This window comes from Kitasatospora sp. NPDC056731, assembly GCF_040687675.1.
GTDB lineage: Bacteria > Actinomycetota > Actinomycetes > Streptomycetales > Streptomycetaceae > Kitasatospora.
In genome coordinates this window covers 1-86,722 of sequence record NZ_JBFBNR010000034.1, presented here as the reverse complement: position 1 = coordinate 86,722, position 86,722 = coordinate 1, and the positions used below count along the sequence as shown (strand labels likewise).

76 protein-coding genes, 2 tRNA genes and 2 pseudogenes are annotated in these 86,722 nt (G+C 72.2%); 35 read left to right on the top strand and 45 right to left on the bottom strand.

All coding sequences use genetic code 11. From position 1 onward, the window contains the following. Positions 1 to 125 precede the first annotated feature (125 nt). Complete coding sequence (locus tag AB0R04_RS28855) at positions 126 to 578, bottom strand: GNAT family N-acetyltransferase (RefSeq protein ID WP_063349389.1); 453 nt, start codon at positions 576 to 578, stop codon at positions 126 to 128. 91 nt (positions 579 to 669) lie between these two features. Beyond that, complete coding sequence (locus AB0R04_RS28850; RefSeq protein ID WP_363376350.1) at positions 670 to 1,461, bottom strand: VOC family protein; 792 nt, start codon at positions 1,459 to 1,461, stop codon at positions 670 to 672. Between the two features lie 206 nt (positions 1,462 to 1,667). Here AB0R04_RS28850 and AB0R04_RS28845 point away from each other — a divergent pair, with 206 nt between their 5' ends. The 3 genes from AB0R04_RS28845 (at position 1,668) to AB0R04_RS28835 (ending at position 6,673) form a co-directional block, all read left to right on the top strand. Further along, the gene (locus AB0R04_RS28845) at positions 1,668 to 3,902 is read left to right on the top strand and encodes an ATP-dependent RecD-like DNA helicase (protein WP_363376347.1); all 2,235 of its coding nucleotides are present in this window, start codon (positions 1,668 to 1,670) and stop codon (positions 3,900 to 3,902) included. A 225-nt stretch (positions 3,903 to 4,127) separates the two neighbouring features. Next, positions 4,128 to 5,417: a citrate synthase gene (locus AB0R04_RS28840; protein ID WP_363376344.1), complete on the top strand. Its 1,290-nt coding sequence runs from the start codon at positions 4,128 to 4,130 to the stop codon at positions 5,415 to 5,417. Between the two features lie 536 nt (positions 5,418 to 5,953). Further along, positions 5,954 to 6,673: an SDR family oxidoreductase gene (locus tag AB0R04_RS28835; protein ID WP_063349393.1), complete on the top strand. Its 720-nt coding sequence runs from the start codon at positions 5,954 to 5,956 to the stop codon at positions 6,671 to 6,673. A 95-nt stretch (positions 6,674 to 6,768) separates the two neighbouring features. Here the strand turns inward: AB0R04_RS28835 and AB0R04_RS28830 are convergent, their stop codons facing one another. The 3 genes from AB0R04_RS28830 to AB0R04_RS28820 all read right to left on the bottom strand — a co-directional run bounded on the left by AB0R04_RS28830 (position 6,769) and on the right by AB0R04_RS28820 (position 10,469). Beyond that, the gene (locus AB0R04_RS28830; RefSeq protein ID WP_363376341.1) at positions 6,769 to 9,075 is read right to left on the bottom strand and encodes a heavy metal translocating P-type ATPase; all 2,307 of its coding nucleotides are present in this window, start codon (positions 9,073 to 9,075) and stop codon (positions 6,769 to 6,771) included. Between the two features lie 87 nt (positions 9,076 to 9,162). Next, on the bottom strand, positions 9,163 to 9,381 hold the full coding sequence (locus AB0R04_RS28825) for a heavy-metal-associated domain-containing protein (protein WP_363376339.1): 219 nt from the start codon (positions 9,379 to 9,381) through the stop codon (positions 9,163 to 9,165). A gap of 149 nt (positions 9,382 to 9,530) precedes the next feature. Further along, entirely contained in the window at positions 9,531 to 10,469 is a 939-nt protein-coding gene (locus AB0R04_RS28820; protein WP_363376336.1) for a PrsW family glutamic-type intramembrane protease, read from the bottom strand. 160 nt (positions 10,470 to 10,629) lie between these two features. Between AB0R04_RS28820 and AB0R04_RS28815 the strand changes: the two genes are divergently transcribed. Beyond that, on the top strand, positions 10,630 to 11,802 hold the full coding sequence (locus tag AB0R04_RS28815; protein WP_363376334.1) for a PP2C family protein-serine/threonine phosphatase: 1,173 nt from the start codon (positions 10,630 to 10,632) through the stop codon (positions 11,800 to 11,802). Between the two features lie 73 nt (positions 11,803 to 11,875). Here AB0R04_RS28815 and dhaL read toward each other — a convergent pair whose 3' ends face one another. Together dhaL and dhaK are read right to left on the bottom strand one after the other, a co-directional pair. Continuing rightward, positions 11,876 to 12,526, bottom strand: coding sequence for a dihydroxyacetone kinase subunit DhaL (dhaL, locus tag AB0R04_RS28810; protein ID WP_363376331.1), 651 nt, complete (start codon positions 12,524 to 12,526; stop codon positions 11,876 to 11,878). 13 nt (positions 12,527 to 12,539) lie between these two features. After that, positions 12,540 to 13,535 (bottom strand): dihydroxyacetone kinase subunit DhaK, encoded by a 996-nt coding sequence (gene dhaK, locus AB0R04_RS28805; RefSeq protein ID WP_363376329.1) that lies wholly within the window; start codon positions 13,533 to 13,535, stop codon positions 12,540 to 12,542. Positions 13,536 to 13,692: 157 nt separating this feature from the next. Here dhaK and dhaM point away from each other — a divergent pair, with 157 nt between their 5' ends. Beyond that, complete coding sequence (gene dhaM, locus AB0R04_RS28800) at positions 13,693 to 14,085, top strand: dihydroxyacetone kinase phosphoryl donor subunit DhaM (protein ID WP_063349397.1); 393 nt, start codon at positions 13,693 to 13,695, stop codon at positions 14,083 to 14,085. A 25-nt stretch (positions 14,086 to 14,110) separates the two neighbouring features. Here dhaM and AB0R04_RS28795 read toward each other — a convergent pair whose 3' ends face one another. Next, positions 14,111 to 15,826, bottom strand: a complete 1,716-nt coding sequence (locus AB0R04_RS28795) for a bifunctional 3'-5' exonuclease/DNA polymerase (RefSeq protein ID WP_363376325.1) — start codon at positions 15,824 to 15,826, stop codon at positions 14,111 to 14,113. Between the two features lie 155 nt (positions 15,827 to 15,981). Here AB0R04_RS28795 and AB0R04_RS28790 point away from each other — a divergent pair, with 155 nt between their 5' ends. Then, positions 15,982 to 18,006: a M3 family metallopeptidase gene (locus AB0R04_RS28790; RefSeq protein WP_363376323.1), complete on the top strand. Its 2,025-nt coding sequence runs from the start codon at positions 15,982 to 15,984 to the stop codon at positions 18,004 to 18,006. Between the two features lie 27 nt (positions 18,007 to 18,033). On the opposite strand, the gene AB0R04_RS28785 is transcribed toward AB0R04_RS28790, so the two are convergent. Together AB0R04_RS28785 and AB0R04_RS28780 are read right to left on the bottom strand one after the other, a co-directional pair. After that, the gene (locus AB0R04_RS28785) at positions 18,034 to 19,494 is read right to left on the bottom strand and encodes a cellulase family glycosylhydrolase (protein WP_363376320.1); all 1,461 of its coding nucleotides are present in this window, start codon (positions 19,492 to 19,494) and stop codon (positions 18,034 to 18,036) included. A gap of 85 nt (positions 19,495 to 19,579) precedes the next feature. Continuing rightward, the gene (locus AB0R04_RS28780; protein ID WP_363376317.1) at positions 19,580 to 20,200 is read right to left on the bottom strand and encodes a TetR/AcrR family transcriptional regulator; all 621 of its coding nucleotides are present in this window, start codon (positions 20,198 to 20,200) and stop codon (positions 19,580 to 19,582) included. A 127-nt stretch (positions 20,201 to 20,327) separates the two neighbouring features. Between AB0R04_RS28780 and AB0R04_RS28775 the strand changes: the two genes are divergently transcribed. Next, positions 20,328 to 21,554 (top strand): acyl-CoA dehydrogenase family protein, encoded by a 1,227-nt coding sequence (locus AB0R04_RS28775; protein WP_063349402.1) that lies wholly within the window; start codon positions 20,328 to 20,330, stop codon positions 21,552 to 21,554. 19 nt (positions 21,555 to 21,573) lie between these two features. Here AB0R04_RS28775 and AB0R04_RS28770 read toward each other — a convergent pair whose 3' ends face one another. The 3 genes from AB0R04_RS28770 to AB0R04_RS28760 all read right to left on the bottom strand — a co-directional run bounded on the left by AB0R04_RS28770 (position 21,574) and on the right by AB0R04_RS28760 (position 23,868). Beyond that, positions 21,574 to 22,176, bottom strand: a complete 603-nt coding sequence (locus tag AB0R04_RS28770; RefSeq protein WP_363376314.1) for a hypothetical protein — start codon at positions 22,174 to 22,176, stop codon at positions 21,574 to 21,576. A 157-nt stretch (positions 22,177 to 22,333) separates the two neighbouring features. Then, positions 22,334 to 23,143 carry an enoyl-CoA hydratase/isomerase family protein gene (locus AB0R04_RS28765; RefSeq protein ID WP_363376311.1) on the bottom strand — a complete coding sequence of 270 codons (810 nt, stop codon included), beginning with the start codon at positions 23,141 to 23,143 and terminating at the stop codon, positions 22,334 to 22,336. A gap of 35 nt (positions 23,144 to 23,178) precedes the next feature. After that, positions 23,179 to 23,868, bottom strand: a complete 690-nt coding sequence (locus tag AB0R04_RS28760) for a TetR family transcriptional regulator (RefSeq protein WP_363376308.1) — start codon at positions 23,866 to 23,868, stop codon at positions 23,179 to 23,181. A gap of 175 nt (positions 23,869 to 24,043) precedes the next feature. Between AB0R04_RS28760 and AB0R04_RS28755 the strand changes: the two genes are divergently transcribed. Further along, positions 24,044 to 25,510 carry an MFS transporter gene (locus AB0R04_RS28755; RefSeq protein ID WP_363376305.1) on the top strand — a complete coding sequence of 489 codons (1,467 nt, stop codon included), beginning with the start codon at positions 24,044 to 24,046 and terminating at the stop codon, positions 25,508 to 25,510. A gap of 92 nt (positions 25,511 to 25,602) precedes the next feature. On the opposite strand, the gene AB0R04_RS28750 is transcribed toward AB0R04_RS28755, so the two are convergent. Beyond that, positions 25,603 to 26,151, bottom strand: coding sequence for a GNAT family protein (locus AB0R04_RS28750; protein WP_363376302.1), 549 nt, complete (start codon positions 26,149 to 26,151; stop codon positions 25,603 to 25,605). A 91-nt stretch (positions 26,152 to 26,242) separates the two neighbouring features. Between AB0R04_RS28750 and AB0R04_RS28745 the strand changes: the two genes are divergently transcribed. Further along, entirely contained in the window at positions 26,243 to 26,860 is a 618-nt protein-coding gene (locus tag AB0R04_RS28745; RefSeq protein WP_363376299.1) for a TetR/AcrR family transcriptional regulator, read from the top strand. Positions 26,861 to 27,232: 372 nt separating this feature from the next. Here AB0R04_RS28745 and AB0R04_RS28740 read toward each other — a convergent pair. Next, positions 27,233 to 27,308: transfer RNA gene (locus AB0R04_RS28740), tRNA-Arg, on the bottom strand. Between the two features lie 499 nt (positions 27,309 to 27,807). On the opposite strand from AB0R04_RS28740, the gene AB0R04_RS28735 reads away from it, so the two are divergent. From AB0R04_RS28735 to AB0R04_RS28715, 5 genes are all read left to right on the top strand, one after another. Continuing rightward, positions 27,808 to 28,551 carry a single-stranded DNA-binding protein gene (locus AB0R04_RS28735; protein ID WP_363376296.1) on the top strand — a complete coding sequence of 248 codons (744 nt, stop codon included), beginning with the start codon at positions 27,808 to 27,810 and terminating at the stop codon, positions 28,549 to 28,551. A 354-nt stretch (positions 28,552 to 28,905) separates the two neighbouring features. Beyond that, positions 28,906 to 30,399, top strand: a complete 1,494-nt coding sequence (locus AB0R04_RS28730; RefSeq protein ID WP_363376294.1) for a Cys-Gln thioester bond-forming surface protein — start codon at positions 28,906 to 28,908, stop codon at positions 30,397 to 30,399. A gap of 213 nt (positions 30,400 to 30,612) precedes the next feature. Next, positions 30,613 to 32,277: an energy-dependent translational throttle protein EttA gene (gene ettA / locus AB0R04_RS28725; RefSeq protein WP_363376291.1), complete on the top strand. Its 1,665-nt coding sequence runs from the start codon at positions 30,613 to 30,615 to the stop codon at positions 32,275 to 32,277. Between the two features lie 109 nt (positions 32,278 to 32,386). Then, positions 32,387 to 32,830 carry a thioesterase family protein gene (locus AB0R04_RS28720; protein WP_063349408.1) on the top strand — a complete coding sequence of 148 codons (444 nt, stop codon included), beginning with the start codon at positions 32,387 to 32,389 and terminating at the stop codon, positions 32,828 to 32,830. Between the two features lie 33 nt (positions 32,831 to 32,863). Then, positions 32,864 to 33,556 (top strand): hypothetical protein, encoded by a 693-nt coding sequence (locus AB0R04_RS28715; RefSeq protein ID WP_063349409.1) that lies wholly within the window; start codon positions 32,864 to 32,866, stop codon positions 33,554 to 33,556. 8 nt (positions 33,557 to 33,564) lie between these two features. On the opposite strand, the gene AB0R04_RS28710 is transcribed toward AB0R04_RS28715, so the two are convergent. From AB0R04_RS28710 to AB0R04_RS28665, 10 genes are all read right to left on the bottom strand, one after another. Next, entirely contained in the window at positions 33,565 to 33,969 is a 405-nt protein-coding gene (locus AB0R04_RS28710) for a globin (protein WP_063351424.1), read from the bottom strand. A 98-nt stretch (positions 33,970 to 34,067) separates the two neighbouring features. Beyond that, the gene (locus AB0R04_RS28705; RefSeq protein ID WP_363376287.1) at positions 34,068 to 35,216 is read right to left on the bottom strand and encodes an ABC transporter permease; all 1,149 of its coding nucleotides are present in this window, start codon (positions 35,214 to 35,216) and stop codon (positions 34,068 to 34,070) included. Further along, positions 35,213 to 36,130 (bottom strand): ABC transporter ATP-binding protein, encoded by a 918-nt coding sequence (locus AB0R04_RS28700; protein ID WP_363376284.1) that lies wholly within the window; start codon positions 36,128 to 36,130, stop codon positions 35,213 to 35,215. The genes AB0R04_RS28705 and AB0R04_RS28700 overlap by 4 nt, the downstream gene beginning before the upstream one ends. A 143-nt stretch (positions 36,131 to 36,273) precedes the next feature. Continuing rightward, complete coding sequence (locus AB0R04_RS28695; RefSeq protein ID WP_363376281.1) at positions 36,274 to 37,542, bottom strand: FHA domain-containing protein; 1,269 nt, start codon at positions 37,540 to 37,542, stop codon at positions 36,274 to 36,276. 73 nt (positions 37,543 to 37,615) lie between these two features. Then, positions 37,616 to 38,974, bottom strand: a complete 1,359-nt coding sequence (locus tag AB0R04_RS28690) for a VWA domain-containing protein (protein WP_063349411.1) — start codon at positions 38,972 to 38,974, stop codon at positions 37,616 to 37,618. 122 nt (positions 38,975 to 39,096) lie between these two features. After that, positions 39,097 to 40,422 carry a protein phosphatase 2C domain-containing protein gene (locus AB0R04_RS28685; protein WP_363376278.1) on the bottom strand — a complete coding sequence of 442 codons (1,326 nt, stop codon included), beginning with the start codon at positions 40,420 to 40,422 and terminating at the stop codon, positions 39,097 to 39,099. Positions 40,423 to 40,425: 3 nt separating this feature from the next. After that, positions 40,426 to 43,026 (bottom strand): tetratricopeptide repeat protein, encoded by a 2,601-nt coding sequence (locus AB0R04_RS28680; RefSeq protein ID WP_363376276.1) that lies wholly within the window; start codon positions 43,024 to 43,026, stop codon positions 40,426 to 40,428. Positions 43,027 to 43,031: 5 nt separating this feature from the next. After that, positions 43,032 to 44,387, bottom strand: a complete 1,356-nt coding sequence (locus AB0R04_RS28675) for a hypothetical protein (RefSeq protein ID WP_063349413.1) — start codon at positions 44,385 to 44,387, stop codon at positions 43,032 to 43,034. Between the two features lie 192 nt (positions 44,388 to 44,579). Further along, positions 44,580 to 45,554 (bottom strand): transporter substrate-binding domain-containing protein, encoded by a 975-nt coding sequence (locus AB0R04_RS28670; protein WP_363376273.1) that lies wholly within the window; start codon positions 45,552 to 45,554, stop codon positions 44,580 to 44,582. A 16-nt stretch (positions 45,555 to 45,570) separates the two neighbouring features. Then, on the bottom strand, positions 45,571 to 47,064 hold the full coding sequence (locus AB0R04_RS28665) for a hypothetical protein (RefSeq protein ID WP_363376270.1): 1,494 nt from the start codon (positions 47,062 to 47,064) through the stop codon (positions 45,571 to 45,573). Positions 47,065 to 47,450: 386 nt separating this feature from the next. On the opposite strand from AB0R04_RS28665, the gene AB0R04_RS28660 reads away from it, so the two are divergent. Continuing rightward, positions 47,451 to 48,026 carry a nucleosidase gene (locus AB0R04_RS28660; RefSeq protein WP_244293463.1) on the top strand — a complete coding sequence of 192 codons (576 nt, stop codon included), beginning with the start codon at positions 47,451 to 47,453 and terminating at the stop codon, positions 48,024 to 48,026. A 79-nt stretch (positions 48,027 to 48,105) separates the two neighbouring features. Here AB0R04_RS28660 and AB0R04_RS28655 read toward each other — a convergent pair whose 3' ends face one another. After that, entirely contained in the window at positions 48,106 to 49,026 is a 921-nt protein-coding gene (locus AB0R04_RS28655; protein ID WP_363376266.1) for a sigma-70 family RNA polymerase sigma factor, read from the bottom strand. A gap of 168 nt (positions 49,027 to 49,194) precedes the next feature. On the opposite strand from AB0R04_RS28655, the gene AB0R04_RS28650 reads away from it, so the two are divergent. After that, entirely contained in the window at positions 49,195 to 49,725 is a 531-nt protein-coding gene (locus AB0R04_RS28650; protein ID WP_363376263.1) for a hypothetical protein, read from the top strand. Positions 49,726 to 49,859: 134 nt separating this feature from the next. Continuing rightward, on the top strand, positions 49,860 to 50,666 hold the full coding sequence (locus AB0R04_RS28645; protein ID WP_363376262.1) for an SDR family oxidoreductase: 807 nt from the start codon (positions 49,860 to 49,862) through the stop codon (positions 50,664 to 50,666). 126 nt (positions 50,667 to 50,792) lie between these two features. Here AB0R04_RS28645 and AB0R04_RS28640 read toward each other — a convergent pair whose 3' ends face one another. Further along, positions 50,793 to 51,311 carry a hypothetical protein gene (locus AB0R04_RS28640; RefSeq protein ID WP_363376259.1) on the bottom strand — a complete coding sequence of 173 codons (519 nt, stop codon included), beginning with the start codon at positions 51,309 to 51,311 and terminating at the stop codon, positions 50,793 to 50,795. 221 nt (positions 51,312 to 51,532) lie between these two features. On the opposite strand from AB0R04_RS28640, the gene AB0R04_RS28635 reads away from it, so the two are divergent. Continuing rightward, positions 51,533 to 51,829, top strand: coding sequence for a hypothetical protein (locus AB0R04_RS28635; protein WP_363376257.1), 297 nt, complete (start codon positions 51,533 to 51,535; stop codon positions 51,827 to 51,829). 164 nt (positions 51,830 to 51,993) lie between these two features. On the opposite strand, the gene AB0R04_RS28630 is transcribed toward AB0R04_RS28635, so the two are convergent. Further along, the gene (locus AB0R04_RS28630; RefSeq protein WP_063351429.1) at positions 51,994 to 52,710 is read right to left on the bottom strand and encodes a TetR/AcrR family transcriptional regulator; all 717 of its coding nucleotides are present in this window, start codon (positions 52,708 to 52,710) and stop codon (positions 51,994 to 51,996) included. 128 nt (positions 52,711 to 52,838) lie between these two features. Between AB0R04_RS28630 and AB0R04_RS28625 the strand changes: the two genes are divergently transcribed. Together AB0R04_RS28625 and AB0R04_RS28620 are read left to right on the top strand one after the other, a co-directional pair. Further along, positions 52,839 to 53,759 (top strand): NAD-dependent epimerase/dehydratase family protein, encoded by a 921-nt coding sequence (locus tag AB0R04_RS28625; RefSeq protein ID WP_363376255.1) that lies wholly within the window; start codon positions 52,839 to 52,841, stop codon positions 53,757 to 53,759. A 138-nt stretch (positions 53,760 to 53,897) separates the two neighbouring features. Next, positions 53,898 to 54,899, top strand: a complete 1,002-nt coding sequence (locus AB0R04_RS28620) for a hypothetical protein (protein WP_363376254.1) — start codon at positions 53,898 to 53,900, stop codon at positions 54,897 to 54,899. 19 nt (positions 54,900 to 54,918) lie between these two features. Here the strand turns inward: AB0R04_RS28620 and AB0R04_RS28615 are convergent, their stop codons facing one another. The 4 genes and pseudogenes from AB0R04_RS28615 to AB0R04_RS28600 form a co-directional block, all read right to left on the bottom strand. Further along, positions 54,919 to 55,146, bottom strand: coding sequence for a hypothetical protein (locus AB0R04_RS28615; RefSeq protein ID WP_363376253.1), 228 nt, complete (start codon positions 55,144 to 55,146; stop codon positions 54,919 to 54,921). A 21-nt stretch (positions 55,147 to 55,167) separates the two neighbouring features. Continuing rightward, positions 55,168 to 55,521 (bottom strand): annotated as a pseudogene (locus tag AB0R04_RS28610) (IS982 family transposase); the annotation flags it as partial. Between the two features lie 125 nt (positions 55,522 to 55,646). Next, complete coding sequence (locus tag AB0R04_RS28605) at positions 55,647 to 56,213, bottom strand: hypothetical protein (protein WP_363376252.1); 567 nt, start codon at positions 56,211 to 56,213, stop codon at positions 55,647 to 55,649. Between the two features lie 13 nt (positions 56,214 to 56,226). Continuing rightward, entirely contained in the window at positions 56,227 to 56,685 is a 459-nt protein-coding gene (locus AB0R04_RS28600) for an ATP-binding protein (RefSeq protein ID WP_363376250.1), read from the bottom strand. A gap of 160 nt (positions 56,686 to 56,845) precedes the next feature. Between AB0R04_RS28600 and AB0R04_RS28595 the strand changes: the two genes are divergently transcribed. The 6 genes from AB0R04_RS28595 to AB0R04_RS28570 all read left to right on the top strand — a co-directional run bounded on the left by AB0R04_RS28595 (position 56,846) and on the right by AB0R04_RS28570 (position 60,038). Further along, positions 56,846 to 57,796: a helix-turn-helix transcriptional regulator gene (locus AB0R04_RS28595; protein WP_363376248.1), complete on the top strand. Its 951-nt coding sequence runs from the start codon at positions 56,846 to 56,848 to the stop codon at positions 57,794 to 57,796. Next, positions 57,756 to 57,890, top strand: coding sequence for a DUF397 domain-containing protein (locus tag AB0R04_RS28590; protein ID WP_363376245.1), 135 nt, complete (start codon positions 57,756 to 57,758; stop codon positions 57,888 to 57,890). Before AB0R04_RS28595 ends, AB0R04_RS28590 begins: the two co-directional genes overlap by 41 nt. A gap of 21 nt (positions 57,891 to 57,911) precedes the next feature. Beyond that, positions 57,912 to 58,160 carry a DUF397 domain-containing protein gene (locus AB0R04_RS28585; RefSeq protein ID WP_363376243.1) on the top strand — a complete coding sequence of 83 codons (249 nt, stop codon included), beginning with the start codon at positions 57,912 to 57,914 and terminating at the stop codon, positions 58,158 to 58,160. Between the two features lie 19 nt (positions 58,161 to 58,179). Beyond that, complete coding sequence (locus AB0R04_RS28580) at positions 58,180 to 58,431, top strand: DUF397 domain-containing protein (RefSeq protein WP_363376240.1); 252 nt, start codon at positions 58,180 to 58,182, stop codon at positions 58,429 to 58,431. Between the two features lie 133 nt (positions 58,432 to 58,564). Continuing rightward, the gene (locus tag AB0R04_RS28575; RefSeq protein WP_363376239.1) at positions 58,565 to 59,893 is read left to right on the top strand and encodes a hypothetical protein; all 1,329 of its coding nucleotides are present in this window, start codon (positions 58,565 to 58,567) and stop codon (positions 59,891 to 59,893) included. A 61-nt stretch (positions 59,894 to 59,954) separates the two neighbouring features. Further along, positions 59,955 to 60,038, top strand: a tRNA-Leu gene (locus AB0R04_RS28570). A 151-nt stretch (positions 60,039 to 60,189) separates the two neighbouring features. On the opposite strand, the gene AB0R04_RS28565 is transcribed toward AB0R04_RS28570, so the two are convergent. Together AB0R04_RS28565 and AB0R04_RS28560 are read right to left on the bottom strand one after the other, a co-directional pair. Beyond that, complete coding sequence (locus AB0R04_RS28565) at positions 60,190 to 61,935, bottom strand: hypothetical protein (protein WP_363376238.1); 1,746 nt, start codon at positions 61,933 to 61,935, stop codon at positions 60,190 to 60,192. Next, positions 61,932 to 62,834, bottom strand: coding sequence for a hypothetical protein (locus tag AB0R04_RS28560; protein ID WP_363376235.1), 903 nt, complete (start codon positions 62,832 to 62,834; stop codon positions 61,932 to 61,934). The genes AB0R04_RS28565 and AB0R04_RS28560 overlap by 4 nt, the downstream gene beginning before the upstream one ends. 201 nt (positions 62,835 to 63,035) lie before the next feature. On the opposite strand from AB0R04_RS28560, the gene AB0R04_RS28555 reads away from it, so the two are divergent. Further along, the gene (locus AB0R04_RS28555; protein WP_363376232.1) at positions 63,036 to 63,260 is read left to right on the top strand and encodes a helix-turn-helix transcriptional regulator; all 225 of its coding nucleotides are present in this window, start codon (positions 63,036 to 63,038) and stop codon (positions 63,258 to 63,260) included. A 312-nt stretch (positions 63,261 to 63,572) separates the two neighbouring features. Here AB0R04_RS28555 and AB0R04_RS28550 read toward each other — a convergent pair whose 3' ends face one another. After that, on the bottom strand, positions 63,573 to 64,277 hold the full coding sequence (locus AB0R04_RS28550) for a hypothetical protein (protein WP_363376230.1): 705 nt from the start codon (positions 64,275 to 64,277) through the stop codon (positions 63,573 to 63,575). Positions 64,278 to 64,477: 200 nt separating this feature from the next. On the opposite strand from AB0R04_RS28550, the gene AB0R04_RS28545 reads away from it, so the two are divergent. Together AB0R04_RS28545 and AB0R04_RS28540 are read left to right on the top strand one after the other, a co-directional pair. Continuing rightward, on the top strand, positions 64,478 to 64,918 hold the full coding sequence (locus AB0R04_RS28545) for a hypothetical protein (RefSeq protein WP_363376227.1): 441 nt from the start codon (positions 64,478 to 64,480) through the stop codon (positions 64,916 to 64,918). A gap of 86 nt (positions 64,919 to 65,004) precedes the next feature. Next, positions 65,005 to 65,502 (top strand): hypothetical protein, encoded by a 498-nt coding sequence (locus AB0R04_RS28540; protein ID WP_363376225.1) that lies wholly within the window; start codon positions 65,005 to 65,007, stop codon positions 65,500 to 65,502. Positions 65,503 to 66,821: 1,319 nt separating this feature from the next. Here the strand turns inward: AB0R04_RS28540 and AB0R04_RS28535 are convergent. Both AB0R04_RS28535 and AB0R04_RS28530 read right to left on the bottom strand, forming a co-directional pair. After that, positions 66,822 to 67,865, bottom strand: a complete 1,044-nt coding sequence (locus tag AB0R04_RS28535; RefSeq protein WP_363376224.1) for a hypothetical protein — start codon at positions 67,863 to 67,865, stop codon at positions 66,822 to 66,824. Positions 67,866 to 67,946: 81 nt separating this feature from the next. Next, a complete protein-coding gene (locus tag AB0R04_RS28530) occupies positions 67,947 to 73,016 on the bottom strand; it encodes an RHS repeat-associated core domain-containing protein (protein ID WP_363376222.1) in 5,070 nt (1,689 codons plus the stop codon). Between the two features lie 844 nt (positions 73,017 to 73,860). Here AB0R04_RS28530 and AB0R04_RS28525 point away from each other — a divergent pair. Then, entirely contained in the window at positions 73,861 to 74,730 is an 870-nt protein-coding gene (locus AB0R04_RS28525) for a hypothetical protein (protein ID WP_363376221.1), read from the top strand. 118 nt (positions 74,731 to 74,848) lie between these two features. Here the strand turns inward: AB0R04_RS28525 and AB0R04_RS28520 are convergent, their stop codons facing one another. Next, positions 74,849 to 75,043: a hypothetical protein gene (locus tag AB0R04_RS28520; RefSeq protein ID WP_363376220.1), complete on the bottom strand. Its 195-nt coding sequence runs from the start codon at positions 75,041 to 75,043 to the stop codon at positions 74,849 to 74,851. Between the two features lie 783 nt (positions 75,044 to 75,826). Between AB0R04_RS28520 and AB0R04_RS28515 the strand changes: the two genes are divergently transcribed. The 3 genes from AB0R04_RS28515 to AB0R04_RS28505 all read left to right on the top strand — a co-directional run bounded on the left by AB0R04_RS28515 (position 75,827) and on the right by AB0R04_RS28505 (position 78,447). Then, entirely contained in the window at positions 75,827 to 76,156 is a 330-nt protein-coding gene (locus tag AB0R04_RS28515; RefSeq protein ID WP_363376217.1) for a hypothetical protein, read from the top strand. Continuing rightward, positions 76,153 to 77,814, top strand: coding sequence for an alpha/beta hydrolase (locus tag AB0R04_RS28510; protein ID WP_363376215.1), 1,662 nt, complete (start codon positions 76,153 to 76,155; stop codon positions 77,812 to 77,814). Before AB0R04_RS28515 ends, AB0R04_RS28510 begins: the two co-directional genes overlap by 4 nt. 252 nt (positions 77,815 to 78,066) lie before the next feature. Further along, positions 78,067 to 78,447: a hypothetical protein gene (locus AB0R04_RS28505; RefSeq protein WP_363376213.1), complete on the top strand. Its 381-nt coding sequence runs from the start codon at positions 78,067 to 78,069 to the stop codon at positions 78,445 to 78,447. An 83-nt stretch (positions 78,448 to 78,530) separates the two neighbouring features. Here AB0R04_RS28505 and AB0R04_RS28500 read toward each other — a convergent pair whose 3' ends face one another. Continuing rightward, positions 78,531 to 79,154: a TetR/AcrR family transcriptional regulator gene (locus AB0R04_RS28500; RefSeq protein WP_363376211.1), complete on the bottom strand. Its 624-nt coding sequence runs from the start codon at positions 79,152 to 79,154 to the stop codon at positions 78,531 to 78,533. 114 nt (positions 79,155 to 79,268) lie between these two features. On the opposite strand from AB0R04_RS28500, the gene AB0R04_RS28495 reads away from it, so the two are divergent. Further along, positions 79,269 to 80,321: an alpha/beta hydrolase family protein gene (locus AB0R04_RS28495; protein ID WP_363376208.1), complete on the top strand. Its 1,053-nt coding sequence runs from the start codon at positions 79,269 to 79,271 to the stop codon at positions 80,319 to 80,321. Positions 80,322 to 80,450: 129 nt separating this feature from the next. Here the strand turns inward: AB0R04_RS28495 and AB0R04_RS28490 are convergent, their stop codons facing one another. The 6 genes from AB0R04_RS28490 to AB0R04_RS28465 all read right to left on the bottom strand — a co-directional run bounded on the left by AB0R04_RS28490 (position 80,451) and on the right by AB0R04_RS28465 (position 85,278). After that, entirely contained in the window at positions 80,451 to 80,645 is a 195-nt protein-coding gene (locus tag AB0R04_RS28490; protein WP_363376206.1) for a hypothetical protein, read from the bottom strand. 84 nt (positions 80,646 to 80,729) lie between these two features. Next, the gene (locus tag AB0R04_RS28485; protein WP_363376204.1) at positions 80,730 to 81,056 is read right to left on the bottom strand and encodes a hypothetical protein; all 327 of its coding nucleotides are present in this window, start codon (positions 81,054 to 81,056) and stop codon (positions 80,730 to 80,732) included. A 226-nt stretch (positions 81,057 to 81,282) separates the two neighbouring features. After that, complete coding sequence (locus AB0R04_RS28480; RefSeq protein ID WP_363376202.1) at positions 81,283 to 81,915, bottom strand: TetR family transcriptional regulator; 633 nt, start codon at positions 81,913 to 81,915, stop codon at positions 81,283 to 81,285. A gap of 5 nt (positions 81,916 to 81,920) precedes the next feature. Continuing rightward, the gene (locus AB0R04_RS28475; protein WP_363376199.1) at positions 81,921 to 83,507 is read right to left on the bottom strand and encodes an MFS transporter; all 1,587 of its coding nucleotides are present in this window, start codon (positions 83,505 to 83,507) and stop codon (positions 81,921 to 81,923) included. 144 nt (positions 83,508 to 83,651) lie between these two features. Continuing rightward, entirely contained in the window at positions 83,652 to 83,942 is a 291-nt protein-coding gene (locus AB0R04_RS28470) for a hypothetical protein (protein WP_363376196.1), read from the bottom strand. 154 nt (positions 83,943 to 84,096) lie between these two features. Further along, on the bottom strand, positions 84,097 to 85,278 hold the full coding sequence (locus tag AB0R04_RS28465; protein ID WP_363376193.1) for an alpha/beta hydrolase: 1,182 nt from the start codon (positions 85,276 to 85,278) through the stop codon (positions 84,097 to 84,099). Between the two features lie 409 nt (positions 85,279 to 85,687). On the opposite strand from AB0R04_RS28465, the pseudogene AB0R04_RS28460 reads away from it, so the two are divergent. Then, a pseudogene (locus AB0R04_RS28460) lies at positions 85,688 to 86,586 on the top strand (site-specific integrase); the annotation flags it as partial. Positions 86,587 to 86,722: the final 136 nt, after the last annotated feature.

Here is an 86,722-nt window from a genome sequence, read left to right as displayed (position 1 = left end):
CCCTGTGGGAGAGTAGGACGCCGCCGAACAATCATTCACAGAGAACCCCCATCCGGGAAACCGGATGGGGGTTCTCTGCATTTCCGGGGCTTTGGGACTTCAAGGTCTCAGAGCTGGGGAAGGTCTCAGAGCTGGAGTTTGAATCCGACGTGCGACGGGACGAAGCCGAGCTTCTCGTAGAAGCGGTGGGCGTCGGTGCGGGTCGCGTCGGAGGTGAGCTGGACGAGGTCGGCGCCGAGTTCGCGGGAACGCTCGATCGCCCACTGGATCAGTTCGGTGCCGAGGCCGCTGCCCCGCTCGTCGGCGTGGATGCGGACGGCCTCGATGACGGTCCGGGTGGAGCCCTTCCGGGAGAGGCCGGGGATCACGGTCAGCTGCAGGGTGCCGACGGTCCGGCCGGCGCGCTCGGCGGCGACCAGGTGCTGGTGCGGGTCGCCGTCGACGCGGGCGAAGGCGGCACGGTACGGCGTGAGGTCGTCGGGGCTCTCGCGGGTGGCACCCAGGGCGTCGTCGGCGAGCAGGGCCACTATCGCCGGCAGGTCCTCTGCGGTGGCCCTGCGGATCGTCAGGTCAGTCATGATCAGAGGATAGGCGCGCCTTGTTTCCCCGCACCCCCGCCGCCACTGCCCGTAGAGCCCCCTCAGGCCCCTTCTCGGGGGTGATCTGCCGTCACTCCCCGGGCTTGGCACTGGTGATGACGGCGAAGACGGCGCCGTGCGGGTCGTGGAACTGGGCGAGGCGGCCCACGCCGTGGACGTCCATGGCGGGGATCCGCACGGTGGCCCCGAGCTTGTCGGCGATGGCGAGGCTGGCGTCCACGTTGGGGACCTCGAAGTAGGGGAGCCAGTGCGAGGTGGTGCCGCGGGCGGTCTGTTCGGGGCCGAGCTGCATGATGCCGCCGTGGGCGTCGTCGCTGCCGGCACCCGCGGGGGTGAGGACGGTGTAGGAGGTGCCTTCGAGCGGTACGTCCTGTTCCTGCCAGCTGAAGACGGTCCGGTAGAAGGTCTTGGCGCGTACGGCGTCGACGCTGTAGCACTCGGTCCAGCAGAGGCTGCCCTCCTCGTTGACGACCTCCAGGCCGCGGGTGTCGTGCGGCTGCCAGACGGCGAACTCGGCGCCGGTCGGGTCGGTGTAGCCGGCCATCCGGCCCGCGGTGAAGACGTCGAAGGGGGTGAACCGGACGTGCCCGCCGGCCTGTTCGACGAGTTCGGTGGTGCGGTCGGCGTCGAGGGTGGCGAAGTACAGCGTCCAGGCGGGCAGGGAGCCCTCCTCGGCGAGCGGGCCGAGGGCGGCGACCGTCCGGCCGTCGAGCTGGAAGAAGCCGTACCCGCCGGCTTCGGGGCCGGCCGGGTCGAAGGTCCAGCCGAACAGGGCGGTGTAGAAGTCGACGGAGGCCCGGGTGTCGGGACTGCCCAGGTCGAGCCAGTCGGGGGAGCCGGGGCGGAAGGCGGTGTTGAGCATGGGCACTGCTCCTCGGACGGGGCCCGGACGGGCGCGATCGTGCCCCCCTGCCCGTCCCAGCCTGGCACCTCGGCGGGGGCGCTGCACGGCAGGGGCCCGGGGGCGCTCCTGCCGCGGGGGCGGTCGGGCGCAGGTGCGGGCTTGTCGTGGCCGGGCGGTACGGTGCGTAACGAAAGGTCCACCCGTACTGGTCGAAGGGGGTCCCGGTGGCCAGGCAGGCGCAGTCGGGGCAGGAGGCGCCGCGCCAGCTCGCGCAGGTCGAGGGCGTGCTGGAGCGGATCACGTACGCCAACGAGGACACCGGTTACACGGTGGCCCGGGTGGACACCGGCCGGGGCGGGAACGACCTGCTGACGGTGGTGGGCGCGCTGCTGGGAGCCCAGGTGGGGGAGTCGCTGCGGCTGCACGGGCGGTGGGGCTCGCATCCGCAGTACGGGCGGCAGTTCACGGTGGAGAACTACACGACGGTGCTGCCGGCGACGGTGCAGGGCATCCAGCGGTACCTGGGTTCGGGGCTGATCAAGGGGATCGGGCCGCGGTTCGCCGAGCGGATCGTGGAGCGCTTCGGGGCGGACACCCTGGAGGTGATCGAGCACGAGCCGGGCCGGCTGATCGAGGTGCCGGGGCTGGGGCCGAAGCGGACGAAGAAGATCGCGGCGGCCTGGGAGGAGCAGAAGGCCATCAAGGAGGTGATGGTCTTCCTCCAGGGGGTCGGGGTGTCGACCTCGCTCGCGGTGCGGATCTACAAGCAGTACGGGGACGCCTCGATCGGGGTGGTGAGGAACGAGCCGTACCGGCTGGCGTCGGACGTGTGGGGGATCGGCTTCCTGACGGCGGACCGGATCGCCCAGGCGGTGGGGATCCCGCACGACAGCCCGGAGCGGGTGGAGGCGGGGCTGCAGTACGCGCTGTCGCAGAGCAGCGACCAGGGGCACTGCTACCTGCCGGAGGAGCGGCTGATCGCGGACGGCGTGAAGCTGCTGCAGGTGGACGTGGGCCTGGTGATCGACTGCCTGGCGGAGCTGGTCGCGGCGGAGGGGGTGGTGCGGGAGTCGGTGCCGGGGGAGGCGGGCGAGGCGATCACCGCGGTGTACCTGGTGCCGTTCCACCGGGCGGAGATCTCGCTGGCCAACCAGCTGCTGCGGTTGCTGCGTTCGGATTCCGACCGGATGCCGTGGTTCGGCGGGGTGGACTGGCCGGTGGCGTTGGAGTGGCTGGCCAAGCGTACCGGGGCCGATCTCGCGCCGGAGCAGGAGCAGGCGGTGCGGCTGGCGCTGACCGAGCGGGTCGCGGTGCTGACGGGTGGTCCGGGCTGCGGCAAGTCGTTCACGGTGAAGTCGATCGTGACGCTGGCGCTGGCCAAGCGGGCGAAGGTGGTGCTGGCGGCGCCGACCGGGCGGGCGGCGAAGCGGCTGGCGGAGCTGACCGGGGCGGAGGCCTCGACGGTGCACCGGCTGCTGGAACTGAAACCGGGCGGGGACGCCGCGTACGACCGGGACCGGCCGCTGGACGCCGATCTGGTGGTGGTGGACGAGGCCTCGATGCTGGATCTGATCCTGGCGAACAAGCTGGTCAAGGCGGTGCCGCCGGGGGCGCACCTGCTGTTCGTGGGGGACGTGGACCAGCTGCCGTCGGTGGGCGCCGGCGAGGTGCTGCGGGATCTGCTGGCGGAGGGCGGCCCGATCCCGTCGGTGCGGCTGACCAGGATCTTCCGGCAGGCCCAGCAGTCGGGGGTGGTGACGAACGCGCACCGGATCAACGAGGGGCGGCCGCCGCTGACGGACGGTCTGCCGGACTTCTTCCTGTTCGCGGAGGACGACGCGGAGCTGGCGGCCGGTCTGACGGTGGACGTGGTGGCGCGGCGGATCCCGCAGCGGTTCGGCTTCGACCCGCGGCGGGACGTCCAGGTGCTGGCGCCGATGCACCGGGGTCCGGCCGGGGCGGGGAACCTGAACACGCTGCTCCAGGGGGCGGTGACGCCGGCCCGGGAGGGGCTGGCGGAGCGGCGGTTCGGCGGGCGCACGTTCCGGGTGGGGGACAAGGTCACGCAGGTGCGCAACAACTACGACAAGGGGCGCAACGGGGTCTTCAACGGCACAGTGGGAGTGGTGACCGCCCTCAGCGTGGACGACCAGCGGTTGACGGTGCTCACCGACGAGGACGAGGAGGTGCCGTACGACTTCGACGAACTGGACGAGCTGGCCCACGCGTACGCGGTCACGATCCACCGCTCGCAGGGCAGCGAGTACCCGGTCGTGGTGATTCCGGTCACCATGTCCGCTTGGACGATGCTCCAGCGAAACCTGCTCTACACCGCTGTGACCAGGGCCAGGAAACTGGTGGTACTGGTGGGGTCACGGAAGGCGATCGCCCAGGCCGTGCGGACCGTCAGTGCAGGTCGACGGCATGCGGCGCTCGATCATCGACTGGCAACTGGATGATTATCCAACAGGATGGTTGCCTCTAATGTTCTCTTGACGTGAAGAGATTTACGGCAGAGCCTAGGGTGGTGCCGATCTTGTCCGGTTCGTACCGGCTGCGGCAGCAGGTTTTGTAGGGGCGGGCCCTTTCGGGCCACCCCGGGTGCGCGGCTGTCCTCCAGATGGGGGATGGTAGAGGCAGTCAGGGCACCTTGGAAGAGGATTCATTTCGTCGGTGAGGAAGACGTGAGCGACAACTCGGTAGTACTGCGGTACCAGGACGGCGAGTACGAGTACCCCGTCGTCGAGAGCACTGCGGGCAACGCCGGCTTCGACATCTCGAAGCTGCTCCCGCAGACCGGCCTGGTCACCCTGGACAACGGCTTCGGTAACACCGCCGCGTACAAGTCCGCGATCACCTTCGTGGACGGTGACAACGGCATCCTGCGGTACCGCGGCTACCCGATCGAGCAGCTCGCAGGGCAGGGCGGCTTCATCGAGACCGCGTACCTCCTGATCAACGGTGAGCTGCCCAACGCGGACCAGCTGACCGAGTTCAACCGCGAGATCACCCAGCACACCCTGCTGCACGAGGACGTCAAGCGCTTCTTCCAGGGTTTCCCGCGGGACGCCCACCCGATGGCCATGCTGTCCTCGGTGGTCGGCGCGCTCTCCACGTTCTACCCGGAGAGCCACAACCCGTTCGACGCCGGCCAGCGCCACCTGTCGACCGTCCGCCTGCTCGCCAAGCTGCCGACGATCGCCGCCTACGCGTACAAGAAGGCGATGGGCCAGCCCTTCGTCTACCCGCGCAACGACCTGAGCTACGTCGAGAACCTCCTGCGGATGACCTTCGCCGTCCCCGCCGAGGACTACGAGCTCAACCCGGTGATCGTCAACGCCCTGGACAAGTTGCTCATCCTGCACGCGGACCACGAGCAGAACTGCTCGACCTCCACCGTGCGCCTGGTCGGCTCCAGCCACGCCAACCTGTTCGCCTCGATCTCGGCGGGCATCTCGGCGCTCTGGGGCCCGCTGCACGGCGGCGCCAACCAGGCCGTGCTGGAGATGCTGGAGAGCATCCAGAAGGACGGCGGCGACGTCGACGCGTTCATCACGAAGGTGAAGAACAAGGAAGCCGGCGTCAAGCTGATGGGCTTCGGCCACCGCGTCTACAAGGCCTTCGACCCGCGCGCCGCGCAGGTCAAGCTGCTCGCGCACGAGGTCCTCGGCCAGCTCGGCAAGAACGACGAGCTGCTGAACATCGCGCTCAAGCTGGAGGAGCACGCCCTCAAGGACGACTTCTTCATCTCGCGCAAGCTCTACCCGAACGTGGACTTCTACACCGGCCTGATCTACCGCGCCATGGGCTTCCCGACCAGCATGTTCACCGTGCTGTTCGCCCTCGGCCGGCTGCCGGGCTGGATCGCCCACTGGCACGAGATGATCAACGACCCGACCAGCCGGATCGGCCGTCCGCGCCAGATCTACACCGGCGTCGAGATCCGCGACTACGTCGCCCTCGGCGACCGCTGACGCTGCACCCGGAAGGGCCCGGTCGCCACTTGGCGGCCGGGCCCTTCCGCGTCCCCGTGCGGTGGGCCCGGGTGGGCGCCCGCGCGGGGGCGGAACCGTACGGCGCACGACTCCGGGGCCGGGCCGAAGCCGGGGACGGCCGCTCAAAGCGTCCCTGACCCGCCGCAACCCCGGCGTCGTGCGCGAAGGCCGTCAAGGTCGACGACCGTCCCGGGGCCCGCCGGAGCCCCGTCGGCGGCAGTCGGTGGAAGCGCGGGGACGCATTGCCGTTCGTCGCGTCCCCGCTCATCGGAAAACTGCCGCACTACCAACCTAAGACGTATCAGGGTGCGAGAAGTTACGCCCGGGGGGTGTGAGCTGCCTCTCGCCACGCTCCGTGTGCACGTCGTGCCGCGCCCATATCACACGTTCCCGCGCGCGCGACGTCACCCTCCCCGCAGTCACGGCAACCGAGCGTGATAGGAATCGTGGCATTCCGGTACGGACCGTCCCGCACCCTCGCAGCGTGGCGGCGGAGCTGGGGAGGGAGTGCGCAGATGGCCAGGAACGTCGTTGTCACCGGCGGTGGCACGGGAATCGGGTACGAAGTCGCGCGGCGGTTCGCCGAGGCGGGCGAACGGGTCGTGATCGTGGGCCGCCGCCGCGCGGTCCTGGAGAAGGCCGCGGCGGACCTCGGGCCGAACGTCACCCCGCTGGTGTGCGATCTCGCCGACCCCGATGCCGTCGAGGCCGCGCTCGCCGAACTGCCCGAGCGGATCGACGTCCTGGTCAACAACGCCGGCAGCCGGGAGACCGTGATCGGCGCCGGGCCGCACGCCCTGCTGGCCCGCTGGCGCGGCGACTTCGAGCGCAACGTGCTGACCGTGGTGCTGCTCACCGAGTCGATCCGGGACCGGCTCACCCCCGGCGCCGGCCGGGTGGTCACCATCAGCTCGATCGCCGCCCTGCGCGGGGCCGGCTCGTTCGGTGCGGCGAAGGCCTCGCTGCACGCCTGGAACCACTTCCTGGCCGCCCAGTTGGGCACCTCCGGGATCACCGCCAACATCGTCGCGCCCGGGACGGTGGCCGGCACCGAGTTCTTCGGCCCCCGGCTGGACGAGGCCGAGGTCTCCCGCCGGGCGGCCCGCACCCTGCTGGGCCGGATCGGGGAGACCGGTGAGGTCGCGGCCGCGGTCTACTTCCTGGCCTCGCCCGAGGCCGGGTTCATCACCGGCGAGATCCTGCACTGCAACGGCGGCGAGTTGCTCGGGCGTTGACGCGTTGGCGCTTTGACGCGTTGGTGCTTTGACGCGTTGACGCAGGGAAGGGTCCGGACCTGGCGGTCCGGGCCCTTCCGCGTCGCGTGGGCGGGTCAGGCGGGCTGGAAGCGGCGCAGTCGCAGGCTGTTGGTGACCACGAAGACCGAGGAGAAGGCCATTGCGGCGCCGGCGACCATCGGGTTGAGCAGCCCGGCGGCGGCCAGCGGGATCGCTGCCACGTTGTAGCCGAAGGCCCAGCACAGGTTGCCCTTGATGGTGCCGAGCGTGCGGCGGGAGAGCCGGATGGCGTCGGCCGCCGAGCGCAGGTCGCCGCGGACCAGGGTGAGGTCGCCGGCCTCGATCGCGGCGTCGGTGCCGGTGCCCATGGCCAGGCCCAGGTCGGCCTGGGCGAGGGCGGCCGCGTCGTTGACGCCGTCGCCGACCATCGCCACGACCTTGCCCTCGGCCTGGAGCCGCTTGACGGTCTCCACCTTGTCCTCGGGCAGCACCTCGGCGACCACGTCCGCCGGGGCGATGCCGACCTCGGCCGCGACGGCCTCGGCGACCGCCCGGTTGTCGCCGGTCAGCAGCACCGGACGCAAGCCCAGCGCGCGCAGCCGGGCGATCGCCTCGGCGCTGGTCGGCTTGACCGCGTCCGCGACCTCCAGGACGGCCCGGGCCTCGCCGTCCCAGCCCACCGCGATCGCGGTCCGCCCGGCCGCCTCGGCCGCGGCCTTGGCGCGGGCCAGGACGGGCGGCAGGTGCTGGGCCCGGTCGGCGAGCAGGGCCTCGCGCCCGGCGACCACCGTCCGGCCCTCGACGACGCCCTGCACGCCCCGCCCGGGGAGGTTGCGGAAGTCCTCGACCGGCGGTAGCGCGCCGGTCCGCTCCGCGGCGGCGGTGGCGATGGCGGCGGCGATCGGGTGCTCGGAGGCGTGCTCCAGGGCGCCGGCCAGGCGCAGTGCCTCGGTCTCGTCGACGCCCTCGGCGGTGTGCACGGCGAGCAGGGTCATCCGGCCGGTGGTGACGGTGCCGGTCTTGTCCAGGACGATGGTGTCGACCTTGCGGGTGGTCTCCAGTACTTCGGGGCCCTTGATCAGGATGCCCAGTTGGGCGCCGCGGCCGGTGCCGACCATGAGCGCGGTCGGGGTGGCCAGGCCCAGGGCGCACGGGCAGGCGATGATCAGCACGGCGACGGCGGCGGTGAACGCCTCGGTGGGGCTGTCCGAGGCCAGGAGCCAGCCGACCAGGGTGGCGAGCGCGAGCAGGATGACGATCGGGACGAAGACGGCGGAGATCCGGTCGGCGAGGCGCTGGGCGGCGGCCTTGCCGTTCTGCGCGTCCTCGACCAGCCGGGCCATCCGGGACAGCTGGGTGTCCGCGCCGATCCGGGTGGCCTCGACGACCAGTCGGCCGCCCGCGTTGACGGTGGCTCCGGTGACCTGGTCGCCGACGCCGACCTCGACCGGTACGGACTCGCCGGTGAGCATCGAGGCGTCCACCGCCGATCCGCCCTCGACGACCATGCCGTCGGTGGCGATCTTCTCGCCCGGCCGCACCACGAACCGGTCGCCCACGGCCAGGCCGCCGACCGGGATCCGGACCTCGGCCCCGCCGCGCAGCACGGTGACGTCCTTGGCGCCGAGGTCGAGCAGGGCGTGCAGGGCGGCCCCGGCCCGGCGCTTGGAGCGGGCCTCCAGGTGGCGGCCGAGCAGGATCAGCACGGTGACGGCGGCGGCCGTCTCCAGGTAGAGGGTGGAGGAGGCGTCGGTGTCGCCGATCGCCAGTGAGAAGTCGTGGTGCATCCCGGGCAGGCCTGCGTGGCCCCAGAACAGTGCCCAGAACGACCAGCCGAAGGCGGCCAGGGTGCCGAGCGAGACCAGGGTGTCCATGGTCGCGGCGCCGTGCTTGAGGTTGGTCCAGGCGGCGCGGTGGAACGGCAGGCCGCCGTAGACCAAGACCGGGCCGGTGAGTGCGAAGGCGAGCCACTGCCAGTTGGCGAACTGGAGGGCCGGGATCATCGACAGCATGACCACCGGGACGCTGAGGACGGCGCTGATCAGCAGCCGGTCGTACAGCGGGTCGGCGGTGTCGGTACCGGTACTGGCACCGCTACTGGCGTCGGCGCCGGTCGGGAGGGTGGGGGCCGGGGGCGGCGGGAGTTCGGCGGTGTAGCCGGTGCGCTCGACTGTGGCGATCAGGTCCTCGACCGTCACCCCGGGGCCGTAGTCGATCCGGGCCTTCTCGGTGGCGAGGTTGACGGTGGCCTCGACGCCGTCCATCCGGTTGAGCTTCTTCTCGATCCGGGTCGCGCAGGAGGCGCAGGTCATGCCGCCGATCGACAGCTCGACCCGGTCCCGGACCCCGGGGGTGCCCTGGACGCCGGGGGCGGTGGTGACCAGTTCGCTTCGCTCGCTCATGCGGATCGGCTCCTCGGCAGCTCCTCGGTGGGGGTGTACGGCGGGGTCCGCTGCCCGGGCCCCGCCATACCGGGCGTACAGGGAGGCCTAGGCGCTGCGGCCGACCAGTTCGTAGCCGGCCTCGTCGACGGCGCTGCGGACCTGCTCGTCGTCCAGCGGGGCGAGGGAGGAGACCGTCACGGTGCCGGCCTTGGAGTCGGCGGCGACCTCGGTGACGCCGGTGAGGGCGGAGAGCTCCTCGCTGATCGCCTTCTCGCAGTGGCCGCAGCTCATGCCGGTCACGGTGTAGGTGGTGGTGCTGGACATCCGGGCCTCCTGGAGGTGTGGCGCCCCGGGCGTCGGCCCGGGCTCTACTCTGACAACACCATACCCCGCAGGGGTATTTCCGGGAGGAGTGGGTGAAGTGGCACGCGTTACGGACGCGCACGCCGGTCGAGCGTATGCGCCGGACCGCCTCAGGCCGGGGAGGCCGGGAGCTGGGCCGGGATCGGCGCGCGCTCGCGCCGGATCAGCAGCCGCAGCCAGAGCAGCCCGCCCAAGGAGACCACGAGCAGTCCGGCCGTGTCGTAGAGGGTGTACAGGTGCACCTGCTCGCTGGTGGGGTCGGGCATGTGGCCGAGCTCGAACAGGGCGCGCTGCCAGGAGCTCGCGGTGGTCTTGGCGACCAGCCAGACGGCGATGCCGCTCGTGCTGTCCCAGAGCGCGTGCAGCAGCGATACGCCCAGGTAGGTGACGGCGACCGGGGTGGTGAAGCGGAACCGCCCGCCGCGGCGCTCGCTGAACAGCACCCCGCCGACGATCGCCGTCCACAGGATGTGGCCGACCGGCGCGAGCACCCCGCGCAGGATCTCCGTCTCGACCAGGTCCTCGAGCGAAAGCCCCTGGATGCTCAGCACGGCGTTGAACGCGTACCCGGCACTCTCGAACGCGGCGAACCCCGCGCCGACGGTGGCGCCGAGCACCAGCCCGTGCCGCAGCCCGCTGACCCGCAGCCGGCGGCTCACCATGACCAGGGCGGCCAGCTTGGCCGCCTCCTCGATCAGTCCGACGGCGACGTACATCCCGGCCGAGGGCGAGACCAGGTAGCTCTCCAGCACCGAGGCGCCCAGGACGCCGATGATGCCGCCGACGCCGAAGCAGGCGAAGATCCGGTCCGGGCCGAGGTCGCCGGCGTAGCGCTCGTAGGCCCAGATCACCACGGTGGCCGGGACCAGGAAGCTGCCGAGCAGCACGATCGTCGGGACGAGGTTGCTGTTCCCGGTGAGGAACGTGACGACGACGGTGGCGCCCCAGAGCAGCAGGCCGACGGCGAAGACCCTCAGCCAGTGGTCGGACGTGGCCGTCGTGCGGGCCGGGGCGTCGGAGATGCGGGGGGTGTTGCGGTAGCCGGACACCGGTCAGGGCCTCCTCGGGGTAGCCGCTTTGGTCGAACTGTATGACAAATAGGGCATTTAGGGGCGATCGGGACGCCCGTGCGGCGGGGCGGCGGCCGCGGCGGACGGAAACGCGGTAGGCGGGCGGGTGGGTGCCGCGAACGTCCCTTATGTTCGGTATGTGTTCCCGACCCGCCGTGCCCAGTCCCCCTCGGCCCCCAGCGCCGCCGGGCTGCCGCCGGACCGGCGGCGCGGCGCCCTGCTGGCCGCCGACCTCCAGGACGTGCCGTTCTGGCGGCGGGCCAGCCCGGCGCTGCTCGCCGTGCTCCTGGTCGCACTCGCTGACCTCCTCTCCGGCAAGGACCGCTACCTGGCACCGCTGATGACCGTCGTCCCGGCCGCCGCCGCGCTCACCCTCAGACCGGGCGAACTGCTCGCCGTCTGCGCGCTCGGCCTGCTCGCGGTCTTCGGGCTCAGCCACTACGACGAGGTCGACAACATCAACGACGCGCGCTTCCTCTACGGTGCGATGGTCAGCTACGCCGTGCTGACGGTCTTCTCCGCCTGGGTCGCCAAGATTCGGATGCGGCGCGCGGCGGCCTTCGCGGCCGTCAGCTCCGTCGCCGAGGCCGCCCAGCGGGCCCTGCTGCGGCTGCCCGGGCCGGCCGTCGGGCCGCTGCGGCTGGCCGTCCGGTACGTGTCGGCGGCCGACGCCTCACGGATCGGCGGGGACCTGTACTCGGTGCTGGAGACGCCGCACGGCACCCGGGTCGCGGTCGGGGACGTCCGGGGCAAGGGGCTCTCCGCCGTGCAGACCGCGGCCGTGGTGCTCGGCGCGTTCCGGGAGGCCGCGTACGACGAGGCCGGGCTGCGGGGCGTCGCGGCGCGGATCGAGGCCAGCGTCGAGCGGCACGTCCCGGACGGGGAGTTCACCACCGCGCTGTTCGCGGAGTTCCGCACGCCCGGGGTGATGGAACTTCTGCAGTACGGGCACGTCCCGCCGATCCGGGTCGACGGCGACGGGCGGGCGCACGTGCTGGACGCCCCCGACCCCTGGGTGCCGCTCGGCCTCGGACGGCTGGCGACGGGCGAACCGGCCAGCTGGGACCAGCCGTTCGGGGCGGAGGACGTGCTGGTGCTCTGCACGGACGGGGTGGTCGAGGCGCGGCACCGCAAGAGCGGGGAGTTCTACCCGCTGGCGGAGCGGGTCGGGCCGCTGGTGCGGGGCGCCACGCGGTCGGAGGGGGATCTGGAGGCGGCGGTGGGGCGGGTGTACGCGGACCTGCTCGCGCACACGGGCGGGGAACTGCGGGACGACGCCCTGCTGTTGCTGATCGCCAGGACGGACGGCTGAGGGCCGGCCTCCTCCCCTCCTCCCCGCGCGGGGATCCTCCTCGCGCGGGTGTCCGCGCGAGGAGGAGGGCGCCTCAGGACGCGGTGACGTCGGCGAGGGCGCGGAAGAGGAGGGCGGTGGAGGTGGCGCCAGGGTCCTGGTGGCCGATGCTGCGCTCGCCGAGGTAGGAGGCGCGGCCCTTGCGGGCCTGGAGGGGGACGGTGTCGCGGGCGCCCTGGTCGGCGGCCTCGGCGGCGGCGGCCGCCGCCTCGGGGAGGGTGGCCCCGGCGCCGGCCGCGGCGCGGAAGGCGGCGACGGCCGGGGTGTAGGCGTCGACGATGGTCTTGTCCCCGAGCACGGCCTTGCCGAGGGTGCGGACGGCGTCCAGGCCGGCCGCCAGCGCCTCGGCGACGGCGGCCGGGCCGACGGGGTCGGCGGAGCCGGGCAGGGCGGGATCGGGCAGGGCGGCGCCGATGGCGCGGAAGGCCTTGCCGTAGAGCGGGCCGGAGGCGCCGCCGACCTTGGAGATCAGCGTGCTGCCCACCTTGGTGAGCACCGCGCCCGGGCCGGCCGGCCGGAGGCCGTCGAGGGCGGCCAAGGCGGCGGAGAAGCCGCGCCGGAGGTTGCTGCCGTGGTCGCCGTCGCCGATCGCCGAGTCCAGCTCGGTGAGCCGGCCCTGCTCCTTCTCGACGGCCGCGGCGATCGCGCGGACCCAGGCCTCGGCGAGGGGGGTGTCGAAGTCCATGACGTCTCCCGGCTCAGGCCCGCTTGAGGGCGGGGGTGTCGACGGGCGCGTCCCACAGCTCCAGCAGCTGCGGGTCGGCCTTGGTGAGGGTGAGCGAGAAGCCCGCCATGTCCAGACTGGTGACGTAGTTGCCGACCAGGCTGCGGGCCACCGTGATGCCGCGCTCGGCGAGCCGGGCGGCGACCTCGCCGTAGGCGATGTACAGCTCCAGCAGGGGGGTCGCGCCGAGGCCGTTGAGCAGGGCGATCACCTCGTCGCCCGGGGCCAGGTGGTGGTCGGCGAGGATGGTGTCGACCACCTCGGCGGCCAGCGCGCGGGCCGGGCGCAGCTTCTCGCGGCGACGGCCGGGCTCGCCGTGGATGCCGACGCCGACCTCGATCTCGTCCTCGGGCAGGTCGAAGCCGGGCTTGCCGGCGGCCGGAGTGGTGGCAGCGGTGAGTGCGATGGCGAAGGAGCGGGAGGCGGCGTTGACCCGCTCGCCCAGGGCGGCCACCTCGTCGAGCGGGGCGCCGCGTTCGGCCAGCGCTCCGGTGGCCTTCTCGACCAGGACGGTCGCCCCGGTGCCGCGGCGGCCGGCCGTCCAGGTGGAGTCCTCGACCGCGACGTCGTCATCGACCAGGACGGTGCGGACCGTCAGGCCCTCCTCGGCGGCGAGTTCGGCGGCGAGCTCGAAGTTCATCACGTCGCCGGTGTAGTTCTTCACGATGAAGACGACGCCGGCGCCGCTCTCCACGGCCTTGGCGGCGGCCAGCATCTGGTCCGGCACCGGGGAGGTGAAGACCTCGCCGGGGCAGGCGGCGTCCAGCATGCCGGGGCCGACGAAGCCGCCGTGCAGCGGCTCGTGGCCGGAGCCGCCGCCGGAGATCACCGCGACCTTGGGCCCGGCCGGGCGGGCGGCCCGGGTGATCACCCGGTTGGGGATGTCCACCGTCAGCTCGGGGTGGGCGGCGGCGACTCCGGCCAACGCGTCCTCCAGGACGCTCTCCGGGGTGTTGATCAGCTTCTTCAACGCTCTTCGCTCCCTTGTGCGGGTCGTCGGCCGTGGACGCTGCTGCCCCGACGCTACGCCAGACGGGGGTGGCGGGCACGGGGTGCGACACGCGGGATTCGCGTCACTCTCCCGGAGTAGCGGCGTCGGCCGCGGGGTCGGTCGTAGGGTCGGGCGCATGAGCGAACACGTGGGTATCGTCCTGGTCTCGCACAGCGCCCGACTGGCCGCCGGGCTGCGCGAGCTGCTCGCCGAACTCGCCCCGGGCGGCGTGCGGGTGGTGTGCGCGGCGGGTACGGAGGACGGCGGGCTCGGCACCAGCTACGACCTGATCGCGCGGGCCGTCGCCGAGGCGGACGGCGGGGCGGGCGTGGTCGTGCTGCCGGATCTCGGCAGCTCGGTGCTCACCGCCGTCACGGTGCTGGAGGACGAGCCGCGTCCGGGTGTGCGGCTGGTGGACGCGCCGTTCGTGGAGGGCGCGGTGGCGGCCGCCGTCACCGCCTCGACCGGGGCGGCGCTGGCGGAGGTGGTCGCGGCGGCCGAGGAGGCCCGCTCGTTCCGGAAGCTCTGAAGCCGCGGCCGTGACGCCGGGGCGGTTACTTGGCGTCGGCGTAGCAGTCCACCACCGCCGTGGTGAGCGGGAAGCGGACCGGGGTGTCGCCGAACACCAGGCGGCGGGCCTCGTCGGCCGCCTCGGCGACCGCGGCGGCCACCTCGTCGGCGAGGTTGGCCGGGGTGTGCACGATCACCTCGTCGTGCTGGAAGAACACCAGGTGCGGGCGCTCCGCCGGGCCGGCCACCGGCAGGTCGCTCAGCCGGCGGCGCAGGGCGGCGAGCAGGGCGAGTGCCCAGTCGGCGGCGCTGGCCTGGATGACGAAGTTGCGGGTGAAGCGGCCGCGGGCGCGGGCCTGCCGGCCGCCGGCCTCGCCGGCCGTGTCGGGGGCCTCGGTGAGGTCGAGGAACTCGGCGGAGGCGGGCGGGCAGACCCGGCCCAGCCGGGAGGCGACCACCCCGCCGTCCTCGCCGGTGCGGGCGGCGGCCTCGACGTAGCCCATCGCGGCGGGGTAGCGGTGGCGCAGGGTGTTCAGCAGCGGGCCGATGTCGCCGCTGGTCTGCCCGTACATGGCGCCGAGCAGGCCGAGTTTGGCCTTGTCGCGGTCGCCCTGGAAGGCGTTGGCGGCCAGCGCCTCGTACAGGTCGCCGCCGGCGGCGGTGCGGGCCAGCCCGGCGTCCTGGGAGAGGGCGGCGAGCACCCGGGGCTCCAACTGGGCGGCGTCGGCGACGACCAGCAGCCAGCCCGGGTCGGCGACGACGGCGCGGCGCAGGATGCGCGGGATCTGCAGCGCGCCGCCGCCGCGGCTGGCCCAGCGCCCGGAGACCACGCCGCCGACCACGTACTCGGGCCGGAACCGGCCGCCGCGGGCCCAGGCGTCCTGCCAGGCCCAGCCGTGCGCGGCGTGGATCCGGGACAGCTCCTTGTAGCGGATCAGCAGCGCGGCGGCCGGGTGGGCGACGCCCTTGAGCTCCCAGGAGCGGGTGGAGCCGAGCTGGATGCCGTTCTCGGCGAAGGCGCGCAGCACCTGGGTGTGCGAGTCGGGGTTGAACGGGCGCCCGCCGAGGGCCTGTTGGAGTTCGACGGCGAGGTCGGCGAGCAGTCTCGGCTGGGCGCCGGGAACGGTCGGGCGGGGGCCGAGGAGTTCGGTGAGCAGCTGGTCGTGGACGTCGGCGCGCCAGGGCAGCCCGTCGTACGCGATCTCGGCGGCGACCAGCGCGCCGGCGGACTCGGCGGCGACCAGCAGCCGGAACCGGTGCCGGGCGGCCGGGTCGGCGATCGCGGCGATCCGGCGCTGCTGCTCGGCGTGGACGGCGACGACGGCGGTCAGCGGGTCGGCGCCGGGCGGCAGTTGCAGCCGGTCGGGCGCGAACAGGGTGTCCTGTCCGTCGTCGGACTCGGCGGCGCCGGGCTCGGGCAGGTCGTCCGGGACGGGCAGGCCGCGCAGCCGGGACCAGGCGGCGCCGAGCGAGCGCGGCGCGCCGAACCGGCCCTCGTGCGCCAGCAGCAGGGCCTCGACCAGGCGCAGGTCGTGGCAGCGGGCGAGCCGGTCGGGCAGCCGGGGCAGCAGCGGCGCGTAGGCGCTGTCGGTGGCGGCCCACACCCAACGGGAGTGCTCGGCGGCTTCCCGGGCGGCGACGGCGGCGGCGAGGTCGGGGACCTTCTCGGGCGGGCCGAGCGGGGTGCCGGCGTCGTCGAGCGGCTGGAGCCGGCCGCCGGGGCCGTGCGGGTCGGGGGCGAGGGCCGTCCTGGGTGCCACGGGGGGGTCTCCTCTCCGGCGCGCTGTTCTGGCGTGCGGGTACGGGCACGGGTGTGCGGTCGTTCGGGTGTCCGGGCTCGACGTTAACGGGTGGGTACGACAACGGGGGCGGGGGCGCATAGGCAGGGTGGGTGACACGGCGTAGGGTCGGCGAAATGACCGAGAACCCGTTCTTCAAGCCCAGCCCCCTGGTCTACGAACTGCCGCCCTTCGCCGAGATCCGGCCGGAGCACTTCCTGCCCGCGTACGAGCGTGGGATGGCGGAGCAGCTGGCCGAGATCGCGGCGATCACCGCGGATCCGCGGCCGCCGACGCCGGACAACACCCTGGTCGCCCTGGAGCGTTCCGGGGAGCTGCTGCGCCGGGTGGACGCGGTGTTCCGCAACCAGTCGTCCTCGGACACCAGCGAGCCGGTCGACGAGGTGGAGACCGCGGTGAGCCCGCTGCTGGCCGCGCACCACGACGCGATCCACCTGGACCGCGCCCTGTTCGCCCGGATCGAGGAGCTGTACGGGCGCCGCGCCGAACTGGGTCTGGACCCGGAGTCGCTGCGGCTGTTGGAGACCCGGCACACCCGTTTCGTCCGCTCCGGCGCCCGGCTGGGCGAGGCCGAGCAGGCCCGGCTGCGCGAGCTGAACGCCGAACTCGCCGCGCTCGGCACGACGTTCCAGCAGAACGTGAACGCCGCCAGCAAGGCCGCCGCGCTGGTCGTGGACGCGGCCGAGGAGCTGGACGGGCTGTCCGCGGACGAGGTCGCCGCCGCTGCGGAGAACGCCCGGGTGCTCGGGCAGGAGGGCCGGTTCGTGCTGTCCCTGAAGAGCACCTCCGGCCAGCCCGAACTGGCCCGGCTGACCGACCGGTCGGTGCGCGAGCGGCTGCTGGCGGCCTCGCTCGACCGGGGCCTGGCGGTCAACGGCCCGCTGGCGATCCGGATGGCCGGGCTGCGCGCCGAGCGGGCCGCGCTGCTGGGGCACCCGAGCCACGCCGCGTACGTGGTGGAGGACGAGACCGCGGGCACGGTGGAGGCGGTGTCCGGGCTGCTGGCCCGGTTGGTGGGTCCGGCGGTGGCCAACGCCGGCCGGGAGGCCGCCGAGCTGGCCAAGCTGGCGGCGGCGGACGGGATCGAGGAGATCGCCGCGCACGACTGGGCGTACTACTCGGAGAAGGTCCGGCAGAGCTCCTACCAGGTGGACGCGGCGGTGCTGCGCCCGTACTTCGAGCTGGAGCGGGTGCTCCGGGACGGCGTGTTCTTCGCCGCGGGGCTGGCGTACGGGCTGACCTTCACCGAGCGGACGGACCTGACGGCCCACCACCCGGACGCGCGGGTCTTCGAGGTGTTCGAGGAGGACGGTGGTTCGCTGGGCCTGTTCATCGGCGACTTCCACGCCCGGGCGTCCAAGCGCGGCGGTGCCTGGATGGACGAGCTGGTGAGCCAGGCGGGGCTGACCGGCCGGCGGCCGGTGGTGATCAACAACCTGAACATCGCCCGCCCGGCGCCGGGTGAGCCGGTGCTGCTGGCCTGGGACGAGGTGCGCACGCTCTTCCACGAGTTCGGGCACGCGCTGCACGGGCTGTTCTCGGACGTGCGGTACCCGCTGTTCGCGGGCACCTCGGTGCCCCGGGACTTCGTCGAGTTCCCCTCGCAGGTCAACGAGATGTGGATGGTCCGGCCGGAGGTGCTGGCCAACTACGCGCGCCACCACGTGACCGGGGAGCCGCTGCCGGCCGAGCTGGTCGAGCGGATGGTGGCGGCCGAGGGCTTCGGGGAGGGCTTCCGGACGGTGGAGTACCTCGCGGCGACGCTGCTGGACTGGGCCTGGCACACCGTGCCGCAGGGCCGGGAGATCGTGGACGCCGAGGAGTTCGAGGCACGGGCGCTGGCGGAGGCCGGGATCGCGGTGCCGGCGATCCCGCCGCGCTACCGGACGGCGTACTTCCAGCACGTCTTCGCCAGCGGCTACAGCGCCGGGTACTACGCGTACATCTGGTCGGAGGTGCTGGACGCCGACACCGTGCAGTGGTTCGAGGGCAACGGGCGCGCGGTGCGGGAGAGCGGCGAGCTGTTCCGGCGCGAGCTGCTGGCGCGCGGCTACGGCCGGGACCCGCTGGAGTCCTTCCGCGCGGTGGTCGGCCGGGCGCCGGAGACCGGGCCGCTGCTGGCGCGGCGGGGCCTGCTCTAGCCGCCTCCCGGGCGGCCCGGGTGGCGGTCAGCGCGGTGTGACCGTGACCGTCACCGGGGTGCTCGGGCGGGAGTGCGGGAGGCGGATCCGGACGGTTCCGGCCCGCCCGCCGGCCGGCTGTTCGACGTCGACGCGGGCGGCGGCGGGGGTGACGGTGACGTCGGCGCCGTGCGGGAACGCCGCCGGGGGCAGGACGAGTTCGCTGCCGTGCCGGGTGCCGTCGGCGCTCCAGCGGACGGTGGTGGCGCCGGTGCGCACGTCCGTCCCGGCGACGGCCGCCGGGTACGGGCCGAAGGCGGGTTCGTCGCCGGGGGCGGGGCGCCCGGCCGGGTCGAGCGCGCAGTAGCCGCCGGTGCCGCGGCACCAGTACCACATGGTCCAGCCCTCGGCGAAGCCGTCCATCGCGGCGACCTGCCGGCGGACCAGCAGGGTGTTGCCCGGCCTGCGGGAGTCGGGCGGGCCCCATTCGCCGACCAGGACGGGCAGGCGGTGGGCGGCGGGGTAGGCGGTGATCGCGGCGGTGTAGCGCTCGACGAAGCCGTCGGCCGGGTCCCAGTCGGCGCCGTTCTCGACCGCGGTGTCGTAGAAGTGCGGTGCGTAGCCGAGCCGGGGCGGGCCGGGGCGCGGGTCGTCGAAGCCGGGCAGCCGGGTGGGCACGCCCTGGCCGACCAGGACGGTGGGTTCGACGAACAGCCAGGCGCGGGAGTCGACCCGGCGTACGGCGGCGATCAGGCGGCGGTACATGTCGGCGAGCCGGCCCTGTTCGAGGGCGGCGGAGGCGGCGGCGAGGACGGCCGGGTCGGTCGGGTCGCCGTCCACCGGGCCGAACGGCTCGTTGAACAGGTCGTAGCCCAGCAGCGAGCGGTGGCCGCGCAGTTCGAGGGCGAGCCGGGTGTAGAAGTCGGCCTGCCAGGCGCGCAGGTCGGGGTCGTCGTAGAGGTGGCGGAAGGCGGCCTGGACGGCGGGCTGGAAGTAGCCGGCGAACCAGTCGTTCGGGTCGGGGGTGAACGGCAGGCCGTCGTCCCGGGTGGCCCAGGGCGGGATGCCGCGGTCGCCGCCGCCGAACGCCGGCCCGTAGACGTCCTGGTGCAGGTCGATCAGGGCGAGCAGGCCGTACCGGTCGGCCCAGCCGAGGAGTTGGCGCAGCCGGTGCAGTTCGGCCGGGTCGAGGCGGCCGCGGACGGGCTCCAGCCTGTTCCAGGAGACCGCCACCCGGATCAGGGTGAAGCCCTGCGCGGCCAGGGACTTGAGGTCGGCCTCGGTGGTCTCGGCGTACTTGTCGAGGTTGAAGCCGCGCAGTTGGAGGCGGCGGCCCTGGGCGTCGGTGAAGGCGGTGCGGCCGTCGGGGCCGGTGGCCGTTGCGGCGGGGAACCGCGCGGGCGGGCCGCCGTGGGCGCCGTCGTGCGCGGCGGCGGGGGTGGCGGGGGCCGCGGTGAGGGCCGTGGTGGCGGCGAGCAGCAGGGCGGCGGCGGTGCGGCGCAGGCGCATCGGGACCTCGTACGGCGCGGGGGTGGGGGCCCGATGATGCCTGCGGTGCCGGGTGTCGCACAAGGGCCTTGCACGGAAGGGGAGTTCAGTCGGCGTCCGGGGCCGGGGCCGGGGTGGCGGGGGTGGGCAGGTCCGCGGCGGCGGCCAGGCGGCCCCAGAGCAGGTCGGCGAGCGCCTGCACCATGCGGGTGCGTGAGCAGGGTCTGGTCTCCAGCCACCAGTCGCCGGCCGCCAGCACCATGCCGGTGATGCCCCGGCCCCAGGCCTCGGCGAGCAGCTCGCGGTCGGCGCCGAGGTCGACCTGGCTCTGCACGGCCCGGGTGATCTCCGCGGCGATCTGCCGCAGCGCGGGGGCGAGTGCGGTGCCGGCGCCGCTCGGGTCGCCCGGTTCGGGGTGGGTGAGCAGCCGGTAGACCTGCGGGCGGGCCTCGATCCCGGCCAGGTAGGTGTCCAGGACGTGTTCGACCCGGTCGCGGCGCTCCAGCGGTTCGGCGAGGGCGGCCCGGACGGCGGCCAGCAGGCCGCTGGTGTGGCGCTCGGTGAGGGCTGTGATCAGGCCGTTCCGGTCGCCGAAGTGGCGGTAGAGGATCGGTTTGGTGATGCCGGCCTCGGCGGCGATGGCGTTCATGCTGGCGGTCGGGCCGTTCCGCTGGATGACCCGGTCGGCGGCGTTGAGCAACTGCTCGCGGCGGGGCTCTCGGGACATGTGCTGCTCCTTGGATTCGGGGTCTGACTGGGCGTTGACACCGGTTACCAATCAGTAGCAGACTCCGACGATGTTACCCGAGGTAACCCCCCTGGTCGGCCGTACCCCTTCTTCGGAGGCAAGCACCATGAGCAGCACGTTCTCGCTGGACCCGGGCGCGGACCAGCTCGCCGTACGCGACTGGCTGCACGGCTTCGCCGCCGACGTCGTCCGCCCCGCCGCGGCCGAGTGGGACGAGCGCGAGGAGACCCCCTGGCCGATCATCCAGGAGGCCGCCAAGCTGGGCATCTACTCGCTGGACTTCTACGCCCAGCAGTACTTCGACCCCTCCGGCGTCGGCATCCCGATCGCCATGGAGGAGCTGTTCTGGGGCGACGCGGGCATCGGGCTGTCCATCGTCGGCACCACGCTGGCCGCCGTCGCGGTGCTCGCCAACGGCACCGACGAGCAGATCGGCACCTGGACCCCGCAGATGTTCGGCACCCCGGACGACCTCAAGGTGGCCGCGTTCTGCTCCTCCGAGCCCGACGCCGGCTCCGACGTCTCCGCGCTGCGCACCCGGGCGGTGTACGACGGGGCCAAGGACGAGTGGGTGCTCAACGGCACCAAGACCTGGGCCACCAACGGCGGGATCGCCGCCGTCCACGTCGTCGTCGCCACCGTCGACCCGGAGCTCGGGGCGAAGGGCCAGGCCTCCTTCGTCGTCCCGCCGGGCACCCCCGGGCTGAGCCAGGGCCAGAAGTTCAAGAAGCACGGCATCCGCGCCTCGCACACCGCCGAGGTGGTGCTGGACGGCGTCCGGGTGCCCGGCAGCTGCCTGCTCGGCGGCAAGGAGAAGCTGGACGAGCGGCTGGCCCGGGCCCGCGAGGGGGTCAAGCGCCCGGGGGGCAGGGGCAACGCGGCGATGGCCACCTTCGAGGCCTCCCGGCCGGCCGTCGGCGCGCAGGCGATCGGCATCGCCCGGGCCGCGTACGAGGTGGCGCTGGACTACGCGAGGACCCGCGAGCAGTTCGGCCGCCCGATCATCGACAACCAGGGCGTGGCCTTCCAGCTCGCCGACATGAAGACCCGGATCGACGCCTCCCGCCTGCTGGTGTGGCGGGCCTCCTGGATGGCGGCCAACAACCAGCCGTTCACCGCGGCCGAGGGCTCGATGTCCAAGCTGTACGCGGGCGAGACGGCCAAGTGGGTCACCGCGCAGGCGATGCAGATCCTCGGCGGCAACGGCTTCACCCGGGAGTACCCGGTGGAGCGGATGCACCGGGACAGCGCGATCTACTCGATCTTCGAGGGGACCAGTGAGATCCAGCGGCTGGTGATCGCGCGGGCGATCTCGGGGATGCCGATCCGCTGAGCCCGCTGGGCCTGCTGGGCTACCGGGCCGCCCAGAAGGCGAGTCCGGCGGTGAGCGCGCCCACCGCCGCGCCGACGACGGTCTGCGCGGTGGTGTGGTCCCGCAGCACCACCCGGGACCAGCCGATCGCCGCGACCAGCGGGGCGAGCAGCAGCCACAGCGGGCCGAGCGCGATCCCGAGGCAGACCACCGCGCCGGCGGCGACGGCGGTGTGCACGGAGACCTTCCACCAGACGGTGATCACCAGGATCGGGACCAGCGAGGCGAACATCGCCAGCACCATCGCGGTCAGGTCGGCCGGGGCGTCCAGCCAGAGCATCACGGCGAAGCTGGTCGCGACCGAGCCCATGATGAACGGGATGACGGTCAGCCGGCGCTGCCGGTGGCCGACGTGGCGGTCCTCCAGGGTGCCCTTGCGGATGCCGCGCTGGATGAACATGGTCGGGATGACGGCCGCGAACAGGGCCGCGAAGGCCGCCCAGCCGAGGCCCGTCCAGCCGTAGCGGATGACGCCCATCAGCGGGAGCATCGCGATGATGACGTTCTTCGGCTCGACGCCGTCGGTGACCCGGCGGGCCCAGATCGTCCGGCTGGTGGGGGCGGTCGTGGCCTCGGTCGTCATCGGGGTGTGTGCTCCGGGTGCGCAAAAGGGGTCGGCGTGAGGGGTCGGCGCGACGGGGGCGTCGGGGCGCGGGCGTCGGGACGGCCCGGCGCCGATCGGATGATCGTACGCGAGCCCGTCCGCGCGGCCGGTGCCCGGACCTGAGGCCCGGCCCCGGTCAGAACCGTGCCGGGCGGCCCTCCAGGAACGCGGCCAGCCCCTCGGGCACGTCCGAGGTCTCCCGGGAGCGGCGCTCCCAGGGCGCCAGCGCCTGCGCCGCCCGCTCCGCCGGGACGGCCAGCGCGGCCTTCACCGCGCCGATGGTCTGGGCCGAGCGCCGGGTCAGCAGTCGGGCGAACTCCAGCGCGGCAGCGTCCAGTTCGGCGCCCGGCAGGACGCGCTCCGCCAGGCCCAGCGGCAGCGCGTCGCGGCCCGTCACCAACTCGCCGGAGAACAGCAGGTACTTGGCGCGGGCCGGGCCGACCAGCCGGGCCAGCCGTACGGTCGGCACCGCCGGGTAGACCACGCCGAGCTTGGCCGGGGTGATCCCCAGCCGGGCGTCCTCGGCGACGAACCGCAGGTCGCACGCGACGGCCAGCTGGCAGCCGCCGCCCACGCAGGCGCCCTGTACCACGGCGACGGTCGGGTGCGGGAAGGCCGCCAGCGCCTCCTCGGCGGCGACGTTGACCGCGTGGTAGGCGTCCGCGCGCTCCGGATCGCCGTACACCTCGGCGAGTTCGGCGATGTCCGCGCCCGCGCTGAAGGTGCCGCCGGCGCCGGTGACCAGCAGGGCGCGCACCCCTGGCTGCTCGGCGAGGCGCAGCAGCACCTTGGGCAGCGCCTGCCAGATCTCCAGGGTCACCGCGTTGCGCCGGTGCGGTCGGGCGAACTCCAGGACGGCGACGCCGTCCTCGCCGACGTACGCGTGCAGGCCCTCGGCGTGGGTGGGCAGGGCGGAGCGGTCCCGCGTGAGCAGCGGCTGGTCCATGCGCACCTCCGGGCGGTCGTGGTGCGCCCACTCTCTCAGGAGGCGACGGCGCAGTAGTCGCCGAGGCCGCCCTCGACCAGGGCGAAGGCGCGCGCGGCCCGGTCGAGGGCGGCGGGCAGGGCGGCCGCGGCGCGTTCGCCGGTCAGCATCCGGCGCTGGTTCTCGGTGGTCAGGGCCAGTCGGGCGGCCAGCAGTTGGGCGGCGGCGATCTGTGCGGTGAGTTCGTCGTGGGCCGGGTCCTGGGCGAGGAGTTCGGTGGTCAGCAGGCCCTGTGCGTGCCGGCCGAAGCCGGCGGTGGCGCGCATCGCCAGGGCCGGGGTGCGGTGGATCAGCCGGACCACGTCGAGCACGAGCGGTTCGTCGCTCAGCCCGGTGGCGGGGTCGTGCTGCTCCAGCGCGGCGAGGTACTGCTCGCGCAGCGCCGCCACCGCGGAGGTGCCGGGGGCGCGTTCGCGGACCACCCGGGCCGGCTCGTCGAGGTGCCGTTCCATGGGGGCCATGACCAGGTCTTCCTTGGTGGGGAAGTAGTTGAAGACGGTCATCTTGGACACCTCGGCGGCGGCCGCGATCTCGGCCACCGAGACCTGGTCGAAGTTTCGCTCGGCGAACAGCCCGATGGCGGTGCGCCAGATCCGGATGCCGGTCTGGATCTTCTTGCGCTCGCGCAGCGGGAGGGCGTCGAGGTCGCGGTCGTCGTCGGGGCTGAAGCCGGGGTGCGTCGCCATGGCTCGACTGTACCAGGATCAAAGATCGACCAGGATGAAGATTGAGCTGAGCTTAAGAATTGACCAGGTATAAAAAAACTGCCATGGTGAGGACGTGCCGCCGGCCGCACCGGCCCGGCCCGAACTCCACCGACCCTGGGGGGACTTACCGATGGCACCCGCTGCCCGTGCCTTGATGACACCGGCCCAGCGCAACCTGGGCATGCTGCTCTGCCTGGTCACGATCGTGCTGGCCGTGCTCGACATGAACATCGTGTCCGCGGCCACCGTGCCGATCGTCCGGGAGCTCGACCCCGTCCACGGCGTCGACCGGCTGCCCTGGCTGATCAGCTCGTTCGCTCTCGCCGCGACCGCGCTGCTGCCGCTCTACGGCAAGCTCTGCGACCTGTACGGCGCCAAGCGCGTGCTGCTCGGCGCGGTCGGCACCTTCCTGGTCGGCTCGGCGCTCTGCGGGCTCGCGCAGTCGATGGGCCAGCTGATCGCCTTCCGGGCCCTCCAGGGCATCGGCGGCGGCGGGCTGATGAGCGTCACCATGGTGGTCATCGCCCACCTCAAGGACCCGGCCGAGCGCGGCAGCGGCAAGGGCGGTGCGATGGGCGGGATCGTCGCGGGCATCGGCATGGCGGTCGGCCCGCTGATCGGGGCGCTGTTCACCGACCACCTCGGCTGGCGCTGGATCTTCTACATCAACCTGCCGCTCGGCCTGCTCGTCCTGGTCGGCACCGCCCTGGTGATCAAGCTGCCGCCGGCGGCCGGCCGCCGCAGCCTGGACTTCCTCGGCGCGGCCCTCGCCGCCGCCTTCGCGACCGGTCTGCTGCTGGTCACCGAGTGGGGCGGCAAGGACTACGCCTGGACCTCCCCGGTGATCCTCGGGCTCGTCGCCGCCACCCTGGCCGCGTTCGGCCTCTTCGTGTGGCGCCAGGCCACCGCCGCCGAGCCGGTGCTGCCGCTGTCGCTGTTCCGGATCAGCGTGGTGCGCCTCGGCTTCGCGATCCAGGGCCTGGTCGGGATGGGCATGACCGGCTCGATCGTCTACGTGATGCTCTACCTGCAGATCGCCCGCGGCGTCGACCCCACCTCGGCCAGCCTCTACCTGATCCCGATGGCGGGCGGGATGACGGCGGTCGGCCTGCTGGCCGGCCGGCTCACCGCCCGCGGCTACGCGGAGCGCACCTTCCTGGTGGCCGGCGCGGGCTGCGCGGCGATCGCCCTGCTCCTGCTCGGCCTCAACGGCCCGACCACCGGGCTGTGGGCGGTCTGCGGCGAACTCGCCCTGCTGGGCGTCGGGATGGGCCAGCTGATCGGCCAGCTGGTCACGGTGGTGCAGGAGTCCGTCCCCCGGCACCAGCTCGGCGTCGCGACCACCGGGATCCGCTTCTTCCAGACCCTCGGCAGCGCGCTCGGCGCGGCGCTCTTCGGCACCGTGCTGGCCCGGGTCTTCGCGGACGGCGAGCCCGGCCTGCCGCTCGGCGCCGTCCGGACGCTCGGCGGCGCGGCCCGCGAGCACGCGCTGCGCAGCTTCACGGACGCCGTCGACGTGGTGTTCCTGTCGGCCGGCGGTCTGCTGGTGCTGGTCCTGCTGCTCGCGCTGCGGGTGCCCAGGGCGGTGGCGGCGGCGGAGCCGCCGGTACTGGCGGCCTGAGGGGCTGAGGGGGCCGGGAGGCCGGGGGCGACGGCCCGGGGTGCGGGGTCCGGTGGGACACGGGGGTGTCCACCGGGCCCCACCGCGTCCGGTCAGGCCCCGGGCGTCCACTCCGGAGCCAGGATCGACCAGATCTGCTTGTCGTGGCGGACCCCGTTGTGCGGATACCACTCGCGCAGGGTGCCGTCCAGGCTCATGCCGACCCGCTCGGCGACGGCCCGGCTGCGGGCGTTGCCGGCGGAGCACCACCACTCGGCGCGGTGCAGGCCGCGGGTGGTGAAGGCGTAGTCGAGCAGCACCCGGACGGCGGCGGTGATCAGCCCGCCGCCCTCGCCGGCCGGCTCGGTCCAGGCGCCGATCTCGCAGACGCCGCTCTGGGCGTTGAAGCTCACGAACATCACGCCGCCGACCAGCGTGCCGTCCCGCCAGATGCCGTAGATCCGGCCGCTGTCGGCGGCCTGCTGGTCGGCGTAGCGCTGGAGGGTGGCGCGGGCGGAGTCGAGGTCGGTGGAGCGGGTGGCCCAGGGGATCCACGGGTCGGTGTGGGCGCGGGCGCGGTCGATGTGGGCCAGGAACTCGGCCGCCTGCCACGGCTCCAGCGGGCGCAGTTCGGCGTTCTCGGCGAGCGGTACGGCAAACATGGGCTGGCCTTTCACGGGATGCACGGTCCACGGGATGCGCGGTGTGCTGGGAACCATACATAACAAACGTTTGGTATGTACGATGACCCCCATGACGCCGGCCCGTGGAGACCATGACGCCCGCCGCCTGGAAGTGTCCGAGGGCGTGTGGCGGGTGCTCTCCAGCCGTGGCTTCGAGGGGCTGACCCTGCGTGCCGTGGCCACCGAACTGGGCGCCTCCACCGGCCTGTTGACGCACTACTTCCCCAACAAGCGGGCCCTGCTGAGCCACGCCCTGGACGAACTCGACCGGCGCTCCGGCTCCCGGCCCCGGCGCACGGCCCCCGCCGACGGCACCCCGCCGCCACCCCCCGGGCTGGCTCGACTGCGGGCCGCGCTGCTCGACGTCCTGCCGCTGGACGGGGCGGCGGTGGCCGGCAACCGGATCTGGGTCGGCTCCTGGGACGTCGCCCTGTCGGACCCCGCGCTCGCGGCCGCGCACGCGGGTCGCTACGCTCGCTCGCGCGAGGCCCTCGCGGTGCACGTCGCGGACGCCCAGCGGCTCGGGGAGCTCCCGGCCGGGGCCGACGCCGCCGCGCTCGCGACCGGCGCGCAGGCCTTCGCGCTCGGCCTGGTGGTGCAGGTGCTGTTCGCCCCGGCGGAGTTCCCGCCCGAGCGGCAGACCGCTCTGCTGGACGCCTACCTGGCCGGGCTCGCCACCGCCGGCTGACTCGCCACCGCCGGCTGACTCGCCACCGGCGGCAGACCCGCCGCCATCGGCTGAGCGGCCGGCCGGGCTCGCGATCACGGGCCGAGCGGCCGGCCGGGAACCCGCCCGAGCGGCTCCCGGCCGAGTCGGCGGGGCGGATTGTCCCCGGAGCGTGATTCGCCCGGGATTTCGGTTGTTCGGGTCTTCTCCGCATCCGGTTCGCGGTGGCGGTCATCCGGAGCAGCCTGTTATCGCAGTGGCCATGACACGCATCGTCACGGGTTAGGTGCGGTGGGTGTGCGCAAATCAGGCGGTGTGCGGACGGGATTTCCGGGAGCCCCCGACGGCCGGGCAATGCGGCCGCCGGCCTGGCGGCCTGCGGGAATGCCGAGGTGGTGCCCCCAGCAGGATTCGAACCTGCGACCTACCGCTTAGAAGGCGGGTGCTCTATCCGCTGAGCTATGGGGGCGGGACGGGCTGCGCCCGGGCGGGCGTGACCGTGGCCGGGTCGGGCGACGAGCGCCGGGGGCGCGCGTGTCCGGCCCCGTACCGTGAGGGTGGGGGTGGGGGTCGGTGGGCCCTCGACCTGTCGGGGACAGGATAAGGGTGCCCAGTTCCTCGGCCGAGTGTGACGACACCGCCGTTGGTGTGTCGGTTCGGTGGAGCGGTCCGATAATCGCAGGTGAACGCCGTGAGTGCAGCGGTCTGGGAGTGTTCCGAGCCGGACGTTGTGCAGTCGTTACGGGGCTGCCGCCCCACCCGTTATGGATTCGGCACGGAGAATGTGTCGCCACCGGTGCGGGTGGGGGGCCGTATTCGGCTTCCTCCGGTCGGATGACGTGCGCGGACGGTCGGTCGGCGCTGTTCCGGGGCGTGTCGGTTGGGGGTGGCGAGCAGCCGGTTTGTTGTCATGGCCGCGATGAGATGGGCTCGAAGGGGTGCCGAAAGGCCGAAATTCACCCCTGCGAGTGACGTCGGTTTTCCGAGGCATCGAGTTGTCCACAGGATTTCAGAACTCTCTGGCGGGGATTTCCCGCGAAGCGCACTCTCAACGCGCGCCGGTCGATTCCGTACGGTGCATCGGCGAGAACGGAGAGTGCACTGTGAACGAGATGCAGGTGACGATCGTCGGCATTGTCGCGACGGAGGTGAGCTACGGCGAAACGGGCAGCGGGGTGCCGATGGCCAAGTTCCGGCTCGGCTGCACCGAGCGCCGGTACGACCGGCAGCGCGAGTGCTGGGCGGACGGTGAGACGCAGTGGCTGACGGTGACGGCCTGGCGGGGGCTCGCGGTCAATCTGATCGGTTCGCTCGCCAAGGGGGATCCGGTGTTGGTGAGCGGTCGGCTGCGGCTGCGGGAGTGGGTCGACGGCGAGGTGAAGCGCACCGGGGCCGAGATCGACGCCCGATCGGTCGGACACGACCTCACCCGTGGTACCTCGGCGTTCCGTTGGGCGGCGGGGGTGCGCGGGCAGCCGCCGGGCGCCACCGGACCGGGCGGGGTGCAGGCCGGGGCAGGGGTGGTGCCGGGGTGGATCGCGGACGCGCTGGAGGCGCGGAAGGCCTTGGCGGTGGTCTCGGCGCCGCGCCCGCCGGAGCCCTCGCCGCCGGCGCGGCCGGTGTCGGACGGGGCGTCGGAGGCGGAGGTGGGGGAGCGGGGCAGGGTGGCCGAGGGGCAGCGGGGAGGTGGCGAGCAGGCTGCGCTGATCTGACGGGTCGATGACCTTAACTGTCGACAAATATGTTGATCGAGACTGTTGTTGCGCCCGCATGCGCAATCTCGCCCGGATAGCGAAAAGTCGCGAGGAGATTCTGGCTGATCGTCAGCTTGTGTCGAAACTGAGGGGGTTGATAACGATCCAGATACGGAATCGTCCTGATTTCGCATGGGGGTTTCGGGGCCTGCGGGGCTCAATAGGATTCGTCTGGTTCATACCCGCAGCAGCGCCACAGGGGGCGCGCGCGGCACGGCAAGTCGGCGGGCTGTCCATCGGTGCGGCCCGGCCCCGGAGGGATCCCAGATGTTCCAGAGGCAGGTGCGGAGTCTCCCCCGCATAACCACTGTCATGCTCACGACCAGCCTGGTGTTGGGCGGGGGCCTGTTCGCGGCCGGTGCGGCGGCCGCGGCGGACACCCCGGGTGCGGGCGTCAAGGCCGTCCTCCAGAACACGATGGTGGGCGAGAAGATCGACGTCGAGGGCAAGGGGACCGTCGACGGCGGTCTGTTCACCCTCAAGACGTCCAACGGCGAGATCCAGACCTACTGCATCGACTTCGACAACCCGGTCTACCTGGACAGCGCCGCGAAGTACCAGGAGTCGGACTGGAAGTCGAGCTCCCTCGGCGGCAAGAACAAGGTCGAGGCGGCCTCCAAGATCCGCTGGATCCTGGAGAACTCCTACCCGCAGGTCAAGGACCTGACGGCGCTCGGCAAGACCGTCGGCGTCGACGGCCTGACCGCCGAGGACGCCGCCGCGGGCACCCAGGCCGCGATCTGGAAGTTCTCGGACAACAAGAACGCCACCCCGCGCAACGCCAAGGCCAAGAAGCTGCGCGACTACCTGCTCAGCGACGCCAACAAGGGCATCGCCGCCGAGCCCAACCCCTCGTTGACGCTCAACCCGGACTCCGTCTCCGGCAAGTCCGGCAACAAGCTCGGCCCCTTCACGCTCAAGTCCAGCGCCGCCGAGGTGAAGCTCACCGTCACCGGTGACGCCGCCGACAAGGTCAAGGTGGTGGACAAGGACGGCAAGCCGGTCGGCGCCACCCTGACCGGTCCGATCAAGGAGACCCAGCTGTTCCTGGACGTGCCGGCCGGCACCCCGGACGGCTCCGTCGCCCTGGCCGCCGCCGCCGACACCGTCGTGCCCAGCGGCCGGGTCTTCCTCAGCGAGGGCTACGACCCGAAGCGGCACAGCCAGAGCATGATCCTGGCCGGCTCCAGCAAGCTCAGCGTCTCCGCCGGCGCCAAGGCCACCTGGAAGCAGGGCCAGGGCGCGCTGGTCGACAGCACCGCCCAGGTCGAGTGCGAGAACAACGGCGTGCGCGTCACCGTCACCAACGGCGGTGACGAGGCCGCCACCGTCACGGTCAAGCCGGGCAAGCAGCTGACCGTCCAGCCGGGCAAGACCGAGAACGTGCTCGTCCCGGTCGCCGAGAAGGCCGCCTACGACATCAACGTCACCGGCCCGAACGGCTTCGCCAAGGAGTTCAAGGGCGTCCTGGACTGCAAGACCGGCGTGACCCCGCCGACCTCCGGCCCGTCGACCCCGGCCGCGAGCGGCACCCCGAGTGGCACCCCGAGCACCGCGCCGACCGGCACCCCGAGTGGCACCCCGAGCCAGACCGGCACCCCGTCGGCCGGCGCCAGCACCGCCGCCGCTGCGCACCCGAGCCCGGCCGCGACCAGCTCCGCCCCGGGCACCGGTGGCCTGGCCCAGACCGGTGCCAGTGACTCGACCCCGATCCTCGCCGCCGTCGCCGGTGGCCTGGTCCTGGCCGGTGGCGCCGCGGTCTTCGTCCTGCGCCGCCGTGGCCGCCACGGTCGCACCGCCGCCTGAACCGCCCCGCAGGCCCGGAGGCGCTGACCTCCTGAGGCCCTGACGGCACCCGGCCCGGCCCCCGCATCCGCTGCGGGGGCCGGGCCTTCGCCGTTCAACCCCGTGCTGCGGATACCCCCGTGGGGCACACCGGGCGTTCGGGGCCCCCGGCCGGGTGCGGCACAATGGAAGGCTGCAAGCCGAATACTCCCGACGACGCCGGAGCGATCTCACGTGGCGGAATACATCTACACGATGCGCAAGGTGCGCAAGGCGCACGGAGACAAGGTCATCCTTGACGACGTGACGCTCAGCTTCCTCCCCGGGGCGAAGATCGGCGTCGTGGGCCCCAACGGCGCGGGCAAGTCCACCGTGCTGAAGATGATGGCCGGCCTGGAGCACCCCTCCAACGGCGACGCCTTCCTCTCGCCCGGTTTCACCGTCGGCATGCTGCTCCAGGAGCCGCCGCTCGACGAGACCAAGACCGTCCTGGAGAACGTCGAGGACGGCGTCAAGGAGATCAAGGGGAAGCTCAACCGCTTCAACGAGATCGCCGAGCTGATGGCGACCGACTACTCGGACGCCCTGCTGGACGAGATGGGCAAGCTCCAGGAGGACCTGGACCACGCCAACGCGTGGGACCTGGAGGCCCAGCTGGAGCAGGCCATGGACGCCCTGGGCTGCCCGCCCGGCGACTGGCCGGTCACCAAGCTCTCCGGTGGCGAGAAGCGCCGCGTGGCGCTCTGCAAGCTGCTGCTGGAGTCCCCCGACCTGCTGCTGCTCGACGAGCCCACCAACCACCTGGACGCCGAGTCGGTGAACTGGCTGGAGCAGCACCTGGCCAAGTACCCCGGCACCGTCGTCGCCGTCACCCACGACCGGTACTTCCTGGACAACGTGGCCGGCTGGATCCTGGAGCTCGACCGCGGCCGCGCCATCGGCTACGAGGGCAACTACTCCACCTACCTGGAGTCCAAGCAGTCCCGCCTCAAGGTCGAGGGCCAGAAGGACGCCAAGCGCGCCAAGCGGCTCCGCGAGGAGCTGGAGTGGGTCCGCTCCAACGCCAAGGGCCGCCAGGCGAAGTCCAAGGCCCGTCTGGCCCGCTACGAGGAGATGGCGGCCGAGGCGGACAAGATGCGGAAGCTGGACTTCGAGGAGATCCAGATCCCGCCGGGCCCGCGTCTGGGCAGCATCGTCATCGAGGTGGAGAACCTCTCCAAGGCCTTCGGCGAGAAGATCCTGATCGACGACCTCAGCTTCACTCTGCCGCGCAACGGCATCGTCGGCATCATCGGCCCCAACGGTGCCGGCAAGACCACGCTGTTCAAGATGCTCCAGGACATGGAGACCCCGGACTCCGGCATGGTCAAGGTCGGCGACACCGTCAAGATCAGCTACGTCGACCAGAGCCGCGCCAACATCGACCCGAAGAAGACCCTCTGGGAGGTCGTCTCCGACGGTCTGGACTGGATCAACGTCGGCCAGGTCGAGATGCCGTCCCGCGCCTACGTGTCGGCCTTCGGCTTCAAGGGCCCGGACCAGCAGAAGCCGGCCGGCGTGCTGTCCGGCGGTGAGCGCAACCGCCTGAACCTGGCGCTCACCCTCAAGCAGGGCGGCAACCTGCTGCTCCTCGACGAGCCCACCAACGACCTCGACGTCGAGACGCTCTCCTCGCTGGAGAACGCCCTGCTGGAGTTCCCCGGCTGCGCCGTGGTCATCTCCCACGACCGCTGGTTCCTGGACCGGGTGGCCACCCACATCCTCGCCTACGAGGGCGAGAGCAAGTGGTTCTGGTTCGAGGGCAACTTCGAGTCGTACGAGAAGAACAAGATCGAGCGGCTCGGCGCCGACGCGGCCCGCCCGCACCGGGCCACGTACAAGAAGCTGACCCGCGGCTGACACCCAGCCGTCACGGCGGCCCGGCAGACTGCCCCTCGGGGCGGCCTGCCGGCCGCCGGCCCGCCGCCACCGCACGGCGGCGGGCGACCGGACGTCGAGGAGAACACCTGTGGCCCGCCACATCTACGCCTGCCCGCTGCGCTGGTCCGACATGGACGCGTTCGGCCACGTCAACAACGTGGTCTTCCTGCGCTACCTGGAGGAGGCCCGGATCGACTTCATGTTCACCCAGGCCGCCGAGGCCGGGGCGGGGGAGTTCGCGGGCGGCTCGGTGGTGGCCCGCCACGAGATCGACTACAAGCGCCCGCTGGTGCACCGGCCGGAGCCGGTCACCGTCGAGACCAGGGTGACCCGCATCGGCGGCGCCTCGCTGACCGTGTCCTACGAGATCAAGGACGTCGCCGAGGACGGCACCGAGACGGTGTACGTCCAGGCGTCCACCGTGGTCGTGCCCTACGACCTGGCGGAGGGCCGGCCGCGCCGGATCTCGCCCGTGGAGCGGGAGTTCCTGTCCCGTTTCATGGACGAGGAGCCCGCCGTAGTCGCCGCCTGAGCACCCACCTCCGACGATTCGAGCTGACCCGCGTTGACCATCACCGCCCGCCTCGCCCTCACCGACGCCGGGGAGGCCGCCGACCTCTCCGCGTTCCTGCTGCGCCTGCTGCGCTTCGACAAGGCGGCGGCCGTCCGGTTGCAGGCGGTGGCCCCGGCCGGGGAGGACGGCGTGCTGGCGGTCTTCGGCCGGCTGCCGCTGGGCGGTTCGGGCGCGCTGGCGATCCGCACCGCCCGGCTGACCGGGCCGGCCGAGCCGACCGATCTGACGGTCTCGGCGGGCCAGTTGCTGGACGGCGTGGACGCCGGGACGGGTGCCGTCGCGCTGCCCGCCCCGGTGACTGGACCGGCCTGGGCCGGGCTGCTGCCGCCGCGCACCGGCTGGCGGCCGGTCGGGGCGCCGCCGGCGGCCGAGGTGTACCCCGAACTGATGGCCGGGGTGCGGGAGTTCCGTGAGCGCAGCGAGGCCGTCCCGGCGCAGCACCGCGGCCGTGCGGTGCTGGACGCGCTGGCCGACGAGATCTGGTCCCGCCCGGTCTCCGTGCTGCCGGAGCTGCCGCTGCGGGCGGTGCACGCGGCGTACGTGATCGGCTTCCTGAAGCCCGGGGCCCCGCTCACCGTGCACCGGGCGGGCGGCTGGCTGCGGCTGAGCGCCCCGGCCGGTTCGGTGGCGGTCCGGACGGTGGCCGCGCCCGGCGCGGGGCTGGGGCTCAGCCCGCTCCGCTAGGCCGGGGATCAGCCCGGGGTGTTGATCATCGAGGCGGCGGCGTAGGTGAGGTAGTCCCAGAGCTGCCGCTCGGCCTCGGCGGGCAGGGCCAGGTCGTCCACGGCCGCCCGCATGTTCCTGAGCCAGGCGTCGTGCGCGGCGCGGTCGACCTTGAACGGCACGTGCCGCATCCGCAGCCGGGGGTGGCCGCGCTGCTCGCTGTAGGTGCGCGGGCCGCCCCAGTACTGCATCAGGAACAGGGTCATCCGCTCCTCGGCCGGGCCGAGGTCCTCCTCGGGGTACATCGGCCGGAGCAACTCGTCCTCGGCGATGCCCTGGTAGAACCGGTGGACCAGTCGCCGGAAGGTCGGTTCGCCGCCGACCTGGTCGAAGAAGGTCTCCTCGCTGAACGTTCCTCGCCGGATCTCTTTCACCCGACCATGGTCGCAGACGCCGACGGGGTCGTACACCGGGACCAAAGGCGTACGACCCCGCAGGGCGTGTGTCGGGGCTCAGGCGACCGGGGCGGCGGTCACACGTCCTCCCACTTGAACAGCTTCCAGGAGATGCCGGTCAGCACGGCCGCGAAGAGCAGCAGTCCGCCCATGGTGGGCAGGGCGTCCATGACGCCGCCGCCGCGGGTCAGTACCGACTGGGCGGCCGTCACCAGGTAGCGCAGCGGCATGACCTTGGAGATGGTCTCCAGCCAGCCGGGCGCGCTGTCCAGCGGGATGAACGCGCCGGACAGGAAGGACATCGGCAGCACGATGATCTGCGAGATGCCGTTGGCCGCCTCCTCGGTCTTGGCGACCGAACCGGCCAGCAGGCCGATCGACATGAAGGCGAGCGTCGCGCAGGCCACCAGCGGGATGACCAGCCACCAGTTGCCGGTGAGTTTGAGCCCGAAGAAGCTCGTGGCGACCGCCAGGAAGACGGTGGTCTGGAGGAGCGAGGTCAGCAGCGAGACCAGGATCCTGGAGCTGATGACCGTGCCCGCACTCACCGGGGCCAGCCGCAGCCGGCGCAGCACCTTGCTCTTGCGCCACCCGACCAGGGTCAGTGCGGCACCGAACACCGCGCCGGTGGCGACGGCCCAGCCGAGCAGGCCGGGGGTGAGGAACTGGATCGGCTTGAGCGACTGGTCCTCGACCTGCTGGGCGTCCAGCACGTAGGCCGGCTTCTGGCCGGTGGCGGCCTGGTTGGCGCTCTGGACCACCGAGTTGACGATGCCCCGCAGCGCGCCGGCGCGGACGGTGTCGGCGGCGCTGAAGCGCAGCTCGACCTTGCCGTCCGGACCCTGCTCGATCATCGCGTCGAAGTCGCCCTTGCGGACCTTCTCCAGCGTGGCGGCCGCGTCGTCGGTCCTGGTGATGGTGAGGACCTTGTCCAGGTCGGCCCGGCCCTCGCCCTGGATCGAGTCGAACAGCTTCACCGCGCCGACCTGCGCCACCTTGGCGTGCGGGCTGCTGGAGCCCTTGCCCACGGTGCCGAAGAACACCAGGAACACCAGCGGGAAGAGCAGGATGAAGAAGGTCGCGGTGCGGTCGCGCTTCATGCCGAGCAGCATCGCGCGGGACAGGCTCCAGAACGCGCTGACCCGCTCCCGCTCGGCGCTCGCGCCGCCGCTCGGACCGTCGCTCCGGGCGGGGGTCTTCGGCTCGGTGGACGTGCTGGCGGTCATGCGCGGTACTCCCGTCCGGTCAGCTGGAGGAAGACGTCCTCCAGGGTGGCGCCGCGCACTTCGAGGCCGCGCAGCGCGTTCTGCTCGGCCAGGACGCTCAGGACCGGGGCCGGGAGGCGGGTGGAGACGGAGAGCGAGACGCTGTCGTCCTCCAGGGCGGCGATGTCGGCGCCGGCCGCGGTGAGCAGGTCCCGGGCGCGTTCGACGGACAGCTGGCCGGACGCGACGCTGATCCGGACGGTGTCGTCGATCTCGCGGATCAGCGTCGCCGGGGCGCCGGTGTGCAGGATCTTCCCGTGGTCCATGATCGAGACCCGGTCGCAGAGCACCTCGGCCTCGTCCAGGTAGTGGGTGGTCAGGACGACCGTGCGGCCCTCGCCGTTGATGTCCCGCAGGAGGTCCCAGAGGTTGCGCCGGGCCTGCGGGTCGAGGCCGGTGGTGGGCTCGTCCAGGAAGACGATCTCCGGGTCGTGGGCCAGCGCGCAGGCGATCGACAGGCGCTGCGCCTGACCGCCGGACATCTGGTCGGTCATGACGTCGGCCTTGTCGGTCAGGCCGACCCGCTCCAGCATCGCGTCGGCCCGCTTGGGGCCGACCCCGTAGAACGACGCGAAGGTGCGGATGGTCTCCCGGGCCGTCAGTTTCCGGAAGAAGGCGGAGGCCTGGAACTGCACGCCGATGCGCGGCAGCAGTTTCGGATTGCGCGGCCAGGGAGCCATCCCCAGCAGCTCGACCCGGCCCTCGTCCGGCTTGCGGACGCCTTCCAGGATCTCCATCGTGGTGGTCTTCCCGGCGCCGTTGGGGCCCAGGATTCCATAGAATTCGCCGGCCTCGACGGTGAGGGACACCCCGTCGACGGCCTGCACGTCCCCGTACCGCTGACGGATGCCGTCGGCGGATATAGCTGCAGTCATGTGGCCTGAGCCTAGGGCTTGCGGAGGGCCCTGTGCACGTCGGTGACGACGAATTTGTGGATTGTCCGAGGGATCGGGAACAAGCCGGGCCGGGCGGAAGTTGAATTCCACCCGGCCCGGCCGGAGTTGTTGCCGACGGTCTTTCAGGCGCGGTGCACCGTGATCGTCGTCCAGGCGCCGATGTGGATCCGGTCGCCGTCGTTCAGCGGCACGGCGGTGTGCGGGGCGATCGGCTCCGCGCCGCCGTTCACGGTGGTGCCGTTGGTCGAGTCCTGGTCCACCAGGACCCAGCTGCCGTCCGCCTGTTCGGCGAGCAGCGCGTGCTGGTGCGAGGCGCCCGGGTCCTCCGGCGGCACCGACAGGTCGATCTCCGGCACGGTGCCGCGGTGCTGGCTGCGCCGCCCGATCCGCAGCTGGCCGCGGCCGGTCAGCGGGATGCGCCGCTCGGGGCAGTACGGCGGGAAGAACAGCCCGGCCGCCTCGGGGCCGCTGCGGGCCATCATCTCGGTGAAGTACTCGCGGTCGGCCGAGACCACCGCGATCCAGTTGGCCCGGAGCGGCTCCGCAGGGGCCGCCGGCTGTGGCTGCTGAGGCGGGGGCTGCTGCTGATGCGGCGGGGCGAGGTGGAACGAGGTGCCGAAGTCGCCGCCGCGGTTGTTGGGGCCGGGGGGCTCGGCGTACACCGGGCCGGAGTCCTCGCGGACGGGGGCCTCGGGGAACGCCCCCTCCGGCGTGGGCCCCTCCGGCCCGTTGGCGGGCAAGGAGGGAGGGTAGCCGTAGGTGTGCGCGGGCGCGGCGGCCTGCTGCGGGTGCTGGGCGTGCTGCGGCTGCGGCTGCTGCGGGACGGGTAGCTGGCCGTACGGCGGGTGGCCGTACGGAGACTGGGCGGCCGGAGGCTGGGCGGTGGGCGGCTGGGCGGCCGGCGCGCCGCCGTACGCCGCCGGGATGTTCAGCGGCGGCTGGGCCTGGCCGCCGTACGCCGGGCCGCCGACGGGCGGCGGCTGGCGGCGCGAGGGGGTGGAGAGCTCGTAGTCGTACCCGCACTCCTCGCAGAACCGTCCGGTCTGCGGGCTGCGGCAGATCGGGCAGACCGTCAGGCCCTCGGTCAGGTTGGGGTAGCCCTGGGCCGGTGGCGGCGGCATCGCGCCGGGCTGTGGCGGGACGTTCCCCGGCGGCACCGGCGGAGGCGACAGCGGCGCGCCGTAGGGCGTACCGCGGTGGTCCGGGTGCTGGGACTGCTCGAACGAGCCGGGCGCCTCGGGCGCCGGGTGGGAGCCGTACGCCCCCGGGTGGGTCCCGTGGGCTCCCTGGTGGGCTCCGGGCGGCGGCGGGGCCGGCGGAGTCATCGGGAAGCCGCAGAAGTCGCACCAGTCCTCGGCCTGCGACTCGTGGCCCCTCGGGCAGATCGGCATCAGTTCCCCCTCACATCGAGCCGGCTTGGGGCGGCGTCGCACCGGGTCGTCGGCCCGGTCACGTCTTCAGCGGTCACTTCTTCACACGCACCGTCTTGGTCGACCGGGTCTCAAGGGTCATCGAGTCGGCCTCGCTCACGTTCTTACGGAACCGAACCGTACCCTCCTTCGGGTCCACCACGTCCACCACCTTCTGCAGCAGTTTGTAGGTGCCCTCGTTGCCGGTCGCGTGTGCGATCCGGACGGCGGCGCCCAGCTTGGAGGTGGCGGTGTCGACGTCCCCGGCCCGGTGGGCCTCCAGGCCCTCCTGGATGGAGGAGGCCAGCTCGGCCTGCCCGGTGTAGTGGGCGACCTGCGGGCTGATCCGGGTGGAGGAGGCCAGGTCGTCGGTCCACACCGCCTTGACCAGGCCCTGGGAGAGCACCTCGGGGGTGCCGCTGCCGACCTGCGGGGGCAGCACCAGGCTGATCCGGGCGGCGAGCATCTCGTTGCCGATGGAGGCGGCCGGGACCTCGACGCAGACGTGGTAGTCGCGGCTCTCGTCGCCCCAGGAGCCGGTGGGGTAGTCGCCGGCCCGGGGGCCGGCCTCGGCGCGCCGGGCGGTGAGGTCCTCGACCGCGGGGGCGACCTGCTTGACGAACTTGACCGCGGCGTTGGCCGGGGTCCAGATCCGCAGCGCGACGTCGGCGACCTGCTTGCCCATGGCGCCGGCCATCATCGAGCGGAAGTCCTCGGCCAGGCCGGAGGGTTCGGCGACGATGTCGACGGTGCCGAGCAGCGCCGAGGAGATCTTGCGCAGCTCGTCGATCCGCCAGTCGGTGCCGACGCCGCGGCAGTCGGCGGTGAAGTGTCCGGTGACCCGCTCGATGGCGCGTTCCAGGTCGACCGCCGACTCGTGCTCGTTGTTGCCGTCGGTGAGCAGGACGGCGTGCCGGATGGCGATGTCGCGGCGGGTCAGGAAGAGCTTGTCGGCCTTGGCCAGCCAGGTGCCCATCGCGGTGCCGCCGGCGGCGGTGAGGCGGCGCAGGGACTCCTTGGCGTGGCCGCGGGTGGTGGCGGAGGCGGTGGCGAGGGTGCCGTCGCCGGGGTAGATGTCGCGGGCCTCGTGGGTGCCGGCGACCACGGCGAAGGCGGTGCCGTCGCGCAGCGCGTCGATGGCGGCGGCGGTGGCCTCGCGGGCACCGTTGATCTTGGTCTTGGGGTAGTCCATCGAGCCCGAGCAGTCCACCAGGATCACCACGGCCGCGGCGGTGTCGGCGCTCTGCGGGCCGCCCGCGTCGGCGATGCCGAGCGGGCGGCCGCCGGAGGTGCCGCCGCCGGTCGCGGTGACCGTGACGATGGCGTTGACCTCGCGGGCGCCGTCGGCAAGGTACTCGTTCTGGAAGATCTCCACGTCGAACCTGGGCAGGTTCGGCTTCGCCAGTGTTGCCATGGGCCGGTGGCTCCCGTCGGAAGGGTCGTCGGTACGGATCGGTCGGTGGGGGCCGGCCGCGTCGGGGGCGGGCCGGCGGACCGGGTGGCCGCCGGGGTCGGCCCCGGGCGGGCGGCGTCCGGTCAGGCCGTCGGCGGGTGCGGCGGCTGCGGGGGGACGGCGGGTGCGGTCGGCGGTGCGGCGGGCGGTGCGGGCGGTGCCGGCGGGGCGGTGGGGGGCAGCGGGGCGGCGGGGGAGCCGATCACCGGGAGGTCCGGCAGGGTCGGCTCGTAGTCCTCGTCCTCCTCGGCGGCCCTCCTGGCACCCGCCGCGGTGATCAGCGGCAGGTCGAGCGCGGTGGCGGTCCGGGGGTCGTCCTCGTCCTCGCCCTGGTCCTCGGCACCGACACCGGCGCCTGCGGCCGGCGGGTCGATCGGCAGGACGGCGACGGTGATGTTGTCGTGGCCGCCGGCGGCGACCGCGAACTTCACCAGGGTCTGCGCCGCCGCGAGCGGTTCGGTGCGGGCGTCCGGCCGGACGAAGTACGCCAGGTCGGTGGCGGCCTCGGCGTAGTTCCACAGTCCGTCGGTGCAGATCAGCAGCACCCCGGGGACGTGCGGCGTGAAGTCGAGGGTGTGCGGGACGACCTCCTCGGCGTCGGCGCCGAGCCACCCGGTGATCGCGTGGGCGCGCGGGTCGGCGTACGCCTCGGCCTCGCTCATCAGCCCGGCCTCGACCATCCGGGCCGCCCAGGAGTCGTCCTGGGTGAGCCGGAAGGGCTCGGCGCCGGCGCGGTCGTCCGGGATCCAGTAGGCGCGGGTGTCGCCGACCCAGCCGATGGTGATCCGGCCGCCGGAGGCTATGGCGCTGACGTAGGTGCAGGCGGGTGCGTTGAGGTCGGGCCGGGCGGGCCCGGGGCCGGCCTGGGCGAGGTCGGCGACGGCCCCGGCGGCGTCGGCGATGGCCTGGCGCATGGCGGCGGTGGGTTCGCGGCCCGCCTCCAGGGCGCTCAGCAGCGACTCGGAGGCGGCGTCGACGGCGGTCTCGGAGGCCTCGTCCGGCCGGTCGGAGGAGGAGACGCCGTCGCAGACCACGGCGACCACGACGGGCTCGCCGCCGGGCAGCGAGGTGGCGGCGATGGTGAAGGAGTCCTCGTTGCGGTGGTGGCGCAGGCCGCGGTCGCTGACCCCGGCGACGCCCGCGAGGGACTTCTCCATGTGGTCGCGCGGGCGCGGCTGGGCGCCGCCGCAGGCCTCGCAGTAGCCGTCCGCGGTGACCTGCGGCAGCCCGCAGTGCGCGCAGACCGGCCCGTGCTGGGGCGGGGCGCCCTCGGCCCGGGCGGCGGCCCAGTTCGCGGGCATCGCGCCCGGGGCGGCCCGGCCGTCCCGGCTGGCGCCGCAGGCGCCGCAGTAGGCGTCCTCCGGTTCCAGCGGTTCGGAACAGCTCGGGCACACGGTCTGCTGCGGCATCGGCTACACCCACGTCCTGGGGCGGGCGCGGTTGGCCCGCTCCACCATTTCGATCCTGGTCTCGGCCCGGTCGGCCAACCGGGCGAGTACCCGGTAGGACTGTTCCAGGGCGAAGCGCAGTTCCCGCTCCACCGCAGGTCGTCCCAGCACCGTGGTGCCGCCGCCCTGCTGGGCGCCGGTCGAGCCCGCGGTGACCCAGCCGAGGGCGGCGCCGAGCAGTTCGACGGCCAGTTCCTCGCGGCGGCGGTCGTCCAGGCGCAGCGCGGTCAGCTGGTCGGAGCTGGCGCCGAGGTCGGCGGCGAGCGGGTCGGTGGCGGGCCGTTCGCGCAGTCGGGCGCGGACGGCCGCGATCCGGGCGGCGGTGTACTGGTTGGAGGTGGCCGGGACGGACTCCAGGACGTGGACGGCGCCGGGCCGGTCGTCCTCGGCGAGCCGGACCCGGGCGAGCCCGAAGGCGGCGCTGAGGTAGGCCGGGTCGGTGGTCCAGACGAGTCGGTAGAACTCGGCGGCGTCGCCGCCGTCGCCGAGGAGTTCGGCGCAGATGGCGAGGGCCAGCTTGGGGGCGGCCTCGCCGGGGAAGGCGTCGTAGACCGCGTCGAAGGCCTCGGCGGCGGCGCGCAGCCCGGCCTCGTCGGGCGGAGTCGGGCCGTCCGGGTCGTCCGGGCCGCCCGCGGCGCCGACCAGGGCGACCGAGCTGCCAGGGCTGTCCGGTCCGTCCGGGCCGTCCGGCCCGTGCACGGCGCCGACCAGGGCGACCAGGCCGCGGTACCAGACGACCCGCCAGTCGTCCGGGTACTCCCGCTCCAGGGCGTCGAGGGCCTCCTCGGCGGCGGCGCGGCGGCCGAGTTCGAGGTGGGCGCGCAGTTCGCGCAGCCGCCGTTCGATGGAGAGGGCGGGCGCGCCGGCCAGGGCGGCGAGCGCCTCCTCGGGGTCGGTGGCGAGCAGGGTGGCGAGGAAGCCGGCGTTGGGGTCGCCGGGGTCGACGCGCGGGACGGGCAGCGCGAGGGCGGCGGCGGCCGGGTCGAGGGCGGTCACCAGGAGCTGTCCGGGCTGCTCGGTGGGCATGACCAACTCGGTGTCCACGACGCGTAGTTCGGGGCCGAAGAGGGTGGACAGGGCGGGCCGGGCCCGGCCGTCCTGGAGGGCGAGTATCTCGCGCAGCACGCCGGTGAGCTGGTCGGCCATCTCGTCGGCGGAGGAGAACCGGCGGGCCGGGTCCGGGTCGGTGGCGCGGACCAGGAAGCGGTAGTACGACTCGTAGCGGGCGAAGACCTCGACGTCCTCGGGGCCGGGCAGGGTGTCCCGGTAGGTGGTGCTGTAGCCCTGGAAGTCGAAGGTGAGCACCGCGAGGGTGCGGGCCACGGTGTAGAGGTCGGAGGCGGGGGAGGGGCCGTGGGTGGCGATCTCGGGGGCCTGGTAGCCGACGGTGCCGTAGATCGGGCCGTCGTGGTCGAGGCGGCAGACGGCGCCCATGTCGATGATCTTGAGCGCGTCGCCGCTCTGGATCACGTTGTCGATCTTGAAGTCGCAGTAGATCAGGCCCCGGCTGTGCAGGTACCCGAGCGCGGGCAGCGCCTCCAGCGCGTACGCGATCGCCTGCTCGACGGGCAGCGGCTCGCGCCGGCCGTCCGGGGTGCGGCGGTCGTTGGCGATGTCCTTGAGCGACTTGCCGCCGACGTACTCCATCACGATGTAGCCGTCGGTGGAGCCGGAGCCCAGGTCCAGGTGCTCGGCGAAGTTGATGATCCGGACGATGTTCGGGTGGTCCACCTCGGCCAGGAAGCGGCGCTCGGCGACGGCCACGGCGAGCGCGTCCTCGTCCCCGGTGTCCAGCAGGCCCTTCAGGACCACCCACTTGTCGTTGACCCGCCGGTCGATCGCCAGGTAGATCCAGCCGAGGCCGCCGTGCGCCAGGCAGCCCACCACCTCGTACTGCCCGCCGACCAGGTCGCCGCGGCGCAGCTTGGGCGTGAACGAGTACGGCGTGCCGCACTTGGTGCAGAAGCCGTCCGGGCGGCCCGGCCGGCCGTTCTTCTCCCGGCCCACCGGGGTCTCGCACTTGGAGCAGAACCGCTTGCGCTCCGGGACCTCCGGGTTCTCCAGCACCGCCAGCGACGGGTCGGCCGTCTCGACGGTCGGCACCGTCACCAGGCCGGCGCCCAGCCGGTTGCGGGTGCCCGCGCTGACGCTGCCGCGGGTGCTGCGCACCGAGACCGAGCGGCTGCTGCCGGTGCGGGTCGAGCGGTGCGAGCGGGAGCGGCCGGACATCGAGCGGGCCGAGCCGGTGCGGGTCGAGCGGATCGAGCCGCTGCGCGCCGAGTCGGTGGAGACCCGGGAGGACGGGACGTAGGGCTGGGTGACGCCGGTGTCGCCGCCGGGCGGGGTGAGGCCGCACTCGTCGCAGTAGCCGTCGGTGTCGATGGCGCCTGAACAGTCCCGGGGGCAGGGCGCGCCGGGGCCGGCGGCCGGCGGGGCGCCGGTGGCCGCCGTCGAAGCTGCCACGGTGCCGCCGCCCGCCGGGGCGAGCCCGCACTCGTCGCAGTAGCCGTCCGCGTCGATCCTGCCGTTGCCGGAGCACTCCGGCCGTACGCACGTCCCGCCCATCAACCTCAGCCCCCCTGGACCTGTCCGTCGACCGGCGTCTGGCCGGTCGTCTCCTGTGCGGCCTCGGCCTGCGCCGGCCGCAGCGACTGCTGGAAGCGGGCCACCGCGGCGGCCGCCGCCCGCAGGTCGCAGGGCGCGCTCCACAGCAGCCAGCGCGCCTTCTCGTACCGCTCGATCACTTCCGGGTCCTCGGAGACCCGCAGCCGGGCGGCCATCGCCTTGTAGGCGTCCAGCCGGCCGCGCAGTTCGGCGCGGACGGCCAGCGGCTGGGTCACCTCGGTGAGCGACTGCCGGGCCCGGGCCAGCTCCTTGGCGGCGGCGTCCTCCAGCGTGTCCAGCAGCGGCGCCAGCCGGCCCCACTGCCCGCCCTGGCGCAACTCCAGTGCCGTCACGATCCGTTCGCGCAGCGCCGAGGCCGGCCCGGGCACCGCCGGGACGTCGCTGGAGGCTATCTTCGCCAGCACCTCGCCGCGCGCCCGGCGGGCCTCGGCCAGGGTGGCGTCGGCCCGCTGGAGCAGGTCGCCGACGCCCTGGAGGCGCTCCTCGGCGTCGTCGCGCAGCCGCAGCAGGTTCTCCAGTTCCACCCGGACGCCGTCCAGCGCCCGCCCGGCCCGGTCGAACCGCTCGGTGTCCACCACCCCGGCGGGGGTGGCGAAGGCGCCGCCCTCCGGCACGGTGCCGCGCTGGGCGGGCACCCGGGCCGGGCGCCACAGCGCCAGCGGGTCCTCGCGCACCTCGGCGCGCAGCCCGGTGAGGTCGGCGTCCAGCCCGGCCAGGTCGTCGGCGAGCGGGTGGCCGCCGGCCCGCACGCCGAGCGAGGCGGCGAGGTTGCCCACCCGGTGGAGTTCGGCCAGCAGCAGGTCGATCCGGGCCGGCAGCGCCGACCAGACCGCGTCGGCGGCGCTGACCACCTCCAGCACGGTGGCGTACCAGGAGTTCATCCGGGTCATCAGCGCGTCCAGGCTGATCCGCTCGACCAGCCGGGCGGGCGCGCCGAGCAGTTGCGGGCCGTCCGGCAGCGCGCCGCCGGGGACGGTCACCGCGTCGCCGGTGAGCAGTTCGCTCAGCTCGGCGAGTTCGGGCGCGCCGGGCTTGGCCTTGCGGGCCCGTACCGCGCGCGCCGAGGCCAGTGCCTCCGCGTAGCGGTCGAACAGGGCCCAGAGCAGTGGCAGGCCCTTCCCGGCGACGGACCAGCGCTCCAGCGTGCGCCCGGTCAGTTCGGCGCCGTCGAGCAGCCGCAGGCCCGGATGGTCCTGGAGGGCGAGCAGCGCCGACTCGACCGCGTCCCGCTCCGCGCCGAGGCGCGCCAGCGCGCGGTCCACCTCCTCCCGGTTCAGTACCGGGCCAGCCGAAGCCGCCAACGCCGTGTCCTTCCTTCCTCGCGTGCGATCCCGACGTACCTGACGTGCGATCCCACGACAACCCCCGTGCCCACCACCGGTCTCCCCGTGGTGATCGTCCCGAACCCTAGCCGGTGGCCGTTCGGGCGGAGCGGGCGGTGGGCGTCAAGACCGCGTCAACGGCCTGCTGACGCCCGTGCGCCGCCCGGTGCGTCAGCGGGCCGGCCAGTACAGGCCGGGGTCCTTGGAGTTCTCGGGCAGGTAGGGCTGGACCCACCGCTCGAACGACTTCTGCCAGCCCTTGTCCTTGTCCGCGTAGTAGTCGGAGATCACCTGGTTGACCCGGGCGGTGAGGTCGGTGCTGTTCTGGCGCATCGCGACACCGATCGTCTCCGGCTGTTCGAAGCCGTCCACCACCTTCACCGTCTGGTCCTGCGCGGCCTGGCCGACCGCCAGTTCGTCGTCGGTCATGGTGGCGTCGACCTTGCCGAGCTGCATGCGGACCAGGCAGTCGAGCTGGTTGGTCACCAGGACGAGCTGCTTGGCGCTCTTCTTCGCGTTCAGCACGTCCTTGGCGACCGAGCCGTCCGCGGCGCAGACCGTCTTGCCGCCGATCGCCTCGTCGAGGTTCTTGGCCGTGGACGACCGGGGCACCAGGACCCGCTGCTTGATGTTGAAGTACGACCGGGAGAACGCGACCTTCTTCAGGTTGGCGCAGCTGATCGTCATGGTGCGGACGATCAGGTCGACCTGGTTGCCCGTGAGGGCGTCGGCCCGGCCGGCGGTCGACACCGGCTTGAGCACCACCTTGGCCGGGTCGCCCATGACGGCCGCGCCGATCGCCCTCGCGAGGTCGATGTCGAAGCCTTCGAGCTCACCGGTGTTCGGGTTGCGGGCGCCCCAGCGGTAGCTGTTCTGGTCCACGCCGATGATCAGGGTGCCCTTGGCCTTGATGGCCTTCACCGCCGTGCCGTCCACGGTGCTCGGCGGCACGGTGCTGGTCAGGTCGCAGGACTCGGCCTCTTCCTGCCCGGCCTGTTCCTGCCCGGTCGACCGGACGGCCTGCGGTGCGCCCGTGGCGGCCGCGGGTACGGCGCCGGACGGCCCGCCCCCGCCGAGCACGGCCGCACCGGCGGCCAGCAGCGCCAGCGCGGCGGCCGGCCTGGTGCGTACGGATCTCCTGCGCATGTGTCCGTTCCCCCCTCTACCGGTACTCGGCCAGTCGACGGCCCAGGCCGCGCAGCGCGGCGGCCGCGGCCACCACGCCGAGCAGCGCGGCCGCGAGGGCGGCGAGCCGGAGGTCGCCCTCGGTGCCCTTGGCGGAGCGCTCGAAGTGGTCCTGCTCGGTGGTGGCGGCCTGGTCGAGCGCCCGGTCGGTGGCCTTGAAGGCGCCGTCCGCGGTGTTCGCCTCGGCGGCCGGGTCCGCCGTCACGGTCGCCTGCAGCGCGCCCTGGTAGTCGGCCTGCTGGGTCTCCAGGGTGTGGGCCGCGTCGTGCCGGGTGCGCCACGCCTCGTACTGCCGGTCGGCCTCGCCGATCTGCTGCCGGGCGTCCGCGGGGGCCAGGTCGAGGGCCTGGCGCAGCGAGCCGGAGTGCTGCTCCATCGGGACGTTCGCCGGCTCGCCCCCGGCGAGCTGCTGGGTGATCGTCGTCCACTGGTCCGCGTACGCGGTGGTGGAGCCGCGGGCGACGAGGTTCAGGTTCTCCGCCAGCCGGGCGGAAAGCACCTGCACCCGGGCGGTGTTGAGCGCCCGCAGCGGCTGCGCGCCCTGCTTCCAGCTCTGCTGGAGCGCGGCGTTGGTGGTCAGGCCGGTGACGGCCAGCCAGAGCGCCCCGGCCAGGACGGCGGCGGTGGCCCCGAGCAGGCCGGGGTTGAACACCCGGTTGGTGCGGCGGAACAGCGTCAGCTGCACCCAGACCAGCGCGCCGAGGGTGAGCACCCCCAGGCCGTACGCGGCCCACGGGCTGGACTTCGCCTCGGCGTAGTCCTTGTCCAGCTCGTCGTTCTCGATGGCGGTCAGCTCGGCGGCGCGCGGCAGCAGGGTGCCCTGCATCTGCTCGGACGCGTACCGCAGGTAGGCGCCGCCGAGCGGCAGGCCCAGCCGGTTGTTCGCCCGCGCGGTCTCCACCAGGCCGGCGTAGACGGGGAGTTGCTTGTTCAGCTCGGTGAGCTTCTGGTAGGCGGGGGAGCCGACGGTGGTCTGCGCGGCGGCCTTGGTGATCAGGTCGGTGGCCGCGGCCAGATCGCCCTCGTAGTCGCCGCGGACGGCCTTCGTCTCCGCCCCGGCGAGCAGGAAGCCGGTGGCCGCGGTGGTGTCGGCGCGGGCCAGCAGGCGGTGGATGTCGGCCGCGTCCTTGCTCAGCGGCTGGCTGTGCTGGACCACCCGGTTGGAGGCCTCCGCCTTGGTCTCCAACTGCCAGGCGGTCAGCGCGCCGAAGGCCACCGTCAGCACCGCGAGCACGGCCCCGGCCAGCCGCAGCCGGCCCGGCGCCGTCCGGGTGGCGTTCGCCAGCCGGGCCCGCAGGCCGGACAGGCCGCGCGGCGCGGGCCCGGCCGACGGCCGCCGGGCGGGCGCGGCGCCGGGTCTGGACGCCGGGACGCCCCGGACGCCCGACACGGCCGGTGCCGTGCCCGGCGGGCCGCTCGGCCGTGCCGGGACCACGGCGCCCGGTGCGCCGTTACCTACTGGTGTTGCCACCCGCCTCATCCTCCCCAGGGGTCGGGCCCGCTGTCCGGGGCCCGGCCGATGCCAGCAGTATGGCCGTGACTCCCCCTGGCCACACCCGAATTGCGCCGATCTTGAGCTTGCCCTGCACACGCGGCGCACGCCTCCCGCACGCCCCCGGGGCCCCGCTGCCCGGCGGCCGGCGGCCGGCGGCCGGCGGTGAACCGTCCGACGCGGGATGCACCCTATGCGGTTCCTCCGACAAGCCGGAGCGGCGAGGTCCGGTTGCGGCGGCGGCACGCGGCGAGTCGAGGCCGGACCCCGGGGCCGGCTGCGGGGGCGATCCCGCCGTGACGCCACCGTTCCCGGCGCGGTCGGTGCACCTGGTTTCGGCGGACACCCTCCGTACGATGGGCAGCATGCGCCTGCTTGGAACGATCACGCCCGACCGCCCGCTGCTCGTCGTCGCCGTGCGCGAGGAAGCCGCCCACCTCGACGACCGGCTGCCCGTCCTGCTCACCGGAATAGGGAAGATCAACGCCACCGCCGCGCTGGCCACCGTCCTCGCCCAGGGCGAGAAGCCGTCCGAGGTGATCAACCTCGGCACGGCCGGCGCGCTGCGCCCCGGCTGGGAGGGCACCCACCACGTCGTCCAGGTCATCCAGCACGACCTCGACACCCCGGCCCTGCTGGCGCTCACCGGCCGTAGCTACGGCGCCCCGCTGGTGGTCGGCAAGGGCGACGGGCCGGTGCTGGCCACCGGCGACCTCTTCGTCTCCGACCCGGCGGCCCGCGACCGGCTCGCCGAGCACGCCGACCTGGTCGACATGGAGGGCTACGCCGTCGCCGCCGTCGCCCACCGCTTCGGGGTGCCGGTGCGCCTGGTCAAGCACGTCAGCGACGAGGCCGGCGAGGGCGCGAGCCACACCTGGCGCGAGTCGGTCGACGCGTGCGCCCGCCACCTCGCCGACTGGGTCGTCGCACAGGGCTGGTGACGGCGCGTCCCGAGGACGTGCGGCGCCGACCGGCGCGGGCGGGTGAGAGGGCGGCCGGCCTCCCTCTCGCCCGCCGCGTTCAGTCGCGGAACGCCGAGAGGTCCAGCGCCGCCAGCCGCTCCGGATCGGTGAGCACCTCGATCGCCGCGATCGCGCCGTCCACCACGGTGAACGCCATGACCGACAGCGGCCGGCCGCCCTCGCCGATCACCACCGCGCCCGCGGCGCCGTTGACCAGCGCCGGGCGGGCGAACGGCGACAGCCCGCCCCACAGCACCGGCTGGTCGGCCACCGCGGCCGCGCCCGCCAGCACCACCGGGTGCCCGGCCCGCACCTCGCCGCCGTCCGAGCGCAGCACCACGCCCGGGGCGAGCACGGCCACCAGCGCGCCCAGGTCGCCGGCGCGGGCGGCCGCGAAGAAGCCGTCCACGGCGGCCCGCTGACGGCCCGGGTCCGGGTCGGACGTCGGCGCCTGGTCCTGAACCCGGCGGCGGGCCCGGTCGGCCAACTGGCGGGTCCCGGCCGCCGTCCGCTCGATCAGCGGGGCGATCTCGGCGAACGGCACCGCGAACAGGTCGTGCAGCACGAAGGCGATCCGCTCGGCCGGGGCCAGCGACTCCAGCACCACCATCAGCGCCAGGCCCACCGAGTCCCCGAGCAGCACCTCCTGCCCGGGATCGGCCACCCCCTCGCGCCGCAGCAGCGGGTCCGGGATGCGCGCCGGGCCCGGCTCACCCGCCCCGGCCTCCGGCGGCTCCTCGCGGCGCAGCTCCCGGCCGCGCAGCAGGTTGAGGCAGACCCGCGAGACCACCGTGGTCAGCCAGCCGGGGAGGTTCTGCACGTCGGAGGCGTCGGTGCGGTCGTAGCGCAGCCAGGCCTCGTGGACGGCGTCCTCGGCCTCGCTCACCGAGCCGAGCATCCGGTACGCCACGGCCCGCAGCCGGGGCCGCTGCGCCTCGAACAGTGCGGCCCGCTCGTCCGGAGGTAATTTCTCGTCCACCGTGTCACATTCCTTCGCCGCTGGGGGTCAGAGCAACAGGAGCCACCCAACAACGGCTGCGCCGTAGAGATCAACTCCCCACCCGGGGCGAGTCGGAGACGACGGGTGGCGAACACCTCCGAGCGGCTGCCGTCGTGAGTGTCACCGCCGAGTTCTAGGGTGGCGGCCATGCCGACGACCCCGCTGCTCGACGCGATCCGCGCCAACCCCGCCGCCCTCGACTACCTGGCCTGGCCGGGCGACCTCAGCCTCGACCACTACCCGCACGTCGAGGAGGTGGTGCTCGCCTCCGGGGAAGCCCTGGAGCCGGTGGCCAAGGACGGCGCGGGCGGCACCTTCTTCCTGTGCGGGGAGGGCGGCGAGGAGCGTTCCGTCCTGTACGCCGACTCGGAGGGCGGCGCGGCGGTGCTGGCCGTCGGGCTGCCGGAGCTGGTCCGGCTGCTGCTGGCGGTGCCGTGGTGGCGGGACTGCCCGCGGCTGACGGTGGAGGAGAGCGCGGAGGCCGCCGAGGAGTACCTGGAGGACGAGCCCGGCCTGTACGCGGAGCGGGACGCGGCCGCCGCCGCGCTCGGCCTCGAAGTCCCGGGCGTGGCTGCGGCGTTGGCCCGGCTACGGGAGGTCGCGCTCGGGCTCGGGTCCGCGTACGTGCTGCTCAACGCCGAGGAGGGCAACGCCTACGAGCCGCTGTTCCAGGCCTGAGCGGATGGTCGTGCGGCCTGGCGGCATCAGCTCTCCGGCCCCGGGCATACATGAAGGGTTGTCCGGCCTCGGGTCGTGACGGCGGGAGACCGGCCCCGGATCCGACCGGGGGCGGCGCGAGGGAAGAGGCGATCGTGGGCGAACTGGACGGCAGGACCGCGCTGGTGACGGGCGGCTCGCGCGGGATCGGGCGGGCGGTGGCGCAGCGGCTCGCCGCCGACGGGGCGCTGGTCGCGGTCCACTACGGCGGCAACGAGGCGGCCGCCGCGGAGACCGTGGAGCTGATCGCCAAGGCCGGCGGCCGGGCGTTCGCGGTGCGGGCCCGGTTCGGCGAGAGCGGTGCGCTGGACCAGCTGTTCGAGGGCCTCGCCGCCGGGCTGGCGGAGCACGGCGAGCACGGCGAGGTTGGTGGGGACGGCGGGGCCGGCCTGGACATCCTGGTCAACAACGCGGGCATCCACCTGGCCGGGTCGATCGGGCAGCTCACGGAGGAGGAGTTCGACCGGTTGATGGCGATCAACGTGCGCACGCCGATCTTCGTGATCCAGCGGGCGATTCCGCTGCTGCGGGACGGTGGCCGGATCGTCAACGTGGCCTCGGCGGCCGCCCGGATCGGCTCCCCGGTCCAGATCGGCTACACCGTCAGCAAGACGGCGCTGGTGGCCCTCGCCGCACCGCTCGCCAACGAGCTCGGCCGGCGCGGGATCACCGTGAACACCGTCAACCCCGGGGTGATCCTGACCGACATGACGTCCCAGTGGACGGGCGTCCCCGAGGCGATGGCCGGGCTCGAATCGATCACCGCACTCGGCCGGATCGGCCAGCCGGAGGACGTCGCGGACGTGGTGGGCTTCCTGGCGGGCCCGCAGGGCCGCTGGGTGACCGGCCAGACCATCGACGCCTCCGGCGGCACCTACCTCGGCCCGATCCCGCCCGCGTGATCCCTCGGGGCGCCGAGAAGTCGGCGGGGTGGCAGCCCTCAGCGCCGCCACCCCGTTCGCTTCTCGGCACGGAAGGTGGGGTTCATTGAGCCAAACCCCACCTTGGGATGATGTTTTGAGGCAGCGTCAGAATGCCGACGGGGGCTGAAGAGCCAGATCGAGGACGGCCGCCCAGTGTTCGTCGGGTGCGGTGACGATCGCGTAGCCCTCCTGGCCGGGGAGGTGGGGGAGCAGGGCGCTGCGGCAGCCGTGGCTGTGGTGGATCTCGACGGGGACGGGCTCGCCGTCCAGGTGGATCTCGCCGGCGCTGATGGATTCGGGGTCGAGCGGGCCCAGGTGGTGGCGCGGGTCGATGCGGCCGGAGTTGCCGAGGAAGTTGAAGAGCTGCGATCCGGGGGTGGTCAGGGACTTCACCCGGAAACCGTCGGGGACGGCCCGGGAGGTCTGGACGATCGCGACGAGCTCGCGGTCCAGGTGGTAGTTCAGGTCGACGTGGCAGAGGTAGCCGTCGCTGCCCATCCGCCCGAGGAGGACGAACCACTCGGGCGGCGCGTCGCGCAGGACGGCGATCCGCCCGCCCCACTCCTCGGCGGTCTCACGGTCGGTGGGGATGTGGAACTTGCGCGGCTCGCTGCTGCGGAACACGGAATTCCCCCAACTGGTCGGCGAAAAAAGGTTGTTGGTTCACCAGTAGACCGCCGCGACATGCCCGCGAACGAGTGAATTCCCGGTCGGCGCTCGGGCCCCACCGGTACCCGGCCGGTGGGGCTTGCGCAAAACCCGTGCCCCGACGCCCCCTTGTCGGTGGATCTTGGCGAGGGCAGCATGGACAGTCGTATCGGACACGGCACTTGGAGACACAGGACATGGCCACGACCCCTGGCGGGAACCCTCCGATCTACACCCCGTTCTTCGGCGTGATGGGCGCCACCAGTGAGATGGTCTTCTCCGCGCTCGGTGATGCCTACGGGTCGGCGAAGACGGCGGTGGACGCGGCCAAGGCGACCGCCCAGGCCCAGACTCCCGCCGAGTACGCGCAGAAGGCCCGGGCCACCGCGCAGGCCGCCGCCGAACACGCCGCCCAGGCCCAGCAGGCCGCGCAGGCCGCTGCCGAGCACGCGGACAAGGCCGAGGCTGCCGCTCGCAACCTCCCGACCGCCTGATCCGGTCGCTCCACCTGCGTCCGTCCCACGTACGGCCTTCGTCCGTGGGGCGGGCGCGGTCCGCACGGAGCGCGACCGCCGCAGGCCCTGTTGCCCGCCGTCCTCGTGATGGGCCATGCCGGTGTCCACCGCGGGTGCCGGACCAGGCCGCTGGTAGTGGAGTGTCACGCAGGAGGCGACAGGACATCGAGCCCGATTGCCTCGGCGGCAATGGTCATGGCGGCGTCGAAGTACGCGGGGTAGTCCGTGATCACCTCGTTCAGGTGACCGAACAGCTCGAAGCTGATCGTGCCGATCAGGGAGATCCACAGGGTGAGCGACCGTTCCACCAGGTCCGCGTACGGTTCGGCCGGTGCCCCTCCCGCGCTGTCGAGCACCTGCTGGGCGACGAGCCTCGGCCCGGGGAGCGGCTGCGTGGGGGGTCGCAGGAGGCCCGAGGCGTGTGCCTCGACGACGAGACCGGCCATCAGGCGGGTGACCCGGGTGGCGGGGTCGACCGTGTCGGTGGGGGCCTGGTAGCCGGGGACGGGCGAGCCGTAGACCAGGGCGAACTCGTGCGGGTGGGCCAGGGCCCACTGGCGGACCGCCCGGCATGCGGCAAGCCACCGGGCGCCCGGATCGGCGGGAGCGGCGGACGCCGCCCCTGACTCCGCGGCCGCTCCGACCGCGTTGAACGCGTCGATGATCAGCGCGGTGAGCAGTGCGTCCCGGCTGGGGAAGTAGCGGTACAGCGCCGAGGAGGCCAGGCCCAGGTCACGCGCCACCGCGCGGAGCGACAGTGCGGCCGCCCCGGTCTCGGCGAGCTGGCGAGTGGCGGCTTCCTTGATCGCGCGAGTGAGCTCGGCGCGGGCCAGCTGCCGCGCGGTCTGCGATGCCGTCATGCCGTCCATCCTCTCATTCGAGAGCAGTGCACACAAGAGAGAGCACTGCTCTTGACTTCTCCCCGCCGCTGCGCGAACACTCCTCAATGAAGAGAGCACTGCTCTCTCAATTCTCCAGGAGGACCTGCATGGCACGGCACATCGTCATCGGCAAGGGCCCCGTCGGCGCCACCACGGCGCGACTGCTCGACGAACAGGGGCACGAGGTCGTCGTCCTGAGTCGCTCCGGCGGCGACGGGAGTACGGCGCTCGACGTCACTGACGCGGCGTCACTCCAGCAAGCCACCAAGGGCGCCGAGGTGATCTACAACTGCGCGAGCCCGCTGTACCACCGGTGGCCCACCGACTGGCCGCCGATCTCGAACGCCCTCCTCGACGCGGCGGAGGCCGCCGGCTCGGTGCTGGTGACGATGGGCAACCTGTACGGCTACGGCCCCGTCGACGCCCCCATCACGGAGGACCTGCCGCTCGCAGGCACCGGCACCAAGGCCCGGGTCCGCATCGGCATGTGGCGCGACGCGTTGGCCCGGCACCAGGCCGGCCGGATCCGCGTCGCCGAGGCGCGCGCCTCGGACTTCTTCGGGCCCGGCGTCACCGAGGCCGGCCACCTCGCCCAGCGGATGATGCCCGCGCTCCTGGCCGGCCGTGCAGTCAGGCTGATCGGCAACCCGGACGCACCGCACAGCTTCACCTATATCCCCGACATCGCCCGCGCGCTCGTACGGCTCGGTACCGACGAGCGGGCGTGGGGACGCGCCTGGCACGTTCCCACCGCCCCGCCGCTGTCGACCCGGGAGGCGGTCCGGCACCTGTGCCGGCTGGCGGGTCTGCCGCCGGCCAGGGTCGGCCGGATTCCTTGGTGGCCACTCCACCTGGTCGGCCTGGTCAACCCCATGCTCGGGGAACTGCGGGAGGTGCAGTACCAGTTCGACCGGCCGTTCGTGCTCGACTCCCAGGCGTACACCGCGACCTTCGGCGAGGTGTCGACCCCGATCGACGAGGCGCTGGGGGCAACCGTCGAGTGGTGGCGGGCGCGGCTCAGCCGGTAGCGCCACGTGCGCGGCATCGGCTGTCGGGCTGTGCAGACCCTGCGGCGAAGTCAGGAGCGGGCCGAAGCCGCGTTCAGTGAATCAACTCCGAGCACAGCGTGGCGTAGAGCAACGCCGTGCAGTCCACTCTCCGAGGAAATGATGACGATCCGCCTCTGGCACCGCCCGCTGGTACTGCTCGCCGCTGCCATGGCGGCCCTCGCCCTGGCATCCGCCGTCGGCCTCGCGGTCGACGACCGGATCCTGGTCGGGGAGCCGATCTGGCTGAAGCCCTTCAAGTTCTCCCTCTCCATCGCGATCTATTCGGTGACCCTCGCGTGGATGCTGTCCCTGGGCCGTACGGCCCCCCGCTGGGTCTGGTGGCTCGGGACGACGATTGCCGCCGCCAACGTGATCGAGATGGTGGTCGTCGTCGGCCAAGTGCTCCGCGGCAGACAGAGCCACTTCAACGTCGCCACACCGCTGGACGCCGGCCTCTGGTTCGCGATGGCCGCCTCGATCGTCACCTTGTGGCTGGCCAACCTCGGCATCGCGGCCAGGTTGTTCCGCGAGCGGACCGGGGACCGCGCGGCCACCTGGTCCGTCCGGCTCGGCCTGCTCCTCGCACTGGTGGGCATGGCACTCGGCTTCCTCATGACCAGCCCGACCCCTGCCCAACTCGGTGCCACGCGCAGCGGGGCCGCCGTGGGCATCGTGGGGGCACACAGCGTCGGCGTCGCCGACGACTCGCCCGGCATCGCCATCACCGGCTGGAGCAGCACCGGCGGCGACCTGCGCATCCCCCACTTCGTCGGCATGCACGCGCTGCAGGCCATCCCGCTCTTCGCCTGGCTGCTGATCACACTGTCCCGCAGGTTCCCGCGGTTGGCCGACGAGCGGACGCGCCTGCGCCTGGTCCTGGTGGCGACCGGGACCTACGCGGGCGTGCTGGCGATCCTGACCTGGCAAGCGCTGCGCGGCCAGTCGCTCGTCCACCCCGACGGTGCGACCCTGACGGCCGTGGCCCTGCTGGCCGTTGGCATGGTGGCGTCCGTTGTGGCGGTCGCCCGGCACCACCATGTGCCACCGGCGCCGCACAGCAGCGCCGGCATGACCGGCCGCCCGGTCAAGCCGCGCTGCACCCGCGTCGCCGCGGACTAACCGAACGCCGAGCCCACCGTCACCTGCGCCCGGGGACCATCTTCGCGCCGTCGTATCCGCGTGAGGACGCCGGCACCGTGGCCGCCGCGCGCAGGCACTGCGCGTCGATCACCGCGGCGGTCGGCTCCGGGTCGCGGCCGGCGTCCTCGCGGACCATGCCCCCCATCCGGTCGTGGAACTCGGCCAACAGTCCCCGCGCGCGCCACCGCCGCGCGAAGGCGACGGGCAGCCCGTGCAGGGTGCACACCAGGTGCAGGCGCAGGCCTCAGAAGAACCGGGAGTGGCTGGCGCAGTAGCCGTACTCGGCCCATCCGGCCAGGTCGGAGCGCTTGGCCGTCTCGCGGGAGCGCCCGCACTCCACCAGTGTGGAGTCGACGACCCACACGGTGTCGGTCCACAGCGAGGTGTCGGTCGCCAGCAGCCGGTTGACCTGTGCGATCAGGTCGGCGGCCTTGCGCAACCGCCGGTTGTAGCCCGACTGCCCGAGCAGGTACGGGAAGGGATGACGCAGGTGGGCATCGGCGTGGCGGATCCACCGGCGCTCGGAGGTGAAGCCGAGAAGGGCCTGCATCACGGGGAGGGTGACCAGCTCGGCATCACTGAGCCGGGGCGCGATGCCGATCTCTGGACTCCCTCGCTTCATGTCATGCGCGCCAGCGAGTTGGGCTGCGGCGGCCTGTCGGATCTCTCCGATGGGGCGTCTCGGACGAGTTGGGGCGGTGGGACGTGAAGCCACAGCCCGCTTCGTCAGGAACGTGCGGCTTGGGCTTGGGCTTGGGCTTGGGTGCGGCAGGTGGCGAGGGCGTACTTGAGGCGGGGGTCGGGGGTGGTGGTGGTGAGGAGTTCGCCGGCGGTGGTGAGGGTGGTCCAGTAGTGGGTGGGGTTGCCGGTGGTGGGGTGGGGGTGGGTGGTGGTGAGGGAGAGGTAGGCGGTGGTGAGGTTGCCGGTGGTGAACCAGCGGGTGAGGCCGTGTTGGTGGCCGGCGCGGATGCTGCCGTGGGCGTCGATGGCGGTGAGGAAGAGTTCGATGACGGCGAGGTCGCGGTCGTCGGGGGTCTTGGGGATGTCGAAGACGCCGAGGGCTTCGAGGAGTTCGCCGGTGTCGTTCTCGGTGCCGGGGCGGGGGGTGGCGAGGAGGGCGTCGTAGCAGTCGTTGAGGCGGCGTTGGGTTTCGGCGGCGGGGATGCCGAGGGCGGTGCAGACGGCGCGGGCTGAGCGGAGGGGTTCGCGGGTGTGGCGGGCGAGGGTGGCGTAGGTGTCGGCGGGGGTGGAGCCGGTGTCGAACAGGTGCCGGGCGGTCAAGGGGAGTCGCATGGTGGGCACCTGTTCAGACGGTGAGGAGGGTGGCGGGGGTGGGGGTGGGTGCGGGGGCGATGAGGGCCCAGACGAATTTGCCGACGCCGCCGGCGCGGGGGCAGCAACCCCACTTCTCGGCCAGCTCGTTGACGAGGAGGACGCCGCGTCCGTGTTCGTCGTCGGGTGTGGGGGTGTGGAGGGAGGGGCGGCCGGTGCCGGCGTCGTGGACTTCGAGGCGGAGCCGGCGGTCGCCGGTGAGGGCGAAGTGGATCTCGATGAGGCGGTCGGTGGGGGCGTCGGCGGTGTGCTGGACGGCGTTGGCGAAGAGTTCGCCGAGGAGGAGTTCGGCGGTGTCGCGGTAGCGGTCGCCGGTGGGGAGTGCGGCGAGGTAGGCGCGCAGCAACTGCCGGGCGATGGGGGTGGATTCGGTGCAGGAGTCCAGACGGGCCGCGAACGGGCGGGGGCGGGGAGCGGTACGGATTTTGAGCATGGCGGGGCACCTCAAGGGGGCGGATGGGGGAGCGTGAGGGTAGTGCGCAATCACGCTGTGCATGCAAATGATTGCGTTCTGGTGTCAATGGTCGGGGCTGCGGAGGTACGGTGACGCCAAATCGGCGTGTGGGACGTGTGACGCACAAGTGGGGGCAGCGATGACACAGCGGAAGGTCAAGCGGGGAACGACGGCGAGCTCCGCGATCATGTTCGGCGCGGAGGTCCGCTACGCGCGCGAGTCGGCGGGCTACACGCAGGAGGAGCTGAGCAAGCTCCTGCACTGCGACCGGACGGTGATCTCGCGGACGGAGGGCGGGAAGCGGAAGCCGTCGGTCGAGGAAGTCGAGGAGATCGAGCGGCTGTTGAACACCGGCGACCTGCTGACGCGGCTGTACGGGCGGGTCGACTGGAACGCCTCGATCGAGCACCCGGATTGGTTCCAGGAGTACGTGGACGTGGAGGCCATCTCCGTCGGGATGCGGGCGTACCAGGACAACGTGATGTACGGCCTGCTGCAGTGTTGGCAGTATGCGCGCGCGGTCTTTGCCGCTGGCGATGCGGCCGGGAATCCGAAGGAGATCGAGGACCGGACCAGGGCCCGGCTCAGTCGACAGAGCCGCTTTCTCGACCCCAATGGACCGCTGCTGGTTGTCATTCTTGAGGAGAGCACCATCCGGACGGTCATCGGTGGGCCGAGCGTGATGAGAAGTCAGATGGAGCACCTGCTGCGAGTTGCCCAGCTGCCGAACATCGTCATTCACGTGGCGCCGTACTCGAACCGGCAGGTTCTCATCAAGACGTCTATGGTGTTGCTTGAGCTGCCCGACGGGCAGCGCTTGGCTTACTCGGAGAACCTTGATCGAGGGCATCTGAACGTTGATTCCGCCAGTGTGGCCGAGCACCAGCGTCGCTATGATCAGCTCCGTGGTGGTTGCCTGTCAGAGTGCGACTCGCTTCGGCTGATCGCCGAGGCGCTGGAGGGTTTCAGAGATGATGAGCAACGAGCTCGCCGCAGCCGTCTGGCGGAAGAGCAGCTACAGCGGCAGCGACGGCGGCAACTGCATCGAGGTGGCCCCCGGATTCCTTCCCAGCGCCATCCCGGTGCGTGACTCGAAGGACCCCGACGGCCCGGCCCTTGTTTTCCCGGCCGTGGCCTGGGAAGCCTTCGTGTCGGCCGTCCGTGAGGGCGACTTTCCGGCGTAAGTCTCCAAGGGGGCAGCTGTGTTGACCTGGCGCAAGAGCAGCTACAGCGGCGGCAACGGAGGCGACTGCATCGAGGTCGCCCTCGCCTGGTGCAAGAGCAGCTACAGCCACGACGACGGTGGCAACTGCATCGAGGTGGCCCCCGGGTTCCTTCCCGACGCCGTCCCGGTGCGTGACTCCAAGGACCCGCAGGGCCCGGTCCTCGTTTTCCCGGCTGTCGCCTGGGAAGCCTTCGTGCGGGCAGTCCGTGAGGGCGACTTCCCGACGTAAGACCTCCGAGGAGCTGGCGATGGTGACCTGGCGGAAGAGCAGCTACAGCGGCAGCAATGGAGGCGATTGCGTCGAGGTCGCCCTCGCCTGGCGCAAGAGCAGCTACAGCGGCGACAACGGTGGCAACTGCATCGAGGTGGCCCCCGGGTTCCTTCCCGGCGCGGTCCCGGTGCGTGACTCCAAGGATCCCGATGGCCCGGTCCTCGTCTTCCCCGCCGCCTCCTGGGACTCCTTCATCGCCGCTGTCCGGGCCGGCGAGCTCCGGCTCTAGCCGGTCATCCCCTGTCGCACCCGAACGATTTCGATCAGTTCCGGTGCGTCGATGGTGCCTTGAGTAACCAGGCCACTACGGTCGATCACTGTGCGCACATGATCCTGCTCGCATCGACCGAGGCGGTACCCCCATGGCACAAGAACCCCGTATCGACGTAGCCCTGACGGCCCTCAAGGAAGGTCAGGCGGAGCCCACCAAGGCCGAGTTGGCGGAGATCGCCAACTCGATCTCGCCCGGCATCTGGTTCACCAGCGCGCTGTCGGGCGAGCGGGCCGGCCGCGACGCCGACGTGACGTGGGAGCTGACCGGCTCGCCGTACAAGGGGCAGACGGCGACCGGGCAGGCGGCGGTCTACTACGCCAACCCGAAGTTCGGCCTGCGCAAGCCCTTCCTCTTCGCGGACGGCTTCAACTACGGCCCGAGCGACCTGCCCGGCCTGTTCGCCTACTTCAGCACCGCCGCCGATGGTGGGCCGGGCCTCTTCGACCAACTGCTCAGCCAGGGCTACGACATCGTGCTGGTCGGCTTCAACGAGCGCCACACCCACATCCAGGCCAACGCCGAGGTCGTGATCGCGGCCATCCTCCGGGCCATCGCGGAGCGCAAGGGCGACGAGCGGCTGACCGTCGGCGGCGTGAGCATGGGCGGCATCATCACCCGCTACGCGCTCGCCAAGCTGGAGTCCGCAACCGTGGACCACGAGACGGGGACGTACCTCTCCTTCGACTCGCCGCACAACGGTGCCTGGATCCCGCTCGTCCTCCAGCAGATGGCGTACTTCTTCGAGGACTACACCCCGGCCGGGCCGGACGGCGTCAAGCAGGCCGACCTGATCCGCAGCCCCGCTGCTCAGCAACTGCTCTGGGCGTGGGTCGAGAACGCCAAGTACTCCGGCCCGGTGGCCACCTCCAGCGACCTGCGCAAGGAGTTCCTCGCCGATCTCGCGCGGGTCGGCAACTTCCCGCAGATCCCGCGCAAGCTCGGCGTCTCCAACGGTCGGCGGGACGGGGCCGGTCTCCCGCTGCCGGCGGGCGAGGTGGCCTTCGACTGGCAGGCGCTGATCGCCAGCGCCACGGCCCGCTTCCAGCCGAACAAGGGCGAGGAGCAGCGGATCGGCGGCATGCACCTCGGCCTGGCCGTGCGCCGCAGCACCACCAGCGACGTCCCGGCGCTGGACGCCGTGCCCGGCGGCACCCTGGACTCGTTCGGCAAGGTCGCGGACGCGCTCAAGGCGAAGATCTCCGACGACTACCGCAGCGGCACCTTCGTGCCGGCCGTCAGCGCGGTGGCGCTGGACTTCGACCCGGTGAAGTGGGACGTCGACCCGGCCGCCGCGATCACCGACGCCGCCCTGGAGAGCGGCCACCTGGACTCCGTGAAGTTCGACGACGCCAACACCGAGCACAGCCACGTCTCCCGCGTGCTGGTCGACTGGATCGTCGAGCAGCTCAGCTACTGACCCTCCCACCTGGTCCGGAGCACCCCCGCGGATGGGCTAAGCTATTCCACATCACCCAGATGCGCGGGTGGCGGAATAGGCAGACGCGCTGGATTCAGGTTCCAGTGCCCGAAAGGGCGTGGGGGTTCAACTCCCCCCTCGCGCACATATGTTCAACCGACGCAATGCGGCCGGTCGATCCGACACTATGTCGGCTTGACCGGCCGTTTTGCTATTCGGGCGCGCCGAGGGCCCCTCACGGTTTCGTGAGGGGCCCTCGGCGTTTGTGCTGGTCAGGATGGGTGCGTGGGGTGGGGTCAGGGTTCGGTGCTGTGCCGCCTGGGGGTCCAGTTGCCGGGGTTGTTCGGGGTGTAGCGGTTGGTGGGGCGGCGGCGGGCGGGTTGGGTGGCGCTCTGGAGGGTGTCGAGCCAGGCGGCGAGTTTGCGGTGGTTGGCGTGGGCGAGCTGGAAGGCAAGGAGGAGGGACTGGGCGGCGACGCCGCGGATGCGGCGGGTGCGGGAGCGTTCGAGGGCTTCGTGGTCCTTGGCGTACTGGTTGAAGTGCTCGACGCGGTTGCGCAGGTGGAAGTAGAGGTGGACCCAGTCGGGACGGGCGTGGTCGAGATCCTGGCGGAAGCGGATCCCGGTGTCGCGGTGGAAGGTGAGGGACTCGCGCACGCACACCTCGGGGTGCCCGCCCGGGTTGGGGGTGGGGTCGATGGGGATGAGGCGGGGGTCGCGTCCGAGGCTGCGGGGTTTGATGGGGCAGGCGGCGGTGGGGTGGGTGCCGGCGGCCGGGCACAGCAGGCGGCGGGCGCCGCGCGGGTCGGGGGCGGCTTTGGGGCGCAGGCGGTAGGCGGGGCGGGCATCCACGCGGTGGCGCCAGGTGGTGCGGTCGATCTTCTTGTTGAGGAGGTCGGCGGTGGCGGTGATCAGCGGGGCGGGGATGTTCGGGCAGTACCAGGTGCCGTCGACGAGCAGGGCTCCGGCGTGGCTGCCCTGGATGCCGAGCTGGTCGCGGCGGTAGTCCCAGATCGGCCGGTAGCCGAGGTCGAGCAGGGGGAGGTGGAAGGTGTCGGGCTGGGCGCTGCTGTAGGCGCGGTCGGCGGCGAGCCAGCCCGGCTTGTAGCCGCGCCGGTTGAGGTCCTTCAGGGCCGTGAGGGCGTTGCCGGCGGGGTCGTGTCCGGGCTTGTGGACGGTGAACGCCAGTGCCAGGGCCGGGAGTCGAAGGTGCGGGGGCAGGTCGCGGGTGGGGGTGGTGTCGCCGCAGACGACGAGGGTGGCCTCGTAGCCGAACAGCGCCCGCCGGGCCTTCCTCGTCTTCCCCGTTCGGCCGGTGGTGGTGTCGGGGCGGTCGCGGTGGTCGCCGTCGCGCACGTACCAGGCGGCGTCGGGGTCGGTGGCGGTGTGGTCGCTGGTGGGGTGGCGGCCGGCGGAGAAGGTGCGCACGGGGGTGGCGTCGACGGCCACGGAGCCGTCCCAGTACTCGTCGATCAGGGGGCGGGCGGGGGCGAGGGAGGCCTCCACGATGCGGTTGGTGACCTCGACCAGCAGCGTGCGGCGCGCGTCGAGTTCGCGCTGGTCCGCTGCGGCTTCGAGGGCGGCGGCGTCGTCCCGCTTGAGGCGGTGCTTGGGCAGCGGGGAGGGGTCCATGACGGCCTCGACGTCGTGGAAGGTGCGCCGCACCGCGAGGTAGGCGGCCTCGAACCCGTCGGCGCTCTCGGGCCAGGGGGGAAGGGCGAGTTGGGTGCGGGCCGCGGTGGGGAGCCGGTAGGCGAGGAGGTCGGCGACGTCGGCCAGGACGACGCGGCCGCTGCTGCGCCAGGAGGCGAGGGTCATGCCGGTGAGCAGGGCCTGGACGGTGACGGTGCGCGGGCGTCCGGCCGGGGACTTGCGTCGGGCCGTGAGGGCGCGGGTGATGGGCGCGACGGCGCCCGTGCGGTCGACGAACTGGCGGGCGCGGGTGGCTTCGGCGCGGGTCACGGCCTGGTGGCGGCCGGGGAGTTGGTGGCGGGCGTGGTCGGTGAGGGCGGGGCGGGGGACGCGGTGGGCGGGGTGGGTCACGGCATCTCCCTGAGGATCGCGGCGGCGGTGTCGGGGCTGGTGCCCCTGAGGTGGGGAAGGAAGCGGGACAGGGCGTGGAGGGAGTCCAGTCCGGCGGCGGCCAGCAGGACCGGCAGCGGGATGGGCACGTCCAGGCGCTCGACGATCCAGGTGGCGCGGCAGCGGCCCATGACCAGGCGCGGCACCCTGCTGTCCGCCGTGGTGCGGGCGGTGAAGTTGGTGACGGTGTTGGTGCCGCGGGTGTGGCTGGAGGGCCGGAACAGCCAGCCGGTGCCCGCGTGCCGGGCGGCTTCGGCCAGAGCACGTTCGTAGGGGCGCGAGCACAGCACGAGCCGCGCCCGGGGGCCGCGCACGGCCACGACGCAGGCGCCGTCGGCCAGGACGCGCACGTCGTGGCCGCGCAACGGGATGACCTCCGGGCTGTCGAGGCCGCACCCGAAGCCGACGGCCAGCAGCACGCGCACGCCTCGGCGCAGTTCCTCGGTGGGCTGGCCCGCGGCCCAGGCCCACAGCGCTGCCTTGTGCGCCCGGGCGTAGGGAGGGGAGGCCTTCGAGCCGGACAGCGGTACGCCGGCGGGGCGCTGGGGGCCGAACGCGGCGGTGCGGATGGCGTTCAGGCGGGCGCGGTAGTTGGCGCGGCTGGCCGGGCTGATGCCGGTCAGCGCGGTGGCGGTGAAGTGCTCGACCACGGCCTCCTCCAGCCAGCGCCTCGCGTCGACGGGGTGGCCGTGGTGGTCGGCGAACACCGCGAGGCGGGTCAGCGCGGTGAGCAGGTCGCGGGCGCGGTAGGTCGTGTCGGGCAGCGCGGCGGCGACGGTGGCCTTGACCTCGGCCTCGACCCGCTGCCAGGCCGGTGGTGCGTGCACGGGCCGGTAGCGGGCGATGTGGCGGTCCATCATGTGCCTCCAGATGAACACCCCCGGCGGGGTGTCATTGGAATAGCATGCGTGGCTCGGGGGCCGCGGGGGCGAACCGGGAGGTCCGCATGGGTGAGACTGGGGTCCGTGCCCCGAGGAGACAGCCGATCCCGCAGCCCGCGCGCCTACGCGCTCCCCGCGCCTGCCGGCGGCGGTACTGCCCGGGTGTGGCCGAGGGCCCCGTTGGCTGACCATCACGGGGCCAGGGTCGCCCAGGCCCTGGCCCTGAACCTGGCCCTCGCCCTGGAGGAGTGCGGCTGGTCGGTCGCGGAGCTCTCCCGCCGCTCCGGCGCCAGCCGGCTGACGATCGCCAACGTGCTGCAGGGCGAGGTCTGGCCCGACCTGCTGACCATCGCCGGCCTGGAGAAGGCCCTGGACCGGGACCTGTGGCCCGGCCGCAGGGTGTGAACGCCCGCCCGGCGAACGGGACGGGGAAGAAGGTGGGGGCATGGCGCCTGTCCGTGTACCGGGCGCCCGGCGCGACGGCGCGGGGCACCCGTTGGGGTGAAGGCGCGGCTCATCGGCCCGCGGGCTCCCGCGTCCGCGTTAGGGTGCCGGGAAACGACCGGGGCCGCCGCGCCTGGCCGTGCCCGGCCCCTCGGGGCGCGGGCACGGCCGATGACATGGGTGTCAGCTGTGTGTCCGAGGGTCGTCACGGGCCGTCGCCGAGGTAGGAGTCGGCGGCGGCCCGGCCTCGTTGCGCGCGTGCGCGCGGCCGGGTCAGGGCACGGGCGCCTCCGGGGGGCCCGGGGCCGGGCTCGCGGGCGCGGTGCGGTGGTAGACCACGGCCCGGGGGTGGAGCTCGGTTTTCACCAGCAGGCCCTGCGCGGCCATCCGGTCCAGGACCGGGCGCACACTGCGCACGTTCGCGTGGCCGATCTCCCGCGCGACGTGGCCGGCCGTCAGGCTCCGGCCGTGCGGGATGCGTTCCAGCGCGCGTGCGACCCGCTCGGCGAGGACGGGCCCCACCCCGCCCGCCGTGGCGGGCGGGGTGGGGCGGCGTTGGGGCGGCACGATCCACGTGGTCCCGTCCGGTGCGCGGTGGATGCCGTCCGGGTCCCCGGTCGCGCCTGCGCGGGCTGCCGGCGCGGACCTGTCCGTGCCTCGGGCGCCGGTGCCGGACAGCTGCCCGGCGTCCGGGGCGGGGGCGTCCCTGCTGCCCCCGGCGGGCCCGTCCCCGCGGGGACGGGGTTCCGGGCCCTCACGGGTGTCCGGCCCGGCGGCACCAGGAGCGGTGTCCTGTGCCGGGCCCGCATCGCCGGGGGCGTCCAGGCCGGTCAGGGGCGGTACGTTCTCCAGCCATGTCCGCAGGGTCCGGGAGCGGACGATGTACTGCTCGGCCTGTTCCTCGAACTCCCTGAGAAGCGCGACTGCGGCCGCCGGGTCCGTCAGCGCGGCCTCCCAGGTCAGGGTGATCCCGTCCATGGCCGCAACCCTAGAGCCGTCATCACCGTGCGCAATGGTGCGAATACGGATCTCCACCCTGACGAGTGACCGCACCCGCGTTGCGGCGACGGCCCGCAGCCCACAGGGCTGCCCGGCCCGCACGGCGCGCCCGCCCCGTCCGCACCCGGATGCGGCACACCGGCATGCCATTCCAATGGCATGCGCGCACAGTGGTGACCATGCGCACCCTGCGATCCGCGCGCCCCCGCCGGGCCGTCGCCGTCGTCCTGCTGGACCGTCCCGCCGAGCGGGTCCTGCTGCACCAGGCGGCCGGCCGGTGGACACCGCCGCTCACCTCGGCGACCGCCCGCGCGGCCTGCCCGCAGGCCGCACTGCTGGCGGCCCGGCGCTGGTGGGGCCTGCCGCGGGCCCGCCTGGCCGCCGTCGCCGCCAGCGCGCACACGGCGCCGGCGCACGGCGGCCCCGCCCACCTGGCGCTGGTGATCGCGCCCGCGGGGTTCCCACTGCCACCGCGCGGGCCGGCACCAGGCCCCTGGCGCTGGTGGCCCGTCGCCGCCCTGCGGAGCGAGGCCGCCGTCCGCCCGCACGAACTCGCTGTGTTCCTCGACGGGTACCTCCAGGGGTGGCTTCCCGACGGCACCCACACCCTGAGCTGGTGACGGAACCTGAGCCGCTGTCACCCGCACGGGGGACAGCGGCGGCACCGGGCTTGGCCCGCGCCCGCGCCACCGCTACCGTGCCGCTGGTGGAGACTCCCCGGTCCTGGAGCGAGGTGAAGACCCCGGCCCAGGCCCAGGCCCTGGCCGCCGAGTTCGACCGCCGCGCCCGCGAAGCAGCCGCCCAGGCGGCGATGTACGGGCGGCTGCGGGACGCGGCCGCCGACCTGCCGCACCTGGCCGCCCTGTGGGACGACCTCGTCGCCCGCCCGCCCCACCTCGCCCTCACCCTGCCCACCACCGCCCCACCGCCCCCTCCCACCGCCCCGGCCCGCCCGGCACCCGAGCCGGCCCGCGCCGCCGAAGCCACGCCCCTGGACACCGCCCTGGTCCTCGCGCTCATGGGCCAGTCCCCCGGACGCCTGTGGTCTGCCGAGGACGTCCGCACCGCCGTCAACGCCCCCTCCCGCCGCGAGGTACGCAAAGGGCTGCGCGCACTCGCCCGCCAGGGCCTGCTGGAAGAAGTGGTCCGCAAGGCCCGCCACGTCCTGTTCCGCATTCCGCCGCCGCGCACCGCCGCGATCTGACGGGCCCCCGCACCCTGCGCGGCTGCCGGTGACGCCCGCGGCGCCGCAGGCGTCGGCCGTCCGCCGGCGGGCCGCACCGCACCGCGCCACCGGAGCGGCCCGGCACGGGCACGTCCGCGACGGGCACGACCCCCTCGCACGCATCCCGGATCTGGTTGCGCTTCGGCAAGCGCAACCACCGCACCGTGAACGACGCGACCCCACCGGCGCGAAGCGCATCCCGGACGCCGTCGTCCCCGACGGCCACTGCGGCCCGTTCATCGACCGCCGGGACGCCTCCCGCTGTGCCGTCAGCACCGTCGCCGCCGAGCGCCTGCCGATCCGCAAGGACGGGCACGCCTGTCCTCACCCGGCCCCGGAGCACCCCCACGCCCGCCTCCCCGGGTGGCGGGCCAGGCCCGCCTCGACGCCCGGCTCCCGGGCTCGACCCCGTGATCACCGCGATGCGGTAGTGACCGTCACCGCCCGGACCGAGCGGGCCCTGCGGGACGTGACGCAGCCGCTCCCCACCGGCCGGCCCGGGCGCACCGACGGCAAGCCCGCCAGCCGGGAACGACCTCTGCCACACAGCCGCCGTTCTCGTGCGGTGGGACCCCGGGCCGCCACCGTCCCGGCCGCCCTGCACCGTCGCCGTGCCGACGAAACCGTGGACGTGCGGCGAAGGCTCCGCCGAAGCGACACGGAACGACGCGGGCGCCCGTACCGGGCAGACACGGCGACCACCAGAACCACGACCCCGCCGGCCGAGGACACCGCCCTGCACAGCCGGACGATCAGGCCGTCCGCCGCCATCGTCCCGATCACCCGGAACACCGCACAGCGCCCCGAACCGGACCGGCTCCTCCCGCCCGCCGCCGAGCAGGAGCACCGCGGCCCCGTCCGGCGCCCCGCCGCACAGGACCGGGGCGCTCACGTGCCGCGGCCACGCAGGCGGACGGGCCACCGGCACCGGACGCCGCAGCGACACGGGTACGTCGGCCACCCCGGCCCGGGCCGCCAACGCCCTCACCACGCCCCGAAGACCGTCCGGCACCGGCCGGGCACCCCGCGCCGGGGACGACCGCGCCCCTCCGCTCCCCGGCGGTCGCCTCGCCCATGCCACGCCCGGCCGCAACGCGCCGTGGCCCACAGCCCCGGTGACCCGCCCGGCACCAATGCGAACGACAGTGCGCCGACGCCCGACGCGTGCTCGGCACAGCGTTCCCGCCCCGCCGCAGGAGCCCGGGCCGTTCCTGGCCGCCGGGACCTTCAGAGCTCCGGCGGGGAGGAAACGGGTACCGGGCAGGCAGCCCGCCGCCCCGCAGGCGGGCACAGGAACGTCAGGCCTTGATACCCAGGCTGTTCAGAATGTCACTCGTGTCGAGGTCGAACCTGCCCGAATTCCCGTACTGGTCGTAGACGATGACGTATGTACCCCAATCCAAGCGGGCACCGGAAAAGCCTTCTTCAACGGAGTCGAAACAGTAACTCCCTTCCTTCGAGTTGCCCGACTCCACCCAGGTGAAGCACAGACTCCAATTCTTGTCGGACGCCCCACTGTCGTAGACCGTTACCAGCGAGTCGCCCAGGTTGAAGAAGGCGTTGGAGGCCCCCGCAATCATTTGGGCCTTCTCGTGAGGTTCATCGTCCCAGACATACGCCCCGTGGAACCATGCATACCAGTGCGAATAGTCCGGGCCCTGGCTTGTCAACTGATAGACGCACATTTTATTGTATCTGGGAGCTGCGCTTTGGTAGCTGTGTGCGTCGAACGTGACGAACTTGAATCTAGGGCGCTTGCAGGAAAGATAGTAATTGACGGGATTGAATTTCCATTCGTTCTCCTTGTAGACGTCGGGGAGCCAGTAGGAGGCCTTTTCGTGACGCCAGTCGACGTCGTCTATCCCGTAGGCGAAGGGGGCCTTAGGCTGGAAGTTGACCGGAGTGTGGAAAGATTCGGAATCGTAGGAGAGCCAGAAATCCTTGCCTGTGTCGGTCGCCACATGGACACCGATATTTATGGAGGTCGCGGTATCAGATGAGCAGTACACGTAGAAGGTGATCTGCTGGCCGACGCCGTCCGGCTTCTTGCCGCTGCCGAGGTCGGGGATCGCGGTGAACTGGTTCTTCTGGTGGGTGTAGCACCATCCGGAGGAGCCGTTCCAGGTGAGCTTCTCCTTGCTGGTGTACTGGATGAATTGAGTCTTGTCGGCGAGGTGGTCGAGGGGGACCTCCATGACCTTGTCGTCGGTGTCCCGGCATTCGATGAAGACCGTCACGCTGATCCGGTTAAGGCCGTTCGCGTAGATCTGGCAGTCCTGTTGCCCGCTGTCCGTGATGACCGCCTTCAGGCTCGTCACCCTGTCCCACGTGGATTCCGTCATGACACTTTCCTTCGTTCGCTGCAGCGAGGCCGGTTCGATTGAATTCGCGGCTCGGCGTCCGTGCGGCCCGGAGGCCGTGCGCTACCACAGGATCCCGAAGTATCCCAGGAGGTATTTGTCGCCATGGCAGGGCTCTACCCACCTGGGCCTCAGTGAGCCTGCCTGTCCGGTGGGCATCGCCGCCATGCTGCGCGCACCTGCGAAGTCCCTGTAACCGGCCTTCCACGCTTGCTCTATGCAATCGACCTCGGCGCACCCCCACTTGTAGTCCGATACATCGCCGACAGTATTTCTGGCGTCCATCAGACCCTGCGGATACTCCATGTGCCAAAATTTATTCGTGTCTACGAGTTGCGATATTCCTGTCAGTCGGGTGTTTCCGGTCAGCGGGCCGCTGCTGCCCATGAAGATCGTTTTATTCTCGTCGTTCATCTGCAGCCCCGCCAGCATTCGCATATTACGGTTACGTCCGAATCCGAATTCAGGGGCTAGGCGCTGGTCGTTGTACCTCCCGTTGAGCCAGTCGACCGATCCTTGAAGTTTGTTCTTCAGGGGGTTCCATTCGGGCCCTTCCGGCATGCGGTGCGGGCCCCCAGTCGTGTGCGTGCGGCCTGCCGGAAGGGGGTATTCGTGGTCCGGTGCGCCGAATGTGTTTTCCCCGAGGTGTGCGTAGGGGAATCGTTCACGGAAGGTGCTTCCTTCGATTCCGGTGGACATTTCGGCTGCGGTGGCGGCCTCCGTGGCGATTTCGATGCCTTCTGTGGCGCGGCCGAGCGAGGCCAGGCTGCCCAGTCCTGCGAGGCCGGTGCCGAGGGAGACCCAGCCGAGGATGGAGGAGGCTTTGGGGGAGGCTTTTTCCAGTGCGCCGCCGGCGATGGCGGTGATGTCGGCAGTGGCCGCCAGGGCTCCGAAGACGAGGCTGGTGGCGGAGGCGCTTTCCAGGGCGGCGATGAGTCCGCCGGCGGCGACGATGGAGGCGCCGCCGGTGAAGGCCGCGGCTGCGAGTCCGAGGATGCCGAGGCCGATGCCCAGCCAGGCTCCCCAGCTGAGGTGGCCGGTGGGGTCGGTGTGGTTAATCGGGTCGCCGGCGCAGTAGGCGTAGGGGTTGATGCCGCCGGGGCCGAAGGGGCTGAGGCTGTCGGGTGCGGTGAAGCGCATGAGGCCGGGGTGGTAGGGGCGGTAGCCGTTGCCCAGGTGCAGCCATCCGGTGTCGGGGTCGGTGCGTTCGCCGGTGTAGCCGAGGACGCTGGCGCCTGCTTTCGGGGGTTGGTCGCCGTAGGGGGTGTAGGCGTATTCCTCGGGCGTCTTGGACCCGGTGGCGAGCAGGACGGTGCGCTGGGCGTCGGTGCCCAGCAGACGGGTGTCGTCGGTGCGGTGCTGGGCGGCGCACGCCCAGGCGAGCTGCAGCAGGCGGGTGCTGGTGCTGTTCTCGGTGACCGCGGCCAGGGTGCCGTTGCGGTAGGACAGGACGCTGGTGGCGGTGCCGGTGGTCTGGGTGAGGAGGCGGTCCAGCGGGTCGTATCCGTAGGTGCTCGTCGCGCCGGTGGTGCCGGCGGTGCGCAGGCGGCCCAGGGCGTCGTAGGTGAGGGTGCGTCCGGTGTCGTCGGTGGTCAGGCGTCCGGCCTTGTCGTAGGCCAGGGTGGCGCTCGGGTAGTCGTGGTGGGTGTGCTCGACGCGGGTGAGCTGGCACGGGTCGTCGGCGGAGAAGTGGTAGGTCGCGGTATCGGATCCGCTGGAGAAAGCGGTCTGGCAGGTGGTGATGTTGGCGTAGGCGTCGTAGGTGAACGTCTGGGCGGTGACGGCGTTGCCGCGGTGGTCCTTGGGGGGCGCAGTGCCCTGGCAGGTGTAGGCGGTGAGGCGGTTGCGCTTGTCGTAGGTGTACTTCTCGTCGCGCAGCGGGGTAGTGCTGCCGCTGTGGGTGAGGGTGCGGCGGGCGAGGGTGTCGTTGTCGTTCCATTCCTGGGTGAGGGTCCAGGAGTTCTTGTTGCCGTCGGTGATGGTGCGCTTCGCTTCGCGGCCGAAGTCGTCCAGGGCGAGTTCGGTGGTCAGTTTGTGGCCGGTGGTGTCGGTGGCGGTCCATCCGCTGACGCGGCCGATGTCGTCGTAGTCGACGACCGCCTGGGTGCCGTCGCCGTCCACGAGTGCCTCGGTGCGGCCGTACTCGTCCCGGGTGGTCTTCTGGACGGCGCCGTCGACCGCGGTGTAGCTGTGTTCCAGGCCTGCCACGGTGTAGGCGGCCTTCGTGGTGAGGGTCTTCGTGTCGGTCTTGGTGGTGTCGGCCTTGACCAGCCCGGAGGGGTAGTAGTCGCGGGTGCGGGTGACGGCGCCCTCGACGGCCTCGGTCAGGGCTCCGGTTCCCGGGTCGCGGGTGAACGCCTGGGTGATGGTGCCGGCCTTGACCTCGGTGAGGGCGTTTCCCAGCTCGATTGCGTACTGGTAGGTGCTGGCCTGGCCGTCGGGTGCCTGGGCCCGGGCCGGGCGGGGGTCGGCGTCCTGGGCGTACCGGTAGGACCAGGTGCGTCGGCCCGCGGTGGTGGAGGTTCGCCGGCCCAGGGCGTCGAAGGTCTGCGTTCCGTAGGCCGTTCCGTCGACGCTCACGCCGGTGGCGAGCGGTTGAGCGGAGAACGGGGCGTAGGTGCGGGAGATCTTCGTTCCGTCGGGCAAGGTGGTGAGGGTGAGCCGGCCGCGCACGTCGTAGTCGTGGAGCGTCACGTGACCGAGTTCGTCGGTCGCCCTGCGGAGCCGGCCCCAGCCGTCGTACTCCATCGTGCGCTTGCCCCGCGGGGTGTGGGCGGAGCCGCGCTCGAAGCGTTCGACGCTCAGCGGCCGCAGGCGCAGGTCGTGGGTGGTGACCTGGGTGCCGGTGGCCACGGTCGTGCTCTTCAGCGCCTGGGTGGTGACTGTCTGATCGACGGGATCGACCCGGGTGAGGCTGGTGGGGCCGTCGGTGTTCTCAGTGGTCAGCGGCTGGCCCCAGTCGTCGTAGGTGACCGTCTGACCCAGCTTCGCGGTGGTGCCGTCGCGGGTGAGGTCGAAGGCCGTGGCGGTGGCCGCGCGGCCCTGCTCGTCGTAGCCGGCAGTCCTCAGCGTGAACCAGTCGGGCTTGGTGGCGTCGATGTCCAGGCGTTCGGTCGCGACGGACCGGCCGGCGCCGTCGAGGGTGTCGCGGACCTGGTTGCCGCGGGCGTCGGTGGACGTCACCACGAACCCTTTGCCGCCCGGGCCGAGCGCGTACTGGTGGGTCTGCGTCGCGACATGGGCCGTGTCGGGGTTCACGGTGCGCTTGACCAGGCGGCCCAGGTGGTCGTAGGTCATCTCCGCTTTGCTGCCCTGCGGGTCCGTGACCGCCCGCAGGCGCCCGGTGAAACGCGAACGCGTCTGGGAACGCGTGACCCTGAGCTTCCTGACCTTGTCGTCGGCCGTGAGGGTGTGGCTCTGGAGGAGAGCGTCCCCGTCGACCTTGAACGTGAACGTGTGGGTCGCGGCGTAAGAGGTGCCCTTGGCACCGTCGGGGTACTCGGTCTCGACCGTGCCGGTGACACGGCCGAACTCCTTGGCATCAGTCGTCTCGTGGCTGTAGGTCGTCTCGTCGAGGAGCGTGCCGTCGCCCTGATGGGACTCCTTCGACTTCAGAACGACCTTGGGCACCCGCGTGTCCTTGGTGCTCGCGGCCTCGTAGGTGTAGGTGGTCGCGTAGACAGGTGCCTTGAACTCCCCGGTGTCCGGCGGGGTCCGGGTGACGCTCTTGAGGAAGCGGGTGAAGCCGTTGGGGTCGGGCGGGCAGTCCTTGTGGTCTTTGTCCTCGCTGCCGGTCGCGGGGTAGAAGGCCCAGGTGGTGATGGTCTTGTCGGGGTCGGTCCGGCTGACCGGGTTGCCCTGCGTGTCGAAGACGGTCTCCGTCGTCTCGGAGCGGGTCTTCGACGTGCCCGGATGCTGGGGGTCGGGCTTGCCCCAGGTGACGGTGCGGGTCTTGGGGAGCTGGAAGTTTGCCGGCTGCTTGTCGATGGACGCGCCCGGCACCACGTTGTACACGGTCCGGGTGGTCGTCGAGTAGCCGTTCTGGTGCGCGTACTCTTCGACGAGCAGGTGGAACTTGTCGTAGGTGCGTTTGACCTCCGTGGTCTGGCCCGCGCAGGCCCGCGACTCGACCGAGTAGTAGGTGTAGCCGGAGTCCTCGATCGCGTACAGGTTGTCCGAACCCGGGTCCCAGGCCACACCGGACTGGCCGCCGACGAAGTTGTAGTCGCTGTAGGTGTAGGTCGACTTGACCACGGGCTGGCCCGCCCCTGGGTCCTGCCTGAACATGGTCACGTACGGCAGGGGCTTCAGCTCCGGTGGGGCCGTGGTCGGGAACTGGTGCCCGTCGTCGCTGTAGACGACGGACTCCGTCATCCCGCCCGGCAGGGTCACGGCCGTGAGCCACATCCCCCACGCCCCGTCCTTCCCCACGACGGAGTAGACCAGGTCCCACTTCAGCAGTTCCTTGCCGTAGGGGTCGGTGTGGCTTACCTCCGTGAGCCGGTCGTCCGTGAACTTCAGGTTGACGTTGAAGGCCTCGTCCTGGCCCGGCAGCACCTTGATGACGGGACGGGACTGGTCGGTGTAGTCCGCGGTGAGCAGGACATCCTTGTTCTCGTCGGAGACCTTCGTCAGGTACGGCTGTTGACCTTTGTGCTGCCACTCCAGGTCCAGCCGGCGACCGGCGGGTGTCAGCAGGACCGTGGGCACCTTCAGCGGGTAGCCGTCCTTCGGGCCGGTGAGGATCTCCACGTCACCGGACTTGTGGACGATCTTGTAGGAGCTGTCGTCCATGGTCATGCTGACCGTGACGAGGGGGTTCTGCGAGAGCTCGACCCGCTTCTTGTCCGGCACCTCCCGGGTCTTGTACTGATCGCCGCTGGCGAGGCTCAGTCGGCCGGCGTCCTTGTCGTAGACGGTCAGTCCCAGTGAAACGCCCTGACCGAAGCCGTAGTTCGCCTGGCTGAGCGGCGAGTAGCTCAGCTCCAGCGGCAGGGCCGGGCCCAGGTTGCGGTTGCCGACCAGGTGACCCAGCGTGATCCCGGCAGTGAACAGGCCTGTGCGCGGATCGACCCCACCCGACACCGCGCTGGCGAAGTTGCCGCCCTGGGTAAAGAAACTCGGCGAACTCATGACACGAACTCCCTGTGCCTCGGAAGTCGGCTTGCCGGACGGCACACGAGACGACCCGGTCAGTGAGACGGAGGCGGGCGCCGTTCACCGCTGAGGCCCCCCTGGTCCTGTCCGCAGGTAGCCGAACCAGCCCCTACCAGGGGCCGGCACCGCGCTGGAGCACACGGGGGCAGAACATCACACGACAGGCATCATCTGTGCACTGACTATTAGTCTCCGCCTCCACGCGCACCGCCACCACCCGAACGGCCGCCCTCGCACACGCCGCGAAGGGCGTAGCACGTGGCACCCAACGCAGCATCTGCAGCGGGCCCAAAGCACCGGAGCATGGCCGGCCCGATGTCGCATCCACCGTCATGCGCGCTGCCCCACGCAAACGGGAACTCGTCATCCATCCCAACCCGGCTCCGACTTCGAGGTCCTCACGCACCTCCGGATACGCCGAGGGCCCTTCACGCTTTCGTGAGGGCCCTCGGCGTTTGTGCTGGTCAGGATGGGTGCGTGGGGTAGGGGTCAGGGTTCGGTGCTGTGGCGCCTGGGGTCCAGTAGTGGGAGTTGTTGGGGGTGCGGCGCCGGGCCGGCTGGCGGCTTGGAGGGTGTCGAGTTCATGTGGCGACCATGTGAGGCATCCGGGCATGTCCTGCCAAGCACCCGAGTGATCTGCCGGGGGCTGGAACACGGGGAGGGTAGTCAAGTACCAGGCCGCCTGCGCGGCCTGGTACTTGACTCCAATGAACGGACGTGCGGGTATGCGGTGTCGAAATGGTGGGACCAGGCTGGCCGTCGGAGGTCTTCCCGGTCGGCGATCGAAATGCTGCGCGCTGGGTGTGACGGAGTGGCTCTCGTGAGCGCGTCGGCTGGCCGGTCGGCGGTCTATGGCGAGCACAACCTGTATGACCTCGGCCAAGTGCCGATGGACGACCTGCGCGCTTCGGGCTTCACGACGGTCATTCTGTGGAAGTTGAACATCGATAAGCAGGGTGACCTGTACTACTGCAAGGGCCGCTACGGCAAGGACCGCAAACTGGTCTCCGACGGTGCCTACGTCGGCGACCCCGAGTGGCCCAGCCATCTGGCGACGCTGAAGAAGCAACAGCCCACGTCCGTCACCCGGCTCGAACTCTCCATCGGTGAAGCGGGCGGCGACGACTGGAGCATCATCAAGGATTCGATCGGCCGCCACGGAACCGGCCCGTCCAGCGTGCTGTATCGAAACTTTCAGGCGTTGCGGAAGGCGACCGGGGCCGACGCAATCAACAACGACGACGAGGAATGCTACGACGCCGACTCGACCGTCACGTTCGCGAAGATGACACAGGTGATCGGCTACACCGGCTTCACTCTCGCCCCCTACACAAACGTCGCGCATTGGAGGGGTGTCAAGGATGGCCTCGGTGCGTTTGTGGATCGCGTGTACTTGCAGGCCTACAGCGGCGGGGCGAGCAACGACCCCCAGCAGTGGACGCGGGATCTGGGCATGCCGGTCGACCCCGGTCTGTGGAGCGTCCACGATGAGAACGGCGGTAACTGCAACAGGGGCGACGACCCAACGGCGGTGAAAGACAAGATGAGCGCCTGGAACACACCCCGAGGTAGTGTCCCTGGCGGTTTCATGTTCCTCTACGAGGACATGATGGAATGCTCCAAGGCTGGCAAACTCTCTGACTACGCCAGAGTGATCAACGAAGCCACGGGCGGCGCGGTCGCCCCCTGATCAACTCGTATGCCGCAACCGGCCAGTCGACCCAACAGCTGACCGGCCGTTTTGCTGTCCGAACGGATGGGCCGCCAGGCAACAGCGGAGTCGGCTGATCGATCCGGGGACCGAAGGGCTATTGAAGATCCGGAAGGGCGTCCCGGCCGCCTTCGGGCGCGGGGCCTCCGTTGGCCTCGACGATGTCCTCCGGCGTCCTCCCGCCACCAACCCACTGACCGGCGATCGCCGCCTGCTTTGCCGGGGACTGCCGCCGAAACCAGTCCAGCTGCTTTCCTGAGAGAAGCTCCAGGAAGTTGTCGACCGCGCTCATGAGTGCTCCTTGGACAGAGGGTTCTTGCTCCTCTCTTCCTACCGTGTACAAGTGCTCACCGCGCGGCCGCACGGGGGGCGTTCGCCGCCGCCGTTCCAGGTGCCGGCGTGGAGAACAGCGCAGCGCACGTAGGGTGACGGCCCCTTCCGGACCGGCTGGCTGAGGTCGGTGCCCCAGCAGGCGACATTCACCCGAGCAGAGGGAAGGCCCCGGGCAGCGGGCAGCGCACACCGCCTCCGGTCGGCCGGACGAGGGCCCTGGGAGACGATCTCCGGCGACGTGGGAAGTGGTGCTCGGCCGGCCAGGCGTCTCCGCAGGTCAACGGATTCTGTCGGTTGGCCACATATGAACGGCCGGTCGACTCAACAGTCGACCGGCCGTTCTGTTGTCCGGAGACGCCGTTCGGCGTTTGTGCTGGTGAAGCGGGAGTGCCCCGCCTGTTCAGGGCGGTTGTGGCCGCTTCTGAGCAGGCCAGGGCCCGGTGACCGTCCCCGTGTTGCTTGAGGCCGCCTGTTCGAGGTGGCTGGTGGGGGCCCAGGTGCCGAGGGGCTTGGTTTTGCGCCGGTGATGTCCCACGCGCGGGACACCCCGAGCTCGTGCTGGACGGTGTCGTCGACAGCCTCCACGACGGCGGCCGGCGCAGGTGCAGAAGCGGCGCAAAGGCCTCGTTTCGCTAGAACAAGACTAATCATCTGATTTCGGATGAGTATCTATGCGGATAGAGATCGGTCGATCACAGAAATAGGCTGCTTGCTGACCGAAGGCTGTCGGGAGGGGAAGCCAGTGGGCGATCTCAAGGTTGATCCGGGTGAGATATACAAGTCCGCAGGTGTGGCGCGGGCCATCGGCGAGGACTTCGCGAAGCCTTGCCAGGCAGTCGTTACTGCCAGTCACGCGGCTGTCGGTCAGCTGACGGGTTGGTCGGTGGCCGCGCGGCTCGGCCAGGTGGCGGGCGGCTGGGAGCCCGTGCTGTCGGGGATCGGCGACCGTCTCAAGAAGACGGCCGACAACCTCACCACCACGGCGCAGGCCTACACGAACAACGAGCACGCCAACGTCGAGGTCTGGCACAAGCAGAAGATCGGCGAGGCGTGGGAGAAGCCGGGCCAGTGAGCAACGACTTCGAACTGCTGCTCAGCTTCGACCCGACCGGACTGCATGACGCCGCCAAGGCGTGGCGCGCGTTGTCCAACGGCGCCCAGTCCGCCGACACCAGGCATCGCAACCAGGTCAACGGACCGCTGCGACACTCCAATTGGGATGGGGACGACGCGAAACTGGCGTTCGCCACCTTGGGCCGGACCGAGCAGACCCTGGAGATCGTGCGGGTCGAGTCCGCTTCTGTCGCACTGACCCTGGACACCGTCGCCAACCGGATCTACCAGGCACAGACCAACCTGAAGAACGCCGTGCACCGCGCCGAGGAGTGGGGCCTGACCGTCGGCTCCGACGGGACAGTGGCTCTGCCGCCGCTGGACAAGGGCGAGCAGAATGATCCCGAAGCCAGATCCGACCCCGCACGCAAGGCGCTGGCCACCTTGCAGGGGGACGCGCAGGACCGGATCAACAGAGCTTTGGCCGATGCGAAAGAGGCGAACGACCAGGGGGAGCGTGCCCTCGGCCGCCTCGATGCCGACATCCTGACCCGGCCGAGGGTGTTCGGCTCCACCGCCGAGACCGCCACCGATGTGAAGGACGTGGCGAAGGACCTCGGCCTCGATCTGTACGTCCCTGACAACAAGGACCCGCAGAAGTCCGTCGACTGGTGGAAGTCGCTGACCCCTGAGCAGCAGAGCAGCTACATCGCGCTGTACCCGGACAAGGTCGGAGGGCTGGACGGTCTGCCCGCAACGGTTCGGGACGAGGCGAACCGGCTGGTCCTCGATCAGCAACTGGACGCGCTGGAGGCCGGTAACCCGCGCGGGAGCGGCATGACGTCCGACGAGTACAACGCCCTCCAGGCAAAGCTGGTGAAGTTCAAGGAGCAGCTCGACCAGCGCGACAGCGCGGCCGAGGACAAGCAGTTGTTCCTGCTCGGGTTCGATGCCAAGGCCTACGACGGCGACGGTAAGACGATCATCGCCATGGGGAACCCCGACACCGCCGACCACACCGCAGTCCTGGTGCCGGGGACGGGAACGACGATCGACAGCACGCACGGGAACCTCGCACGCGTCAACGACATGCAGGACGCCGCGATGTCGGCGTCGGAGGGGAAGAATCCGAAGGTGTCGGTGGTCTATTGGCTCGGATACGACGCCCCCGAGATCCCGGTCGTGGAAGCGAACAACCTCTCCGTCGGCTGGACGTCCCGGGCCGAGGACGGCGCCGAGGCCCTGCGCCAGTTCACCCAGGGCACCCGGGTCGCCCAGGGCGACCACCACAGTCATCTCTCGGTCTTCAGCCACAGCTATGGGACGACGCTCGTAGGTGCGGCCGCCGCGGGTGGGAACGGACTGGGCGCCGACGACATCGTCGCCATCGCGAGTCCCGGAATGACCGTCCAGCGTGCCGACCAGCTCCACATCGACCCGAGCCACTTCTGGACCGGCAGGGCGGCGGACGACCCGATCGAAATCGCCGCAGGACTCACTCTCGGCGACGATCCGATGATCGACCGGTTCGGCGGGAACAACTTCGAGGTCGACACATCCGGACACAGCGGGTACTGGGACGGCGGCAAGAGCCTCGACAACCAGGGCCGCCTCATCATCGGGAGGCCGCCGACCACGGTTCCCAAGCTGCACGACAGCCCGCCACCTCCCCCGTGACCGCTAAAGCTGGGCCGACCAGGGCCGGCCTGGCTGTTCCGGTTGCTCACCCCCGTCTCGGCCGCAAGGAATCTCACTGTGCCGCTCCCCCTTCCACGACCCGCCGCACGCCGTGTCGGAGCCCGACGTCTGGGCGCTGCCGCGATAGCGCTCTGCCTGCCACTGATCCTCGGAGGATGCATGTCCACGCCCGGGCCCAACGATCCTCTCCCCGTCAAGGCCCGCCAGGACGCCCAGGACTGGGCCCAACACATGACCGAGTACATGGCGCAGACCGCCGGAGCAGTCCTCGACCCCGGCAGCGCCAAGCCGCTCTTCAGCGACTGCGTCGGCAAAAATGACGAGGTCCGGGAGGACGGCCGGTACAAACTGATGTACGCGGTCTACAGCTCCACCCCACTCGAACAGCATCCTGAGGCCGTCCGCAAGGTCCGCGCGATGCTCGAACAGCAGGGCTTCAAGATCGACGGCTACCGGGAGAGCGTCAACGGCAAGGTGGACACAGTCCTCGACGCATCCCAGGCATCGAGCCGATACCTGATCACCGTCGAGACCACGAGCGGAGGGCTTCTGGCCTTCAGGGTCAGAACCCCCTGCCTGATGCCTCCCGCAGCAACGGAGACTCCTAGCTGATCTCACCTCGCCCTGGCCGCGCCGACCGGCGGTCGACCGCGGACCCCGGTGACGCCGCGGGGCGGTTCCCTGACTCCTCCCTCTCAGGCCGTCCCTCGCAGGCCGTCCAGCACCATGTCCGTCAGGCGCTCCGGCAGATCCGGCTCGATCGGGCGGTGGCCGAGCAGGCAGCGGGTCTGGAGCGGGGCGCAGAGCAGTTCCAGTGCCAGGGCCGTGTCGGTGCCCGTCGGAAGTTCCCCGCGTTCGACGGCCCGGCTGACGATGACGCCGGCCTGGTCGAGGCGGGACTGCCAGAAGGTCTGCCAGGCCTCGGCGAGGTCGGGGTCGTCGGAGCTGAGCGCGGCCGCCCGGGCGACGGAGCGGCCGGTCGGGGTGGCGAGGTACTCGGCCAGCGCGCGGGCGAAGGCGGCCAGGTCGGTGCGGACGGCTCCGGTGTCGGGGACTGGGATGCCTTCGTTGCTGCCGGTGAGCATGGCGTCCAGTACGAGCTTCTCCCGACTTCCCCAACGCCGGTACACCGTAGTCTCGTTGACCCCTGCGCGGGCCGCGACCCCGGCGATGCTGAGCCGGTCGATGCCCTCCTCGGCCAGTACCTCCGTGGCGGCCGCCAGGACGGCCTGGCGGACGCGCGCGGCCCGGCCGCCCGGGCGGCGGCGGATCGGCTCCGGCGCCGGCTCCGGCGTTGGCTCCGGCTCTTCTTCGGTCATGTGTCGATCACCTCGGCCACCACATTAACGCAAGAGCGCTTGCATTAGGCGCTGCTCGGGCGCATAGTCGCTAATGCAAGCGTCCCGGCTTTAAGTGCAGCAGGAGGCACCACTATGTCCTTCACCTGGCCCCTGGACCCGCAGGACCTGTTCGTCGAGCGTTACCCGCAGATGACCCTCGGCCTCCCCGCCGACGAGGTGGACGCCGTCCGCGCCGCCGTCACCGAGATGTGGCCCGACCGGCCCGGCAGCTGGGTGTACGAGTGGTCCGCCCTCGCCGCCCGCCACGCCGAGGCCGGGCGCCACCGTCTGGCCGCGCAGGCGTACGGCTGGGCCAAGTTCCCCTCGCTCGCCGACGACCCGAAGCGAACCGCGCTCGCCCGCCAGGTCGGGCAGTACGTCCTCGCGGCCCCCGGCTTCCCGGTGGAGTTCGAGCGCCGCATGGTCACCGTCCCGTACCGCGGCGGCGACGCCACCCTGCCGATCCACCTGATGGCCGCCCCCGGCCTGCCCGCCGACGCGCCGGTCGTGCTGGCCAGCGGCGGCGTGGACTCCTGGAAGACCGACCTGCACGGCATGTGGGAGCAGCTCGCGTTCACCCTCCCGGCGCGGCTGCTGCTGTTCGACCTCCCCGGCACCGGCGAGACCGCCCACCTGCCGATGACCCCGGACGGCGGGGCCGAGGTCATCGCCGGACTGGTCTCCTTTGCCCGCGCGGCCGGCAACGGAAAGGTCGGCCACTTCGGCATCTCGATGGGCGGCTACTACTCCGCCCGGACCGGACTGGCGGGGTCGGTGGACGCCTCCGTGGTGCTCGGCGGCCCGGTGGAACGCTCCTTCGCTCCCGGTCGCGGCTTCGCCTTCGGCATGGACGGCATCGTCGGCAACGCCCTGGGCTTCGACGCCGCGCCGAGCGGGGCCGAACTCGAGAAGGCCTTCGCGGCATTCGACCTGCGCCCGCTGCTGGACCAGGACGCCAACGGGCCGATGCTGGTGGTCAACGGCACCGAGGACGTCCACGTCCCACTGGACGACACCCTGGTGTTCGAGGGGCGCCGGGACACCCGGGTCCAGCTGATCCCGGACACCGGCCACTGCGCCATCTCGCGCTTCGGCGAGGCGATGGCCGTGATCGCCCCTTGGCTGAAGGACACCCTGGCCGGTTGAGCCGGTTGAGCCGGTTGAGCCGGTTGAGCCGGTTGGCCCGGCGCTTTCGTCGCCGCGGAAGGCCCCCGCCCCGCCCGTGTGGCCGGGGCGGGGGCCTGTCGTGGTCGCGCAGGCAAGCCGGGGGGCCGCCTACTGAAGGTCCGGAAGGGCGTCCCGGCCGCCTTCGGGCGCAGGGCCTCCGTTGCCCTCGACGATGTCCTCCGGGGTCCGGCCGCCACCGACCCACTGGGCGGCAATCGCCGCCTGCCTGGTCTTGGACTGTTGCTGGAACCACTGCAGTTGCTTTCCTGAGAGAAGCTCCAGGAAGTTGTCGATCGGGCTCATCGGTGCTCCTTGGTGGAAGGTTTGTTCCGTCTTGCCTGGCGGTTCCGGGTGCCGCTCACATCGGCAGCCGGAGCCGACCGCCGATCAGGCGGGGATCGGGCGGCAGTTCTGCCCGTTCACCCACAGGGAGCCCTCGGCCCAGCCGCTCTGACACTGGTACCCGGCGCGTGTCGTGCGGTCCATGACGACGAAGTTCTCCAGCGGACCCCAGGTGGTGCTGTCGCAGGAGCGGCCCATCACGTTCGGGGGCTCGCTGCTCACCTCCTCGCACCGGATCACTTCGCCGACCCGCTTGCCGGGGGTGGCCCGGTGCGTGCTGCCGTCGGCCGCGGCGGCGGTGCCGGCGGTGCAGACACTGGTCAGGCCCAGGATCGCGGCGGCCATGCCGGTCGCGAGGAGCAGTCGTTTCATGGGGGAGGGACCTCCTTGGTGGGGGATGGGGCTCCGCAATCAGTCCCCCTGCAGTCCAGCTGCGTATCGGCCCATTCGCATGAGCACGCCTCCCCAGTTCAACAACTAGAACCGCTACGGGGAGTCGGCGAGAAGCCCCCGCCCGGGTCCGGGTCCGGGCCCGGTGCGGGCCGGGGCCTCGGCTGGGCTTACCTCTCCCCGTACGGGCGGATCGCGGCGGCCCTGCTCACGGCTTCATGCCGTTGGCAAGGAGGTCCATGGTCCGGTTGACGAGGTCTTCCAGGTCGTCCCGTTGGCCGTCGGCCACCCACTGCCACAGGGTTTCGTCGACGGCGGCCATGACGGCGACGCAGATCACGCGGATCTCCAACGAGTCGGCGTCGTGCCCGGCACGTTCGGCCAGGACGGTGGCGAGCATGTCCGCGTCCCGGGCGGCCTGTTCGGCCGTACGGCCCCGGATCACGGGCACCTCCCGGGCGAGGCGGGTGCGCTCGACGAGTTCGGTGTGTTCGGTGGCGGCGAGCTGGCCCAGGACGTCGAGGACGACGTGCCGCAGGGATTCGAGGATCGGCTCCCCGGCCGGGCGGGCCCGCAGTCCGGCCTCCAGCAGCGGGTCCTGCTCGTCGGTGAGGACGATGTCCTCCTTGGTCGTGAAGTAGCGGAAGACCGTGCTGGGCGAGACCCCGGCGGCCTCGGCGATCTGCTCGACCGGGGTCGCGTCGTAGCCCTGCTCGGCGAACAGTCGGTAGGCGGCCCGGCGGATCGTCTGGCGGGTCTCGATCTTTTTGCGCTCGCGCAGTCCGAGCCGGGGGGTCTCGGACTGTGCAGCAGCAGCGGCCGTCGTGCGTGCGGAGGACATGGACGTCATTGTTCGGCATTCCTGCGGGTGGGGGTGGGTGCGGGGGCGCGGTCGGGGGCAGCGGCGCTGGAGGGCAGGCGGGCGGCCACCAACAGTGCCACGGCCAGTGCGGCGGTCGCGGACACCAGCAGGACGAGGCTCTGGCCGTGCAGGAACGCGCTGTCGGCGGTGGCGGCCAGGCGCTCGGAGCCCAGTCGTGCGGCGACGGCGTGGGCGGCGCCGACCGAGTCCGCAGCCGCCGCCGCTTCGGCTGCGGGCAGGCCGACGGCGTCCAGGTGTGCGGCGCCCAGGCGTGCGGTGTACGTGCCGGCCAGCAGGCTGCCCAGCAGTGCCACGCCGACCGCGCCGCCGAACTGTCGTACGGTGGTCAGCAGTCCGGAGCCACTGCCCGCGCGCTCGCCGGGCAGTGAGCCCAGCGCCGTGCCCATGGCTGGCACGACGGCGGCGCCGATCCCCAGCCCGGCGACCGCCAGCCACAGCGCGGTCAGCCCGTAGCCGGACCCGGGGCGGGTGGTCGCGCCGAGGAAGGCGGCGGCGGACAGTGCGAGCAGGCCGCCGGTGATCACCGCTCGTGCGCCCAGGCGGGCGGTGATCGCCCCGGTGGCCTTGGAGGCGATCACCATCCCGGCCATCAGGGGCAGCATCCCCAGTCCGGCGTGCAGGGCGTCGTACCCGAGGACGTCCTGGAGGTACTGCGGCAGTACGAACATCAGCCCGGCCAGGACGAGCGAGATCAAGGTGGCGGCCACCGTGCTCCACAGGAAGGCCGGTTCACGCAGCAGGGACACGTCGAGCAGGGGCCGCGCCTGGCCGTGCCCGCGCCGGACGAGGGCGGCCAGCAGTACCGCCGAGGCGAGGAACGCGCCCACGATCGGCGGGCCCGTCCAGCCGCGCGCGGGCCCCTCGTTGAGCGCGAAGATCAGCGCGCCCAGGCCCGTGACGGTCAGGGCCGTGGAAAGGGCGTCGATCCGGGGCGAGGCCAGGTCCCGGGTCTCGGGCAGCAGGAGGACGCAGGCGGCGATCGCGACCAGCACCAGCGGCACGTTGACGAAGAAGACCGAGCCCCACCAGAAGTGCTCCAGCAGCCACCCGCCGATCAGTGGGCCCAACGGCAGACCGAGGGCGGAGACCGCGGAGATCGCGCCGAGCGCCCGGGTGCGTTCCTGGGGCGCGAACAGCGAGGGGAGCACCGACAGGGCCAACGGCATGATCAGCGCGGCCCCGGCGCCCATCAGTGCACGGGCGGCGATGACCAGCCCGGCCGTGGGCGCCACCGTGCCCAGCAGCGAGCCGGCCAGGAAAACGCCCAGGCCGCAGACGAGCATGCGGCGGCGGCCGAACCGGTCGCCCAGCAGCCCCGCCGGGAGCATCAGGGCGGCGAACAGCACGAGGTAGCTGTTCGCGATCCACTGCAACTGGCCGCTGTCTGCGCCCAGTTGGTCGGACATCGACGGCAGGGCGACGTTCAGGATCGTGGTGTCGAAGCCGAGCACCAGATTCGCGGCGACCAGGGCGACCAGGGCCCACCAGCGTCGTGGATCGGGCGCGGGGAGCGCGGGTGTGACCGGCGGGGCGGACACCGGGGACGACAAGGAACACCTCCGAGAGAGACAGCACTCATTTGAGTGTAGACGCTCAAATGAAAGTGAGCTGTCACTTTCTCTCCTCTCTCGCGTGAAGAGGCCGGCCGCCCCGACGTCACGTCGGGCCGACCGGCCTCTTCACCGTCCGAAGGGTCAGGCGATTCTCACGCTCGCGCCGAACTCGAACGTCGCGGTCTCACCCGGGTGCACCACACCGATGACAGGCCCCTCGCAGCCCGGCCGATCGTGGACGTCGGCGGGCTTGTCGGTGAGGTTCTCGACGATGAGGGGCCAGATGTCGCTCTGGTAGCAGCCCGAAGGGTTGTTGTAGGTCTTGAACCCGACCCGCAGCTGACCGGTGGCCGCCTGGGCCGAACCGGGCACCGCCACTGCCACCGCCGCGGCCATGGCCACCGCGCCGAGCGCCTTGCTGATCCGTCGCATGTCGTCACTCCAGAGTGTCCGGGGGAGCCGCCGCGGATGGCGGCTGCGCCGGGAGGACTGCCCCGATCCGCCGCAGGTCACGGCCCTGCGGGGGCCGAATCACCTGATCGGCCGCGCCGGGCCGCACCGTGGTTTTCGGCCCACTCGCCACTCGCTACTTGGCGAAGCGGACCTCCGGGAAGGCCGTCGAGGGGCCGTCCAGCAGCCGGCTCGGGCGGTTGAGCAGGTGCCGGTCGAAGAACGCGCCGAGGTACGCCCGGGTGGCGGCGAGGGCGCGGTCACCCTTGATGGTGCCGTACTGCTCCGGGGTGGTGTCGGGCGGCAACTGGTCGCGGACACCGAGGGAGTCCACCAGCCAGTGCATGTCGCAGAACGACAGGTGGCCGGCCTCCGGCAGGTCCAGCCAGCGCTTCCAGCCGGTCAGGTGCTGCCAGGTCTCGTCCCAGTTGGCCGTCGCGGGCCTGCCGGCGTGCCGCTGGGCGCCGAGCAGCAGTACCGGGCGGGCGAGGCCGTCGGCCGGCAGCGGGGCGAAGAAGTCGCCGTCCAGGTTGGCGGCGGCGCGGATCCGCCGGTCCTCGCTCATCGCCTCGACGGCGCTCGCGCCGCCGATCGAGTGGCCGGCCGCGCCGATCCGGGAGCGGTCGACCTGCAGCCCGCGGACGAGCCCGGGGCCGGGCGCGGTCAACTGGTCGATCAGGAAACTGATGTCCTTCGCCCGACTGCGGGTGACCTCGGCCGCCCGCTGGTCGTCCACGTGATCGCAGATCAGGCAGGTCTCCACCCGCCCGTCGGGGAACTGCACGACCGTCTCGTACGTGTGGTCCAGCGCGGCCACCACGTAGCCCCGGGCCGCGAGGTCCTCGGCAAGGGCGGTGAGCGAGGTGCGGCTGTAGCCGTAACCGGGGGAGAGCACCACCACCGGGTGCCGCCCGGGCGCGGGCACCGTACGGGCCTTCACACCCGTCCGCACCTCGCTGACAGCCGGGGTGCCGAACAGCGCGGACGACACCTCGGGTGAGACGTACGGCAGTTGCTCCCCGTGCTCCCCGCGCGCGGGCTGCGCCGGGTACCAGAGGGTGGCCATCAGCTCGCGACTGGCGGCGTCCGCCCGCCAGGGATCGTGCCGGGACTTGTCCACCAAGTGGACCGACGTGGCACCGACCGGCCGCCGCGTCGTCGGCGCGGGCACCTGGGGCGCCTCCGTCTCGGCACTCAACGAGAGCGTTCCGGCCGTCGGGGAAGCCGCCAGCGCGGCCTGCGGACCGGCCAGCGAAATCAGGACGGCAATGGGCACGGCGAGCAGCGCAGCAGTCCGCCACCGAGAATTAGTCGACATACCGCCACGCTAGGCCCGCCCCCACCCCCACCGCGTCCTGCCCACGACGTAACCCCCTCCACCCCAGGTCGCACCCGCCACGCCGCCCCCACCCCCTCCCGGACGACCCCACCTCCACCCGCCCGCCCTTGCGCAAGTCGCCCACCTTTGCACAGAGTTGAGCGCCCCGGCGGGCCCGCCCTGCAGTGCATCGGAGCCCACGTCGGCCACACCGTCGACTCCATGCACCGGCTTACGGTTCTTCCCAGGCACCACAGACACGCGAACCCTGAACTCCGCCCGGGCTCAACGATCTTCGGCTCGAGGAACATCCATACGGCAGTGCGATGTCCTCCCCTCGCCGTCCGACGACACCTCGCCCGAGCTGACTGCTGGACCGTGACCCTGGATTGCACCCATCTCGCGGGGCCAGCTCGGCACCACTTGCCAGTGCTGCACCTGCGGCCTCGATGCCGCCGGTGACCAGCCCCGATGCTGTGCGACCGGCACGTGCTGAGGCAAGCGGCTCTCCCCGCCGACCCACGCCTACATCCACTCCGTGCTCAAGTCCGCTTTGGAGCACGCTGTCCGGGAGGAAGAGATCCCGCGCAACGTGGCTCGCAACGTCCGGATGGGCGCACCCCGAGCCCGCCGCTTCGAACCCCTCACTGCTGAGGAGGCCCGCGCGTTCCTCGCCACCACGAGCGGGCACCGGCTGAGCGCGCTGTTCGAACTCGCCCTGCGCACCGGACTCCGCAAGGGCGAACTCCTCGGCCTGCGCTGGGAAGACCTCGACCTGGCCGGCGGAACCGCCAGCATCCGCCGAACCCTCCAGCGCACCAACTCCGGCGGCCTGATCGCCCTGCCGACCAAGACCCAGAGTTCGGAGCGCTGCCCACCCCATGCCTGCGCTCCCTCGAACGGCACCGCGACCAGCAGCGCCAGGAACGCCAAGTAGCGGGGGCGGCCTGGAAGGACAGCAGCTACGTCTTCACCCGGCCCAACGGCGCCCCGATCGAGGGAGCCACCCTCACCCGCCACTTCACCGCGCTGCTCCGCCGCTCCAGGCTCCGCCGCATCCGCTTCCACGACCTCCGGCACTCGGCGGCGACCCTCCTCCTGGAACAGGGCGTCGAACTCGTCGTCATCAAAGAGCTGTTGGGCCATGCCCACATCGGGGTGACCGCGACGGTGTACGCCCACGTCCGACTCCGACTCCAGCGCGACGCCATCGATCTCCTCGGCAACGCCCTCCGCCACCCCGCAGACGCCACTGCCGAGCTCGATGACGGCGACGACCCGCCACTTTGTGCAGCACCCGTCCGCTGACGTTGCCGTCAACCGTTGCCGTCAAGAGGTGAAGCGGCCCCGCCGAAATCTGCGAAGCTGGTGAATCCGAGCTCGCCCAGTGCCTGGAGTAGGGCGAGCTGGCAGGCTAGGACGCTCTCGTGCCCCTGGAAGACCC

Bases quoted from the DNA above. Each gene is read 5' to 3' on its own strand.
- AB0R04_RS28605 (WP_363376252.1), bottom strand. From the start codon at position 56,213: ATGCGACTCCCCTTGACCGCCCGGCACCTGTTCGACACCGGCTCCACC.
- AB0R04_RS28580 (WP_363376240.1), top strand. From the start codon at position 58,180: ATGGTGACCTGGCGGAAGAGCAGCTACAGCGGCAGCAATGGAGGCGAT.
- AB0R04_RS28835 (WP_063349393.1), top strand. From the start codon at position 5,954: ATGGCCAGGAACGTCGTTGTCACCGGCGGTGGCACGGGAATCGGGTAC.
- AB0R04_RS28490 (WP_363376206.1), bottom strand. From the start codon at position 80,645: ATGAGCCCGATCGACAACTTCCTGGAGCTTCTCTCAGGAAAGCAACTG.
- dhaL (WP_363376331.1), bottom strand. From the start codon at position 12,526: ATGGACTTCGACACCCCCCTCGCCGAGGCCTGGGTCCGCGCGATCGCC.
- AB0R04_RS28765 (WP_363376311.1), bottom strand. From the start codon at position 23,143: ATGGACCAGCCGCTGCTCACGCGGGACCGCTCCGCCCTGCCCACCCAC.
- AB0R04_RS28595 (WP_363376248.1), top strand. From the start codon at position 56,846: ATGACACAGCGGAAGGTCAAGCGGGGAACGACGGCGAGCTCCGCGATC.
- AB0R04_RS28600 (WP_363376250.1), bottom strand. From the start codon at position 56,685: ATGCTCAAAATCCGTACCGCTCCCCGCCCCCGCCCGTTCGCGGCCCGT.
- AB0R04_RS28550 (WP_363376230.1), bottom strand. From the start codon at position 64,277: ATGGACGGGATCACCCTGACCTGGGAGGCCGCGCTGACGGACCCGGCG.
- AB0R04_RS28470 (WP_363376196.1), bottom strand. From the start codon at position 83,942: ATGCGACGGATCAGCAAGGCGCTCGGCGCGGTGGCCATGGCCGCGGCG.
- AB0R04_RS28670 (WP_363376273.1), bottom strand. From the start codon at position 45,554: ATGCGCAGGAGATCCGTACGCACCAGGCCGGCCGCCGCGCTGGCGCTG.
- AB0R04_RS28545 (WP_363376227.1), top strand. From the start codon at position 64,478: ATGCGCACCCTGCGATCCGCGCGCCCCCGCCGGGCCGTCGCCGTCGTC.
- AB0R04_RS28660 (WP_244293463.1), top strand. From the start codon at position 47,451: ATGCGCCTGCTTGGAACGATCACGCCCGACCGCCCGCTGCTCGTCGTC.
- AB0R04_RS28650 (WP_363376263.1), top strand. From the start codon at position 49,195: ATGCCGACGACCCCGCTGCTCGACGCGATCCGCGCCAACCCCGCCGCC.
- AB0R04_RS28630 (WP_063351429.1), bottom strand. From the start codon at position 52,710: ATGACGGCATCGCAGACCGCGCGGCAGCTGGCCCGCGCCGAGCTCACT.
- AB0R04_RS28830 (WP_363376341.1), bottom strand. From the start codon at position 9,075: ATGAGCGAGCGAAGCGAACTGGTCACCACCGCCCCCGGCGTCCAGGGC.
- AB0R04_RS28760 (WP_363376308.1), bottom strand. From the start codon at position 23,868: ATGGCGACGCACCCCGGCTTCAGCCCCGACGACGACCGCGACCTCGAC.
- AB0R04_RS28745 (WP_363376299.1), top strand. From the start codon at position 26,243: ATGACGCCGGCCCGTGGAGACCATGACGCCCGCCGCCTGGAAGTGTCC.
- AB0R04_RS28480 (WP_363376202.1), bottom strand. From the start codon at position 81,915: ATGTCCTCCGCACGCACGACGGCCGCTGCTGCTGCACAGTCCGAGACC.
- AB0R04_RS28750 (WP_363376302.1), bottom strand. From the start codon at position 26,151: ATGTTTGCCGTACCGCTCGCCGAGAACGCCGAACTGCGCCCGCTGGAG.
- AB0R04_RS28685 (WP_363376278.1), bottom strand. From the start codon at position 40,422: ATGCCGCAGCAGACCGTGTGCCCGAGCTGTTCCGAACCGCTGGAACCG.
- AB0R04_RS28785 (WP_363376320.1), bottom strand. From the start codon at position 19,494: ATGCGCCTGCGCCGCACCGCCGCCGCCCTGCTGCTCGCCGCCACCACG.
- AB0R04_RS28560 (WP_363376235.1), bottom strand. From the start codon at position 62,834: ATGATGGACCGCCACATCGCCCGCTACCGGCCCGTGCACGCACCACCG.
- AB0R04_RS28620 (WP_363376254.1), top strand. From the start codon at position 53,898: ATGATGACGATCCGCCTCTGGCACCGCCCGCTGGTACTGCTCGCCGCT.
- AB0R04_RS28690 (WP_063349411.1), bottom strand. From the start codon at position 38,974: ATGGCAACACTGGCGAAGCCGAACCTGCCCAGGTTCGACGTGGAGATC.
- AB0R04_RS28705 (WP_363376287.1), bottom strand. From the start codon at position 35,216: ATGACCGCCAGCACGTCCACCGAGCCGAAGACCCCCGCCCGGAGCGAC.
- AB0R04_RS28530 (WP_363376222.1), bottom strand. From the start codon at position 73,016: ATGAGTTCGCCGAGTTTCTTTACCCAGGGCGGCAACTTCGCCAGCGCG.
- AB0R04_RS28700 (WP_363376284.1), bottom strand. From the start codon at position 36,130: ATGACTGCAGCTATATCCGCCGACGGCATCCGTCAGCGGTACGGGGAC.
- AB0R04_RS28575 (WP_363376239.1), top strand. From the start codon at position 58,565: ATGGCACAAGAACCCCGTATCGACGTAGCCCTGACGGCCCTCAAGGAA.
- AB0R04_RS28535 (WP_363376224.1), bottom strand. From the start codon at position 67,865: ATGACGGAATCCACGTGGGACAGGGTGACGAGCCTGAAGGCGGTCATC.
- AB0R04_RS28780 (WP_363376317.1), bottom strand. From the start codon at position 20,200: ATGTCCCGAGAGCCCCGCCGCGAGCAGTTGCTCAACGCCGCCGACCGG.
- AB0R04_RS28790 (WP_363376323.1), top strand. From the start codon at position 15,982: ATGACCGAGAACCCGTTCTTCAAGCCCAGCCCCCTGGTCTACGAACTG.
- AB0R04_RS28485 (WP_363376204.1), bottom strand. From the start codon at position 81,056: ATGAAACGACTGCTCCTCGCGACCGGCATGGCCGCCGCGATCCTGGGC.
- AB0R04_RS28855 (WP_063349389.1), bottom strand. From the start codon at position 578: ATGACTGACCTGACGATCCGCAGGGCCACCGCAGAGGACCTGCCGGCG.
- AB0R04_RS28465 (WP_363376193.1), bottom strand. From the start codon at position 85,278: ATGTCGACTAATTCTCGGTGGCGGACTGCTGCGCTGCTCGCCGTGCCC.
- AB0R04_RS28635 (WP_363376257.1), top strand. From the start codon at position 51,533: ATGGCCACGACCCCTGGCGGGAACCCTCCGATCTACACCCCGTTCTTC.
- AB0R04_RS28695 (WP_363376281.1), bottom strand. From the start codon at position 37,542: ATGCCGATCTGCCCGAGGGGCCACGAGTCGCAGGCCGAGGACTGGTGC.
- AB0R04_RS28770 (WP_363376314.1), bottom strand. From the start codon at position 22,176: ATGACGACCGAGGCCACGACCGCCCCCACCAGCCGGACGATCTGGGCC.
- AB0R04_RS28755 (WP_363376305.1), top strand. From the start codon at position 24,044: ATGACACCGGCCCAGCGCAACCTGGGCATGCTGCTCTGCCTGGTCACG.
- AB0R04_RS28500 (WP_363376211.1), bottom strand. From the start codon at position 79,154: ATGACCGAAGAAGAGCCGGAGCCAACGCCGGAGCCGGCGCCGGAGCCG.
- AB0R04_RS28730 (WP_363376294.1), top strand. From the start codon at position 28,906: ATGCTCACGACCAGCCTGGTGTTGGGCGGGGGCCTGTTCGCGGCCGGT.
- AB0R04_RS28520 (WP_363376220.1), bottom strand. From the start codon at position 75,043: ATGAGCGCGGTCGACAACTTCCTGGAGCTTCTCTCAGGAAAGCAGCTG.
- AB0R04_RS28775 (WP_063349402.1), top strand. From the start codon at position 20,328: ATGAGCAGCACGTTCTCGCTGGACCCGGGCGCGGACCAGCTCGCCGTA.
- AB0R04_RS28625 (WP_363376255.1), top strand. From the start codon at position 52,839: ATGGCACGGCACATCGTCATCGGCAAGGGCCCCGTCGGCGCCACCACG.
- AB0R04_RS28505 (WP_363376213.1), top strand. From the start codon at position 78,067: ATGACCGAGTACATGGCGCAGACCGCCGGAGCAGTCCTCGACCCCGGC.
- AB0R04_RS28825 (WP_363376339.1), bottom strand. From the start codon at position 9,381: ATGTCCAGCACCACCACCTACACCGTGACCGGCATGAGCTGCGGCCAC.
- AB0R04_RS28680 (WP_363376276.1), bottom strand. From the start codon at position 43,026: ATGGGCGGGACGTGCGTACGGCCGGAGTGCTCCGGCAACGGCAGGATC.
- AB0R04_RS28495 (WP_363376208.1), top strand. From the start codon at position 79,269: ATGTCCTTCACCTGGCCCCTGGACCCGCAGGACCTGTTCGTCGAGCGT.
- AB0R04_RS28850 (WP_363376350.1), bottom strand. From the start codon at position 1,461: ATGCTCAACACCGCCTTCCGCCCCGGCTCCCCCGACTGGCTCGACCTG.
- dhaM (WP_063349397.1), top strand. From the start codon at position 13,693: ATGAGCGAACACGTGGGTATCGTCCTGGTCTCGCACAGCGCCCGACTG.